Raw genomic sequence first — 110936 nt, 5'->3', positions numbered from 1 at the left:
CAAGCTGGACAACTGCATCAAGCCGGTGATGATTCCCTAATGCGCCAACCTGAAACGCCGACTGACCATGGAAAATAACGTAGTAAACACCCCCATCGACCCCAAGCAAGTACCTGGCTGGGGCGTGGACGCCGACCCCAAGAACGATCCGACCTACCCCATGCGGGCCCGCATGAACGTAACGCAGGACCCGGACAGCAAGCACCGTCCCGCCACGTTGCAGCCGATGGAAGTGGAGAAGCTGCGCTCCATTGAGCGCCCCAACGTATCGGCTGTGTACGGCACCACCGTTCCGCCCATGGGGTTGAGCGGCGTGATTCGTCGCTTTGCCTTTAAATACAGCGAGAACCGCTACCGCCACTGGCTGCCCCTGATTGTGGCTGACCGCGTTGGCGTGGTGGAAGGCATTCTGCAGGACCTAATGCACGGCAAGGTGCCCAACATCTGGGCCGAGAAAGGCTACAACGTAGAGTGGAAACACAACCGTACAGCCTTTATCACCAAGATGTCCATCATAACCGCCGTTACGGCCGGCACGATACTCTGGCTTAATTCGGGTGAGAAGAAAAAGGGCTTCCGCCGCCGCGACAACGAGCGGCGCTACTAGTCGCAAGACTGCCCTTTTACGCCAAAAAAGCCCGCCCGGAATTGCTCCGGGCGGGCTTTTTAGTGTTTATAAGTACCTGCTACGGCATTAGCGGTTCACATAGTCGAGCAGGAACTGCTGGTTCTGGTAGCGCACCTTGGTTACCGAGCCGTAGTCGATATTGAGGCGAAAGGCGTTGGCTAGGGGCAAGCCGAGGCAGTGGCAGAGCAGGGTGCGGATCAGGGCGGCGTGGGCGAATATCAGCACATCGGCCTCCGGCTCGGCGGCGGGCTGGGTCAGCACTTCGGTGAGGAAGGCCACGGCCCGCTGCTGCACTTCGGTGAAGGTTTCGCCCTCGGGCGCGCGCTGGGTCACGAAGTCGGCCTTCCAGGGCTCCAGCTCGTGGCCGGGCAGCTCGGCCCAGGCCTGCATTTCCCAGCGGCCAAAGTGGTACTCTTTCAGCCGCTCATCCAGACAGATAGGTCCTTCGACCACGTCTTCGGCCAGAATGCGGCAGCGCGACAGGGGGCTGGCATAGGCCCGCACGGCTCCGGCGCCCAGCCCAGCGGCCAGCACCCGGCACAGCCGCTCCTTTTCCTGCTCGTAGCGCGAACTCAGCGCCACGTCGGTTTGCCCGTAGCAGATGCCGGCCGCCGTAGCTACGCTTGTATGTCGAATCAGGTAGATATCCATGCTTTTTGCTTGCCCCAGAACGACGAAAACGCACCTATAGGTTTCTGGCGCGGGGAAACTGCTTCTACGAGGTGCCGCACGAAAAAGCCCGACCGGTAGACTACCGGCCGGGCTTTTGGTTAACTAGGCATTTACTTACGGCCGTTGATGATTTCCTCTACCACGTTCGGGTCGAGCAGGGTGGTTACGTCGCCGATGTTGCTGGTTTCTCCCTCGGCCACCTTGCGCAGGATGCGGCGCATGATTTTGCCCGAGCGGGTTTTGGGCAGGCCCGACACAATCTGAATCTTGTCGGGCTTGGCGATTTTGCCAATCTGGGCTACCACCGTCTCAATAATGCTGGCTTCCACCCGAGGCTTGTCGGCCTCGTTGGCGCAGGCCCCGTCGCGGCAGATAACGAAGGCGTAAATGCCTTGGCCTTTCACGTCGTGGGGTAGCCCACCACGGCGCTTTCGATGATGTTGTCGTTCTCGTTGATGGCGTTTTCAATTTCGGCCGTGCCGAAGCGGTGCCCACTCACATTGATGACGTCGTCGACGCGGCCGATGATGCGGTAGAGCCCGTTTTCGTCGCGCCGGGCCCCGTCGCCGGTGAAGTAGTAGCCCGGATAGGGTCCGAAATAGGTTTGCTTGGCCCGCTCATGGTCGCCGTAGGTGGTGCGGATGATGCCCGGCCAGGGGTGCTTGATGGCCAGATAACCTTCCTGGTCGTTGCCTTCGATTTCCTGGCCTTCCTGATTCAGCAATACCGGCTGCACGCCCGGCAGGGGCTGGCCCGCGTGGGCCGGCTTGGTGGGCGACACCCCGGCCAGGGCCGAAATCATGATGCCGCCGGTTTCGGTTTGCCACCAGGTGTCAATCACCGGACAGCGCTCCTTGCCCACGTGGGTGTGGTACCAGTGCCAGGCTTCCTCGTTGATGGGCTCCCCCACCGAGCCCAGCACCCGCAGCGAATCGAGCGAGTAGCTGAGCACATTGTCGAGGGGCGTGGCCATCAGGCTGCGGATAGCCGTGGGCGCGGTGTAGAACACGTTGACGCCGTGCTTGTCAATTACCTCCCAGAAGCGGCCCGCGTCGGGGTAAGTTGGTACACCCTCGAACATGAGCGTGGAGGCCCCGCTGAGCAACGGACCGTAGAGCAAATACGTGTGTCCCGTAACCCAGCCAATGTCGGCCGTGCACCAGTAAATGTCGTTTTCCTCGACCTGGAACACGTTGCGGAAGGTGTAGTCGGCCCAGACCATGTAGCCGGCCGTGGAGTGCACCACGCCCTTGGGCTTACCGGTACTGCCCGAGGTGTAGAGGATAAAGAGCAGGTCTTCGGCGTCCATCTCCTCGGCCGGGCACGACTTACTGGCTTCCAGGGCTTCCTCGTGGTACCATACGTCGCGGCCTTCCTGCATGTGCACGGGCCAGCCCAGGTGCTCCACCACAATAACGCGGCGCACCGAGGGGCAGCTTTCCAGGGCCTCATCTACCACGCGCTTCACCGGAATCTGCTTGGGGCCGCGGTTCAGCCCGTCGGAGGTCAGCACCACCGTGGCCTGGGCATCGTTGACGCGGTCGGCAATGGCGGTGCTGCTGAAGCCGGCGAAGATGACGGAGTGCACGGCTCCAATCCGGGCACAGGCCAGCACGGCAATGGCCAGCTGCGGAATCATGGGCATGTAGAGGCAGACCCGGTCCCCCTTTTCGACGCCGTTGTTGAGCAGCACGTTGGCAAACTGACACACCTGCTGGTGCAATTCCCGGTAGGTGTAGCGAATCTGACGGGTCTTGGGGTCGTTGGGCTCCCAGATCAGGGCTAGCTTGTTGCCGCGGGTGGCCAGGTGGCGGTCCAGGCAGTTTTCGGTGATGTTGAGCTTGGCCCCGCTAAACCACTCGTTGTGGCCTTCTACCATATCGGCTTTGAGCACGGACGTCCACTTGCGGCGCCAGGTGAAAGGCTCGGCGACGTCGGCCCAGAACTGCTCGGGGTTGTCGAGGCTACGGCGGTAGGCGTCCTGGTACTCTTCAAAGGTTCGGATGCGGGGATGATTCAGGGGCATGGTTGAGGTCAGTGGCAGTAAGGGCAGCAGTTTACGAAAAAGTCGGGCTTCATCCCTCCCGTATTGTCGCACTTTGCTTGGCGGTAATAGCATATCCTACCCGGCACCCGGCCTTGCGCAACTTCGCCGGGCCTTATTCCACGCCGCTGCTCATCAACTCACTCATCCAAGCCAAGCCACCAGCCGAGTGCAGCTGTTCCATGGATACAATGGACATATCGGCAGCTTCAGCGGCGCGGGCCCGCATGGCAGCTTCGTAGTGGCTGATGGCCTGCTGAGAGCTGGCAAAAGCAGAATTGGTCAGGCATTCGCTCAGTTTCAGCGCGTCGAGCATGGCCATATTCACGCCTTCGCCGGCGTAGGGCGGCATGAGGTGGGCCGCGTCGCCGAGCAGGGTAATGTTGGGCTGGGCTGCCCAATACTGATCGAGGGCATGCAGTACTGCGGCCGGGGCACAAAATAGGCGGCGGCGGTAAACAGCTCCCGCCAAACCGGGCTCCAGGCAGCAAAGTCCCGGGCAAACCAGGCCGCTACCTGAGCCGAGTCGCGAAAGTTGATGCCGCTGGCTTGCACCCAGTTTTCGGCGGTGGGCTGGCAGGTGTAGAAGGCCAGGCTACCGTCGCCCTTGGCGCTGAGAATAATGGACTGAGTGCCCTCCAGCGCAAACACTTTCCCGCCCCGGACCAGCTCCCACAACGCCGGCACGTGGCGGGCCGCCTCGTACACGCTGCCTTCCACCACGGTGAAACCCGTGAAGAATGGCGGCAGCGGCGTCACCCGGGCCCGCACCTTGGAGTTGGCCCCGTCGGCCCCCACCACCAGGTCCGCGTAGGCCATTTGCCCATCCTGAAACTGCAGCTGCCAGCCGTCGGCCGCGGGCACCAGGCTTTGGAGCTGGGAGTTCCACACGATGGTGCCGGGCCGGAGCGAGTCCATGAGCAGGTCGCGCAGGGGGCCCCGGTCAATTTCGGGGCGGAAGTGGGCGTGCCCGAAATCCGGGGCACTGAATTCCTCCTGGTGCTGGTCGAAATGAATGGTGGCCTGGGCGTCGACGAGGCGGAGCTTGTCGGCCCCGGGGCGGTAGTGGGCTCGGAAGGCGTCGAGCAGGCCCGCCGCATCCAGGGCCCGCAGGCCGGATTCTTCGTGCAAATCGAGGGTGGCGCCTTGCTGGCGGGCGTGGCGGTCAGCGTCGCGCTCGTAGATGGTCACGTCGGCACCGTGTTGCTGCAGGAGGCGGGCCAGGGTCAGGCCGCCGGGGCCCGCGCCGATAATGGCGGTTTTTTTACCGGTAAGAAGCATGGTCTTCGTAGGTTAAGTGGTTACGAAGGCAAAGCTATTGCGGGGGCCAGGCGGAAAATTGTATAAATCGGTCGTCGGCGTTGCGGGCCAGATCCTTGGGCCGGACGCCGGCAAACTTGCGCACCTCCCGGATGAAATGGGCCTGGTCGGTAAAGTCCTGCTCGGGAAACAGCCGCCCGGCCTTGAGCTGCGGAAACGAGGCCCGAAACCGCAGAATGGCGCAGTATGTCTTTAGCGACAACCCAAAATACTCCTGAAAGTAGCGGTTAATCTGCCGGCTGCTCCAGCTCGCCTCACTAGCCAGCTCGTGCACGGGCAAGGCACCATCGGTGGCATATAGCCGCGCAAACAGCCGCAGCTTGCGCGGGTCCGGAGCCGGGCTGAGCAGCGTGGGCAGCGTGGCGTTGAGCTTGGTGCAGAAGAGGTTGAAGTCGGTCAACTCCGCGGCCGTAATGCCCCAGAAATCGGTGGGTAGTGGCCGGGCGCTGTTCAGGATATCGGCCACCCGGGTGCGCAGCAGGTACTCGGCCGCCGGCAGCCGCAAACTCACGGCGCACAGCACGGTACCGGCAGCCAAGGTGGTTTGCTCGGCCTCGGTGCCCAGCCCCAGAAGCGTAACGTGCAGGGGCTCGGCGCGGGAATACGAAAACAGCACGTCAATCCGGCCGTCGGGCAGCAGCAGGACCGGCTTATCGACTACGGCCCCGGTTTCCAGCCGCCAGAAGCTTTCTACTACGTGCGCCAGCGCCGCAGCCGGTGGCCGTATTTCGTAGCTCAGATTGTGCATAGATTTCCGGATGGAGCAAGATCGGCCACACGGGCATTGTATTCCGGGGCTGACGTTTCAGAGCCGCCTATATTTTAAAAACGCCATGTCGAGCCCTAGCTAGGCATCTTGTGTACTGACGTTGTTTAATCTGTCATCCTGAGCAAAGCGAAGGACCTTCCTCTCCTACCCTACTGCAGCTGCTACCAACGTGCTAAAGCCCTCTGCCACACGAGCAGTAAAGGGCTTTAGCAGGTTGAATAACACTTGTCAGAACATGGAGCAAGGTCCTTCGCTTTGCTCAGGATGACAGCACACACAGCGGTGCCCGCTAATCCATAATCCGCACGTTGCGCACGTCTTTCATATACTTCATGCCCACCACGAAGCAGATCAGAGCCACCAAAACCGGGTAGAGCAGGCCCGAAAGGCTACTGTGCTCCTGCCAGAACGTGCCCGCCGGCTGGGTGGCGGCCCACACCGAAATCCAGGTGGCAACTAGCGGCACGAAGCCCCCGAAGACGCCGTTGCCGATGTGATAGGGCACCGACAGGGACGTGTAGCGCACTTTGGTGGGAAACAGCTCTACCAGGTAAGCCGCAATAGGCCCGTAGACCATCGTCACGAACAGCACGAGGCAGAACGTGAGGGCAATAATGGCGGGCAGGTTGGGATCCAAAGCCTTCATAACGGCGGGCACGGCTTTGCCGGCGGCATCCACGGTGGCAGGCGTAATTTCGGTAAGCGGCCCGGCAAAAGCCTGGATGCCGTGGAAAAGCGGAATTGTAAACAAGGCTCCGCAGAGCATGCCGGTCATGATGATGCGCTTGCGCCCGATGCGGTCCGAGAGGCTGCCGAAGTACACAAACAGCGGCGTGGCCAGCAGCATGGCCGTTACCAGCACGATGCTGGCGTCGACGAGGTCCATTTTCAGGGTATTCTGCATAAAGGAGTAGGCCTGAAACTGACTGGTGTAGAAAATCACGCCCTGCCCCATCGTCACGCCAAAGAGGGCCACGAGCACCAGGCGGCGGTTCACGGGGTTGAGAAAGGAGTCGCGCAGGGGGCTGGTGCTGGTCTTGCCCTCGGCCTTGGCTTTGGCAAACAGCGGCGACTCGTGCAGCTTGAGCCGGATGTAGTAAGAGGCTACCACCAGCAAAGCCGAGAGCAGAAACGGCACCCGCCAGCCCCATTCCCGGAAGGCTTCCTCTCCCGTCAGCTTGCGGGTGATGACGATAACCAGAATGCTCAGAATCAGCCCGCCGGTGGCCGTTATCTGGATAAAGCTGGTGAAGTAGCCCCGGCGCTTATCGGGGGCGTGCTCGGCCACGTAAGTCGCGGCCCCGCCGTATTCGCCGCCCAGGGCCAGGCCCTGCAGCAGGCGCAGCACCAGCACAATGAGCGGGGCGGCCAGCCCGATTTTGTCGTAGCTCGGAATCAGGCCCGTCACGACCGTGGAGCCGCCCATGATGAGCAGGGTGAGCAGAAAGGTATACTTGCGCCCGATCATGTCGCCGACCCGCCCGAAGAACAGGGCCCCGAAGGGCCGCACCACGAAGCCGGCCCCAAACACGGCCAGCATGCCCAACAGGGTTTCCTCGGGCTTGCCTTGGGAGCCAAACAGCACCGGCCCAATGATGGCCGCCAACGAGCCGAAGATGTAGAAGTCGTACCACTCGATGACGGTGCCCACCGAGGAGGCGGTAATCACCTGCCAGATTTTACTGGTTTCCACGGCGTTGTTGTCGTGGGCTACCGGCGCATCGGTCGGGGCGGTGGTAGCGGACAGGTCGGGGCTGGGCGAGTCGAGGCCGAGTTCCATAAGCAAGCGGGAATTGGTTGGAGGGAACCAGCCGGTAAAAGGGCCGGGAAAGAACAGGTTTTTCAGTTTCAGCCCTTTAGGCCTAGCTTCTCCCAAGTAAGGTGAAAAATCCGGTTCCGGGCTCCTGTTCCCTCCTGCTGGCCTAGCTTTTTTTGCCAGTGGGCCCTTCCCAGCGCATCACCAGAAACTTGTCGCCGGCTTCGGTGACCACCGTGCCGCCCCCACCAAGTTTTCGGGCTGCTGAAAATAGGCCTGCAGCTCCGCCTGAGTCAGCACCTGGGACGTGGGCCGGGCCTGGGTTTGGCGCGGGGCCTGCACGGCGTACTTCTTCACCCAGTTCATCACGCTCACGTGGCTCACGCCCAGCAGGCGCTCAATTTCCCGGTAGCTCACACCCTCCAGATACAGCTGCAGGGCTTTGACCACATAGTAGGTATTGACTTCCCTGCCTATCTTGGCCACGGTGAAATGGTAGCCGCAGTTCTTGCACCGGTAGCGCTGCCGCCCCGCAATAATGCCGCTCTTGGTGGCGTCCTTGTGCTGGCACTTGGGGCAAATGGTCTGGTCCATACTTGGTTTACACGCTGGAAACGGCGAAAAGCTATATCTACTTAGCAAGTCTATACTCCGTTTACCATGCGCTGGTTACGCACTTTCTCCCACCCCAACGCCAAGAAAATCCGTAACCCGCGCCGGCAGGTCCGCCGGCTCCTGGCCCTGCAGCCAGAGCCAGCCCCCTGGACCTGGGCTTCTTACAGTACTTCCACTATGAGTATAAGAAGCTCGGCCTGGGGCCCTGGCACTGGCATGGTCGGCAGCCCCCGCGCCTTATCCGGCAGCTGGCCGCCACGCATCTGCTCACTACCTTCTTCGCCTGGGACGAGCAGCTGAGCGCCCGGAGCCAGCCTTACCACCTCGACATCCGGCTGGTGTACCCCAGTTTCGCGCACGACTCCCAGGTTGTTGCCGGCACCGAGGAGCGAATTTCCTACTATCAGACCTGGCTGGCGGAGTCAGCAGCCGACGGGCCGCCCCTGCCGCCCGAGTACCAGCTGCTGCCCGGTGCCGACCGTCTCTCTTGGACTACCCACCGCCAAGTGGAGTGGCTCGATGCGGAAGACTACCCCGCCGGCTGGCCCGCGTCGGCCCGGCGTCGCCCCCACTGGTTTCATACCACCCCCGACGGAAACGAGTACCTGCTTATCCAAACCGGCTGGGCCTGGGTAGGCCAGCTGCCCGCGCCGGCTAGTCGCACCCGGCCCAGCACCGCTCCATAAATAGTGCAAAAACTCAACTTCGGCCTTCTTTGGGTCTTCTCGCCAAAAAGCTTAGACCTTCCTGCCATCTCCCCGCCACCTTCATCCCGACTTCTGGCCGGCTTTCCTCTTCGTTAAATCATATTTCAGGCCTATTGTCACCCAGACTTTACTAGGAGTAAACCCGGTGGGGCACTGCTGCCTGGGGGCCGTTGTCAGAGGGCCAGCACCACGGCCAACAGGGCCTCCACGCTCAGGCCCAGGCGGCGCATGTCGAGCCGGTCGAGCGTGTCGGTGGGCTCGTGGTAGTGCTTGTTGCGGTAAAATGCCGTGTCGGTGAGCAGCACGGCCGGGTAGTCGAATTGCCAGTAGTTGAGGTGGTCGGAGAAGTCGATGCCGGGCAGCCAGGCCGGGGCCTTGAAGCGCTTCACTGGCAAAGCCGCCTGAGCCTTGTAGCGGCGGGCAAACTGCCGGCCGAAGCGCCCATTCCCGAATTTCTGCGCCACCGTTACGTAGTTGCCCCGGCTGCCGTAGACCAGCTTGAGCGGGCCCACGGGGTAATCCTGGGTGTGTTGACGGTCGTCGTAGTAGCCCAGCATTTCCAGGGCCACCATGCCTTTCACGGCCACCCCGGCGTCGTGCAGGGTCTTGGCGTGCACGTAGCTGCCCATGTTTTTGGTGCGGAAAAATGGCGGCTCCTCCAGGGTGTAGGCTACTAAGTCGATGCGGTAGGGCAAGTCCGGCTGCTGCCCCAGCAGGCGGGCCAGCTCCAGCAACGCCGCCACGCCGGTACCGTTGTCGTCGGCCCCGGGCTGCTCGCCGCACACGTCGTAGTGCGCCCCGATAATCAGGCGCGGGCCGTTTTCGGGCCCAAAGGAGCCAATCAGGTTCCGGTAGGTGTTGCCCTGCACCGCGTAGGGCTGCTCGCTGAGGCGGGCTCCGGCGGCCTGCAGCTGCTGGCGGATATAGCCGCCCGCCTGGTTGAGGCTACTCAGGTGCAGGTAGTTGCGGGGCTCGGGCGTGCTGGTCAGGGCCAGCAGGTGCTGGCGCAGGCGCAGGGTATCGGCGGCCGGGGCAAAGCGGAAGCCTGGGCCGTGAGGGGGAGCCACAGGGCCAGAAGTGCGTTTCGGAGCATACAGGGCAGGATGTTGGGGCTTACTCAACGCGGGGCTGGCGAAGCTAAGTATCTTTGGCCACCAATTCCGGTTTCGCCGCCTTGCCCTGCTTCGTATGACCTCTGCCCCCACCCCGTTCCGCACCATCGACCCGGCCACCATCAAACCCAGTGAGCTGCACCCGTTTCTGGTGGGCGCCGTGGCACCACGCCCGGTGGCCTTTGCCAGCACCATCTCGGCCGATGGCAGCGTGAATCTGAGCCCCTACAGCTTCTTCAACTGCTTCGGCTCCAACCCGCCTATCCTGGTATTTTCGCCTGCCAACCGGGTGCGCGACAATTCCCAGAAGCACACCCTGCAAAACGTGCGCGAGGTGCCCGAAGTCGTCATCCACATCTGCGACTACGCCATGGTCGAACAAATGTCGTTGGCCAGCACCGAGTATGAGAAAGGCGTCAATGAGTTCGTCAAGGCGGGCTTTACCGAGGTGCCCAGTCAGCGCGTAAAGCCGCCGCGCGTGGCCGAAGCTCCGGCGGCCTTCGAGTGCGTAGTAGAGCAGGTTATCGAGCTGGGCCAGAACAACGGGGCCGGCAACCTGGTCGTCTGCCGCGTCGTGCTGGCCCACTTTCGCGAGGATATCGTGCTGCCCAGTGGCACCGGCATCGACCCGTTCAAGCTCGACGCCATTGCCCGCCTCGGCGGCGACTGGTACTGCCGGGCCGCGGGCAGCAGCCTGTTTGAAGTGCCCAAGCCCAACCGCAACATGGGCATCGGCTACGACCAGCTCCCTGAGCACCTGCGCACTTCCGACCAGCTTACCGGCAACAACCTGGGCCGCCTCGGCAACATCGAGCGCGAAGCCTTGCCCACACCCGAACAGGTAGCGGCCTTCCGGCAAGAGCCCCTGGTAGCCTACACGCTCAACAAGCACCGCGGAACACCGGCTGAGCTGAAGAAACAACTCACGCTGCTGGGCAAGCAGTATCTGGAGGAAGGCAAGCTACTGGAGGCCTGGAAAGTGTTGCTCTTGGCCGAGTAAAAAGCCGTAGCGCGAACTTTGTAGTTCGCGTGGCCCGCGCCTCCGATTGTCGTTCTGGTACGCGAACTACAAAGTTCGCGCTACTACCCCAACCGGCATTCCATCTCATACAGCGACAGTTCCAGGGGCTCCCAACCGGCGGCCCGCAGAAAGTCGTACCCCGGGCCCGGGGTAATCATCGACATCATCAGGGGCTGCTGCGGAAATGCGGCTTCCACGGCCTGCAGGAGCTGGCGGCCCCAGCCCTGCCGCCGGTACTCCCGGCGCACGATGAGCGTGAGAACCAAGGTCCGCCCGGCTTCGACGCGCAGCAGCACGAAGGCTTTATCTTCGAGCGAAAAGGCCTGCGTCGGCGCTGAGGCCGCCATCAAGGACTCGGCCGAAAACATCCAGGGCAGGTTTGGCTTTCCTTCCCGGGCCACGAGGTGAGCTACCTGCAGCGGGTCAACCTCCGTGAGCTGAGCGGCGGTTTTCGTTGGTTGCGGCTGGCGGCGGAAGGTGAACAGCTCCCGGGTGTTACGGAAACCCAGCCGCTCGTAGAGCCGGCGGGCCCGCTCATTGGGCACGAATACTTCAAGAATCATGCTTCGGTCGCCGCGGGCCTGGGCTTCGTCCAGCGCCGTTTGCAGCATCTGCCGGCCGTAGCGCTGGCCCCGGGCTTCGATGACCAACCCCATAGCCGCTACCCGACTTGTATAGCCTCGCCTTGCTATTAACACCAGCCCTACCAGCTCCTCACCCCGAAACCAAAGCTTGCTGGCCAGTGCGTCGAGGTGCTCGGAGCGGAAGCGCCGCTCGAAGGTTTCGGTCGTAAAAACCAGCGGCACGAAGTACTCCTCGAAGGAGCGGTTCATGGCTTCGGTTACCTGGGCCGAGGGAAAATCGAGAACGGGGCGGGCGGTGAGCAGAGCGGGGGTAGCAGCAGAATCCATAGAGTGACTGTAGCGGTTACTGACGCGCTGACTCCGGTAGCAGTAGCTGCAACCAAGCGCCCGGCAGAGTTGAGGCCGCTAAAAAAGCAAAAAGCCCGCACCGAAGCGCAGGCTTTTACTAGATAGAACAGAAATGTGAAGCCGGAATCCGTGGTTCAGGTTAATTCCGCACGGCTATCATCAGGCCCAGCTCCTTGTAGCGCATGTTGAATTTCTTGGCAATGGAAGCGTTGGTCAACGAGCCTTTGTAGATGTAGACGCCCGAGCGGAAATGCTCGTTGGTAAACAGCACCTCGTTGATGCCCCCGTGCTGGCTGATTTCCTGCAGAATGGGCGTAAAGATGTTGCTCAGGGCGTTGGTGGCGGTGCGCGGCACGCGGGAGGCAATGTTGGGCACGCAGTAGTGCACCACGTCGTACTTGCGGAACACGGGCTTGCTGTGGCTGGTCATTTCCGAGGTTTCGAAACAGCCACCCTGGTCGATGCTCACGTCGATAATCACCGAGCCGGGGGCCATGCTGGCTACCACGCTTTCGGGCACCATAAACGGAATCCGGCCTTCCTCGGCATTCAAAGCTCCAATCACCACATCGGCCCGGCGAATCTGCTGGTTGAGCACGAAGGTGTCGAGCGTACTGGTGTAGAGCGTGGTACCCAGGTTTTGCTTGAGGCGACGCAGCTTATACAAGTGGTTGTCGAAGACCTTCACCTCGGCGCCCAGACCCGTAGCGGCGCGGGCGGCGTACTCGGCCACGGTACCGGCTCCCAGAATCACGACCTGGGACGGGGGCACGCCCGTAATACCGCCCAGAATCACGCCTTTACCCTCGTTGGAGCGGGCCAGGTACTCGGCCGCTACCAGCATCACGGTGGAGCCGGCAATTTCGCTCATGGCCCGCACCACCGGCTTGGCCCCCGAAGGGTCCTTGATCAGCTCAAAGCTGATGGCGTTGACTTTCTTGCGCAGGATAGCCGAAATGTAGTCGGCCGTCAGGGAGCCAAACTGCAGGGCCGAAATCAGGGTCTGATTGGATTTCAGATACTCGATTTCCTCGTGGGTGGGCGGGGCCACTTTCAGAATAATGTCGGCCTCGTACACCTCCTTGGCCGAGTAGGCAATAGTAGCCCCGGCCTCGGAATAGTCGTGGTCGGAGTACTTGCTGGGCTCACCGGCGCCGCTTTCCATCACCACTTCGTGCCCCTCATTGACGAGGTGCTTCACGGCTTCGGGCGTCAGGCAGATGCGGTTTTCCTGCAACGAGGTTTCCCGGGGCAAGCCGATAAACAGCTTCCGCTTGCGCGTTTCCACGGCCAGCATGGATTCCTGGGTGAAGTAAGCGCGGCTCGTGGCCAGCGACTCAAATCCGGGGGGTATTGCTTCGGGCATTGGGCAGGTAAGAATTCAGCGGCTCAGTCGGCCAGGGGTTCGAGGTGCAGCAGGCGCGACTCGGCCCCGGTTACGGTGAGCTTGACGAGTAGCCTCTTCGGGGGCAAAAGCGCCTCCACGCGGCTTGGCCACTCTATCAGGCAAAGATAGCCAGAATCGAAGTACTCTAGCGCGCCAATGTTTTCGGCCTCGGTCGGGTCGTCAATTCGGTAGAAGTCGAAATGGTAAATCGGCTGGTCGTGGGCGTCGCGGTACTCGTTGACCAACGCAAAGGTCGGGCTGCTCACGTCGTCCTGCACGCCCAGCTCCCGGCACAGGGCCTTAATGAAGGTGGTTTTGCCCGCCCCCATTTCGCCCTCAAACACCAGAATGGAATGGCCCCCAGCTGCCGGGCCACCTGGGCGGCGGCTTCGGGCAGGGCGGCCAGGGTCGGAATCACAAGTTCAGTCACGGGCATAGTAACAGGGTTTGAAGGCGCAAGTTTAGCATTCTGCGGCAGCTAGGCCCATCTTTGGGCTCCGTAGCTTTACGGATAATAGCCCCGGACCCGCACTTTGCTCCTGCCATGAAACTGCTCCGCTCCTACCTGCTCCTGCTGTTGCTGCCCGCGCTGGCCTGCTCCCGCCCGCCCCAAGCCCCCGCCGCAACCACCAAAGAACCAGCCGTCTACTACCCGAGCAAGGGTAACCGCTGGCAGCGGCAGCAGCCCGAAAAGGCCGGCTTCGACGCCGCCCGCCTGCTGGAAGCCGTAGCCTGGGCCCGGCAGCAGGAAACCACTCAGATGACCCCGAACTTCTCGACCCAGGCCGAAATATTCGGGACGCCCCTGGGCCCGCTGCCCGCCAGCCGGGCTGCCACCAACGGCCTGATTTTGCGCCACGGCTACATTGTGGCCGAATGGGGCGACACCGAGCGCGCCGACCCGACCTACAGCGTGGCCAAGAGCGTGCTGTCCACCATTCTGGGCTTGACCCTGGAAAAGGGCCTGATCAAAGATATTCACGACCCGGTGGCCAACTACATTCACGACGGCGGCTACGACTCGGAGCAGAACCGCCAGGTGACCTGGGAGCACCACGTGCGCCAGAGTAGCGAGTGGGAAGGCTCGATGTGGGGCAAAAACGCGGATTTCATCGGTAAAGAGGCTTTCGGCAAAGGGGAGCGTAAACCCCGCACCCTGCAGCAGCCCGGTAGTTATTATGAGTACAACGACGTGCGCATCAACCGCTTTGCCTTGTCCTTGCTGCAGCTCTGGCGCCGGCCCCTGCCCGAAGTGTTCCGCACCGAAATTATGCAGCCCATCGGCGCTTCCAACTCCTGGCAGTGGGTGCCCTACACCAACTCCACGGTGCAAATCGACAGCAAGCCCATGGCCTCGGTAAGCGGGGGCACGCGCTGGGGCGGCGGCCTGTGGATCAGTGCCCGCGACGAGGCCCGGTTCGGCTACCTGTTCTTGCGCCAGGGCCAGTGGCAAAACCGCCAGCTTGTGCCCCGTGCCTGGGTGCAGCAGGCCACCACGCCCGGCGGCCCCGGCCCCGACTACGGCTACCTCTGGTGGCTCAACTCTCAGCGCAAGGCCTGGCCCGACGCCCCGGCCTCGAGCTACGCGGCCCTGGGTGCGGGTTCCAACACGATTTGGGTGGACCCCGAGCACGACTTGGTTATTGTATGGCGCTGGCACAACGGCAGCCCTAATGAGCTGATCAAGCGGGTGCTGGCCGCCCTGAAATGAGGCTAACAACTCCGTTTCTACCTTCTTCAAAAATCTTTGTGTCATGAGGCAACCTTCATGATATATCATACATCTATTTACTACCGCTGGATACTTCGCCCATGCTCTCTACCATTCTCTTTTACTCGCTCGACAAGGCCATCAAGCAATACCGGCGTTTTGCCCAGGCCAACATCGACCGGGCGGGCATCGCCATTACCATCGACCAGTGGCTGGTGCTGCGCGTGATTCTGGAAAACGACGACCTTACTCAAACTGAAATCGGCGACCGGGTCTTCAAAGACCAGGCCTCGGTGGCCCGCATCATCCGCCTGCTCACCGACCGGGGCCTACTGGCGGCCGAGGCCCTGCCCCACGACGGGCGCCGCACCCAGCTGCGCGTGACCGAAGAGGGCCAGCGCATCCTCGACGCGGTGCACCCCATCGTGCTCAACAACCGCAGAATTGCCCTAGATGGCCTTACCGGCGAAGACCAGACCGTGCTGCACCAGTTGCTAGAGCGCATCTACCTGAACTGTACCCCACCCTCTTCCTAACTCCTGCTTACCACGGCAGGAAGCTGGGAAAAGGAAAAATATTCATCAGGAGTTTTGAATATACGAAACACTTCGTATGTTTGATACGAAATAATTCGTACTGCGTTTTCTCCCCGCCTGTCGGCCGCGGGTGTGGGGAAAAGTGGGCTTGGCCGGCCCACAGTGCACTACCTGCTTTTATCCCTGCGTAACGCCTGGGCCTGCGGGCCCCGGGCTGAATTCTCAGCGCGTTAGCCTCAACCCTGCCTCACTTATGAAACCACTCGTACCCGGGCGGCTCTGCCGGCCGTCCCTCCTTGTGCTGCTCGCCGGTTGGCTGCTCGGCACGCCGGCCCTGGCCCAAACCCGCACCACTATTACCGGCCAGCTCACGGCCAGCAGCGGCGCACCCATCGACTACGCCACCGTAACCCTGCACCGCGCCACCGATTCAACGGTGGTCAAATCGGAGTTCAGCGACGAGAAGGGCACGTTCCGCTTCGAGCAGACGCCCGTCGGCAATTACCTCGTGTCGGCCTCCCAGGTGGGCTTCGTGCGCACCTGGAGCAAGGTATTCACGGCCGGAACCGAAACCGTGGCCTTGCCCGTTCTGACCTTGCCCGCCAGCGGGGCAACGACGCTGAAGGAGGTGAAAGTGGTGGGTCAAAAGCCGCTGTTTGAGCGCGAGGCCGACCGCACTATCGTAAACGTGGAAGGCTCGACGCTGGCCGCGGGCAATACCAGTCTGGATGTGCTCAGCCGCTCGCCGGGCGTGACCGTGGACGGCAACGACAACATCGGGCTGCGCGGGCGGCAGGGCGTCATGGTGCTTATCGACGGCAAGCGCCAGCCCATGACGGGGGCCGAGCTGGCCGACTACCTGCGGGCGTTGCCAGCCGAGCAGCTCAAGAGCATTGAGCTCATTACCAACCCGCCGGCCAAGTATGAGGCCCAGGGCAGCGCCGGCATCATTGCCATCAACCTCAAGAAAGACCAGCGCGTGGGCACCAACGGCAGCCTGAGCACCAGCTACGGGCACGGCCGCTTCGGGCGGTTTACCTCGGGCCTGACGCTCAATCACCGCACCAAGAAAACCAACACCTTCGGCTCCTACACCTTCGCCGACCGCCGCAACTACGGGGCCCTGACCATTCACCGCGACTTTTACCAACCTAGCGACCAGGGCCGGGAGTACAAAGGCAGCACCGACCAGGACAACTACGGGGCGGGCCACAATCTTTCCCACACCTGGAAGGCCGGTCTGGACTATACCCTCTCGGAACGGACGGTGCTGGGCGTGGCGGTAAACGGCCTGCAAAACCGCAACACCCAGCGCGGCAGCAACCTGACCACCCGCACCGACTCTGCCGGCAACGCCTTGCGGGGCTACAACTCCACTAACAACCGCACTGCTACGTTCCCCAACGTGGCCGGCAACCTGAACTTCAAGCACACTTTCCCGGACTCGGCCGGTACCCGGGAGCTGACGGCCGACGCCGACTACGCCCGCTACGACACCCGCCGCCGGCAATTTCTGGACACTTACCAGGACCGGGAACCCATTGAGCTCCTTACCCGCCGCAACGGCGACCAGCAGGGCCAGCTCACCATTCAGTCGGTGAAGGCCGACTACACCCACCCGCTGACCAAGAAGGCCCGCCTGGATATGGGCGGCAAGGTGAGCTGGGTGCATTCCGACAACGACGTGGAGTTTACCATTCCCTTCGTGGACCCCATTTCCGGCGCAGTTGACCTCTACAGGCTGGTGCGCGACCCGAAACTGTCGAACCGCTTCCGCTACGACGAGAATATCAACGCGGGCTATATCAACTACAACCAGACCCTGCCCGCCTGGACCCTGCAGCTGGGCTTGCGCGGAGAGCAAACCAAGGGCGTGGGCAAGTCGGACAACGCCCAGCAGGACGCCAACTTCAGCCGCAACTACTTCCAGCTCTTTCCCAGCGCGGCCGTCAAGCACACCTTTACCGACAAGCACGAAACGTCCGTGTCGCTGAGCCGGCGCATCGACCGGCCGGGCTACGGGCAACTCAACCCCTTCCGCTCCTACATCGACGCTACCACCTACGGCTCAGGCAACCCCGAGCTGCGGCCCCAGACCAGCTACAATGTGGAGTTCACCCACACCTATAAGCAGAAATACAGCCTGGGGGTAAGCTACAGCCAAACCACCAACCCGGTTGTGGGCACCGTGCAGCCGGAAACGGACAGCAGCCGCATCGTAGTATCGACCTCGCGGAACCTGGGCACCCAGTACTACTACGCCCTGACGCTGACGGCCCCGGTGGAGCTGGCCAAGTGGTAGAACGTGTACAACAACGGGGTGCTCTACTACAACCGCTACGTGGGCAGCATTGCCGGCACCACCCTGGGCCGCAACAGTGCCCGCCCGGCCTTCTCGCTGAGCAGCAACAGCACCTTCACCTTCGGCAAGGGCTGGAGCGCCGACTTGAACGCCAACTACCAGTCGCGGGAGCTGTCGGGCTTCTTCGACACCCGCCCCTACGGCCAGGTGGCTTTTGGTATCCAGAAAAGCCTGTGGGAGCGGAAAGGCAACCTGAAGCTCAACGTGACGGACGCCTTTTACACCGGCGCCATCCGGGCCACGTCCAGCTACGACAACTACGTGGAGCGCTTCTACCAGCGCGGCGACTTCCGGGTAGCCACCCTGGCCTTCACCTACCGCTTCGGCAACGACAAACTGGCTCCCGCCAAGCGGCGCAGCGGCGGGGCTGAGGACGAGAAGCGCCGGGCCGGCGGCTCCTAACTTTCTTTACTTACCACGCCAGCTCACGGCCCCGGGTTTCACAGCCTGGGGCCGTTCTTTTATATTGCCCGGCTTTAGTTGGTTCCCAGCACCACATAGGGCATCGCCTAGTTGTATATACCTGGTCAAAAAGTAGTTATACTTCAATACCAATGGACCCAATAGCAGAGAGCAAGCTAAGCCGTCAGCGAATAGAAAAGCTTTACAAAACCGCTCTTTACAGCTATAGCGCGCCTTTTGCCCTCGCGGGTGGCGGGCTGTTGGCTTCCTTCGTTTCCGATGAAGCCGAAAGATTCTTCTTCGCCGCAGCAGCCCTTAGTCTGCTACCCCTTGTCATTGTTGGGCTGGTGTGCACCATTATCGGCTTGCGCGTGGCTTTCGCAACCAGTGACTATCAAAAGAAGGACATCGGCTACGCGAACCTGATTATGGGACTTATCTTGTTCGCACTAGCCTTTTTGGGGATGGGCTTCGCTTATCTGATGACCGACTGAAACTTAAGTTAAATCCCTGTTCTACTTCACCACTCAAGCCCAGCCTGTAATCTAGCTCAGCCCGAACCGGGCCAGCAGAGCCTCCTTGTGCTGCTTGCCGATGGGCAGCTTTTCGGGCAGGTCGTAGAGCTCGGCCTCGTTGCCGCTGATGGCCCGGATGGCGTCCATGCGCACGATGTAGGACTTCTGGATGCGGGTGAAGCGGGAGGCCGGCAGCTGGTCCTCGACCCGGCTCATGCGCAGGTAGGTGATGATGATGCGGTTTTTGAGGATGATTTTGATGTAGTCCTTCATGCCCTCGATGTAGTAGATTTCATCGAACAGCACCCGCTGCAGGCTGTGGCCTTCCTTGACGAACAGAAACTGCGGCTCGGGCGGGGCCACGGCGGCGGGGCGGCTGGTAAGAATCTGCTGGGCCTTGTTGACGGCCTTGAGAAAGCGCGGAAACGACACCGGCTTGACGATGTAGTCCAGGGCGTCGAGCTCGAAGCCTTCGAGGGCGAAGTTGGGGTAGGCCGTGACGAAGATGACGTAGGGCGGGTTCTGCAGGGAGCGGATAAACTCGATGCCGTTGACCTGGGGCATGTTGATGTCGGAGAAAATCAGGTCGACTTTCTGCTGCTGCAGCACTTCCAGCGCGTCGAAGACATGCTCGCAGCTGCCGAGCAGGTGCAGGCCGGGAATTTTGGCCACGTAGCCTTCCAGCAGCTCGCGGGCAAAAGGCTCATCGTCGATAATCAGGCAGTTAATCATGAATGGGGTTGAGTAGTTATTGAATGCAGACTGTCATCCTGAGCTTTGCGAAGGACCCTCCTCACCGACCCCACCACAGCTCTTGCCAACGTACCACGGCCAAGAGCTTTGGCACATTGAATCAGGCTTATCAGAGCATGGAGGAAGGCCCTTCGCAAAGCTCAGGATGACAGAGAAAGAACCGGGTGCAGGCCCAACACCAGGGCCACGCGGTAGGCCTGCCCGTCGGGCTCGGGGCCTACGGCAAGCTGGTAATCCTGGGGGCGTAGTGCAGCTGCAGGCGCTTTTGCACGTTGGCAATGCCCACGCCGCCAAACTCACGTCGGGGCGGACCAGTGGGCGTCAGGCTGTTGCTCACTTCGAAGTGCAGCTGCCCGTCTTGCACACGCAGCGTGATGCTGACCCAGCTGGCATCGAGGCTACTGTCGACGCCGTGCTTGAAGGCGTTTTCGACGAAGGGAAAGAACAGCAGCGGGGTAATGCGGAACTGCTCGACGGGCCCCGACTTCTGGTAGCGGATGCTGACCTTCTTGCCGTAGCGCAGGCGCTCCAGCTCCAGGTAATCCTCCAGAAACCCGACTTCCCGGCTCAGGGGCACCAGCGCCGCATCCGACTCATACACCGTGTAATGCATCAAGTCGGTGAGGTGCTGCACCATCGTGGGGGCGCGCTCATCCTGCTTGACCACCATCGTGTAGATGTTGTTGAGCGTATTAAACAGGAAGTGCGGGTTGACCTGGGCCTTGAGGAAGCTGACTTCCAGGTTGAGGTTTTCGCGCTGCAAACGCAGACTCTGGTTGCTGCTGGTGAGCAAGAACTGCACGAAGCGGATCAAAACGGCCGGCAGCGTCGTGACGGAGAAGTCGCTGATGCCCATGCTAATGGCCCGCCAGGAGAATACTCCCCCCAGAGGCCGTAGTCGATAACGCGGTGCATGTAGTCGTAGGCGTTTTCCGAAATCAGCCCGTAATGGTCCAGCAATGAGTAATAGAGGTAGGAAGTCAGGCCCCAGATGTAGTAAATCCCCAGCAGCCCCAGGGCCATCAGCAGCCAGCGGCGGCGCAGCACGAAGCGGGGCAGCACAACCAGGGAAAAGAAGTAATAGGCCAGTATCGTCGCCACCACATCCTTCACCACGAAGCCGCCGGTAATAATGGCCGTTTCTTCCCAGCCGCTGAAAACGACCCACTCGTAGAGCATAAACAGGCTCCACCAGAATACGGGCGTGGCCCAGCGCAGCAAGGTCGGGGGCAGTGAGTAGCGGTGCTTTTCCGGAACGGTAGCTTCCATACCTTACGCTAGCTGAATAGTGAGGTGAACGTGAACGTGCTGGGGCGTTTCGGTGAGCTCCAGCGTGTGCTGCCCGGGTATTGCAGCCCCAGGCGCCGCCGGGCCGCTAGCAGAGCGGCATCGGTAGCGTACGGCTGGGGCCAGGGTTGCTCCGAGGTGCGCCGCAAGTCCAGCGTCAGGGTTTGAGAATCCACTTGCATATGGCTGCGAAACGCTACCGGGCCGGCCGGGGCGGCTTCCAGGCCGGCAAAAAGACGCTCCAGAAACGGGTGCAGCAGCAGGGGCGCAATCTGCTGGGTGGTGGCCGGGCCGCTTACCTCGTGCTCGATGACAGTAGTAGCCGGACTGCGCAGCCGCTCCAGGGCCAGGTAATCGTCGAGAAATTCCAGCTCCCGGCTTAGGGGTACCCGCTCAGCCTCGGTTTCGTAGAGCGTGTAGCGCATCAAATCGGCCAGGTGCAGCACCACGTCGCCGGCCCGCTCGTCACGGGCGTGGGTCATGGCGTTGAGGCTGCCCAAGGTGTTGAACAGGAATTGCGGATTGATCTGGGCCTTGAGGTAGCTGCGTTCCAGGCGCAGATTGTCGCGCTCCAGGGCCAGGCGCCGCCGGTCGACCACCAAGGCATACGCCAGAAAACTGATGACCAGCGGGAACAGCATGGGGGCCAGCATGCCCACAAACGAGCCCAGCATGGCCAGCGGGCTGCCCAGATCTGCCCACAGCTTCTCAACGTAATATGCGTGCAAGGTGCGGCGCATCGACGGGTCGATATTCACGTAGGTTTCGGCCAGGCGGGAACCCACGTACATCCAGATACGGTAGCCATACATGAGCACCAGCGCCCCGGCCAGCGCCAGCCACACCCGACCCTGCAGCAGCCAGCGCGGAATAATGAGGTACACCAAACTGTTGAAGAGCACGACGGCAAAGCCCAGCTGCATCAGAATCAGCGGCCAGATGGGACCCGAGAAGTGGTAGTTCGGCCGGCTGTTCCACAGAATGTAAAAGCCTGTGAGCAGCACCCAGAGCAGCAGCTGGAGCAGGATGGCGCTGGTGCGCGGACTCAGCCGCTGCCAGCGCCGGGCCAGGCGGTTGAGCAAGTCAGTCATGAAAAAGGGCAGACCACTTCATTCTTTGGTGGTGTGGGTAGTGCTTTGGTCGAATAAAGTTCGGGCTCCTAAAGCTCCGCAATTTCTTTGGACCAGATTCAACCACCAGCCAAAGAAACTGCCCGATGCTTCTCTCCTTCCCGACCCTGCGCACCCTCGCCCTGACGGCCCTCACCACGGCCCTGACCGGCTCGGCCGCCCTGGCCCAAGACAGCACCCTGACCCGCCTGATCCGGCAAAACCAACTGTCTATGCTGCTGCAAAACCGGCAGTTTGCGGGCACCGGCTGGGATAAGCTCCAGCAGGAGGTTCGGGGCAGCCAGTTTGTGGCCGTGGGCGAAATGCACGGCACGGCCCAAATTCCGCAGCTTACCGCCGCGCTGGCGCAGGTGTTGCAGCCCAAGATTTTTGCCGTTGAAATCAGCCCCAGCGAAACCCAGGACCTGAACCGCGTCGTTGACCAGCCCGCGGCGCACCGGGCTTTTCAGCAACAGCACCCGTTTGCCCTGTCGTTTTTCAGCTGGAGTGAGGAAGCCGCCCTGGTTCGGCAACTGCGCGCCCAGCAAGTGCAGATCATGGGTATCGACCAGGATAATATGTTTGCCGCTGGCCGCTTGTATAGCCGCCTGGCCGAGCTCAGCAAAAGCAAAGCCACCAAAACCTACCTGCTGCGCCGGGCCGCCGCCATTCAGGCCCACGACCGGGCCGTAATGGGCAGCCAGGGCGAACAGATAACCATGATGCAGCAGTCGGCGGCCAGCCTGGACAGCCTGGTGAATCTTACGCGCAAGGAAAGCGCCCAGGTGCAGGCCCTGGTGCAAGGGTACGTGACCAGCGCCCGGATTTACCAGAACAACGTGAAGCCCGCCACCAATGCCGCCAGCCACCTGGAGCGCATTGGGCTGATGAAGCGGAACCTGCTGCTGCAGCTGCGCCCCTACCAGCCCACCGGCACCGAAGCCCTGCCCAAAATGCTGTTCAAGTTTGGCGCCGAGCACTGCGCCCGGGGCCTGAGCCGCGCTGGCGTGTACGACGTAGGCAACATGGTGGTAAACCTGGCCGACATGCAAACTCAGAAAAGCCTGCACATTCTCGTATTGGGCAAGCAGGGCACCACGACCCACGGCTTCAACCCCGATGATGCCAGCAAGAACACAACTTCCTACTCGGCCGAGTCCACCAGCATGTACAAGCTCTTCTTCGAGCAAGCCGCGCCCCAGGCCTGGAGTGTCATTGACCTGCGCCCCCTGCGCCGCGCCCTGGTCAGCCGCAAACTGCAGCTCAACAGCACCGCGTTGGAGCGCATCATCCAGGGCTACGACTACTTCCTGATTATCCCCGAAACCACGGCTAACCTGGTGCAGTAGCTGCTTTTTAAAGCTAACCCGATTCTTACCCGTTTATCTTGTGCACTAGCTATGCAGCCTGACCGGAGCCTATTCCGGTCAGGCTGTTGGCATTTACAACCATGCAAAACCGGGTGGCAGCACACTGGACACCCGCTCGGCCCCGGTTAGGGAATTGGTCATTTGGGCAGTCAGAGCAGGCATTTGGTGGGGCAGCAAGCCGCAAAAAACGCCGACGACTTCGCACTTTGGTGGTGTGGGCCCTGCACTTGGTCGAATAAACTTCCGGTGCCGGGGCGGCCGCAGTTCCTTTGGTTCAGATACTTCACTATCCCAACCGCCACCGGAACTCATGCTACACTTCGCCGCTGCCGCCACCGTTACCACCGCTCTGCGCCGGGCCCTGCTTCTGCTCGTCGTGCTCCTCTGCGCTACCGCCGCCCAGGCCCAAACCACGCTCACGGGCCGCGCCGTGGATACGGCCACGCAGGAAGCTCTGAGCTTTGCCACCATAGTTTTGAAAACCAGCACCGAGCCCGCCACGGTCGTTGCCTCGGCCCTGGCCGATGCCCAAGGCAGCTTCCAGCTGAAGGCCGCTCAGCCCGGCAGCTACCAGCTGCAAGTGCTGATGCTGGGCTACGCCACTCATAGCCAGGCCGTGGTGCTGGCCACCGGCACGCCAGCCGTGAGCCTGGGCACCATCGGGCTGCAAGCCAGCACCCAGAGCTTGGGCGAAGTAACCGTAACGGCCCAGCGCCAGCTGGTGCAGCAAAAGCCCGACCGGGTCGTAATGAACGTGGGCGAGAGCCTGCTCGGGGCCGGCAACGACGCCTACAGCATTTTGGGCATGGCGCCCTCGGTGCAGTTGGTGGAAGGCAAGCTCAGCTTCCGGGGCAAAAACAACGTGCTGGTGTACCTGAACGGCAAGCGCCTGCCCGGGGCCAACCTGGAAAGCGTGCTGGCCAGCATCCCCGGCGACCAGATTGACCGGATTGAACTCATTAGCAACCCCTCGGCCAAGTACGACGCCGACGCCTCGGGCGGGGTGATTGAAATCTACACCAAGCGCAGCCAAACCTTGGGTTGGAACGCTAATCTGGGCGGCAACCTCAGCCAGGGCCAGCGCAGCGGCGGCGGTCTGAACGGCGGCCTGCGCCTGAGCTCGCCCAAAATCGACTTCACCACCAACGGCAGCTTCGCCAGCAAAGGCGGCTTCGAGCGAGGCAGCTATAGCCGCACCCTCTACCAGGGCCGCACCGAGGTAGCCGCCTTGGAGCAGCAAAACGACCTCGACAAAGTACTGCGCGACGGCAGCTTCAGCACCAGCCTCAACTACCACTTCAGCCCCCAAGCCACCGTGGGCTTCGATTTCGACCTGACCCGAGGCAGCCTCACCGGCGCCGGCTGGACCCAGGCCGCCCTGACCGAGCGCCAGGGCCTAACCCGCAGCCGCGTCGACGACGATGTGTACCTGAGCGAGGCGTTTTCCAACTACACTCTTTTCTACAAGCACAAGCTCGATTCGCTGGGCTCCAGCCTGCTGGTAAGCGGCAACTATGCCCGCTTCGAGAGTGAGCAGCGCCAGAATTTCCGCCAGCAGGTACAGGCACCCACCGACACCGTGGCCGCGGTCAGCAGCTTCGAAAACTTCATTCCGGCCACCTACCACATCTACACCGGCGTGCTGGACTACGGCAAAGTCTGGAACCAGAACACCCGCCTGGAAACCGGCCTGAAGTACACCGACACCCGCAACGAAAGCCGCCAGCTCACCCAAACCCTGGCCGGGGCCGCCTGGCAAACGCCCGGCACCAGCACCCTGGGCTACAAGGAGCGCATCGGGGCCGGCTACCTTAACCTGAACCACAGCCTGGGCAAGCTGAGCCTGCAGGCCGGCCTGCGCGCCGAGCTGACCCGCTACCAGGTAGCCACCGGCCGCGACTCGAGCTACTTCAACCTGTTCCCCAACGTGCGGGCTGACTACCGCTTGTCGGATAATTATACCACCTCCGTGGCCTACGCGGCCAACATTCACCGGCCCGCCTACGAGAGCCTAATTGGCTTCGAGCGACTGATTGACAACTACACGTCCCACCGCGGCAATGCCTCCCTGCGCCCCGAATATGCCCACAGCCTGAGCTGGAACCAGCTTTACAAAGGCTACGGCCTGCAGCTCACCCACACCATCAGCACCCACGCCATTACCTCGGTGTACCGCTACGATGAAGCCAACCAGCGCCTGGTGCAAACCACCGAAAACCTGCGCCAGCGCCACCTGACCAGCCTCACCCTCACGGCCCCGCTGAGCCCGGCCAAGTGGTGGAGCATGACCAACACCGGCAACCTCTACCGCCAGGAACTGAGCTTCCCCACCCCCTGGACCAGACTCTGGCCCTGCGCAAAAGCAAAACCTACTTCTCCGTCAGCTCCGACAACACCTTCACCCTGGGCCACGGTTGGAGCACCCGCCTCTACGCCCTCTACAACTCACCCAGCTTCAGCGGCCTCAACGATTACGACTCCTATTCCTACGTGATGGTGGCCGTGAAAAAAAGCTTCTGGGACAAGAAAGCCTCGCTCAAGCTCGATGTCAGTGACTTGTTCTACCAGCTCAACTTCCGAGTTTCCTCCACCGTGGTGCCCGTGGTCAACAGCAACATCAACTACAACGACACGCGCCGGGTGCGCCTCTCCTTCACCTACAACCTGGGCAAAACCGACCTCAAGGGCAAGCGGGTCGAAACCAGCGGCAACGCTGCCGAGCGCAGCCGCCTGGGCCACTAGCCACTAACCTTATGCAAACGCCCTTTACTGCCCGGGCGGTAAAGGGCGTTTGCCTAAACGAACATAAGAGGCTTAAACTGCGCGGCGCAGGGCCGGAATTTCGAGCAGGTGGCTGACCGTGTGCGTGGGCTGCAGGGCCCGGCACTGGGCTTCCTCGCCAAAGCCGAACGTCACCCAACAAGAGTCAATCTGGCTGTTGTGGGCAAACTGCAAATCGGCGGTGGTGTCGCCTATCATCAGCATCCGGTTGGTGGGTACTTCGGGAAACCGGGGCTTTACGACCTCGTGAAACACCATCGGGTCGGGCTTTTTGGCCAGCTGCTTTTCCGGCATGGTGCCGTCGCCGATAACCAGGGCCACAAAGGGCAGCAGCCCCACCTGGGCCAGGGAGGCTTCGAGCACGGCCGCGCCCTTGTTGCTGAGCACCCCGATCAGCACGCCCTGCTCCGTAAGCTGGGCAAACAGGGCCAGGGCTCCGGGAAACGGCGTGACCAGCGGCTCGGCCTCCCGGGCGTAGATCTGGCGGTAGGTAACAACCCATTCGGCCACCTCGGCGGCCGAGAGCTCCGGCCGCAGCTGCTGCAGCATGTCGCCCAGCACCAGGCCCCGGCCAATCATGGCATGTACTACCTCGGGCGCGGGCTCCGGCACGCCGTAGTGTTCGAAGGTGCGCTCAAAGCCGTAGAGAATAGCCCGGCGGGTGTCGCAGAGCGTACCATCATAATCGAACAGGAAGAGGGAGTACGGCATAAAGGCAAAGCTATTTAAACTTCCCCAGCCGGACTAATCAGCCTTAGTCTTTCCCGCGGGCGGCCCAGGCTGGGGGCCCTGTGGCCCGGCGCTTCAGGGGCTCTGGGGCGCGGCCAGCCGGAGTTTTAGCAAACAGATAGGCATCGGCCCACTGCTGGCGCAAGAGCAGGCGCTGGGGCTTGTGGCGGGCAATGCTGCGGCGGATTTCGTCGCCAAAGCGGATGTCCTCTACGTAGTACCAGGCCGGCGCCGTCTCAATATCCCCGATACCAGTGACCAGGTCGTTGCACACAAACCAGGCCCGCTGCCCGCCGGCCACGGCCAGAAAGTCGGTGGTCACGTTGCGGATGTAGTCGGGCAGGTCGCGCGAAACCCAGCGGACGTCGCGCCCCGGCACGGCAGTATACTTCAGCCCGTAGGCCTCCTTGTAGTAGCGGTAGGGCGACTCGTGGTTCCAGTACAGATACACCACGTCGCCGGGCTGCCAGCGCCGGTTCACAAACAGCAGGCCTTCCTTGAAATACGACTTCTTGTACCCCCCGAACCGGCCCGGCTCGGCCACCTGCCGACCCGAGGTGAACAGCGGCGGGGCCAGCACCAGCACGGGCAGCAGCAGGCGCCAGCGCGGGGCCAGGGCGGCCGCCATGCGCTGGGCTCCCCAGGCCACCAGCAGAATCAGAATGGGAGCCAAAAATACCAGCAGCCGCTCGTAGAACGGGTATTTTTGCAGGCCCGAGGCCAGTAGCGTCAGCAGCAGCGGGAGCAGTAGCACCAGCACCAGCTTTTTGTCGCGCCGGAATACGACGACCAGTCCCACCAGCCAGCACAGCAGCGGCACAAACCGAAACACTGCCCGGGGCAGGGTGCTCCCCCCACTACCGGTTCCCAAAACAAGCCCAGCGGGTAGTCCAGCAGCATGTACAAGGAAAATAAGGTCCACTTTCCGCTGTCGGCCGACAGGTGCAGGGGCAGAAAGGCGTGGCGCGCGCCAAACCAGTGCACCAGCCACAGCGACTCGGTGTAGCGGCCCGTGAAAAAGTAGTAGTTGAGCCCGAAGCTCAAAATCCACAGGCCAAAAGGCAGGACGTAGCGCCCCAGGAGCTTTCCTTGCCTGGTCAACAGGTAGTACAGCGAGATGCCCCCGGCCATGCCCAGGAGCACGAAAATGACGGCGTAGGAAAACCACACCAGCGAAGCGCCCCCAAGACCCCAGAGCAGCCGGCTCCGCAGGTCGGGCCGGTGGTGCAGCCGGGTGTAGAGCCACAGGGCCAGCACCGTGCCCAGCAGCTCGGAGCTGTACTGCTTGGCCTCCACGCTATGGTACACCAGCGGCGGGGCCAGGGCCAGAATGCCCACGGCCACCACCACCCCAACGGGCTTCAGAAAAGTGCGGGCCACCTGCCAGAAGATACCCAAAGAGGCCAGGCCACAGAGCAGCGGCACCAGGCGCAGGGCCATTTCACCCTTGCCAAACAGCAGCACGGCCAAGCGGCAGGCCCAGAGAAACAAGATGGGCGCCTTTTGCTCGTACTCCAGATTGGGCTGGCTGAGGGCCAAAAAGTCTCTTCTAATCAGGCTATTGGCCAGAAAGGTTTCGTCAATCCACAAGGAGCGGTTGTCGAAAAACTGAAAGAGCCGCAGCAGTACACCCAGGGTCAGCAGCGCACCGGCCGCCCAGTACCAGTAAGAGCGGGTGTTATGTGGCAGCTCAAAAGCGGGCAGGGGCCCGGTCTGCCGGGCCGGGGCAGTAAGTGAATAATCCATCGTGCGAAGGTTAATTCTTTGTCTTCAGTGAGTATGGTGTAGCATCCTGACCCGCTTAGGCAACTCAGGGCAGCTGCGAAGCAATGGCTACAGCTCAGGTTAGATTTTTCCGTTCAATGCTCCGCATTAACCCCAGTCTATTCAATCATAATTTGCTGACTGCAAATCATTTACCTAAGCACTAACCCTAACATCATCTGAACAATACCAGGGTACAGAAGGCCAACGGGACCAAATTATATTTTGCAATATTAAAGTAATAATTTGCAATAAACCATTTATTGTATAGTTTTGATATCAACTTATCTGATTTCAAGATAATCGCAAAGGTCAGGGAATGGAAGCGTATACAAACGTGTGCTGGGATAAGGTTAAGGCGGTAATCTTTGATGTGGATGGTACTCTGTATACGCAGCGCAGGCTGCGCAAAAGGATGCTACGGGCCTTGGTGAGTTACTATGCCTTACGGCCCTGGCGGGTGCAGGAAATGCTGATACTGCGGCGCTTCCGGGCCGAGCGGGAAAAGCGCCCGGCCTATGCCGGGCCCAACCTGGAAGAAGACCAGTATGCCTGGTGTGCGACGGGCACGGCATATTCGGTCGGGCAGGTAAGGCAGGTGGTGCAGCGCTGGATGTTTACCCACCCGAACCAGTACCTGAAAGCCTGCATCTACCCGGGTACCCAGGCCCTTTTTGAGGCGCTGCGGGCGCGCCACATCCCCATTGCCATCTATTCCGACTACCCGGCCCACGACAAGCTACGGGCCCTCGGGCTGCAGGCCGACCTTATTGTCAGCTCGACGGACGCGGCGGTAAACCGGCTTAAGCCCGACCCTCGCGGCCTGCTTTACCTCGCTGAGCAACTGGGAGTTGAACCCCACGAATGCCTGTTTATCGGTGACCGGCCCGAACTGGACGGCGAATGTGCCCGGCGTGCCGGCATGCCCTGCCTGATTGTGGACAGCAAGCCCCAGGCCGACTTCGACTTTTATCAGATCCTGCTGAACCAACTCACTTCCAACCCTCAACCAATTCGCTATGAATCAGACATCTATTCTAACGGACGCTGAGCAGCCCGAGGCGGTGCTCATTCCAGCGGGACTCAAAGACTACATTGCCATTGCGCGGCCCGACAACTGGGTGAAAAACGTGTTTATGATGCCGGGTGTCCTGTTTGCCCTCATTGTCTACGGCACCCCGCTCGGCGCGGGCCTGGTGGCCAACGTGGTGCTGGGCCTGGTGAGTACCTGCCTGGTGGCCTCGGCCAACTACGTCATCAATGAGTACCTGGACGCCGAATTCGACAAGTTCCACCCGCTCAAAAAGAAGCGCACCTCCGTTGTTCGGGTCGTCAGCCCGGTGCTGGTGTACGCCGAATGGTTTGGGCTGGCCCTGCTGGGCTTTGTGGTGGCCTACCAGATCAGCATGCAGTTTCTGCTGGTTTCGGCCTTCCTGCTCTTTATGGGCGTGATGTACAACGTGCGGCCCTTCCGCACCAAGGAGCGCCCCTACATTGATGTGCTGTCGGAGTCAGTGAATAACCCTATCCGCTTTGCGCTGGGCTGGTTTACCATAGCCCCAGCCGTTCCCCTAGCCAGCCTCGACCTACTGCAGGTAGTCAACACTTTCCCTCCTTCCAGCATCTTGGTCGCCTACTGGATGGGCGGCGCCTTCCTGATGGCCACCAAGCGCTTTGCCGAGTACCGCCTGATTGGTGACGCGGCCCTGGCCGGGCTCTACCGCCGCTCCTTTAAGTTCTACACCGAGCACAGCCTGCTCATCTCCATGTTCTTCTACGCCCTGACCTCGGCCTTTTTCCTGGGCATCTTCCTGGTCAAGAACCGGGTGGAGCTGCTGGTGAGCTTTCCTTTCTTCGCCCTGCTGTTTTCGTGGTATCTGCGCATCGGTCTGCTCAAGGATTCGCCCGTGCAAGGCTCGGAAAAGCTGTATACGCGCTACTGGTTTATGCTTTATGTGGTGCTGTTCTGCCTGCTGCTCACCACGCTGATGTTTGTAAACATTCCGCCCCTGCACAACCTGCTGCAGGACCACTACAATCTGAGCCGCTAAATCTGCTGCTGCTGCCCCTTTTCCTGGCTCTCCTACCACCAACTACCGGTTTCCTATGCCTGCCCAATTCTATTTCACCGCTGTTCGGGCCCCGGCTCGGTACCCGGCGCTGGCCCCGGGCCCGGACGCGCTACCCACGAGCGGACAGCAGCGCCGGTGTCTAAACCTGCTGCTGGTGGTGGGCATAGGGTTGCGCCTGTTTCACTTCTTCTACAACCGCTCCTTCTTTATCGATGAGCTGTTTCTGAACGTTAATGTGCTTCGGCTAGGCTTTTGGGAGCTGGCCACCCTTCCCTTCGCCTACGAACAGAAAGCTCCGCTGGGGTATTTGTGGGCGGTGAAGGTGCTGGCAATGGTATTTGGCAACGGCGAGCAAAGCCTGCGCTTGTTTTCCCTGCTGGGCGGTATCAGCTCCCTGTTCCTTTTCCGGGCCGTTACCCGCTACTTTCTCGCCTCCTGGGGAGCGGTAGCAGCCCTGGCCATTCTGGTGTTTTCCACGCCCTGCCTCTACCACTCGGTAGAAGCCAAGCAGTACGGCACCGAGCTGCTGGCCACCATCGTAGCGCTGTGGCTCTATGTCCGCTACCACGCCCGGCTGGATATAGGCAGCCGGCTGCGTTGGGGTGCCCTGGGCAGCGTGCTGCTCTGGTTTTCCTTTTCCCTGATCTTCGTGCTGGCCGGTCTGGGCCTGGCTGTGAGCCTCAATGCGCTGCTGCGCCGGCAGTGGAAGCGCCTGCTGCGCTACGCCCTGCCCTTTTCCCTGTGGGTACTGAGCTTTGGCCTGCAGTACGTGCTGATTATTAGCCGCTACCATCAGTCGGGCTGGCTCATTGATTATTTCGAGAAAGTGTACGACGGCTTCCTGCCCTTTCCCCTCACTGCCCTGGCCGATGCCAAATGGCTGGCTCACAAGCTCTACATTCTGCTGCTCAACCCGCTGGGCCTGTTGCTCAATACCGACGAGCTGCCCCCCGTTTTGAGTAACACCCCCTGCGCTTCGTGGTGAAAATGGGCTGGCTGCACGGCTTGTGCATTGGGTTGGGCATAATCTTTCTCATGCGCCGCAACCGGCTACTGCTGGGAATTCTAGTTCTGCCCGTAGTGCTGGTGTTGGCGGCCTCCGCCCTGCGGGTCTATCCTTTTCATGAGCGGTTTCTGCTGTTTTTGGCGCCCCTGCTGATGCTGCTGGCCGGCTTTGGCATCGAAACCCTAGCCCGGCAGTGGGCCCGCCGACCGGTGTGGCTGTATGGTTTGCTGGTCTTGTTTCTGGCGCCGGCCGTGGTGGGCGTCGGCCGGCAGTTAGCCGCCCCAGGCCAGTTTATGAACACCGAATTCAACCGGGAAGTCCTGCTCCACCTCAACGACCGGTATCGGGCGGGCGATGCGGTATACGTATTCTGGAACATGAATCAGGCCTACGATTATTACTCCCTGGCTTACCCGCTGCGCTACCGGGCCATAGCCGGCAGCTACGTAAAAAACACCTCTGCCAGTCCCGCCGACTACCTACAGAACCTACAGCTTGATTTCCGGCAGTTTGCGGGCAAAAAGCGGCTGTGGTTTGTGTATGATAAGACCAACGGTGACGCCATCGGCGACTACGTCGGCCAACCTGCCTGGTACCACCAGCCGGGGTTCAATGCCCCCGAGTACCTGGAACAGCATTTTGCCACGCTGGGCCGGAAAGTCTACCATCATCAGCGCTTCCCCTACACAGTGGTCTTATACGAGTTGACGCCCACTCCCCGCCTGAAGCTCATGCTGCTTCCGCCACTGACCACGGCCAGGAAACCGTCGGCTTTGGCAGCCCATTAACTAGCTTCGTCAGCCAGCAGCTTATTCTGCGGACTTTAGGTAGCTTCCGCAACAGGCAGGTTGCTGGGGCAGGCGCTTCCGGTATTATGCTACTTTTATTCCCGCGCCGTGTGCAATCAGTAACCAGGTGGCATCCGTTAAGTAGCCACCTTATCTAATTTCTGCTTATGCTGGTATTCGTTAAAACTCATTTGCCCCGTCTTGTTACCGGAGTTCTACTCTTGCTGGGAAGCACCGCGGCTCAGGCTCAAACAACGCTGCTGCATACGCCAACAACGGACCTGGCTCGGGATTCGGCTCAGCGCCCGGTTGGCATCAGTTGTACCACCTCCCTTCTCACCGCTACCCAACCGTTGTATGTGCTAAATGGCACGCCGCAGCCGGATTCGTTTAAGCTCGACGATATACCGCCCAAATACCTTAAGGAGGTGAAGGTTCTGACGGGTATTTCTGCCACGGCGGTTGCCGGAGCCCGGGGCGCTAATGGGTTAGTACTTATTACCACCAAACGTGGGTATAAGCCGGCAAAAAGCTAGGCTGGCTTTTGCTGGCCTTAATTCCATAGGCTCCCTAAAACGCCACCGCGCCACTTGTCACGAGCTGTAGGTACTAATCTACAACGTGGCACCGGGCTCAGACCCGCAAGGCCTTGTATCAGGTGACGTCAGGCACCGACGAAGCCACAGTTCACTTTCCGTATCACCATAAGTACAGCGGACATTGGTATTCCTACTAAATAAGCCGGGCTGCTCAACGGAGCAGCCTAGCGAATTAGAATAGGGTATACTTCATATCGAGCTTGTCCCAAGTGCGCTCCGTTAGATTTAGCCGGACGTCAAAAGCGCAATTAGCATTGCTTGACCCTTCTCGATTGATTTCCTTTTTCCAGTTGGGAAACTCCTCATAATCCCATTCGCAAAAGCAGTTAACCCATACCGATTTAACTCCCTTGCTATTGACACTCACCACCAATTGCTTACGATACAGCGTAAGGTCAATGGCCGCGTTACCATAAAGCTTATTCGACGCCTCAAAATCCCGCCCGGTCATTACGTTGTATTCCGTCACGCACAATTGCAGCAGGTCAGCGACTTGGTCTAGTTCGGCGTCGGTAATCGGGTCCGGATTGATAGAAGGTATAATAGCGAAATTAGTAAGCTTGGTTTTATGCGTAATTGTTGAGCCGCTGGTTGGCGTTAGGTCACTCGTTTGCTCAGCCCTAGGATTAGGTGAGCTGCAGGCGGCTAGCAGCAGATACAGGCTGCAATACAGGATGTTCTTCATCCAAGTGAGCTATTAGGAACAAATAACGGCGGGCCTCCGAAGAAGCCCGCCGCTACCAATATATCCAAACTTCGAGTCCGCTACGCCTTGGAGGTGAGGGTAATGAACGGGATGATCACCTCCTCCAGGGAGATGCCGCCGTGCTGGAACGTGTCCTTGTAGTAGTTCACGTAGTAGTTGTAGTTGTTGGGGTAGGCAAAGAAATAGTCGCCCAGGGTAAAGACGTAGGCGGTGCTCACGTTTTCGCGGGGCAGGAAAATCCGCTCCGGCTTGCGCACCACGTACACGTCCTTGTCGGTAAAGCCCAGGTTTTTGCCGTGCTTGTAACGGAGGTTGGTGTTCGTGTTCCGGTCGCCCACAATCTTGAAGGGCCGCTTCACCCGAATCGTGCCGTGGTCGGTGGTGATGATGAGCTTGCCCTTTTTCTCGGCAATCTGCTGCAGCATCTCATACAGGGGCGAGTGCAGGAACCAGGAGCGGGTGATGCTGCGGTACGCCGACTCGTCGGCGGCCAGCTCCCGAATCATGGCCATATCGGTGCGGGCGTGGCTGAGCATGTCCACGAAGTTGTAGACGATGACGTTGCACTTATAATTGTTGTGCAGGTTGCTCATCTTGCCCAGCAGGTCTTTGCCGGCCTGCAGGTTAGTGACTTTGTTGTAGCTGAACTTGTGCTTCTGGTTGGCCTTCTGGAACATGATTTCCATGAATTCGGCCTCGTTCAGGTTCTTACCCTCGTCGTCGTCATCATTCACCCACAGGTTGGGGTACTTCTTCTGAATCTCGCCGGGCATCATGCCCGAGAAAATGGCATTGCGGGCGTAGGCCGTGGTGGTGGGCAGAATGGAGTAGTACATTTCCTCCTGGTCCACGGTGAACATTTCGGCAATGATGGGCTCGAGAATCTTCCACTGGTCGTAGCGCAGGTTGTCGATGAGCACGAAGTAGACGGGCGTGTCGCCGGTTTCCTTCAAGAGCGGAAATACCCGCTTCTGGAACAGCTCGTGCGACATCATGGGCGCGTCGTCGGCCTCGTTGTTGACCCACTCCTCGTAGTTGTCCATGATGAACTTGGAGAAGTAGTTGTTGGCCTCGTCCTTCTGCATGTTAAAGACCTCGGCCATGCTCTTGCCCTCGGTTTCATCAATTTCGAGCTCCCAGTACACCAGTTTCTTATACACGTCGGCCCACTCCGAGGGCGAGAGCCGGTCGCCGAGCTGCATGCCCAGCTGGCGGAAGTCGCGCTGGTAGCTGCTGTTGGTTTTCTCCGAAATCAGGCGCTTGTTGTCCAGCACCTTCTTTACCGACAGCAGAATCTGGTTCGGATTGACGGGCTTGATGAGGTAATCGGCAATCTTGGAGCCGATGGCGTCCTCCATGATGTGCTCTTCCTCGCTCTTGGTAATCATGATGACGGGCAGCGTGGGCTTGGCCGCTTTGATTTCCGTCAGGGTTTCCAGACCGGTCAGGCCGGGCATGTTCTCGTCCAGGAACACGATATCGAAATTCTGCTCCTGCACCTGCTCAATGGCGTCGGCACCGGAATTGACACCGGTTACGTCGTAGCCTTTCTCGGTCAGGAAGAGAATGTGGGGTTTCAACAGGTCGATTTCGTCGTCGGCCCAGAGGATGGAGTATCGTTGCATATAAGGATGTTGGGAATCTTGAAAAGGTTGCGCCCGGCTTCAAGCCCGGCGTTTCGGAAAAGGACATTTGCCGCTCCTGCGGCCCGGCCCGGGTTTGTCCTCAAAGAGGGCAAAAGGCGTAAGCAGGTTGCAAATGACGTTTCGTAAGTAGCTTTACTCCCAATACCCGGTTTTTGGTTATGAAAAATTACGGCAATCCGATATTCGGCCGCCGAACTCCGCCGTAAAGAAGCCAAAAATTGTTGAGTTGGGTTCCTTTTGGCCGAAGCGGGCCGTTTTGCTGCGCCGTTTTAGCCGACCTTGCCCACCCTGTAACGTTCAACGCAGCGCGAAGCAGCCCTTCGCGCTACAGTCTTCCTCCCTTGAACAAAAAGAAAATCTTCAACGACCCGGTATACGGCTTTGTCACGGTGCCCACCGAGTTGCTGTTCGACCTGATTGAGCACTCCTACTTCCAGCGCCTGCGCCGGATTCAGCAGCTCGGCCTCACCGGTTTCGTGTACCCGGGTGCCCTGCACACGCGCTTCCACCACGCCCTGGGCGCCATGCACCTGATGACGCTGGCGTTGCGCACGCTCAAGGACAAAGGCGTGAAGATTTCGGCCGCTGAGGGTGAAGCAGCCCAGGCCGCCATTCTCTTGCACGACATCGGCCACGGCCCCCTTTCCCACGCCTTGGAGCACGCCATTTTTCATGAAGTGCCCCACGAGCAGCTCAGCCTGTTTCTGATGCAGAAGCTCAACAAGGAGCACAATGGGGCCCTGGATTTGGCCATCCGCATCTTTCAGGGCACCTATGAGCGGCCATTTTTCCACCAGCTCGTCAGCAGCCAACTCGACATGGACCGGCTCGACTACCTCAACCGGGACTCCTTCTACACCGGCGTGCAGGAAGGCCGCCCCGGCGCCGACCGCCTCATCAAGATGCTCACGGTGGTCGATGAAAAGCTGGTGCTGGAGGAAAAAGCCGTGTACAGCATCGAGAACTTTCTGGTCAGCCGCCGCCTGATGTACTGGCAGGTGTACCTGCACAAGACTGTGACCAGCGCCGAGCAGATGATAATCCGCATCATTCAGCGGGCCCGGGACTTGGTGCGCAGCGGGCACGAGGTGCCGGCTTCGCCCGACCTGCACTTCTTCCTCTCCAAGCCGGTCAGCATCCTCAATTTCTCCCAGGACGAGAGCATTCTGCAGCGCTTCGTGCAGCTCGACGACACCGACGTGTGGAGCGCTGTGAAAATGTGGGCCGGCCACCCCGATAAGGTGCTCAGCTACATGTCGCGCAGCATGTTGGACCGCAAGCTGTTCAAAATTATCCTGCAAAGTGAGCCGTTTGATGACGACCTGGGGTTGGGCGTCATTGAGCTCATTGCCGAGAAATTCGACCTCTCGCCCCAGGATGCCAGTCAGCTCATGCTGGCCGGGCGCATCAGCAACAACGCCTACGACGCGGCCGGTAAAGACACCATCGACGTGCTGACCAAGGGCGGGCGGGTTATCAACGTGGCCGAGGCCTCCGACTTGCCCAACATCCGGGCCCTGGGGCAGCGCGTCGAGAAGCACTACATCTGCTACCCCAAGGAAATAGCGCACTAACTGGCCGGAATTTGGGCCTCACGCTGAAGGCTTAGTATCTGATGATTAGTGTTCATTCCGTCAGACTTGGCCTAAACCCAGAATTCTATGCACCGGCCGCTAAAAACCAAGCACCAACTTTTCTCTACTTTTGCGCCATGGAATTTACGGTAGGCCAGATTGCAGAAGTGCTCCACGGCGTCGTCGAAGGCGACGCCACCCAGCGCATTGACCGCTTGGCAAAAATCGAAGAAGCGCAGGCCGGGGCCCTCTCCTTCCTGTCGAACCTGAAGTACGAGCCCCACCTGTATACGACCGGCGCTTCGGCCGTAATCGTCAGTAAAACCCTGGCTCTGAAGCAGCCCGTAGGCACGGCGCTGATTCGCGTCGACGACCCGTATACGAGCTTTACCACTCTGCTCGAATTCTACCAGCAGGCCACCCGCACCGGCCGGCGCGGCGTAGAGGAGCCCGCTTTTATCGGGGCCAACTCCGTTATTGGCGACAACCACTACCGCGGCGCCTTTTCCTACATCGGCCAGGACTGCCGCATCGGCCGCGACGTGGTCATTTTCCCCCAGGCCTACATCGGCGACCGGTGCGTGATTGGTGACGGTACTATTATCTACGCCGGGGCCAAGATCTACGCCGAAACCGTCATCGGGGCCCGCTGCACGGTGCACGCCGGCGCGGTTATCGGCTCCGATGGCTTTGGCTTCGCGCCCCAGCCCGACGGCTCCTACAAGACCATTCCGCAGATCGGCAACGTGGTGCTCGAAGACAACGTCAGCATCGGCGCCAACGCCACTATCGACTGCGCTACCATGGGCTCGACCATCATCCGGGAAGGCTCCAAGATTGATAACCTGGTCCAGATTGCCCACAACGTTGAAATTGGCCGCCACACGGTGGTAGCCGCCCAGACCGGCATTTCGGGCTCCACCAAAATAGGGGATTTCTGCGTGCTGGCCGGGCAAACCGGCATTGCCGGCCACCTCACCCTGGCCAACCGCACCACCGTCACGGCCCAGTCGGGCGTGGGCAAGTCCATCAAGACCGAGGGCGTGCTGCTGCAGGGCTCCCCGGCCTTTAATCTGCGCGACAGTCTGCGGGCCAACGCCATTTTCCGCCACCTACCGGAGCTGGACCGCCGCCTCAGCGACTTGGAGCGCAACTCATCCATGTCGGAAAAGTCCTAGCTTTGCCCCTCGAAAAGCTGCTTGCCCTTAGCTACTAGCTAACGTCCGCAGCTTTTTTCTTTGCCCCTAACTCAGTATTCGAAGTCTTCCGCCCGTCAGCCGCCGCCCTTTACGCTAGCGGCTAACAGCCCAACAATGAACGACAAGCAACATACCATCAAGGCACCGGTAACCGTGAGCGGCATTGGCCTGCACACCGGCGTTTCGGCCAACATGACTTTCTGCCCCGCGCCGGTAAATCATGGCTTCAAGTTTCAGCGCATCGACCTGCCCGGGCAGCCCGTGGTTGATGCCGACGTAGACAACGTAGTGGACCTGAGCCGGGGCACGACTATCGAGCAGAACGGAGCCCGCGTCAATACGGTGGAGCACACGCTGGCGGCCCTGGTCGGCCTGCAGATTGACAACGTGATGATTCAGCTCGACGGGCCCGAGCCGCCCATCATGGATGGCTCCTCCTACGAGTTTATCAAGGCCATTATGGAAGTAGGGCTGGAAGAGCAGAACGCGCTGCGCAACTACTTCGAGATTCCCGAGGAAATCCGCTTCGTCGACAACGGCCGGGCCGTGGAAATAGCCGCCCTGCCCCTGAACGACTACCGCCTGACGGTAATGGTGGACTACAACTCGCCGGTACTGGGCTCCCAGCACGCCTCGCTAACGGATATTTCTCACTTTACCGCCGAAATTTCCAGCTCGCGCACGTTCTGCTTCCTGCACGAACTTGAAGCCCTCTACAAGTCCAACCTGATCAAGGGCGGCGATTTGAGCAACGCCATTGTGGTCGTAGACCGGGTGGTGAGCGACGAGGAGCTGACCGAATTGGCTACCATGCTGGGCAAGCCTAAAGTGGCCGTCAAGAAGGAAGGCATCCTCAACAACGTGGACCTGCGCTACAAAAACGAGCCCGCCCGCCACAAGCTCCTCGACCTGGTAGGTGACCTGGCCCTAGTGGGCCGGCCGCTGAAAGGCCAGATTCTAGCTGCCCGCCCCGGGCACGCGGCCAACGTAGCCTTCGCCAAGAAGATCAAGAAGAAGATGATGGAGGCCAACACCTCCCCCGTACCCAGCTACGACCCGAATCGGGAGCCGGTGATGGACATCAACCAGATCATGCAGGTGCTGCCGCACCGCTACCCCTTTCTGCTGATCGACAAGGTGATTCACCTGGATAGCACCACGGTGACCAGCATCAAGAACGTGACCATCAATGAGCCGTTCTTTACGGGTCACTACCCCGGCAACCCGGTTTTCCCGGGTGTGCTCCAAGTAGAAGCCATGGCCCAAACCGGGGGCATTCTGGTGCTGAACACCGTGCCCGACCCCGAAAACTACACGCCTTACTTTATCGGCATCGAAAACTGCCGCTTCCGCAAAATGGTGAAGCCCGGCGACACCATCATTTTCCGCTGTCAGCTGTTGTCTCCTATCAAGCGCGGCATCGCCAAGATGAAAGGCCAGGCCTTCGTGAATGGCAAAGTGGTGATGGAAGCGGAGATGAGCGCGGCCATTGTCCGCAAAGAAGCCTAGTTTTCAATTAGCAATTAGCAGACAAGAATCTCTAACTCTCTGACGAAAAGCGGCCTCCGCAACGTTGAGACTGTTCTTGGCTCCTGATTCTTAATTACTAATTAACCAACGAATGAACCAGCCGCTCGCCTATATTCACCCCGAAGCCAAAATCGCTCAGAACGTGGTCGTGGAACCCTTCACCACCATCGACAAGGACGTGGAAATCGGGGAAGGCACCTGGATTGGCCCCAACGTGACGATTATGTCGGGGGCCCGCATTGGCAAGAACTGTAAGATTTTTCCCGGCGCCGTCATTGCCGCCATGCCCCAGGACCTCAAGTTTGCCGGCGAGAAAACCACGGTCCATATCGGCGACAACACCGTTATCCGGGAGTGCGTGACGGTAAACCGCGGCACCGTGGACCGGCTCAAGACCATTGTGGGCAGCAACTGCCTGCTGATGGCCTACGTGCACGTGGCCCACGACTGCATTATCGGCAACCACTGCGTACTGGCCAACGGCGTGCAGCTGGCGGGCCACGTGGAAATCGGGGACCACGCCATTATCGGCGGCACCTCAGCCGTGCACCAGTTTGTGAAAGTAGGCCCCCACGCCATGATTTCGGGCGGCTCGCTGGTACGCAAAGACGTGCCCCCGTTTGTGAAGGCCGGCCGGGAGCCCCTCACCTACAGCGGCATCAACTCGATTGGCCTGCGCCGCCGGGGCTTTTCAGACCAGAAAATCAGCGAGATTCAGCAGCTCTACCGGTTGCTCTTCCTCAGCGGCCTCAACAACAACGACGCCCTGGACAAGATTGAGCTGGAGCTGCTTCCCTCGCCCGAGCGCGACGAGGTGGTAAACTTCGTGCGCAACTCGGGCCGGGGCGTGATTAAGGGCTATTCCCGCAACGGTAACGGTGCAGATTGAAGCAACCGGGCTCGGCAAGCGCTTCTCGCGGGAGTGGATTTTCCGGGGCCTGAGTCACGTGTTTCGGTCCGGGACGGCCACGGCGGTGCTGGGGCCCAACGGCTCGGGTAAAAGCACCCTGCTAAATACGCTTTCCGGCCAAATTCTGCCTACCGAAGGCACCTTGGTTTATTCCTTCCAGGGCCAGCCCTTGCCCGTAGAAGACGTGCCGCGCCGCTTGGCCTACTGCGCGCCCTACCTGGAGCTCATTGAGGAGCTGACCCTGACTGAGCTGCTGCACTTTCACACCCGCTTCAAACCCCTGCGCCCCGGCCTGACGCCCGCCGGTTTGATTGAGTTGATGTACCTGGAAAAGTCGCGCCATAAGATGGTCCGGGATTTTTCCAGCGGCATGAAGCAGCGCCTCAAGCTGGCCCTGGCCCTCTACGCCGACTCGCCCCTGCTCCTGCTCGACGAGCCCACCACCAACCTGGACCGGACCGGTGTGGAGTGGTATCTGGAGCATGTGGCTGCTACCGTGGCCGGCCGCCTGGTTATCGTCAGCTCCAACGTGCCGGAGGAATACAGCTTCTGCCAGCAACAGCTCAACGTAACGGACTTTGGGGCTAAAGCGGCCCGCTAAAGCCCATCGTTTGGGGTCGCCTTCAGCTTACATGTTTATGGCTTCGGTACGCGCTGACAAGCCCGCTCCGCTCCCAGCCCTAAAACCCGAGGTTACAGACATTAACGCCCTTTCCAGCCCAACGGCCGGGTTTTACGGAAGCTCAAGCGTAATTCAATTGGCCGGCAAAAAGCTGCGCGGCCGGGAATTTTCCTGCTGATTTTTACCTTGCAAGTCCAACCTGCGCTTGCTGCGCCCGTATCTTCGCAGCCGGACTTGCATCGTTCGTTTATTCATCTTTTCCCACTTTACTGCCCCTGACAAGGCCATGAAACAATACGACGACCTCGACGACGACTTCCTTGATGATGACGATGAGCTGGATACTTTCGCCAAAACCGGCGGCAGTAAAACCCGCGGCAACGATGAGGACCGCCTAGGTGCCAAGTACGCCGATTATCTGATGTGGCGCGACACTGGCTCTTCCCACGATGAAGCTCTGGACCTGGCCAACATGACGGAGGAAGAATACACCACGGCCGAAGCCGCCGAAGATCCAGATAGTGGCGGATTTGCCAGCCTGGATGATGACGATGACTTCGCCGACGATGACGACGACGATTCGTTTGGCAGCCGTAGCAGTAGCCGCGGCTCCCGCTTCTCAGACGACGACGATTATTAACCGATTAGCGGTTGTTGGCTTCTAGCTGCAACCCCTAGCCAAAAAAGCCCGCCCGAACTGATTCGGGCGGGCTTTTTTGCTGCTTAGTAAGTCAGCGCCAGGAAGGCGCGGCCGGGTACTACCCTGCTTGCTGCCAAATACGCGGCGCAGTAGCTCGGTGGTGCGGGCCACAGGGTTTTCGCGGATGTTTGCTTCTTCCTGCGCAATGAGGGTAAACAGCCCGCCAATAGCCTTGTCGGTGGCGTACTGGTTGAGGTCCGTTTGCACGGGCTTCACCAGCGGAATCATGTTGTAGCGCGTGGTCAGGTCGGTGTAGTAGCGCGTGGCGTTTACCTTGTCCAGCGACTGTTGGATGATGGGCTTGAAGGCCGACGTCAGCTGGGTGGTGGTGGTGCGCTTGAGGTAGTTGGTAGCCGCATCCTTCTCCCCAGTTAGGATGCCCCAGACGTCCTTAAACGTGAGGCTCTTGATGGCCGAAAGGAAAATCGGCTTGGCACTTTTGGCTGCATCTTCGGCGCCGCGGTTCAAAGACAACTCAAACTTATCAACCTGAGCCCCCAGGCCAATGGCCCTCAACGACGTAGCTACACGCTGGGCATCGGGGGGAAAAGGAATGCGGATAAGCCGGTTCAGGTAAAAGCCGTCCTGACGGGAAGCCTGGTCGGCGCCCTTGCTGATACCCTGGGTTAGGGCTTCCTTCAGGCCCATGGCGGCTTCGTTCTGGCTTACGCTGCCCGAGCCGGTGGTCGTGCTGCCGGTTTTAGGAGCCGTGCCCACTTTGTCGGTCAGAATCTTGCCGAGCTTGGACAAGTCGAAGCCTTGTGCCGAAGCAGAGAAATTTAGGGCCATACCGGCCAAAACGAGGAGAAGAGAAGCTTTCTTTTTCATGGTGCGCGGGAGCGAAATGCCCGACCAATCCGGCCGACAGCAGCACTAAAACACAAACCAGACCAATTTCCTTCGATTGGCGGGCAGAAGCTTGGAATGAAAAAAGCCCACCCGGTTTAATCGACCGGCTGGGCTTTTCTCTCGACGCTTGGGGTCGGCTTTTATTTGCCGAAGGCGCGCTTCAGCACGTCGGAACCGCGGGCGGCCGCGTTGAGGCGAATCCGGCCTTCTTCCTCGGCCATGAGGGTAAACAGGCCGTCGGAGGTTTTCTGGGTGGCGTAGGCCGTCAGGTCGGCGTTGATGGGCGTCACCAGCGGAATCTTGTTGTAGCGGGCCACCATTTCCTTATAGAGCTTGGTGGCGCCGGTTTTCTCCAATGACTGTTGCACGATGGGTGTCAGAGCGGCAACCAGCTGCGGCTCGGTGTTTTTGTGCAGGTAGAGCGTGGCCGCGTCGGGCTCCCGGGTCGTAACCAGGGCCATGGCGTCGGCAAAGCTCAGGTTTTGCACAGCCCCGAGGAAGATAGGCTTAGCCTGGGCAGCAGCGGCTTCGGCACCGCGGTTCAGGGCCAGCTCAAAATTATCGACCAAGGCCCCCATGCGCAGACCGCGCAGCGTGGTAGACACCAGCTCGGCCTCGGGCGGAAACGGAATGCGGATGTCGGTGTTGGCATTGAAGCCGTCGGTAGAGCCGGCAATGTCGGTGGCCCGGGTAATGCTCTGAGTCAGGGCCTCGCGCAGGCCGGTGGTGGCCTCAGGCAGGGTCAGCGGGGCAGGCGGCGTTACCACCACCGGCGTCGTCGCTTTCGTGGTCGTCTTAGTTGTGGTGGTTTTAGCCGGAGTCTTAGCGGGCGTCTTCGCCGTAGTTTTGGCCGTAGTTTTTTTGGTCGTGGTGGTTTTAGCTGTGGTCTTGGTTTGAGCCTGAGCTACGAGCGGGCCGGCCAACGACAAGGTCAGGGCGGCCACGAGAATGCGAAAACGCAACATAGAAGTAGAAAAAGCGAAAAACCTGAGGCCCTTAGTGAGCGTCTTATCCGCGTTGGCCCCAAATTGCACCAAATTCCTTCTCCTTCCTAACTCTGTCTCCATGCCCCACATTCCAGACGCTGAAATCATCACTATTGGCGACGAGCTCCTCTACGGCCAGGTCATTGATACCAACTCGGCCTTCATGGGCCAGGAGCTGGGCAAGCTCGGCATTCGGGTGCGGCAGATTACCAGCGTCTCCGACCGGGCCGACGAGATTGTGCAGGCCCTGGATGCGGCCCGCACCCGGGCTCAAGTAGTCCTCATCACCGGCGGCCTGGGTCCTACCAAGGATGATTTGACCAAGAACATCCTGACCGAGTACTTCCACACCGAGCTGGTGCTGAACGAGGCTTCCCTGCGCGACGTGGAGTCTATATTTGCCCGCTTCAACCGGCCCATGATGGAGGTAAACCGCCAGCAGGCCTACCTGCCCGCCTCCTGTACGCCGGTTCGCAACGTGGTAGGCACGGCGCCCGGCATGTGGTTCGAAGACCAGGGCGTGGTGTTTGTAAGCATGCCCGGCGTGCCGTTTGAAATGAAGCGCATGATGACCGACACCGTGCTGCCCCGCCTCAAGCGCCACTTCCAGACTCCCCCCATCGAGCACATCGTGGTGCAGACCGTAGGGCTGGGCGAGTCATTTCTGGCCGAAAAAATAGCCGCGTGGGAAGATGCCCTGCCCGCCAACATGCGCCTGGCCTACCTGCCTTACCTAGGTGGCGTACGCCTGCGCCTGACGGGTTCCGACGACGGGCAGCCCGACTTGCGCGGCCGCATGGAAGCCCGTATGCCCGAGCTGCGTGCCCTGCTTGGCGACTTCATTTTTGCCGAGGGCGAGGTGCCCCTCGAAGCTGCCGTCGGGCAGCTGCTCACGGAGCGTGGCCTGACCTTGGGCACGGCTGAGAGCTGCACCGGGGGCTACGTGGCCCACAAGCTTACCAGCGTGGCAGGCAGCTCCCGCTACTTTCTGGGCAGTATTATTTCGTATCATAATGATATCAAAGTCAAGGAGCTGGGTGTAAGCACCGAAAGCCTGGCTGCACATGGGGCCGTAAGTGAGGAAGTGGTGCGGCAGATGGCCGAAGGCGCCCGGCAGCGCCTGGGTGTCGACGTGGCCATTGCCACCAGCGGCATTGCCGGCCCCGACGGCGGCAGCGAGGAAAAGCCCGTGGGCACTTTCTGGCTGGCCTATGCCGACGAGCACCAGACGGTAGCCCGCAAAATTACTTTTAACCGTGGGCGGCAGCTCAACATCGAGTATGCCACTACCAGCGTGCTGAACCTGCTGCGCCAGAGCCTGCCCCAGCGGTAATGGCGCCTTCCAGAAAAGACTACTAACGGCTGTTAACCTGGCGGCGCGCTCCGCTATATGGTTTCTATTACCTTTGAGGCCTCAATCTCCCACCCAACAACCCCCAACAACCCAACAACCGCATGGCACGAGTGGAAATGGTGATGCCCAAAATGGGCGAAAGCATTATGGAAGGCACCGTCCTGAAATGGCTCAAGCAAGTCGGCGACGCCATCGAGCAGGACGAATCGGTGCTGGAAGTGGCCACCGATAAAGTAGATACCGAAGTTCCCGCCATCTACGCTGGGGTATTGCAGGAAATCCTGGTGCAGGAAGGCCAGGTCGTGGCCGTGGGCGCCCCGATTGCCGTTATTGAAACCGACGTGGCCAGTGCCGGTTCTGCCGCCCCCACAGCTGCTCCCGCTGCCCCGCAGGAAGCTCCCGCTCCTTCACTGAACGGAGCCGATACCAACGTTCCTTATCTGCCCGAGCAAAACGATCCGCAGGCTGACCAGCGCCTGGCGGTGGCCCAGCCCGGCCGCTTTTACTCGCCCCTGGTGCTGAGCATCGCCCGGCAGGAAGGCATTTCGATGGCTGACCTGGAATACCTGCCCGGCACCGGCAAGGAAGGCCGCGTAACCAAGCAGGACATCCTGGCCTACGTAGAGAACGGCAAAAAGCCTCTGACGCAAGCTGCGCCGGCTACCACTGCCGCTTCCCCGGCAGCGTCGGCTCCAGCAGCCGTTCAACAAGCTCCCGCCCAGCCACAGGCTGCACCCGCTGCCACCACCCCCGCTCCGGCGGCTCAGCCTCAGCCCGCAGCTCCAGCCAGCAAGCCGGCGCCCTCGGTGAGCGGCAACAACGAGCTGATCGAAATGGACCGCATGCGCAAAATGATTGCTCAGCGCATGGTCGACTCCAAGCGGATTTCGCCCCACGTTACCTCGTTTGTGGAGGCTGATGTGACGGAGCTCGTGCTCTGGCGCAACAAGCACAAGGATGCCTACAAAAAGCGTGAAGGCGAGAACCTGACCTTTACGCCCATTTTTATTCAGGCCGTAGCCCGCGCCATTCAGGACTTCCCCAACATCAACGTGTCGGTGGATGGGGACTACATCATCAAGAAGCGCGACATCAACATCGGCGTGGCCGTGGCCCTGCCTTCGGGCAACCTGATTGTGCCCGTGATTCACAACGCCGACCAGCTCAATCTGAACGGGCTGAGCAAGCGGGTGAATGATCTGGCTAACCGGGCCCGGGCCAACAAGCTCAAGCCCGAGGATCTGGAAGGCGGTACGTACACGCTGAGCAACGTGGGCTCCTTCGGCAACGTGATGGGCACTCCTATCATCATGCAGCCCCAGGTTGCCATCATGGCCGTGGGTGCCATCAAGAAAAAGCCCGCCGTAATTGAAACGCCGCAGGGTGATTTGATCGGCGTGCGGCACTTCATGTTCCTTTCCCACAGCTACGACCACCGCGTGGTCGACGGCTCTCTGGGCGGCATGTTCGTGCGCAAAGTGGCCGATTACCTGGAGCAGTTCGACCCGAACACGGCCATTTAAGCGCGCCGGGCATTTCCTACTTTTACAAGAACAAGCCCGTCAACCCGACGGGCTTTTCTTTTTGAAAATCAGACTAGTATGAAAAACGTCATTTCCCTTATTGCCTTGGTTGTATCCCTGGGCTGCATTCTGTTTCTCTACCAAAAGCTGACGGCTACGGAAGAAGCCCTGCACCAGGCCGAGCAGAAGTTTGCCGACTGCCAGCAGGTTACTTTTCAGTTGCAAAACCAACTAAGCGCAAACAAAAAATAGGTGGCCGGGCGCCGTACCAAACGAGTCCCGGTAGCTGGCGGCAGGGTCATTCTGACAAACGCCCAGCACCCTTGCCGACAGGCAGAAAACGAAAAAGCCGCCCCGTTGCCGGGGCGGCTTTTTCGTTTTAGAAAGACGTTGAATGCTTGGGCCTACAGCGCGGCCAAGCTTTGCTCCAGGGCCGCAATTTTCGATTCGGCGTCGGCCTGCTTCTGCCGCTCCCGCTCCAGCACGTCGGGCTTGGCGTTCTGTACGAACTTCTCGTTGCTGAGCTTTTTGAGTACTGTGTCGCGGAAGCCGCGGGTGTACTCCAACTCTTTTTCCAGCCGGGCCTTTTCGGCACCGAGGTCAATCTGGCCCTCGAGCGGCACAAAGAATTCGGCACCGCCTGACACGAAACCGACCGAAGCGGCCGGCGCGTCCTGCACCAGGGTTACTTCGGTCAGGGCCGCCAGCTTGCGGATGATGCCGTCGTAGTCCTGCAGCAACTGGGCGTCGTCGGTTTTGGCGGCCAGAGTCAGGGGCTTGTTCGGGCCCAGACCTTTCTGGTTACGGATGTTGCGCACGCCGGCCACGATGTCCAGGGCCTTGTCCATACGGCTGAGCAGTTCGGCGCTGCCGGCCACCGGAGCCAGTTTGGGCCAGGGTGCCACACAGAGGTACTCTTTCGGGGCCCGCTCCTTGAGCTCATGCCAGATTTCCTCGGTAATGAAGGGCATGAAGGGGTGCAGCAACTTAAGCAAAGTCTCGAGGTAGCCGATGGTGTGCTTGAGCGTCTCGGCGTCAATCGGGCCTGGTAGGCAGGCTTCACCATTTCCAGGTACACCGAGCAGAAGTCGTCCCACACCAGCTTATACACCGTCATCAGCGCGTCGCTCATCCGGAACTTGGCGAAGTGCTCATCCAGCTCGGCCACGGTCGTTTGCAGCTTGGCCCCAAACCACTCGACCGCCTTGGCCGAAGCGAAGGGCAGCTCACTGTTCACCTCCCAGCCCTGGGTCAGGCGGAAGGCGTTCCAGAGCTTGTTGGTGAAGTTGCGGCCCTGCTCCACGAGCTTGATGTCGAAGAGCAAGTCGTTGCCGGCCGGCGAGGAAAACAGCATACCGGTGCGCACGCCGTCGGCGCCGTAGTCGGCAATCAGGTCGAGCGGGTCGGGCGAGTTGCCTAGGCTCTTGCTCATCTTGCGGCCCTGGGCGTCGCGCACGATGCCGGTGAGGTACACGTTGCGGAAAGGTACTTCCTTGCGGTACTCCAGGCCGGCCATAATCATGCGGGCCACCCAGAAAAACAGGATTTCAGGCGCCGTTACCAGGTCGTCGGTAGGGTAGAAATAGTTGATATCAGCATTGTCGGGGTCCTTGAACCCGTCGAACACCGAAATGGGCCACAGCCACGACGAAAACCAGGTATCGAGCACGTCCTCGTCCTGGCGCAGATCCGACAGTTGCAACTCAGCATTACCGCTCTGCTCCCGGGCCTGCTCCAGAGCCTGCTCCTCGTTCAGGGCTACTACAAAACTGCCGTCGGGCAGGTAGTAGGCCGGAATCCGTTGGCCCCACCACAGCTGCCGCGAGATGCACCAGTCGCGCACGTTCTCCATCCACGACCGGTACATGTTCTTGAACTTGGGCGGGTGCAGCTTGATTTCGTCGTTTTCAACGACTTCCAGCGCCTTTTTGGCCATGTGGTCCATCTTGCAGAACCACTGCAGGCTGAGCTTGGGCTCAATCACGGCACCGGTCCGCTCCGAGGTCTGCAGCACGCTGTTGTAGTCCTCAATCTTGTCGAGCAAACCAGCTTCCTGCAGGTCTTTGGCAATCTGCTTGCGCACGGCAAAACGGTCCTGGCCCACGTACAGCTGCGCCTTTTCGTTGAGCGTACCGTCGTCGTTGAGGATGTCGATTACCGGCAGGTTGTGCTTGACGCCCAGCTCGTAGTCGTTCAAGTCGTGAGCGGGCGTCACCTTCAGGCCGCCGGTACCAAAGTCCATGGCCACGTACTCGTCGAGGATAACCGGGATTTCGCGGCCCAGCAGCGGAATGCGCACTTTCTGCCCGTGCAGGTGGGTGTACCGCTCGTCGTTGGGGTTCACGGCCACAGCCACGTCGGCCATAATCGTCTCGGGCCGAGAGGTAGCCACCGTAATAAAATGTCCTTCCTGCCCTACCACTGCATAGCGCAGGTAGTACATCTTGGCCACGGTGTCCTTGGCAATAACTTCCTCATCGGAAATGGCGGTGCGGCCCTGCGGGTCCCAGTTGACCATCCGGATGCCGCGGTAAATCTGGCCTTTCTGGTAGAGGTCCACGAACACGCGCAGCACGGCCTCGGTCAGCTCGGGCTCCATGGTAAACCGGGTCCGGTCCCAGTCGCAGGAGGCGCCCAGCTTCTTGAGTTGCTCGAGGATGATGCCGCCGTACTTTTCCTTCCAGTCCCAGGCGTGGGTCAGGAACTCTTCCCGGCTCAGGTCACGCTTCTCAATGCCTTTTTCCTTGAGCAGAGCCACTACTTTAGCTTCAGTGGCAATGGAGGCGTGGTCGGTGCCAGGCACCCAGCAGGCTTCCTTGCCCTGCATCCGGGCCCGGCGTACCAGCACGTCCTGAATCGTATTGTTGAGCATGTGGCCCATGTGCAGCACGCCCGTCACGTTGGGCGGGGGAATCACGACGGAGTAGGCGGGCTTGCGCGGGTTGGCTTTGGCTTTGAAAAAGCCCTGCTCCTGCCAGCGCTGATACCATTTGGCTTCAACGTCGGCGGGGGTATAGGTTTTGGCGATGGACATCGTCAACGGGGAATAGCGGTTCGGAATAAGAGCAAAAGTAGGCAATTCAGCGCGGGGCGGGAAATTCGCCCCTTGCAGTGCACCACGGTTCAGCTTAAGCCCGACATTTAAACCGGCACCGACTTCCATATGCATCAAATCAAGCTACCTTTGCCCGCGACAAATAAAACCTGTGGAGGTTTAATCGGATTTAGGTACCTTCTGACAATTTTTCTGTTCTGCCTTCCGCCTCTATGGCTTCGCTTTTCTCTTTTTTAAAGAACAAGAAACCAGCTTCCGCGCTTGTTTCGCCTCCCGCCCACCCCGAATCGACTGCTACTGTGCGCATTGGCCTGGGCCAGTTGCTGGTAGAAGGCGGGGAGCCCGAGCGCAATCTGGAGCGGGCCGCGCAGATGATTGCCGATGCCGCCCGGCAGGGCTGCGACCTGGTGCTGCTGCCCGAAACCCTGGACTTCGCCTGGACCCATCCCAGCGCCCTAACTGAGGCCTTGCCCATTCCCGGCGCCTTCAGCGACCTGCTCTGCCAGGAAGCTCTGCGTCACAATATCATGGTCTGCGCTGGCCTGACCGAGCGGTTGAACGGGCGCAATTACAACGCGGCCATTCTGATCAGTGCCCAGGGTGAAATCCTGACCAAGTACCACAAGATCAACCTACTTACCGTTGAGCAGCCGTTTTACGCGGTAGGCCAGACGCTGAGCGTCGTGGATACGCCCCTGGGTAAAATTGGCGTCAACGTGTGCGCCGACAACTACCTCGAAGGCTTGTCCATTGGGCACACCCTGGCCCGCATGGGCGCCGAGTTTATCCTGGCCCCCGCTTCCTGGACGGTAGACTACTCCATTACGGAGGAAAACGACCCCTACCAGCAGAAGTGGCTGCGGCCCTTCTCGATTCTGGCTCAGCTCTACAACGTGGCCGTGCTCAGCACCACATCGGTAGGCTACATTGTGGGTGGCCCCTACGAGGGCAAAAAAAGTATCGGCTGCTCCCTGGCCGTCGACGCCTCGGGCGTGCGGGCCCAGGGCGTTTTCAATGAATTTGCCGGTCAGCTGGTCGTCACCGACATGCCGCGGCCGGTGCGGCCCGAGCAGGGCACGGCCATCGGCGAGATGCTGCGCCGCAAAGGCTACCGTTTCGACGAGTTGCCGACCTAACCACCAATCCTTTTGCGCTTGTCCTCAACCACATCCGCTCCCGCCTCTCCTATTGCTCTCCCGCTTACTCTGCCTATGAAGCAAGACTACCGACGCTGCACTCGCTGCATCATGGATACCACCGTTCCCGGTATTCAGTTTGATGCCGGAGGAGAGTGCAATTTTTGCCTGCTGCACGACAAAATGGACCAGGCTTTCCCTTGGGAGAAGCCGGCCGAAAAAAAGTCCAGGAGCTGGCCGCTGATATCAAACGCGTGGGTCGGGGCCGCAAATACGACTGCGTGCTCGGCGTAAGCGGGGGCCGCGACAGTTCCTTTACCCTCTGGTATTGCGTCACGCAGCTGGGTCTGCGCCCCTTGGCGGTGCACTTCAATGATGGCTTCGGCAACCCTGTAGCGGGCGAGAACATGCTCAAGGCCTGCCGCAAGCTGGGCGTGGAAATGCGCACCATCACCTCCGACTGGCGTGAATCGAAAGACCTGAAAATTGCCTTCCTCAAGGCTTCTACCCCGATATGGAGGAAGGCACCGACCTGGGGATTGCCACCGCCCTCTACGGCGTAGCAGCCAAGGAAGGCATTCAACGCATCATCATTGGGCAGTCGTTTCGCACCGAAGGCATTGCCCCACTCTCGTGGAACTACCTGGATGGCAAATACCTAAAAGCCGTGCACCAGCGCTTCGGCTCGGTACCGCTACGGCCTTGGTCGCCCAACGACCCGGGCTTTAATCTGGGTCTGAAGGAAATGTTCTACTACACCTTCGTGCGCCGCATCAAGACCGTGACCCTGCTCTACCACGTGGACTACGTGCGCAGTGAGGTCGACGAGCTGCTGGCCCGGGAGCTGGAGTGGCAAAACCCCGGGGCTCACTATTTCGACGACCTGTATCAGAGCGTCATCTACTACCTGAACCGGACCAAGTTTAACATCGACCGGCGCCTGTTCAACTACTCGGCCCTGATCCGCTCGGGCAGATGAGCCGGGAAACGGCCCTGGAACGCACCAGCAAAATCAACTCCATCGAAGACCCGCGCGTCATCGACCTGTGCATCAAGCGCCTGGGCCTCACTCGTCCGGAGTTCGACCAGATTGTGGCCACTCCGCCCCGCACTTTCCACGACTACCCCAACAACTACCGCCTCATCCGCAGGCTGCGCTGGCCCATTCAGACCCTAAGCCGGCTAAACCTGCTGCCGGAGTCGGCTTACGACAAGTACTTTAACTGCGGCACGTAAGGCCAATGCCAGGGAATGAGCTAAACTCAATCTTGTGTCATTGCGAGGCGCAGCCGTGGCAATCCGTCCTCTGAACTGTGCAGCGCTACCTTAAGTAAAAAGCCCTTTATCGGTAATTCGATAAAGGGCTTTTTAGTAAAAGGACGGGTGTCACGAGCAGAGGACGGATTGCCACGGCTGCGCCTCGCAATGATAGGTAAGTATTAGCACCTTAGCACTTTCCTTACCTCAGCGCATCAGGTTATGCGCCGGCGTGCAGCCACTCTTTCTTGCTGATGAGCTTTTCCTGGCTTTCGCGGTAGTCGGGGTCGTCTACGCAGCAGTCGACGGGGCAGACGGCGGCGCACTGGGGCTCCTCGTGAAAGCCCACGCACTCGGTGCACTTGTCGGACACGATGTAGTAATACTCATCGGACACGGGCGTTTGGGGCGCCGTTCCGGAAACCGTAGCGCCCCCGTCGACCTGTACTTCCTTCAGCGTAGTGCCGTCGGCCCAACGCCACTGGGCGCCGCCTTCGTAGATGGCGGTGTTGGGGCATTCTGGTTCGCAGGCACCACAGTTGATGCACTCGTCGGTTATCATGATGGCCATAGCCGGGTTCCTCTGGGTTGAGTTGATGCTAATAGATTACCGCCTTATACGCAGAAAATGCGTTGGCAGTAATTTGTAAAGGCACGCAAAAGTAGAAACTAACCCGTACTCTTGCGAGTTTTTTAGTCATTCCACCCCGTTACGCAGCTTTGCTCCGGCTAAGCTAGGCGTTTACCCGCATTTTTTTGCCCCTCCTCCATGAATCATTCCGACCGTGTCGCCGCTTTTGTGGCCCTGGGCCAACGCCTGCAACACCTTTCCAGCGACGAACTCGCCGACCTGACGCGCCGGGCCCGCAACAGCAATACCTGGTTTGACGAGCCCAACGTGACGGCCGCCGTGCAGGGTGTGGCCGAGCTACTGACCGAAGACACGCTTCGCACCTGGGCTGCCCGTTACCCAGCCGAACCCGAGCAGGCCCGCCGCGTGGGCGTGGTCATGGCTGGCAACATCCCGCTGGTCGGCTTCCACGATTTGCTGTGCGTGCTCATCAGCGGCCACCACCTGCTGGCTAAGCCCAGCGCCGACGACAAGGTTCTCATGGCCTGGGTTGCCCAGGAGCTGACCACTATTGAGCCGCGCTTTACCGAGCGGATTGCTTTTGTGGACCGCCTCAACGACGCCGACGCCTTTATTGCCACCGGCTCCAACAATACGGCCCGCTACTTCGAGTATTATTTCAGCAAAAAGCCCAACCTGATCCGGCGCAACCGCACCAGCTTGGCTATTCTGACGGGAGAGGAAAGCGCCGAAACGCTGGCCGCCCTGGGCCGCGACATTTTTCAGTACTACGGCCTGGGCTGCCGCAACGTGTCGAAGCTCTACGTGCCCGAGAACTACTCGTTCACTCCCCTGCTCGACGCGCTGCAGCCCTGGGAGCGGGTGCTGACCCATAACCGCTACCAGAACAACTACGACTATAATAAAAGCATTCTGCTGGTCAACAACGTGCCACACTTCGACAACGGTTTTCTGCTGCTCAACGAAGCGGCTCCGCTGGTGTCGCCCATTTCGGTGCTGCACTACGGCCGCTACGCCAGCGAGGTAGACCTAGTCGACCAGCTGACCGACGCGGCCGAGCAGATTCAGTGCATCGTCTCGGACGGGGGCGCTATGCCGGCAGCTTTGCCTTCGGGCAGGCCCAGTCACCGAAGGTTACGGACTATGCCGACGGGGTGGACACCATGGCTTTTTTGGCAGAAATAGGCTGATACTTTCGCCAAATAGCACGAAAGAAACAACTTCACAAGATTAGTGAATTTTTAATAGCATTTTTCAAACAGATTCACCAAGTTACTAGGGCACTTCTCACCTATACGCCCTATATGCACACGCTTGAACAATCTCCAGAAATTGTAGCCAAGGAAATCATTGGCACTTTCCGGTTTCCTATTGACGATGTACTGCCACTGCCCGCTCAGCGGCAGTGGCGGCGCTACGAAGCCGAGCGGGCTACTACCCTCGGCAATGGCTACCACAGCAAGGTTGACATCTATTTTAAAACCGCCGATGGCAGCACCAAGCGGGTTTATACCACCGTTTGGGCCTGCGACGCGGAGCATCTGACGCTGAAGTCGGGTGGGGCACTGCCGCTCCGGGCTGTGGTTGGATTCGACTTTTATTAAGTTCGCGGCTCTTTTAATCCTGGCGAATTTTCACTGCTGCAACAGTTTTCGCCAATAGCACAAAACAAAGCCCCGGTCTTTACAGGCCGGGGCTTTGTTTTGTTGCCGACTACGTTCGTTGAACCGTCTTTATTTGAACTATTCTACTAGCCCACCACTAAACCCGGTCGAGGGTTTTCTGGATCAGGTCGTTGACGGTTGCCTCGGCATTGGTAGCAAACTCACCAGTGGCGCGGTTGGCGACAATGGCGTTGAGCGACACTACCTCGTGACCCAGCATGCGGCCCAGGCCGTAGTAGCCGGCCGTTTCCATCTCGAAGTTGGTCAAACGGAATTCGCCCTCGGCACTCTGGTGCCGGAAGCTCTGGAAGCGGCTGATCAGGTCAGGCAGGCGCAGGTCGAGGCGCAGCACCCGACCCTGGGGACCGTAGAAGCCGGGGCAGGTAAGCGTGTTGCCCACCACCATGCCCGCGCCCAGCTGCTCGCGCAGCAAATCGGAGCCGCGCACGCAGTATGGGCGGTAAGCTAGGTCCAGGCTTTGCTGAATGCCGGTGGCTACTTCCACTTCCAGGCCGGTTTCGACCAACGGGTAGAACTGCATCAGCGAGTCGAGTCCCACGGCGTGCTCGGTCACTAGGTGGGAGCCAATCGGAATGTCAGCCTGCAGGGCGCCGCTGGTGCCTACGCGCACGATGCGCAGGGAAATCCGCTCTTCCAGGGGCGGGGCTCCCGGGTCACGAAGTCGATATTGACCAGCGCGTCCAGCTCGTTGATGAGGATGTCGATGTTGTCGGTGCCCATGCCGGTGGAAATAACCGTAAGGCGCTTGCCCTTGTAATAGCCCACGTGGGTTACAAATTCCCGCTTGTGAATCTGGGTTTCGATGGAATCGAAGTGCTGGCTGACCAGCGGCACGCGCTCCGGGTCGCCGACGGTGATAATCGTTTCGGAAATATGGTCGGGCAACAGGTTCAGGTGGTACACGCTGCCGTCGCGGTTGATAATCAACTCCGATTCGGGAATGGGCATGGGTAGGAGGTTTGGGGTGAGAAAAAGGGTAAACGGGCAAATCCGCCCGACACAGGTCAGACGGTACGATGGTCCTAGGAACCAAAACGCTTTAAACGAAAGAAGCCGGAAACTAGCTACTCAGCTTCCGGCCTTTTCACTGGGACCACCTTAAAGGTGGAAAATATCAGGCTCCCGGCGGGCGGTAGGAAAGCAGGCCTTGCTCGGGATTGTAGTGGTTGCTGAGTTTCGGGTACGTGCCCGTCCCATCGTAAGGGCGCTTATCGGGGTGCTCCTGGCAGGTAGTGGAGCAGGCGCCATCGAGCTGGGCCCCGCAGGTTTCGCACAAGGCCACGTGGGCGTTACAGTGCGGATTGGCGCAGTTGATCATCCGGTCGGAGGCCGTGCCGCAGTGGTGGCACTGGGCAATGACGGTCGGGTTGACGCGGTTCACGTCTACGGTGACGCGGTTGTCGAACACGTAGCACTTGCCGTCGAAGTCCTCCCCGCCGGTTTCGATGCCGTACTTGATGATGCCGCCGTGGAGTTGGTACACATTTTCGAAGCCCTGCTCCAGCAAATACGCACTGGCTTTTTCGCACTTCACGCCGCCGGTGCAGTAAGTCAGAATCTTCTTATCCTTGAACTCCTTGAGCTTTTCGACCCGCTCAGGAAAGTCGCGGAAGTTCTCCATGTCCAGGGTTACGGCATTCTTGAAGCGGCCCACGTTGTACTCGTAGTCGGAGCGCACATCCACCACCACCACATCGTCGCGGTCCTTGAGGTCCTTGAACTCCTGGGGCGAGAGGTGCAGGCCGGTTTTCTCGTAGGGCCGCACGTGGTGCAGACTGCTGTGCACGATTTCGGGCTTCACGCGCACGTGCAGCTTCTGAAACGTGTGTTCCGGAGCTTCGTCTACCTTGAATTCCAGGGCCGCAAACCGCGGGTCGGCCTTTACCAGGCGCATATATTCCTCACAGTCGGCCGTGCGGCCCGATACGGTACCGTTCAGCCCTCGTGGGCCACGATAATACGGCCCAGCAGATTCAGGCGCAAACACAGGCGGTGATGCTCGTCGCGAAACGCCACCGGATCCTCGATGGGCGTGTAGCAGTAGTAGAGTAAAACGCGGTAATCCATATTGTAGAACTGAGAACTACGAATTTAGAGCTGAGGTGTAGCAACGAAGACTGCCCTACCGGCAACTCCGTGCTCTACATGCTCAGCTCCAGGTTCTAACATCACACTTTCGCAGCGGGGTTGCCGAAGACGGTCTGGTTGGCGGGCACGTCGGCCACCACCACCGAGCCGGCCCCAACGCGGGCCTTGGCGCCAATCTTGACCCCGGCCACAATGATGGCGCCCGAGCCAATGAAGGCCTGCTCTTCGACTTTCACCCCGGGGTTGATAATTGCCCCGGCGCCTACCTGCACGTAGTCGGCCAGCTCGGCCCCTACTTCAACCACGGCGTTGGCGCCCACCAGGCAGCCGTTGCCGAGCTTGGCGTTGCTGGCCACCACGGCGCCGGCACCAATCAGGTTGCCGTGACCGAGCCAGGCGTGCTCGGCCACACTGGCGCGGGCGTGAATAGCGTTGACGGGCACTACTTCGTACTCGTCGCGCAGCATGTTGGTCAGGCTGCGGCGGCTGGCGGTGTCTTCTGTAGCCACAAACACTTCGCACTTTTTGCCCAGCAGCTTAAGCAGCTCCTTGTCGTCGGTGTTGCCCATCACGGGCACGTTGTTCAGCTCGGCGTTCTGCAGCTTGGCATCGTCGTCGAGCAGGCAGTAGACCACTACATCATTGCTGGTAAAGGCATCGAGGGCCGTGGTGCCGAGGCTTTGCGCCCCCAGAATAATGACAGGATTTTCCATGCAAACAATTGAAAGCCGAAGGTCGGCGGTGCTTTTAAACCAAACCGCAAAGATACAACGCGGGTGGGGCTACAACAAACCGGAAGGCAAAGCGGTGCAGTCGGGCTGAAATTAGAGGCCAATGCGGCGCAGCCACCGGGCCGCGTAGTCGTTCTGCAAAGCCAGCAGCAGCAAATACGGCAGCATCACGGCCCGGTAGCGGTTGAGCGTACCTAAGTTGGGCGTGCTCAACCCAAGCAGGGCGGCCAGCACCAGGCAATAAAACGCCAAGGCCAGCACCAGGGCAAAGGGCAGCTGCCCCCACTCCCCGCGCGCCGCTGCTGCCACAGCCACCAGGAGCACGGTCAGCAGCAACAGGTTTTCCAGGCCGGCCGCCACGTAAAGCGGGGTAGAATCTTCCCAGGGCATGGGCCGCACCACAGCACTGACCACCGCTTTGGGCACGTTGCGCAACAAGCTGGGCAGTGTCGGGGCCAGGTCGGCGTACTCGATGTGCGGCCGGTGCAGGGAGCCTTCCCGCAGGTCGGAGTAGTTGCGGATTAGCTGGCTGGTAAACTTGTTGAGGCGAAATACCGGACTAACTTCACTACCCAGCCACCCGCCCAGGCTGAGCGTGGCGGCGAATAGCACCACCTGCACCCAGCGGCTTCGGGCTCCCCCAAGTGCTGCGCTACCCGAATAACAACTAATCCGGCCAGGGCCGCAAACAGCAGCACAGCGAAGAAATAGCGCATTTTAAAGTGCAGATAGGCCAGCAATACCGCTCCTGCCACGGGCCCAAAGCGCGGCGGCTGAGTCCCAAAGAGCCGGCTGAGCGCCAGCGCCAACAGCCAGGTGCCGCTGCCTACTAACAGGCATTCCTTGGTTAAGCCCGCCGTCCAGTACACCACCGTGGGCCAAAGCAAAAATGATACTACCGGCGCGCCAAGCGGTGCGCGGGGAAATATCTGCGCCAGGGTTTTCGTTAGCTCCCAGCCGCCTATAAACCCGAACAGAGAAAGGTAAAGTCCGTTGGCCCACAAGCTGCCCAGGGTAGCCAGATTCAGCCCCGAAAGGAGCTTAATTATGAAGAACGTGTTGGAATAGCCGTGAAAAATCAGGCGCTGCCCACGGTGGTCAAAGGCGTCACCAAGCAAGGTCCGGAGCCAGGCGCCGGGCGAATCCCAAAGCTGGGCGGTAAGGCTCAGGGACCAGCGCTGAAAGTAGTCGGCATCGTCGCTGAGCAACCAGCAGGCAATTAGGCAGGCCACCACCTTGAGTCCCAGCAGCGGCAGCAGCAGGTGCCCCAGAGCCGGGTGCCGGTACTGCCGCCCCAGCCAGCTGCCCACCAGCCAGAGCAACCCGCAATTCAGCGCAACAGCTACCAGAACCCTCACCCGAGTACCAGATTTTGCTGCAGAATCTGGCTACCAATGGAGCAGCGCAGGCAGCGGCGGGGCACGCAGTAGGCCCGGTTCAAGGACAACAATCCCTGGGAGTCGGCGGCAGAGCGGTGCTCGAAGCCGAGCAGCTCGTAGGGTTCGGTCAGGTAGTTGTGCTCAGCAGGCAGGTGTTCGAGTAAAGCCACGGCGGTTTCAATAAGCTCTGGTTGTCCCACGTAGCGGGCGTGGGCCACCCGCAGGGGCACCACCACGTTGGCAATCAACAAATGTAGGCTACTGCGGCCAAGCGCGGGCACTTTGCCGGGTTTGGCGGGCCGGTAATGCTGCCGCCAGTAGACCGGTACCGGGGCCAGAAAGAACTGCTCCAGGGTGCGAATATCGGCGGCGGTGAGCAGGGCGTTGAACAAGACCGGCCGGGCGTGTAGCACGGCTACTAGCTGGGCCAGACGCACGGTAGGAAAGTTGGCGGGCCGCAGCCTGAGAAAATTCCACTCGTGGACCGCCAGGGCCGCCGGCGCCAACTGGTACTTGTGGCGCAGAAACTCGTACTCCTGGGCCAGCTTCCGCAGGTACTCATCTTCGGCCAGCAGCGCGGCATCGGCCAGAAAGCCCGCTTGGCCAAACAACAGGGCCTCCAGCTGCCGCTCTTCGTGGCGGTGACGCCGCACTACGGCCAGCGGCAGGGCTTTGGCTAAACGAGCCAAGGGCTCACTGTTTTTCTTGAAGCCAAAGCCGGCCGCCACAACGTGGTAGGCCGTGGCTTCCCAGTCCTGACCCAGCTGCTCATGCAAGGCGGCCACGTCGTCGGCTTTCTGCTCGACCCGTTCCAGCAGGGCCCGTTCCACCATCATAGTGCGCGTAATGATGGGCACGCGGGGCAGCAAGGCCGCACAGGGCAAGGTGGCCGTAGCGCCGGTATCCACCAGATTCAGGTAGGTATGCACCAGGCTCAGAGCAATGCGCGGCGCCAGGGCCAGAGCCGGAATCAAAGAGCCGTTGGTGCGCACAATGTCCTGGTCGGCAGTATACACCACGTGCAGAATTACCTGGTCATATTTAGGGTCGGTCTGGTGCTGGTGCCGCAGCCAGTCGGAGGCTCGCAGATGAATTTCGACTGCCCCGTTCCACTCCACTTCCCCAATCTGCAGGCGGGCGTTGAGGAAGTCAGGACCGGCGTCGGCGTTGCGGTAGCCGGGCCGGAGCACGGTAATTTCTTCGCCTTGCTGGGTTCGTAGGTCGGCTTTATCAAAATACTGGTGCTGCCAGACATAGTGGAGGAAATCTTCTTTCATAAGGAATACTTAGTAACAACATAGATAACCGGAAGCTAATTTAGCCTTTAAGTTGACACTAGCTATGCCCCTAGAAGATCCAGCAAATACCAATAGTCTACGCTGTGCTTTGAGTGTAATCTTCCGAGCCAATTTCGGTCGTCATACCACCAACCGCTACGTGCGCAACGCCCGGGCTTACTTCCAAGCAGCCGCCACGGCCGGCAACAGCATAGCTATGTATTGGCTCGGAATGCTGTATTATGACGGCTGGGGAGTTGAACAAAACCTGACCCTTGCTCTACAATGGCTACAGGCGGCTGCGGAGGTTGGACATCGTAAGGCCGCATATAATCTTGCCGTAGCTCACGACAACGGCATAGGCTTGCTCAAAAACCGAGTACAGGCTTTTCACTATTATTCCCAAGCTGCTACTGCCGGCGACACCGACGCTATGTGGGCTCTGGGGCAGATGTATTATTGTGGGGAAGGTGTCGGGCAAGATTTGGCAAAAGCACTACGCTGGTATCGGACCGGGGCGCGGAATGGGCATGCTACATCCATGTACCACGTAGGGAAGTGTTACCTCAGAGGGGCCGGAACCAAGCAAAGTATACCCCGCGCCAAGTATTGGTACCGCCGGGCCTTACACAGTGGCTTCAGCATGGGCGGCGCCTTCGGCCTGGGTATGTGCTATTGGCAGCAGGAACCAGCAGCGGACTGGAGCAAAGCGAAGTACTGGTTTGAAAAAGCGGCGGAACAAGGCTCTGCGGGGGCTATGTACAACCTGGGATACTTGGCAGAATGTGGCTGTGGTCAAGTTGAAAATCAAGCAGACGCGCTATTCTGGTACCGAAAAGCTGCTGAACTCGGCTTTGAGCAAGCGCTGCTCAAATTAGCGAAGCTTTCGGGTGAAGAGTTCTAGCGCCGACGGCTGCTCATCAAACTCATCATGGCCAATCCTAGCGTGAATGGTAGCTGGCCTAAACACAAACCGGCCCGCCCCTGCAGCGTGCAGAAGCGGGCCGGACATTTCGGCAGCCTTAAAGCTTAGCGCAGGTCGATAACCTTTACGCCTTTGTACTTGGTTTTGTCGAAGTTGAAGGTCGTGGCATCAATCGGCGGGTTGGGCTGGAACTTGCGGATGGTGTAGGTGTAGCGGTTGCCATTCTTTTTGAACATCTTCCAGCTTTTCACCGACTTATCCACCTTACTTACCGTCAGCCGCACCTTGAACACGGGGTTGTCCTTGTTTTCGGGCGAGAGCTCAATCACGTCGCAGGCTTCCCCAGCTTCCTTAGTTTCCTGGACGTAGGTGTATTTGTAGCCCTTCTTGTAGAGGGTAAAAATCTGGGTCGGCGACACTTCCTGCTCGTCCGGGTCGAAGTCGGAGATGTTCACCTCGTTTTCGGCCTTCATGTAGGTCCACATGGTCTGGCCGTTGTTGATGATTTCCTGACCGTTGAGCTTGATACGGAATTTCTGGCCGCTGACGGTAATGTCGCCGGTCAGGTTTTCTTTCACTTTGGCCGCGTCGTTTTCCAGAGTCTGCGTGAAGTTAGCTTTGAAAGCCTTCATCGCCTGGTACTTGGCACTCATCTGATCCAGGATTTTGCCGGCTTTGGGGTCCTGCTGAGCCGAGGCCGCGTGGGCCATCGTAACCGAAAGGGCGAGCAGGGCGAGTACTTTTTTCATTTAGAAAGGAGTGGTGTCTTGAGTAGTTAGAAGCGGATGGCGGAAATAGGTTTAATCCTGAATGACAACATGCTAACCAAGATGTTAGTCTTTTGTCTCCCGCTTTGCCAGCTAACTTTTCGGGAGGTTATTCAACAACTGTTCCAAACTGTATTCGTCCGGAATTAATACCTCCCGGGCCTTACTGCCTTCGAAGGGCCCGACGATGCCGGCGTGTTCGAGCTGGTCGATAAGGCGGCCGGCGCGGTTGTAGCCCAGCTTGAGGCGGCGCTGCAGCAGCGAGGTACTGCCCTGCTGGTGCGTGACAATAACGCGGGCGGCTTCCTCAAACATACTGTCGCGGGAGGCGGCATCGAAGTCTTCGGCGTCGCCGCTGCCCCGCCGCTTTCCCCGGCCACTTCGGGCAGCAGGTAAGCATCGGGGTAGCCTTGCTGCTCCCCAATAAAGTCGCAGAGGCGGTCCACCTCGGGGGTATCAATAAAGGCACACTGCACGCGAATAATATCAGAGCCCTGGGAAATCAGCATGTCGCCCTGCCCCACGAGCTGGTCGGCGCCGCCGGCGTCGAGGATGGTACGCGAATCAATCTTGGAGGTTACTTTGAAAGAAATCCGGCAGGGGAAGTTGGCCTTGATGATACCGGTAATAACGTTGACCGAGGGTCGCTGGGTGGCCACAATCAGGTGAATGCCGATGGCGCGGGCCAGCTGGGCCAGGCGGGCAATGGGCGTTTCGACTTCCTTGCCGGCCGTCATCATCAGGTCGGCCAGCTCGTCAATCACCAGCACGATAAAGGGCATGAAGCGGTGGCCCTTTTTGGGGTTGAGGCGGCGCTCAATGAACTTGCGGTTGTACTCCTTCAGGTTGCGGCAGCCGGCATCCTTGAGCAGGTCGTAGCGCTTGTCCATCTCCATGCACAGGGAGTTGAGCGTGTTCACCACCTTCTTGGTGTCGGTGATGATGGCTTCCTCGGTATCGGGCAGCTTGGCCAGGAAGTGGCGCTCAATCTTGTTAAAGATGCTCAGTTCCACCTTTTTTGGGTCGACGAGCACAAACTTGAGCTGGGCGGGGTGGCGCTTATAGAGCAGGGAGGCCAGAATCACGTTCAGGCCCACCGACTTACCCTGACCCGTGGCACCGGCCATGAGCAGGTGGGGCATCTTGGCCAGGTCGACAACGAACACCTCGTTGGTAATGGTGCGGCCGAAGGAAATCGGCAGGTCCATTTCGGTGTTGATGAACTTGTCGGTGGCGAATACCGAGCGGATGCTCACCATTTCCTTCTTGGTGTTCGGCACCTCAATACCGATGGTGCCCTTGCCCGGAATGGGCGCAATGATACGAATACCGAGGGCCGCGAGGCTTAGGGCAATGTCATCCTCCAGGCTTTTGATCTTGGAAATACGCACCCCGGCGTCGGGCACGATTTCGTAGAGCGTAACGGTGGGCCCGATGGTAGCCTTGATGCTGGCGATGTTGATGCCGTAGTGCCCCAGGGTTTCCACAATGCGGTCCTTGTTGGCCTCCAGCTCTTCCTTGCTCACCTGAGCCTTGGCCTGCCCATAGTCGTTGAGCAGTTCCAGGGTCGGGTACTGGTAGCGCGACAGGTCCAGCGTCGGGTCGTAGTTGACGGCCGGCATGGTGTCCATGTCCTCGTCGTCTTCCGCAATAGAGGCCATATCGGCCCCGGCGGCGGGGTCCAGCTCCACGGGCGTGGTGTCAATCTGCAGCGTGGGGCCGGCAGTTTCGCGCACCGGCGTGGGGGCCGGGAGTGGCAGGGTGGCGGGCAAGGGAGCATCGTCGGACCCGGCCAAATCGGCCATGGACAAGGGCGTGGGAATGCGCGACGGGGCCACGCTCAGCGGCTCCGGGTCGGTGGGCGTCTCAATGGAGAAGCTCGGGCCTTTGGGCAGGCTGCTGACGGCCGCCCCAGCGGCAGCTACCGTAGCCGAGGCCGTAGCGAGGCTGGCCGCGGCGGCCGGAGCTACCGTTAGCGGAACGGCCGCTGCAGCAGCTACCGTGGGCGCAATGCTGAAGGCCGGCTCCGGGGTACTGACCGGAGCGGGGGCGTTGACTGGGCCCATATGAAACGGAGGCTCGTCCATTTCATCCAGCTCCATTTCCAGCTCCTCCTCCTCCTCAACCACTTGCTGGGCCGCCGCAGCGACGGGTGTAGCCACGGGGCCTACCCGGCGCAGGGTCATTTCGGGTGCGGGCTCTTCCTCCTCTTCGTCGTCGAAAGCAGCAGCGCGGGCGGCCGAGAAGGTGTTGGCGCGGGGGAATGCTCCGGCAGTTCCGGCCAGGGCAGGCTCTTCCGCTTCGTCGTCGGCCTCCGCGCGGCGCAGGTTCAGGCTGGTCACGTTGAAGAAGTATACCACGAAGGAAATCAGCAGGAAGGCCAGTAGCAGCACCGTGCCCCAGCCAATGAGGCTGTCGAGCCAGAGGGCCGCTTCGTAGCCGATACCACCGCTCAAGAAATCGAGGCTGTGGGCCATGCTCGGATCAGCATCGGGCGCTTCCAGGGACCGTACCACGTAGCCCAGCAGAATGCTCAGCCAGGACATGGCAAACAGGCACAGGGCCAGCACATAGCTCAGGGACACCTCGGCGCGCCGGAAGACGATTTTGTAGCCCAGGAAGAACACAATGGGAATTACGGCAAAGGCCGCAATGCCAAAGCCCTTGTAAATGAGCAACTGGGCAAGCATGGCGCCTATCAGGCCGAGCCAGTTGCCGGACTCCTGCCCCGCCTCCTTTACCGGCGTACTGCTCAGGCCCTCCACCACGCTCTGGTCGGCGTGCCCGGTAAACAGGAAAGAGACGAAAGCAATGGTCAGGTAAATGGAGCTGAGCAGGAAAAAGAAGCCCAGAAACAACTGGAAGCGCCGGTCGCGCAGGAAAGCAAACACATTGCCAACCTTGAAGGCCGGCAACTTCAGGGACCGGCCAGCAGCTTTGGGAGCCGCCTTGGGTGCACTGGGCCGGGGCTCACGAGCAGCCTCACGAGGGGGCTCGGCGGAAGGCCGGGCCTGGTTTCGCGCCGGGCGGGGTTCATTGCCCCGGGTCGGGGCAGCAGCAGGAGAGTTCTGCTTGTACGTATTTTTTGCCATCTATCACGCACTAAAAGGCCAAATCTAGGGAATTCCGGCGGTTTTATGCCCGCCAGGCTTGGGCCAGCCCACTACAAACTAGGGCTGCACTTCGTAAAGATACAGGTGCCAGTACGCGTTCCTAGCCGAAAATTCGCCGCGGGGAGTCAGGCCGCTGCGGGCCGGGTGAGCTAAGCGGGCGGCAGCCAGCACGTAACGGCCGCCCAGGCGCTGGAATGCCCCGGCATCAAAGGCAAAATCCTGCACCACGCCCCGCTGGAACGCCCCGACCCGAAAATTCTTGCCCAACTCGGCCGAAAACAGGTAGCACCGGTTGCCCCAGTGGTCGAAGTAAGATTGCAGAGCGGCACTCTTGGCCAGCTCCCCGGCAATGATGGGCCGGAAGGCGTGCTTGTAGGCCAGCGGGTAGTTGTTCTGGTAACTGTCCAGGGTGTAAAACCCATTGAGCTGGGCAATGGCTGGTGGCAGGCCCAGGCAGGCCAGACGGTAACTGCGCGGGGCCAGACCGGTGGCTTGCCGGATGGTATCCTGCACGCGGGCAAACAGCGGAGCGGCCACGAACTGCTGGTAGTTGGGCTCGGTAGCCTTCGGCCGCCCAGCCAGCTCCCGCAGGTTGTGCAGCCACTCCGTATTCATAACCAAACCCACGAATATCTGCATGACAACCAAGCCCATAACTACTCTTTTATCAGGCAACACTTGCAGGCACAACGCCAGCAGCACAAACCCGAGCAAGGCCGTCAGAAAGTGGAAGCGGGTCAGGTTGAAGCTACCCAGGGCGGGTACAACGCGCTGCAGTGGCTCCATCAGCAGCGGGTAGAATCCGCAGAACAACGCCACGGCCAGTAGCGCGACCAGCAGGGCCAGCAGTTGCCGGCGGCGGGCCGGCTCCAGGCGGTGGCGGCTCAGCAGCGTCAAGGCCAGAGCCAACAATATGACGCCGCGGAAAAACTGGCTGGCGTGGTACTGCCCCAGTAAAAAGTACTGCCCTGCCGACTTCAGCGCCCCACCCCAACTCTGGGGCCCTAATTGGCTCAAGTTAAACTCCAGCCGGTGGGGCACAAACTGTTTGGCGACCAGCAAGGAATACAGCAGCGGATATTCAACTACCATATACAGCCCCAGCAGCAGCCCGAGCCCACCCACCACGGGCCACGACCAGCGCCGGCCCTGGCGCAAGTCCCAGAGCAGCAGCAGCCCGAGGCCTACGGCGACAAACGGCCCCACGAAGATGAACATGGACCAGAAAGGGAAAGCTGCAATCAGCAGCCAGTCGCGCAGGCGGCCTTGCCCCCGCCGCAGGTTCAGAAACGCGTACAAGAGCCAGGGCTGGCCCAGCACGGAAAGGCCGTAAATGGAATAAAACGGCAGCACGGCCCAGGCCAGGGCCAGGCCCGCCGCCGCGGCCTGCTTAGTAGGGCCCCGCAGCAGGTGACGGCGCAGCAGCGCGTACATGCCCAGCAGCCCCAACAAACGCACCAGGGCCTGCTGCACCAGGTAGGCCGGTAAAGGCTCCAGCACGCCAAACAGCAGCATCGTCACGCTCAGACCGGGCCGCAGGGCGTTGCGCGGCAGCCCATTCATGACCGGCTCCAGTACCGTGGTGGGCCCGTAGTCGAGGGCCATGTGGTGGCGGGTGAGCAGGTAGGGAATGGTCAGCTCCACGTCGAGGTTGTCGTCGAGGGTGACGTAGCTGCGCTCCTGCAAGAGGGCAAAAGGCAGCAGAAACAGCGCAAGGGCCAGCAAAGCCCAGCCCAGCGGGCTTACAAAACGACGAGGTGTGGGCATACGGGAGAAATGGGCAGCCGCAAAAATAGTGGTTCGCCCTCCCCTGCCGTGCCGAACATTTTCCGGCCGCTTGCGTGCTAGGGGGTAGAATCTATTAGCAGCTAATCCTAGAATATTCCGATAACGCCCCCAATAATGGCCTCCCCCTGTTTTTCCCTGGTATTTCCTAATCAGGCCGTGTACTGCGCGGCCCAGTACGAACCCGAAAATGACTGGTTCCGCATTGTCTGGAGCGGCTTTGTCATCAACGATGATGGGGTGGCCGGGGCTACGGCGTATCTGCAGGCCCTGCAGCAGGCGCCCAGTTCGCTGCTCCTGAATGACAACAGCGGCGTGACGGGCCCCTGGTTTGATTCCCTGGACTGGCTGCAGCACATCTGGGCACCCCAGGTGGTGGCCCTGGGTTTGCGCTACGTGGCCCACGTGCTGCCGGCCAACGATTTTCCCTCCGTCCTGCCCGCGCCCGAGGCCTTCAGCGGGCAGTTTGAGCTCCAGATCTTCAGCACCGTGGCCGAGGCCGAGCACTGGCTTCACACCTGCCGCGACGCGCTGCCGCAGGGGCAGGTGGCTTAGCTGCGGGGGTGAAACTCGGTGATAATCTGGCGCAGGTAGTCCCGGTCGAGGTGGGTGTAGATTTCGGTGGTGGTGATACTCTCGTGACCCAGCATTTCCTGCACGGCCCGCAGGTCGGCCCCGCCCTCGATGAGGTGGGTGGCGAAGCTGTGCCGGAACGTGTGCGGGCTCACTACCTTCTGCACCCCGGCCTTGTCTACCAGGTCCTTGATAATGTTGAAAATCATGACCCGGGAAAGCTTGGTGCCGCGCCGGTTCAGAAACACAAAATCCTCGTGGCCGGGCTGAATATCGAGGTGGCATCGCACCCCGCTGATGTAAAAGCCGATGTACTTGAGCGCGTCGCGGCCGATGGGCACCAGCCGCTCCTTGTTGCCCTTGCCGGTCACGCGCACGAAGCCCTGGTCGGCGTAGAGGTTGGAGAGGCGCAGCTCCGTCAGCTCCGAAACGCGCAGACCCGAGGAGTACAAGGTTTCCAGAATGGCCCGGTTGCGGGTGCCCTCGTTGGTGCTCATATCCACGGCTTCCAGCACCCGGGTTATTTCCTCGTAGCTGAGCGTGTCGGGCAGCTTACGGCCTACTTTGGGCGCTTCCAGCGTGTCGGTGGGGTCCAGGGTGAGCAAGTCCTCCATTATCATAAAGCTGTAGAACGCCTTGATGCCGGAAAGCGTGCGGGCCTGGGAGGTGGCACTCATGCCCAGCTCGCCGAGCCAGGCCAGAAAGTCGCGTAGAATGCGGGTCGTGACCTGGGCTGGGGAGGCCGGCAGCTTCGATATTTCCAGATACTGGCGCAGCTTGCCGATGTCGCGCACGTAGGCCTCCACGGAGTTGGCGGAAAGCGACTTTTCCAGTTGCAGGTAGCCTTCGAACTGCTTGATGCTGACAGACCAGTTGGCCATAAGAAAGGAGTGTTGAATGAAAGAAGGTGAGCGAAGATACGGCACCCCGCTCCGTCGGCTGTCATCCTGAGCGCAGCGAAGGACCTGCCTCACCTACCATATTACGCCTGATACCAACGTACGGAAGCTCTTTACCACTTATGCAGCAAGGGGCTTTGGCACGTTGAATGATGCTTGTCACTTAAGCAGGAAGGTCCTTCGCTCTGCTCAGGATGACAGAAACGTATCTTTGAGCACCACGCTACCAGAATTCAACTCATGCAAATCTTAATCATCAACGGCCCCAACCTCAACCTGCTGGGCCGCCGCGAGCCGGGCATCTACGGCACCCGCTCCTTCGACGAATACCTGCCCGAGCTGCGCGAGGCGTTTCCCGACTTCACGCTGGAGTACTTTCAGAGCAACCACGAGGGCGAGCTGATCGACAAGATTCACGAGGTAGGCTTCACCTACCATGGCATCGTGCTCAACGCCGGCGCCTACACCCACACCAGCCTGGCCCTGGCCGATGCCCTGGCCGCTATCGACTCGCCCGTGGTGGAAGTGCACCTCTCTAACGTGGCCGCCCGCGAGGAAATCCGCCACAAGAGCCTGATCGGCAAAAACTGCGTCGGCAGCATCAGCGGCTTCAAGCTCGACAGCTACCGCCTAGCCCTGCACTACTTCGAGGGCCTGCGTCCCAAGCGCGTGGGCTTTCGGGTGTGAGTTGTCCTTGCGAGCAACGCGAAGCCATCCGTCCTCGGCGCAGTACGACCTGGCCTTTTACCAGATAGCCTTTTCCTGTATACAACGTCAAAGGGCTTTTCATTTTAGAACGGGCAGCACATTTCAGAGGACGGATTGCTTCGTCATTCTTCCTCGCAATGACCCGAGGGCTCTTACCTTTGCGGCTCTTCCTTTAGCCTTTTCCACCTATGTATACATTCAACCCCGGCCCCTCGCAGGTGTATCCTGAGCTGCGTGGCTACTTGCAGGATGCTTTCGACGAGGGCTGGCTTTCGGCCCCCACCGCGGGGAGCGGTTTACGGGCCTGATGCGGCAGACCGTGGCCGACCTGAAAACCAAGCTCAACATCCCGCAGGACTACACCGTGTTTTTCCTGAGCTCGGCCACCGAGTGCTGGGAAGTGCTGGCCCAGAGCCTGACGCCCACCAAGAGCTTCCACCTCTACAGCGGGGCTTTCGGCGAAAAGTGGTTTGAGTACGCCAAGGCCTTGCGCCCGGCCAGCATCGGCCAGCAGTTCGGCATCGACGAGCTGCCGGAGGTTTACACCCTGCCCCTGCCCGACGACTCCGTGGACCTGGTCTGCATCACCCAGAACGAAACCTCCAACGCCACCCAGCTGCGCGACGGATTCATTCTGAACCTCTACAACCGCCTGGGCAACGCCCTGCTGGCCGTGGATGCCACCTCGTCCTTGGGCGGTATTCAGATGAAGTACATCAAGGCCGACATCTGGTACGGCTCGGTGCAGAAGTGCTTCGGCCTGCCCGCCGGCCTGGGTATCATGGTGTTGTCGCCGCGGGCGGTGGCGCGCTTCCGCCAGATCAACGAGCGGAGCCACTACAACAGCCTGGTGGCTCAGTACGAGAAGATGCTCAACTACCAGACCACGCACACGCCCAACGTGCTGGGCATTTACCTGCTCAGCCGGGTGCTCACCGACCGGGAGCCCATCAAGGCCGTGCACCAGCACCTGCTCGACCGCGCCACCAAGCTCTACGACTACTTCGACCAGGCCACTCAGCTCACCCCGCTGGTGACCAACCCCGAAACTCGCTCCACCACCGTCATCGGCCTGCAGGGCCCGCCCGCCCTGATTGATGAGGTGAAGCGCCGCGCCAAAGAACAGGGCCTGCTGCTGGGCAACGGCTACGGCAACTGGAAGTCGAACTCGTTGCGCATCGCCAACTTCCCGGCCATTCCCGACGCGGCTTATGAGCAGCTGGTGCAGTTTTTCGCCCGCGAATTCGCTTAAGTGGTGAAGTTGCGAAAGGTGAAGTTGTGAATCGTTTGACCGGCTCAACCGGCGCGAATTGCTCAGACAACTCACCATTTCACAACTTCACCAGTTCACCATTTAAACCTATGTTCTCTCTCAAGGAAATCTTTTCGGTTACGCTCACGCTCTTTGCGGTGATTGATATTCTGGGCTCCATCCCGATTATCATTCAGATCCGGCAGCGCGAGGGCAAGATTCACTCCGAGAAGGCCACGCTGGTGGCGGGTATTCTGATGGTGGTGTTCCTGTTTCTGGGCCAGAGCATCTTGTCCTTGTTCGGGGTCGACTACCAGTCGTTTGCCCTGGCCGGCGCCATCATCATCTTCCTCATCGGCATGGAAATGATTCTGGGCATTGAGCTATTCCGAAACGACCCCACCACCCGCACCGGCTCCATCGTGCCCCTGGCGTTTCCCATCATCGTGGGGGCCGGCACCATGACCACCCTGCTTTCCCTGCGGGCGGCCTACTCCCTGCCCAACGTGCTGGTAGGCATTGCCCTGAACCTGGTGTTTGTCTTCATAGTGCTCAAAAGCTCGGCCTGGATTGAGCGCAAGCTCGGCAAAGCCGGCGAAGACATCCTGCGCCGCGTGTTCGGCGTGATTCTGCTGGCCATTGCCATCAAGCTGTTTAAATCGAACTTCTAATTCAATGTGCGAATGTGGGAGAATGTGCTGATGTGCTAATGCAGAACGACCATTAGCACATCAGCACATTCTCCCACATTCGCACATTACCCAACATGATTCAACTGTTTACTGACGGCTCGTCGCGGGGCAACCCGGGGCCCGGCGGCTACGGCGCTATTCTGCGCTACGGGGCCCACGAAAAGGAAATTACCCAGGGCTTCCGGCTCACCACCAACAACCGAATGGAGCTGCTGGCCGTCATTGTGGGCCTGGAGGCCGTTACCCGTCCCGAAATTCCGATTACCGTCACCACCGACTCGAAATACGTGGTGGATGCCGTGGAGAAGAAGTGGGTATTCGGCTGGGCCGCCAAGCCCGACTTCGGCAAGAAGGCCAACGAGGATTTGTGGCGGCGCTTCATCAAGATATATAAGCAGCGCAAGGTGCAGTTTCGCTGGGTGCGCGGCCACAACGGCCACCCCGAAAACGAGCGGTGCGACGCGCTGGCCGTGCGCAGTGCCGTGCACGGCCCCCTGCTTATCGATGCCGGCTACGAAGCTGCCGCGGCCCAGCTTTCATGAAGCCGGCCGCTTACTTCCCCGCCCTGACGGGTTTCCGGGCAGTAGCGGCGTTGTGCGTCTTTCTGTTTCATTTTCCGCCGGTGCCCGCCACCGGGGAGCTGGTGCCCAATGGGCTGCACGCCTTTTTCCGGGAAGGTCATATCGGGGTGTCCTTGTTCTTTTCCCTCAGCGGCTTTCTAATTGGCCGGCGCTACTCCCAGCAGAATTTTTCCGGCCCGGCCCTGCGCACCTACCTCTACCGGCGCTGGGCCCGGATTTACCCGGTGTTTTTCCTGGTCACCACCGCCACGTTTGGCTTCAGCAAGCTCTACCAGCAGGACGATGCACTGCGGCTCTATCTGGTCAACATCACGCTGCTAAAGGGCTTTTTGCCCAGCTATGCCTTTTCCGGCGTGGCCCAGACCTGGTCACTGACGGTGGAGGAATGCTTCTATCTGTTGGCGCCGGGCTTGTTCTGGCTGAGTCGGCGCGCTTCCCGGCGCTGGTGGGCCGGCGCAGCGCTGGGGCTGGCGCTACTGGGTTTCCTGGTCTACGGCGTGTTTTTCCCTGCCGCGGAGCCCGGCTTTCCCCGCTTTCACTTCATGCTAATCACCACCATTTTTGGACGCAGCACGGAGTTTTTGCTGGGCGCCACCGCTGCTCTGGTACCGGCGGGCCGACTGCGGGGCCGGGCTACCTGGCTCGGCAGTCTGGCCTTGCTGGGAGTAAGCGCCCTGCTCGTCACGGTTCAGCTTCAAACCGGTAAGGTTGGCATTGATACGCCCGGGGGCGTGGCCCTCAACAACCTGGTGCTGCCGGCTGCTACTGCCCTGCTGCTCTACGGGCTGGCTTGCGAAACGACATGGTTGCAGCACCTGCTCAGCACGGCGGCTTTCCAGCACCTAGGCCGAGCTTCCTACTGCTTCTACCTGCTGCACATGGGCTTTCTGCACGATTTTCTGCTGGGTTGGCTGCCCACCGGCTGGCCCACGGCCCTGCACTACGGGCTAGTCTTGCTCCTGACAATAGCGGCTTCTCTGGCCCTGTATCAGCTGGTGGAGCAGCCCCTGCACCGCTGGCTGCTAGGCCGACGCCGACGGCTGTTAGTAGCCGGATAGTGGCCTGAATATGCTTCCTTCGCCCGGCCATGGCCGCATAGGCCGGGCTTTTCGTACAGCGGATTATTATGAAACTCTCCTTTTTCCCCGCCCTGCTCACGGCCTTCAGCCTGGGTGCCTGTCAGCAACAGATGGAAAGCTCGACGCCGGCCACGGCCCAGAGCGTGTCGGTGCGGCCGGCGGTGGTGTGCAGCTGCCCGGCCGAAGTGCCCCAGGCCAGCACCGTGCCCGACAGCCTGTTCCTGTTTTCGGCGGGCCCGGCTGTGTCGGTGTGCGGGTACAAGGAAAAGGGCAAGCGGCAGGAGTTCTTCTCCGAGTTTGCCGTTTCGACCTGCCAGCCGCGCAAGGTGCTTAAGTACTGGGACGTGCGCGAAAAGTGCCGCCTGAGCTTCCGCAACGACACGCTGACGGTGGAATCGGTGAAAAACCTGCCGGCGGGCAAAAACTTCACCTACGAGTTCGTCGCCTTCCGCATCGACCAGTTTTACTCCCGCCAGGGCCAGGTGCAGCACCGCTCCTTTCTCAACAAAAAGCTGGCGCCCTACTCCCCGAGGAAGTAACCCGCGTGAAGCAGGAGTACGAGAAAACGGCCACGCTCAAGCCCGAAAAAAGTATTGAATTGGCCAACCGCTTGTTACTCAGCGCCCTGAGCGGCGACCAGCAGGCGGGCATTTACTTCCGGCAGTTTCCCAGCAAATACCCGCTCAGCGGGGGCTACGCCGAGGAATACGCCGAGCTCCAGCGCCTGCTCCGCGACTGGAGCAGGGAAGCCGCTGCTAGGCGCTAAGCCTGTTCTATTTTCTCACTTTCTGCCCGGCAGCTCGTTGGCTAATACCTATTTCCGCTTCAAGCACTTTACCATCGACCAGGCCGAGTGCGCCATGAAAGTGTGCACCGATGCCTGCGTGCTGGGCGCCGCCGCCCGCCTGACGACGGCCCGCCGCATTCTGGATATCGGCACGGGCACCGGGTTGCTGGCCCTGATGGCGGCCCAGCGCAATCCCGCAGCCCTTATTGACGCGGTGGAGATTGAGCCCCAGGCAGCGGCCCAGGCCACCGCCAATGTCGCCAGCAGCCCCTGGGCCAGCCGGGTGCAGGTGCGCGACGGTAGCTTGGCTGAGTGGGCAACCACCGCCCCACCCGCCTACGACCATATTCTGTGCAACCCGCCTTTTTTCCGGGAGTCGCTCCGTTCCCCGTCGGCGGCCCGCACCACGGCCCGGCACACGGCTGCCGATACCCTGACGTTTGCGGAGCTGGCGGGGTTTGCCGCCCAGTTTCTGACACCCGCCGGACAATTGAGCGTACTACTGCCGCCCCCGGAAATGCAGCATTTTGAGCGGGCCGCCGCTCAGGCCGGTCTTTTTCCCCAGCAGCGTTTGGTGCTGAGTCACCGGCCCGGCAGCAAGCCGTTGCGCCATATTACCCACTTTAACCCCCAGGCCCGGCCCACTGAGCAGGAGCTATTAGCCATTCACGAGGCCGATAGTGAGGCCTATTCGGCCGGTTTCCGGGACCTATTGCGCGACTTTTACCTCGCCTTCTAGCGCGGAGGCGTGGGCAATAAATCGGCAATCCGGGCCAGCTTATCCTGGTAAAGTGAGTCGAGCAGGTCACCCGACAAAGCGCCGAATTCTGCCGCCTGATAGTGCCGCTGTACCGTGCCGCCAGCCAGCAGGGTTATTTCGTCGCAGGTTTCGGTCAGGGAGCCCAGCAGATGGGAAGTCAGCAGGATGCCCCGGCCCTGGGCCCGCAGGCGCAGCAGGATTTCCTTGAGCAGCAAGTTGGTACCCAGGTCCAGTCCATTGAAGGGCTCATCCAGAATCAGGTAGCGAAAATCCTGGGCCAGCAGCGCCAGCAAGGCCAGCTTTCTCTTCATGCCGGCCGAATATTCCTCCGCATACTGGTCGAGCGGCAGCTCCAGCAGGCTGTTCCAGGCCGTAAAGTCGACCCGGGGCGGTGCCGGGCCTGCAGGCAGAACTCCAGGTATTCGCGGCCGGTAAGGCGGGGGTAAAAGTAGGGCTCGTAGGGCAGCACGCCGGTATGGTCCCGGATGGCCAGCCCGGTGGTTTCCTGAATCTGCCCCGAATAGTCGGTCAGCAGCCCATAGAGGCAGTGCAGCAGGGTCGTTTTGCCAGCCCCGTTGGCACCCACCAGTCCGTGGATAGAACCGGGCCGCAGGGTTAGATTCACGCCCTGCAATACCTGCTGCGGGCCGTAGCTCTTACCCAGATTTTGAATACTAAGCATGCCAGTAGGGTTTCAGACGGTGGCGGCTTTTCCAGATTAATCCCACCAGCCCCGCGGCCAGCAGCGGGGCGTAAGAGGCATCGAGCAAAGGCAGCAGCGCCAGTGCCACGGCCCCGCCCTGGGTTAAGCGCAGCAGCGTAGCGTGGGGGTAGAAGGCATATTTGGCCATGATGCTCATGCTCAGCACCAGCATTCCCCAGAGCAAGGCCCCGGAGGCCCCGCCCCACCCGGCCGGACTCGTGCCCGCCAGCAGCAACAGTGGAGCGGCCGTTAGCAGGTAAAGCCCCAGGCCCAGCAGCAGCTTGCGGCGCCAAAAGGCGGCGGGCCCACTGTACACCGTGACCATGGTAGCCGGTTCGGGAATGGCGTAAATCGAGGTCAGCAGCAGGCTCCAGGCTACCAACACCACGGCCGGAACCACCGTGGCGTGCTGCCAGGTAGCGCCGCCCACAGCCGCCACCCAGCCCAGCACCAGTACCGGCTGCCGCCACCCACTGACCCACTCAAAGGCTTCACTGCGAAACAGGCTCCGGCGCGGCCGTTGCGTGGTGTTCTTGCGCCCTAAGGGAAGAAATGGCCCATCAATCCGGCTGCTATAGTTGCCAAAGCGGCTCCTAGGTAACCCAAACCCAGCAGCACGCCCCACACAGGCACCAGCAGCAACGCCGACTCCACGCTTAGCCACGACTTGTACCGCGGGGACACTATCTGCAGAAAGCCCAGGTCGGTGCGCTGCCGGTAGCCCGACCAGCTCATCAGCAGCCCTAGCGTAGGGCCGGCCCACTGCAAGTGGGGTTTGGACAGCAGCAACTCGATTAGCTTTCCGCCAGTCACGACCAGCAGGCCGCCCAGCAGCAGGAGCCGCACCCAGCCTACTTCGACCAGTAACCGCCCCAGTACGCGCAGCCGCAGCCGCAGATAAGCTTGCATCCGTTACCGCTCGAAAACTCAGGCCTGCGCCAGGGGTTGCAAACTCACCTCGTGCTCCTCGAACCGAATGCCATAGTCAGCCGCCAGCTCGTCCAGGATGGGCTCATACAAGCTCGGTTCGGTCGGAATAACCACGCCCCGCTGCTTTACTAGCCCGGCCGCCAGGCGGCGCACGGCCATTGCCACGGGTAAGCCCACGGTTTTGGCCATGGCTGTGTGAACGGCGTCGTCGCCGAGCACCACCAGCGACGATTCCCAACGGTGGGGCACGCCGCCGAGGTTGTAGTCGAGCGTGTGCTGCATCACAATCATATCGTGGTCCCCGTCCTGCAGCTGCCACTTTTCGGTGAGCAGCCGTTCCAGCAGCTGGGCCGGCGTAGCGTCGGCCAGCCCCACGGGCCGGGCCGTGAAGATGTCGAGCCAGGCCAGCCGCTGCATCTCAGGTCCCTCGGGGCCAGGTCCAGGTACGCGGCAGTGCGAGCCGGCAACGACGTTTCCGAGTCCGGGGGAGCCGGCAGGAACGATTCCAGCAGCGCCGCCCAGCTCATGTCGGCGGGGTTGTTCAAATGAACTGAGTCGTCGGTGAGCCCGAGCCGCACGAAGGCCTGCCAGGCGGCGCAGTAGCCGGCTCGGCGCAGCGTCCCGCGCAGCATCGTCGGTATGTCGTCCAGCCCGTACGGGGCCCGGTAGCTCAAGGAGTCGCGGTTGGCGTAGCCGTCGAATTCGCCGTAGCCGGCTACCGTGATGGGCGTGGTGCGGGCAAACAGCTGCTGGTAGGGAATAAAGCGTAAATGGCCGTTTTCGAGGTATTTGGCGGTGCTTTGTCCGGCCAGCACCACGTTGCGGGGTTCCAGGTAAACTTATACTTCCATGGATTATTCCCTTCCGAATCCGGGGCCAGCAGTCCGCCGCAGTATGACCGAAACGCCGTGAGCTGTCCGCCCCGGGCCCGGATGTCGTGCAGGGCCCGCATGGCCGACATATGGTCGAGCCCCGGGTCGAGGCCGCACTCCATCAGAATCAGAATGTCGGCGGCCTTGGCCAGGGCATCCAGCTCCCGAATTTCGGCCGATACGTAGCTGGCCGTTATTAGGTGGCGGCGAAGCTGTACGCAGGCCTGGGCCACGGGCAGGTGAAACGACGCCGGCAGCATGGAAATCACAATATCGGCCTGCCCGACCAGCTCGTGCAGCTGAGCCGTTTGCTGAATATCGAAGGCCACGGCCGGGCGTAGGCCGCGTGGGCAGCCAGCGTGGCCGATAGGTGGTCGGGGTTTACGTCGGCCACCGTGAGCTGCCAGCCTTCCGGGGCGGCATGGTGCAGCAGGTAATGAAGCAGAGAGGAGGCCGAGCGGCCGGCACCTAGAAGCAAAATGCGGGACATGGAACGGAAGTCAGTTGGCAGGCAGCTCCCCAGGCTGGGGTGACGGGAGCTACACAGGGTGGGAAGTGGGGCCAATAATCGGCAAAAAAAGCAACTCCCGGTACCTATCCTGGTTCGACGGCCGTTTTCCGCCCCTGCATGATTGACAAATGTTACCGGCTCATGGATAATTGTAGTACATTCACCGCCCCTTACCGGAACGGGGCCGCCATTCGGTTCCCGAACATTGTATTTTCCTCCCCGATGGCCCACCCGCTCCATCTGACCATCACCGTCGAGGTGCTGGCTTCCGAAGCCGAACTCTCTCCCGCCGAAGCAACCACGTGGCAACAGGCCCGTGCCGCCACCGACCAGGCCTACGCGCCCTACTCCCACTTCCACGTAGGAACCGCGCTGCTGCTCGATAATGGCACCATTCATAAAGGTACCAATCAGGAAAACGCGGCTTACCCCTCGGGGCTCTGTGCCGAGCGCACGGCCTTGTTTGGCCTGGCCGCCTCCCAGCCCGAGCGCCGCATCCTGTGCATGGCCGTGGCTGCCCGCCCCGCAAACGGCGACTTTGTAGCCGTGACGTCCTGCGGGGCCTGCCGCCAGGTTATGACCGAATACGAAAACCGCCAGGGCTCTCCCATTCCATTGCTGCTGCCCGGCCCGAACAACACCATCTACCGGTTCCGCTCCCTGGCCGATCTGCTGCCCTTCCAGTTTTCGGCCAGCGACCTGCCCCGGTAGTAAAATTGTGAGTTGGTGAGGTTGTGAGTTGATGTTCTGTTGGCGCAGTGCTGCGCCGTTGGAGCGCCTAGCCTATTAGCTCACTATTTCACCATCTCACCAATTCACCGCTATGTCCGAATCGCAGGAACGGCGGCTGACGGTAATCCGCTCGGCCCGCTATTACCAGTCGGGTGAGCTGAGCGCGGCCACGCGCCGGGTGTGGTTTGTGTGCCACGGCTACGGGCAGCTGGCGGCCTACTTTATCCGCCACTTCCACCGCCTCACCCGCGCCGACAAGGCCACCGTCGTAATTGCGCCGGAAGGTTTGTCGCGCTTTTACCTGAACGGCACCAGCGGCCGGGTCGGGGCCACCTGGATGACTAAGGAAGACCGCTTGGCCGAAATTGACGACTACGTGGCCTACCTAAACCAGCTGGCCCGTGCTGTCCTGGCCGAGTGCTCCCCGGAGACAACCGTGACAGTGCTGGGCTTTTCGCAGGGCGCCGCTACCGTCAGTCGGTGGCTGGCCCGCACCTTTTTCCGCCCGGCCCGCCTTATCCTCTGGGCCGGCGCCTTTCCTCCGGATGTCGACTTCACCGTAGCTTCTCACCTGCTCCGGCAGCTGCCCGTCACGCTGGTTTGCGGCACCCAGGATGCCTATATCGACGAGGCAGCTCTGGCCCAGCAGCAGGAATTTCTGCACAAGCTGGGGTAGAGCCCGAAATCATCCGGTTTGAAGGCAAGCACGAGCTAAACGCCGCCGTTCTGGAGCAGCTACATACCCTGAGCTAACAAAAAGGTCGGCCCTATGGAGGCCGACCTTTTTGTTAGGATGTGTGCTGTGGAAGTTAGTCCCGACGAATCAGCGTGGCGGCGCCCTGGGCCCCGGCAAACACGGTTATTTCGGCAATGTGGACGTTGGCCGGCCGGGTAACCATAAACTGGATAACCTCGGCAATGTCCTCGGGCTTGAGCGGGTCGTAGCCCTGGTACACCTTGGCGGCCCGCTCGGTGTCGCCCTTAAAGCGTACCTGCGAAAACTCGGTTTCAACGGCGCCGGGGTTTACCTCCGCCACCCGAATGTTGAGCGGCAGCAGGTCGATGCGCATGGCTTTGCTCAGCGCCGCTACGGCTGCTTTCGAGGCGCAGTACACGTTGCCGTTGGCGTACACCTCGTGGCCGGCAATGGAGCCTATATTGATAATGTGTCCCTGCTGCCGCTCCCGCATGCCCGGCAGCACGGCCTGGCTCACGTTTAGCAGGCCTTTCACGTTGCTGTCCAGCATCACGTCCCAGTCGTTGGGGTCCCCGTCCTGAATCGGAGCCAGGCCGTGGGCCCCACCGGCGTTGTTGATCAGCACATCAATCTGCTGAAACTCGGCGGGCAAGCTGGCTACGGCGGCATCCACGGCAGCCCGGTCGCGCACGTCGAAGGTAAGCAAGTGGGTGCGGGTGGGTGCCAGCTGCTGGGCCAGCTCCTCCAGCCGCTCCTGTCGGCGCCCGGTAAGAATAAGTTGAAAGCCAGCCTGGGCCAGGGCAACGGCCGTGGCGCGGCCGATGCCGGAAGAAGCTCCCGTTACAAAGGCGGTACGAATCATAAAATGTGGCAAGAACCAGCCCGGGCCGGTTATTCGAAATTCAGGTAGAGCGTAACCGTGTTGCTTTTCATGCTCTGCAGGCTGCGGCTGTACACGTCTTTGCCCGGCACCAGTAGGTTGGACAAGCCGTGGGAAAAGCGCAGCTCGGGAGCAAACTTAAACAACGGGTAAAACAGGTCTAGGCCTACCCGTACTCAATGGCCAAGTCGCCGCTGGCAGCTTGCAGCTGGTTGCGCAACGGGTCTTTGCGCCGGTTACCCACGTTGATGCTGGGCTTGACACCGCCCACCACGTACACGCGGGCGTTGCGCCGCCGTTCCGATTTAAACTTGAGCAGCAGCGGCAAATCAATCTGGGTCCCTCCGATTTCCTGGGTGAACACCGAATCGGCCGGCTCGTAGCCGTAGGGCTTAAACTCGATGCGCCGGGTGAGAAAGCTCACGCCCGGGGTAAACCGCACATTAAAGTAATCGGCCAGGCGCACGTCCCCGATAAAGCCGACCGACAGGCCCGGGCTTATCAGTGAATTGGCCGATACGGCCTTACCGTTCTGAATGCCCTGAACATACGCCGCCGACTGCTCAATCTTGAAGCGGGAGAAGTTGGGGGCAATGTAGAAGCCCGGGTGAAACCACTTGTCGTCGTAGCCCGGGTTGTTGTTGACGGTAATGGACCTTACATGCCCGCCGCCTCCCCGGCTGGCGCTGGATTTACTTTTTTTCTGCGCGAGGCTAGTGTGCGGGGCCAAGCCGGCCACCAGTGTCAGAGCCGCCAGGGCGGCTACTTTTGCGCCGTGTAAATGGAGCTGATGCCAAACGTGAGGGGTTGCCATGTAGGATTTGTAAAACCAACCTGCGTGAGAATAGCCAGGAAATTCTGACCATCGGGAAAAGCCTGCACCGACTCGGGTAAGTACGTATAGGCCGCGCGGTCCTTGGAAATCAGTTTACCAAATACCGGCAGAATGTGCCGAAAATAAAAATTATAGGCCTGCTTCATCGGAAAAGCCGTGGGCTTGGAAAACTCCAGAATCACCAGCTTGCCCCGGGCCGCAGTACCCGCTGCATCTCGGCCAGGCCTTTCTGCAGGTTTTCAAAGTTGCGCACTCCGAAAGACGCCGTAACGGCGTCGAAGTGGTTATCGGGAAACGGCAGATTCTCCGAATCACCTAGTTCGAGCTGAATCCGGTTGGCCAGGCCTTTTTCCGTGAGCTTGCGCCGCCCTACTTCCAGCATGCCTTCCGAAATATCCACGCCCGTTACCTTGGTTTCGGGCGAGAGACGCAGGCTTTCGATGGCGAAATCAGCTGTGCCAGTAGCAATATCCAGAATCCGGGCGGGCCGCAACGTTTTGAGCTCGTTCACGGCCTTGCGGCGCCAGTAGATGTCGGTGCCGGCGCTGAGGAAATGGTTCAGGAAGTCGTATTTACCAGCTATGCTGTTAAACATCTGGGCTACCTGCGACTTTTTGCCGGCAGCATCATCTTTGTAGGGAACAACGGACATACTTCTGGTACGAAGAACGAAAACTTAAGAGCAGAATTGCCCAAACATAACGCTAGCTGCGCCATTATGTTGAAAAAAAACGGGCCGGGCGAAATGCCCGGCCCGTTTTACACAGCTCAGAAGACAGCTTAGTCGTTGTCCGTCTTCACTTTGGTCTTCTCGCCATTGGCATCTTTGGTTTTGGCGTCAATCGTACCATTTTTGGTTTTGGTCTTCGATTCTTCGCCGGCCGCGCCTTTGGCTTTCACTTTTACTTTGTCGTCATCCTCGTCCACCTTGGTTTTCACCTTGGTGCCGTCGGCCATCTTTACCTTGGTCTTGCCGGGTACCAAGCCCGAGCCGGGGTTGTTGCCCGAAGCGCCGGAAGAGGTGCGTGTACCGCTGCCCGTAGAAGATGCGCCGCTGGCGGCGGGGTTCAGCGTTGGCATGGCCTCGCCTTCCTTCAGAATCGGACGGAACTCGACGCGGCGGTTAAGCTGCATGTTCTCGGGCGAATCGTTGGTAGCGGCCGGACGACGCTCCCCGTAGCTAACCGTAGTCAGGCGGGTTTCAGCAACGCCGCTTTTCTTCAGGTAGTTGTAGGCAGCATCGGCGCGGTTCTGACCCAGTACAATGTTGTACTCATCCGTGTTGCGCGAGTCGCAGTGACCTTCAATCGAGATATTCAGACCGGGGTTAGCCTTCAGAATACCGCTGATGTTGTTCAGCTCCTTAATCGACTCGGGACGCAGCTTATACTTGTCGGTGTCGAAGTAGATCTTTTTGAAGTTGGCGCCGGCAATGCTGGTAGTATCAACATACGGCACGTAGAAGTTCTTCTCGATGACGGTCGAGTCGCTGGTCGATACCGGAACGGCAAACTCCTGCGTCTCAATGCTCTTGCCATCCTTCGAAACGGCTACCTGGTAGGTACGGCCCGAAAGCACGTTTACCTGGTAATCGCCGGTTTCGGGCTTGGTTACGTCGCGGTAGCTCAGGGCCGTTTTGTCGGCCTGGGTGCCCGAGAATACCAGCTCTACCCGGGGATGATGGTGCTGTCTCGCAGCGAGTACACCTTACCACGGATCGTAGCATTCTTGATGTAGTTGATGGTGTAGATATCCTTCTCACCGTAGCCACCGATGCGATAGCTGGAGAGGTAGGCGTAGCTGCCATCGGGGCTGAGGCGGTAGTACGTGTCGTCGTCGGGCGTATTCACGGGGTAGCCCATGTTCTCGGGCGGCCCCAGGTGCGGCCTACCGAGTCATACTCCGACTTGAAAATGTCGTAGCCACCCATCGTGTTATGACCACGCGAGCTGAAGTACAGCGTCTTGCCGTCCTTGCTCAAGTAAGGGCTGTCATCGTCGAAGGGCGTGTTAATCACGTTGCCCAGCGACTTAGGCGTACCCCAGTCACCACCCGCCTGACGGGTGGCGTAGTAAATGTCCAGCGTGTTCTGCTCCGAGAACTTGCTGGTCGAAAAGTAGATGGTCAGTCCATCGGGCGTGATATAGGCATCCGACTCGAAGGCTTTCGAGTTGATGTTGTTATTCAGCTTTTTGGGTTCCGTCCAGTCGGTACCACCCTTCTCCGAGTAGAAGATGTCGCCGTTCTCGTCCTGGCGGTACATCAGCATCTTGGTGTCGTTGTCGAACACCTGGATGGAAGCATCGTGGCCTTTGCCGTTGAGGGCGCCGCTCAGCGAACGGGGCTTTTCCCAGTTCTCGTCGTCGATGCGCTTGGCCTCGAAAATGTCTTCGTAGTACTCGCCGTCGGCAGCTACGCTCTTGTTCTTGGGGTTGGCCGTCGAGCCGGTGGCACCGGTTACGTTTTCACCACGCGAGGTGAAGAGCAACAGCTTGTCATCGTTGGAAATCACGGGGCTGTGCTCCGAGAAAGCCGTGTTGATGGTCGGGCCCAGGTTCTTCACGAAGATATCCTTGGGGCTGTTGAACTGAATCTTAGCGTTTTTGCTATGCTGGATCAGCTGAGCCAATGCGGCCTTGCGGGTGTCCTTTTTGCCGAGCGTGGTGTTGTACGCCTGGAAGTGCGCAATAGCCTCGTCGAAGTTGTAGTTCAGGTGATCCACGCGGCCGAGCCAGTATTCCACATCCTTCGAAACCTTCGGCTTAAGGCGTTGGGCTTTGTAGATATAGTCGCTGGCCTTTTCCTTGTCAAAGGACATGTACGCAATACCAGCCCGGAACAGGGCCAGCGCGTTGTTCGGCTCCTTGGCCAACACCTGCTCGTAAAAAGGGATGGATGCCCGGTAGTTCTCTTGGTCAAAGAACTTGTTTGCAGTCTTTAGCGTCTTGCGGGTGCTCTGGGCCAGCGCAGGCTGGGCCACGGCCGCGGCAAGAGCGAAGGTGCAAGAGGCTTTCAATAACCTTCTGACTAAGTTGTCCATTGTAGGAGGGGTTTGAGAATAAGGAGTTGCAGGGAGGTTTGCAGAAAAAGAGCCGCCCTTTGCGGCTGCAAATTTTTTAAGAGTTGCCTCTTATACTGAAAACCTGTTCCAGGGTTAAGCCTGCCAGCCGTTTTTTCTGGACTGAAGCGCTAAAAAAATCACATTCACGCTTCTTGGGGAACCAGCTTGGCAATACGGAACAAGGCAAGTTGCGGGCAAAGATAGAAATTTTATAATACGACCTTAGCCGTATCCAATTGTAAAGTGGTTTTACATAATCCGAGGAAAGCAAAGACCCTGGGTTGCTGCATGTAAGAACGGGAGGCAAGCCGCGCAAATATAGGTGTGCTTCGTAAACTGCAAGGTTTTCCCGTAAAAATTTATTGCGCGGCTTCCCCGTTGTTATCTGTTACCTTTGCACCCTCACCCCAGCATTTTGGCTTATGATTATCCGCGAAGCGAAATTTATGATGAGCAATTCGCGCGTTGACCAGTGTCCGCCGCCGACTTTGCCCGAATATGCCTTTATTGGCCGTTCCAACGTAGGAAAATCATCGTTAATTAATATGCTCACGGGCCACAAGGGCTTGGCCAAAACCTCTTCCTTACCCGGTAAGACGCAATTAATCAATCATTTCTTAATTAATGACAATTGGTACCTGGTCGATTTGCCCGGCTATGGCTACGCCAAAGTCAGTAAGGACTCGCGGGCAACCTGGGGCAAGATGATCAATTATTATATGCGCAATCGGGAAAACCTGGCCTGCGTATTTGTGCTGATCGATTCGCGCCATTCTCCCTTAGCACCCGATCTAGAATTTATGGAAATGCTCGGCGCAGAGGGCATTCCCTTTGTAATGGTTTTTACCAAAGCCGATAAGCAATCCAGCTCCCGGACTCAACAGAACATCACGGCGTACCTGCAAAAGATGCAGCAAAGCTGGGACGAGTTACCGCGTCATTTTATTACATCGGCCGAGGAGAAAACGGGCCGTGAAGAAGTGCTCGGCTTTATCGAGGAAATAAACCAGCAATTAGCCCAGCAAGCGGAGAATGCGTAGATTGGCCCTGTAATTGCCAAGCTCACCGGCCAACAATTCACCCCTTGTTTTCTCTTTTCCTCCCGGTTTTTTCCATGAAAAAAATCCCATTTATTCTGGCCCTGGGCCTTCTCGCCGGTACGTCAACGGCCTATGCTCAAAAAACGAAGGTTAAAGTAAAAACCGACGGTCCTGTGCCCGAGGCCGCAGCCCCCGCTACGGAGGCTGCTCCGGCGGCTGCGGCCGCGCCTGCACCCGGCCGCGTAGGCAAACAGATTCCGGTAGCCGAATACTACGAAGGTGGTCAGGAAGCTATGTATGCCTTTATTGAAAAAGAACTGAAGTATCCGGTTATGGCGCGCCGCAACCGGATTCAGGGCACATGCATCGTGAGCTTCACCCTGAACACGGACGGCACGATGACGGGGCACAAGCTAGTTAAAAACATTGGCGGCGGCTGCGGCGAGGAAGCGTTGCGCGTGGCCCGCCTGCTCAAGTTTAACAAGCCTGGCTATGCCGTCCTGACCAGCCTGCCCATCGTATTTAAGCTGTCCGCCCGGGCAAGGAGGCTGCGGCCCCTACCGAGTAACATTTGATTTTCTTACCCAACCCTTTTTTCTATGCCCTACGACCTCAAGGAAATTGCCGCAATCAGTGGAATGCCCGGTCTGTATCGCCTGGTGCGTCCTACCCGAGCCGGCGTCATTGTAGAGTCGCTTGATGAACGCGGCACCCGCTCCGTAGCCTCGGCGCGCAACAAAGTTTCGCTGCTGCAGGAGATTTCCATTTACACCCAGGACTACGACCAAACCATTCCGCTGACGGAGGTATTCGACCGGATTTACCAGAAGTTCGGTACCGATCTGACCGTTACCAACAAGTCGGATGACCGGGAACTGGCCACGTTCATGGGCGAGGTGATTCCTGACTACGATCGGCAGCGCGTGTACATGTCGGATATCAAAAAACTGGTATCGTGGTACAAAGCCGTGAGCAGCCGCCTGCAATACCAGGCTGCCGACGCGGAGCAGCCTGCGGAGGCCACGGAGGAAGCTTCCGAAGCCCAGCCAAAGTCCGACAACCAAACCGCTACCAAGGAGTCGACTGAGGCAGGCACCCAGCAGGAAACGCCTGCCGCCGATGAGGCACTGAGCACGGCCGGAATTATCCCGACCGAGGCAGACGCTAATGCAGCCGGTAACCCGGAAGCTGGCACGGATACGCCATCGAAAAAGAGCAAGTAGAAAGGGGCGGAAGCTTCTCTCCTCTTACTAAAAAAGCCCGGTGGATCCAATCCGCCGGGCTTTTTTATGCTACCATTGCCTGAGTTAGAGCGAAGCTACAGCGTCGGAATACTCGGCGGTCAGAAACTCTTCGGCCTTCTCCACGAGCTCCGTTGAGCCAATGAAGAGCGGGCTCCGGTCGTGCAGGCCTTTGGGCTCGATTTCCATGGTGCGGCTGCGGCCGTTGCTGGACTTGCCCCCGGCTTGCTCCACGATAAAGGCCAGGGCGTTGCACTCGTACATAAGGCGCAGCTTACCGTTGGGCGCTTTCTTGGTCGCCGGATACATATAGATCCCGCCCTTGAGCAGGTTGCGGTGAAAATCGGCTACCAACGAGCCAATGTAGCGGGCCGAGTAGCCCTGCTGCTTGCAGTGGGCCACAAAGGCAGCGGTGCCTTCCGAGAAAAACTCCGAACTGCCTTCGTTGATGGAATAAATAGCGCCGGTTTTGGGCGTGCTGATGTTGGGGTGCGAGAGGAAGAATTCACCCAGGGAGTTTTCGTAGGTAAAGCCATTCACGCCGTTGCCGGTGGTGTACACCAGCATGGTACTCGAGCCGTAAATTACGTAGCCGGCGGCTACCTGATGGGTCCCGGTTTGCAGGCAGTCCTGTTCGGTGCCTTCGGAGCCCGTGGCCGAGACGCGGCGGTAGATGCTGAAAATGGTGCCGATGCTGACGTTCACGTCAATGTTCGAGGAGCCGTCCAGGGGGTCGATGGCTACCACGTACTTGCCCTGGTTGTTGCCGGTCTGAATCATGTCCTCGTCTTCCTCGGAAATGATGGTGCAGACCTCGCCCCCGTTGCGCAGGGCCCGGATAAAGCGAATGTTGGCAATGACGTCGAGCTTCTGCTGGTCTTCGCCCTGCACGTTCTGGTTGCCATAGGCGCCGGCAATGTCGATGAGGCCAGAGCGGTTGATTTCGCGGTTGACAATCTTGGCTGCCAAGGCAATATCACGCAGCAGCTGGGAGAGCTCCCCGGTGGCGTAGGGGAAGTCCTCCTGCTTGCGCATGATGAATCGGTCGAGGGTGGTACCGACGGGGAGAGCCAGTTTGTTGTGGTCCATAAAAGTGGGTGGGTGAGCAGGTGGTTCTGGCCTACAAAACTAAGCTTTTTCGCCACATCTGCCGCCCGCTGCCTACTTTTGGCCCATGCAGGAACCCCATTCCCTCCAGGTATATAAGTTCGGCGGCGCCTCGGTAAAAGACGCGGCCGCCATCCGGAATCTAACCCAAATCGTGCGGGAACACACGGCCGGGCAGCAGCTTCTCATCGTGGTTTCAGCTATGGGCAAAACCACTAATGCCCTGGAGGAAATCTTTCAGCGGGCTTTTACCGGGCAGGACTTTTCGCCCCAGCTTGAGTTGCTGCGCAGCTTCCACACCGGGGTGGCCCAGGAGCTGTTCGGGCCCGACGCGGGGGAAGCAAGTCAGCTGACCACCCTGCTGGACGAACTGAGCGGGCAGCTGGCGGATCTGCGCCAGCAAGCTCCCCCAGCCGACACCTACGACCAGCGCTACGACCAAGTCATCAGCTTCGGCGAACTGCTAGCCACCTGCATCGTAGCCCGGGCTCTGGACGCGCAGTGGCTCGACTGCCGCCCCCTGCTGCGCACCGACCACACCTGGCGGGAGGGCCGCATCGACTGGCCCACGACCGAGTGGAACGTGCGCGACCAGCTGCCCGCTTTGCTGCAGCGTGGGCCGGTCGTGACCCAGGGTTTTCTGGGTGGCACGCCGAATGGGCAGACTACCACACTAGGCCGAGAAGGCTCCGATTATACGGCCGCCATTTTTGCCTACTGCCTGCAGGCTGAGTCGGTCACCATCTGGAAAGACGTAGCCGGTTTGCTCAACGCCGACCCCAAGTTTTTTGCCGACACGGTGCGGTTTCCGCAGATCAGCTACCAGGAAACCATCGAAATGGCGTACTACGGAGCGTCAGTTATTCACCCCAAAACCATCAAGCCCCTGGCCGTGCGGCAGATTCCGCTGCTGGTCAAGTCGTTTCTGAACCCCACGGCCGAGGGCACGCGCATCGGCGACGGGCGGCACGAGCCCCTGGCGCCAGCCTTTATCCGCAAGGACGGGCAGTGCCTGATTTCGTTTGAATCAAAGGATCTGACCTTTATTTCGGAGGAGAATCTGGAAGTGATTTTTGGGGCTCTAGCCCAGGTGCGGCTCAAAATCAACATGATGCAGAACTCGGCCATTTCCTTTTCGGTCTGCACCGACTTTTCCGCCTACCGCCTGGAGAAGCTACTGAGCCAGCTGCGCGACCAGTTCACGATTCACTACAACACGGAGCTGGAGCTCTACACCATCAAGAACTACGATAAGGCCAGTTTGCAGCGGCTCACGATGGGCCGGGAGCTGCTGCTCGAGCAGCGCAGCCGCCAGACCTTCCAGTTTGTATGCCGGAGCCTGCCTGTGGAAGGCCTGATCTAGCCGGGGCAAGAATTCGAAAACCTGATTTTAATCGTTTTTTAAACCTTTTTGGCGGGCAATGACTTCTCCAACTACCTTTGTGGAGAATCATTCTTACCTGTGACACCTTTTTCCGACCATTCTGAGTTTGCAGCTTGCCAGCCCAACCGGGACGAGCTACGCCAGCGCCTGGCTACGGCCGGGCTGCGGGCTACCACCCAGCGCATCCTGATTCTGGAGAGCTTGGTGGTGCTACCGGGCCACCCCACCGCCGAGCAGGTGCACCGGCAGGTAGCCGCCACCGAGCCAACCGTGTCGCTGGGGACCGTGTACAAAACCCTGGATAGCTTTGTGGCGGCCGGGCTGACCAAGCGCGTGGCTTCGGCCGAGGGCGCCTGCCGCCGCTACGATTCGGACTGCACGGCCCACCACCACCTGTATTGCACCGACACCAAGGAAATCATCGACTACAGCAACCCCGAGCTGGACGCGCTGATCCGCGAGTTTTTTGCGAGCCACGGCCTGGGCAACTTCCAGCCCCACTCCTTCTCCCTGCACATTGCCGGCTCCCGGACTTCCTCTTGAATAGCACTAAGAACTCAGAGGGTAGAACTTGGCTAGCTGTTTATACGCCGAGTTCTGCTTTCTAAGTTCTGAGCTTTAAAATCTGACTTCTACTTTTCTCTTTTCACTTACATAATACCCCAAATACAATGGCAGTTCTCGTTGGCAAGCGTGCTCCTTCTTTCAAGGCTACGGCCGTAATCGACAGCGAATTCGAAGAGGACTTCTCTTTGGACCGCTACCTGGGTAAGAAGCACGTTATCTTCTATTTCTACCCCGCCGACTTCACTTTCGTGTGCCCCACCGAAATCATTGCGTTCCAGGACCGTCTGGCCGATTTCGAAGCCAAGGGCGTAGCCATTGTGGGCTGCTCGACCGATACGCACTTCTCGCACTTTGCCTGGCTGCAGACGCCCCGCGACAACGGCGGCATCGAGGGTGTAACCTACCCGCTGGTGGCTGACGCTACCAAGACCATTGCCTCGAACTACGACGTGCTGGGCGGCCACTACGACTACAACGAAGCTGGCGAAATGACCTTCGTTGGCTCGCCCCTGGCCTACCGCGGCCTGTTCCTGATCGACAAGGACGGCATCGTGCGCCACCAGGTGGTAAACGACGGTCCGCTGGGCCGCAGCATCGACGAAGCCATGCGCATGGTGGATGCCCTGCAGTACTTCGAAGCCAAAGGGGAGGTATGCCCCGCCAACTGGGAAGAAGGCAAAGAAGCCATGCACGCCACCCGGGAGGGCGTAGCCAACTACCTGGGCAAGCAGGCTTCCCACTAGTTTCTAGTCTTTATCGGAAGCTTCGGCTGCTGATTCGGAAAGCCCCAACCGCCTGGTTGGGGCTTTTTTCGTTTAACGGCTGGTAAAAAGCTATTTTTGCCGGATTATTCGGCTTTACCTGCCCCATTCTCTTAGCCCACGCTCCCCGACTTGCGTTTTCTATATACCATTGGCCTCCACCTCTACGCCCTACTGCTGCGGCTGGTAGCACCCTTCGTGCCCAAGGCGGCCCAGTGGGTGGCCGGGCGCCAGGGCCTGCTGGAGCACATTCGTCAGACGCTGCAGGCCGATACTGCGCCCCGGGTGTGGTTTCACTGCGCCTCCCTGGGCGAGTTTGAGCAGGGCCGCCCGCTCATCGAAGCCTACGCCCAGCGCCACCCCGGCCACAAAATCGTGCTGACGTTCTTCTCGCCCTCGGGCTACGCGGTACGCCACAACTGGCCCGGGGCTGATTATGTCTTCTACCTGCCCCTCGACACCCAGCACAATGCCGCGGCGTTTCTTGACGCGGTACAGCCCCGGCTGGCGGTGTTCGTAAAGTATGAGTTCTGGTATTACCTGCTCTCCGGCCTGCGGCAGCGTGGAGTGCCCACCATCTGCGTGTCGGCCATTTTCCGGCCCGGGCAAGTGTTTTTCAAGCCCTGGGGTGGTTTTTACCGCCGTATGCTGCAGTGCTTCACCCACATCTTCACCCAGAACGAAGCCTCCGTGCAGCTGCTGCGCCAGGCCGGCATCACCCAGGCCAGCGTGGCCGGCGACACCCGCTTCGATACCGTGGTGCGCACGGCCTTAGCTCCGCCCAAGGAGTTGCCGCTGGTCGATGCCTTTACCGACGACTGGCTGCCGGTCTGCATTGTGGGCAGCAGCTGGCCCGAGGACATGCCCGTGCTGACCCCGCTAATGCAGCAGTACCAGCACGAGCTGCGCTTTATCGTGGCGCCCCACGAAATCAGTGAGGCCAACCTGCGCATCGTGGAAGAGGCGCTGCCGGGTAGCGTGGTGCGCTACTCCCAGGCCCAGCCCGCTACCGTGGCTCAGGCCTCGGTGTTGCTTATCGACAACGTGGGTTTGCTCAGCCAGCTCTACCGGTTCGGGCACTATGCCTACGTGGGCGGGGCGTTTGGCAAAGGGCTGCACAACACGCTGGAAGCCGCGGCTTTCGGGCTCCCGCTGTTCTTTGGGCCCACCTACGGCAAGTTTCAGGAGGCCATCGACCTGGTAGAACTAGGCTGCGCCTTCCCCGTGCGCACGGCCCAGGAGCTGAAGGACGCCTTTGCGCCCCTGTTTCACTACGAAACCAACCGCCTCGTCGTCCAGGACCTGAGCCTGGAATACGTCCACCAAAAAGCCGGCGCCACTGCTCTTATCATGCGCTGGCTTGATGGTGAGATGGTGAAATAGTGAAATGGTGAGTTTGTCGTTTCATCTGTGCGGCAACGCACCAATGCAAATCAGTTCATCATTCTTCCATTCCCCAAACTCACCATTTCACCCTCTCACAATTTCACCCTATGACCGGTATTGTAGTTAAATCGACGGGCTCTTGGTACCTGGTGCGCGAAATGGCCACCGGCAAGCTGCACCGCTGCCGGCTGCGGGGCAAATTCAAGAACAAGAACCTGAAGGTGAGCAACCCGCTGGCCGTGGGCGACCAAGTGGATTTCACGGTGGAGGAGCAAACCGAGGGTGCGGGCGTGATTCACCACATCGAGCCCCGGCGCAATTACATCATCCGCCGCTCGGTGCACAAGGCCGAGCACGCCCACATTGTAGGCGCCAACCTAGACCAAGCCCTGCTGGTCGTCACGCTCGTGTCGCCGGCTACTTCGTTTGGCTTTATCGACCGGTTTCTGGTCACGGCCGAGGCCTACAGCATCCCAGTAACGTTGATTTTCAACAAAACCGACCTCTATGATGAGGATCTGGCCGACTATCAGGACCAGATTCTTAAGATGTACAAGCGTACCGGCTACCCGGGCCTGCGCTGCTCGGCCGAAACCGGGGAGGGCGTAGCCGACGTCGACGCCCTGCTCGATGGCAAAGTTTCGCTCTTGTCGGGGCACTCGGGCGTGGGCAAAAGCACGCTCATCAATGCCCTGGTGCCCGATCTAGATATCAAGACGGCCGAAATCAGCGAGTTTTCCGACAAGGGTGTGCACACTACTACCTTCGCCGAAATGCTGGAAGTACGCCCCGGCACCTACCTGATTGACACGCCCGGCATCAAGGAGCTGGGGCTGGTCGATATTCCACCCGGGCAGCTGGCCCACTTTTTCCCCGAGATGCGCGCCCTGCTCAATCAGTGCCGCTACCACAACTGCCAGCATGTGCACGAGCCCGGCTGCGCCGTGCGCGAAGCCGTGGAGAAAGGCAAGATTGCCCTGCCCCGCTACGACAGCTACGTGAGCATGCTCAACGACGACGACAACCGCCACTAGGCAGTTTATTTTCTGTTTAGGCTGTCCTTGCGAGCTTGCGAAGCAACCTGTCCTCTGAAATGTACTGAGCGACTTTAAGTGAAAAGCCCTTTCCTGTTTGCTACGGGAAAGGGCTTTCTGAGTAACGGGTCACTGCGTACAATGCCGAGGACGGATTGACGCCGCTTGACTTGCGGAATGTCCTACGTCCTCGCAAGGACAGGCCGGCGCTTAGATGTTGGGTGCGGGCGGCAGCAGCACCTGGTCGACAATGTGGGTGACGCCGTTGCTGGAGATGACGTCGGGAATCTGGATGGTGGCGTTGTTAATCATGATTTTGCCGCCTTTCACCGAGACTTTCACTTTCTCACCATTCACGGTGGTAAGCTCCTGCCCGTCTTTGAGGTCGGAAGCTACGAGGCGGCCGGCAATGACGTGGTAGGTCAGCACGCCCTTAAGCTTTTCCTTGCTTTCGGGCTTCATCAGACCGGCCATGGCGCCCTTGGGCAGCTGGATAAAGGCTGAGTTGGTGGGGGCAAATACCGTGAATGGGCCGGGGCCACTGAGCGTACCGCCCAGGTCGGCGGCCGATACGGCCCGCACCAGGGTACTCACGCTGCTGGCCTGCACCGCGTTCTGAATGATGCTCTTATCGGGGTCATGGCCACGCCGTCGACCATCACGCCCTCGGGCTTGGCCATGCGGGCCGAGTCGGTCATCATGGCGGCCGAGTCGACGGTGGCAATGGCCTCGGTTTCGGTGGTAGCTTTTTCGGTGGTCTTGTTGTCGGAGCAGCTGCTCAGGCCTGCAGTGGCTAGCGCGGCGGCGCACCAAGCAAAAGAGGCGTTTCTCAGGGTCTTTTTCATCGGACGCGGAACGGGGTTAGGGATTGGCTCAGAAATGGTCGGTTGAAGGTCGGGGCAATATCGAAATATTCAACTTCCGGCATTGTGGCTCCGTGTACGCAACTCGGCGGCCCCACGGATGTTTTGCCGGCGGCTGATTTGGCTACCTTTGTTCGGCGCACGAAACCTTTTCGGGTCTTTGGCGCTTTTTACCCCCTCCACCTATTCTCTTTTCCTTCGCATGAAAACTGCCGAAATCCATACCACGCACGGCGTGATGAAAGTTGAGTTCTTTGAGCAGGACGCTCCCAACACGGTTAAGAACTTCACCGACCTGGCCCAGAAAGGCTTCTACGACGGGCTGAAGTTTCACCGCGTCATCCCCAATTTCGTGGTGCAGGGCGGCTGCCCTAACTCCCGCGACGGCGCCAAAGGCCAGCCCGGCACCGGCGGCCCCGGCTACAAAATTGACTGTGAGCTCAAAGGTGGCAACCAGTACCACGACCGTGGCGTGCTGAGCATGGCCCACGCCGGCCGCAACACCGGCGGCAGCCAGTTCTTCATCGTGCACAGCCGCGACAACACGGCCCACCTCGACCGCAACCACACTGTATTCGGTAAAGTGGTAGAAGGCCTGGACATCATTGACCAGATTAAGGCCAACGACGAGATTAAGAAAATCGTGGTAAGCGAGCAGGCCTAAGTTGCCTTCGGAGTTGCCCACAAAAAAGCCGGCTGAAGAATCAGTCGGCTTTTTTGTTGTTGCGCAGGTCGGGTGTGTAAAAAAACCAGTAGTTATTTCTTTCTCGGGAATGAACCCCGGCGGGAAGCAGCGGCCTACCAGCGCTGAAAAAACCAACGCGTGTTGCTGGCGTTGTACTGTTTGTAATTCGGACGGTGTACCGTGGGCCGCCCCTTGCTCATGGTCCGTCCGTACGGTCCGCGGCCCGCTGCTACCGCCGAGGCGCTGGGCACCAGCAGGGCAAGAACGAGCAAAAACGAAGCGAGGCGGGCAAGGAGGCAGGAAGGCATGGCAGAAAAAGGCTGGAGGGTGAAACGGGCGTTGGATGGGTTCCATCAGCCCGTTTGGCCGTTGGAATGATACAAAGCAACGCTTTAGGTTCCCGCCTTCCCGAAAGATTTGTCCGAGGGCTATGTTTCGTGGGTGAATGAACGATTTTCCTCGCCGAGCGGATTTACCGGACTGGCAATCAGGCCTAAAAAACCAGAATACTCCTTCGCCCTCTGCGGTTTGCCCCTCAAGCCGCCTGCTCTGGACAATACTGGCCACGAGGCTGGCTAGGCTAGTCGGAGCCCCTGCGCACCGGGCTGACGCCGCCGGTCATCGGCTCTGCTGGACCGCTATAAGCGTAAGGAGTTATGCGGGAAGCCTTATCTTGCCAAGGCTGTTTTAGCAGCGCAGGAGGTTGCGTTTTCCGGCTTGCCTCTTCTGGTTTGAAGCCGGCACTGTTGGTCTTACCCGCTTCTAAGTTTAATTGAGCTGTGCTCCGGCAGCCGGGCAGGGATGGAATAGCAAGATGTAAGCCTGGGCAAAAAGTCCTCAAAGCACTTCCTCATAAACCCGTGCTGCTGGCTTCCGGTTAACAACCCAGCGCTGCCTCTTCAGCGCGCTTAAACATTTCGTCTTATGTCCATCACCTCCCAAGAAGAATTAGTTGGCCTGCAGCGCATCAGCCAGGCCGTCGGCACTACCCTAAAGCAAATGCGCGAGTACGCCCGGCCGGGTATGTCGACGAAAGAGGTAGACGAATACGGCGGGCACATTCTGGCGGACTTGGGCGCGAAATCGGCCCCGCGGCTGACGTACGGGTTTCCCGGCTGGACGTGCATCAGCGTCAATAATGAGGTGGCCCACGGCATTCCCTCGGCCCGTAAAATACTGCAGGAAGGCGACCTGGTGAACATTGACGTGTCGGCGGAGCTGGATGGCTACTGGGCCGACAACGGCGGCTCCTTTGTGCTGGGCCAGGATATTCACCAGCACCAGCCCCTGGTGGACGCCTCCCGGCAGATCCTGCGCACGGCTCTGAGCAATATTCGCGGCGGCGTCCGCATTGCCGATATCGGCGGGCTGATTGAAGCCGAAGCGCGAAAAGCAGGTTACCGGGTTATCAAGAATCTGGTGGGCCACGGCATTGGCCGCAGCCTGCACGAGGAGCCCAAGGAAATTCCCTGCTACTACGACCGGCACAATGTGAAGCGCTTCAAAAAGAACTCGGTAGTGGCCGTGGAAACCTTTATTTCCACCCGCGCCTCTATTGCCCACCAGCTCGGCGACGGCTGGACGCTGGCTACCAAAGACGGCAGCTTCGTGGCCCAGCACGAGCACACCATTGTGATTACCGACGGCCAGCCCCTCATTCTTACCGAGGCCAACAGCATCTGGGACTAAGAATCACCGGGCAGTGCTGCCGGGCGCGAACAACTGGGTAAGGGTCTGTTTGACCCTCGTTCTGAGAGTTTCGCCAGCAGTTCAGCCCAGTATGCCACCGCCCTTCCAGCTCACGGCCCGCTGCCGCCGGGCCGTGGCTTAGGACACCATGTAGCTTACAATGGCGTCCGAGTGGATTTTGACCGTGTCGAACACCGGCACGGCGAAATCGGCCTGACTGATAAGGAGCGGAACCTCGGTGCAGCCCAGCACCAGGGCTGTGGCTCCGCTACTAATCAGTTCCTGCCCAATGGCGAGGTAGCGCGCTTTGGTTTCAGGCCGGAGCAGCCCCCGCCCCAGCTCTTCCTTGACGGTAAGCTGCACGTAGTCCCGGGTTTCCTGCGCGGGCGGCGTGAGCACCGTTATGCCAAAGGCTTGCAGCCGCTCCCGGTAGAAGGGCATTTCCATCGTGAATTTGGTACCGAGCAGACCAATGGTAGTGTGGCCTTCCTGCCGCAGGACTTTCGCCGTTTCGGTGACGATGTGAATGAAGGGCAATTGCAGCTCAGCCGCCAGCTGGTCGGCAAACAAATGGGCGGTATTGGCGCACAAGGCAATGGCCTCGGCATTTCCGCGCTGCAGGCTAAGGCAGGCATCGCGCAGCAAGCTGTAAGAATGCTCCCAGGTGGCCTGCACGTCGGCAAAGTTGAGGGAGTAAAGCAACAGCTCGGCGAAGTTCAGTCCGCCCAGCCGCTCGTTTACGCCCTCATTGATGAGGCGGTAATAGTCCAGGGTGGAAACCCAGCTTATGCCCCTACTAACCCGATTTTCTTTTGTTTCATGGGTGCAACCTAAGTAAGCGACACCGCTGCTTGAAGCTGTGCTGAGCGTGAAATTCTTTCACCTCATTAATTAGCCACTATGGTTTCAGCCGTACGTAGCGCTCGATATTAACCCGGTCTACGCCGGCACTGGCTACCTTCTCCACGCCACTTTGCGTGAGGGTATCGTTTTTTAACGTGAGGGTGAAGGCAAAATCATTATCCTCCCAGTTTCGGGCGCTGCAATACTCTAAGTGCTCACTATAGAGGCTGTCTTTGAGGGAATACTTGCCGCCCCCGGCCACGAACACCGCAGCTGAATCCTTGCCTTTTTTTAAGTCGTGCTGCAAAAAGGCGAAGTGGGTGTCATTAATGACTTTAATAAACGATTCGTTTTTGTTGGTGGCCGTGGTCACCGTGTCCCCCTTCTCAATAACTGTTCTGTTAACCAGCTGCCAAGTACCCGTTATAGGCATTTTACTAGCTTTTTGGGGGCCTCCGTTCCGGACGTGCATGACAGGAAGCTGCCAAATACAGCGGTGAGGGCGACTACAGTTACTATTCTCATTGTATTGATTTTTTATAAACCCAGAAACGTTGCTACTGCATTAGCTATAGGAACCGGGCTTTTCTACTACCAGCGCCACTAGCAGCGGCTAAGGTAGCAGTATCGCATATATAGTGTTTTACATAAGTACTTATTATAGATAAAACACTGTCTTGCATTTCTGCATGTGGGCGTATGCAAAGCAAAAGGCTTCCTAGCTGACTCCTAATCCCCTCTTGAAAGACGTTTTCAACAAGTAGAGAATACTCCAAATTGAAACGCCCCGCGCATCTTTCGATACGCGGGGCGTTTTTGGTAGTAGCGCGAACTGTGTAGTTCGCGCACCGGAATGACCCTACCGGCGCGGGGTACGCGAACTACACATTTCGCGCTACACGCTACCGCCGGCGGCGGGGCTTTTCTTCCTCGTCCTCGTCGTCATCGCCGCCGAAGCTGGGCATGGTGAACATGGACGACAGCAGGTCCTTAAACTGGGTGCCGGCCGTGACGCGGTTGCGCGAAATCAGGCTGTGCTCGGCCAGACCGTGCAGGCAGAACTCCATCAGGAACCAAGTTGTGTCGGCATCCTCGTTGGGGTGCAGGAAGGTCACGATGTTGCGCAGGCCGGGCACCTGCTCCAGGGCGGCGTGGTAGTCCTTGTCGGAGCCGTCGTTGAGCACGTCCACGGTGTTGCCGGCCCCAAACCAGTCCTGCACCTCTTTGTAGGGGTTCGGGATGTTCTTCTTTTTCTTCTGCTTGTCGGGGTCGGGGAAGTAGTTGAGGAAGAGCGTGCGGATGGCTTTGCCCATCAGCTTCTCGGCCACGATGCCGGCTCCCTCCTGCTCACCTTCGTACACCAGCTCCACCTTGCCGGTAAGAGCAGGCACGGCGGCCAGGAAATCGGCGATGCGCACGTAGGTTTTCTTCTCCCCGTTGATCAGGGCGCGCCGCTCGGCGGCACTCACCAGGCTTTCGTAGGCGGCAATGGTCAGACGAGCCGACACGCCACTTTTGGCGTCGACGAACTCCGAGGAGCGGGCTTCTACCGCCACCTGCTCCACCAGGTCGTGGATGATTTCGTTGGTCACCACCATACCCTTTTGCTCGGGCTTGATGCGGGCTTCCTGCTTAGTGATGCGCTTCCCGATTTCCACGCTCTTGGGTAGTGCGTGATAATCTGGGAGTCGATACGGTCCTTGAGCGGGGTCACAATGGAGCCGCGGTTGGTATAGTCTTCGGGGTTGGCCGTGAAGACAAACTGGATATCCAGCGGCAGCCGCACCTTGAAGCCGCGAATCTGGATGTCGCCTTCCTGCAGAATGTTGAACAGCGACACCTGGATGCGGGCCTGCAGGTCGGGCAGCTCGTTGATGACGAAGATGCCGCGGTGCGAGCGGGGAATCAAACCGAAGTGAATAACCCGCTCGTCGGAGTAGGGTAATTTCAGCGTAGCGGCCTTGATGGGGTCGGCGTCGCCGATAAGGTCGGCCACCGACACGTCGGGCGTAGCCAGCTTCTCGGTGTAGCGCTCCGAGCGGTGCAGCCAGCTTACGGGCGTGGCGTCGCCTTTCTCGGCAATAAGGTTTTTGGCGTAGATGCTCAGGGGCTCGAGCGGGTCGTCGTTCAATTCCGAGCCTTCCACCACGGGAATATACTCGTCGAGCAAGTCCACCATGAGGCGGGCAATGCGGGTTTTGGCCTGCCCGCGCAAGCCCAGCAGGTTGATGTGGTGCATGCTTAGAATAGCGCGCTGCAGGTCCGGAATAACGGTTTCCTCGTAGCCGAAGATGCCGGTAAACACGTCTTCCTTGGCTTGCAGCTTGGCAATCAGGTTGTCGCGCAGCTCCTGCTTGACGGAACGGGGCTGGTAGCCAGACTTCTTCAAGTCACCGAGGGTACGGATGTCAGTTGATTTCATATCGGGGATAGGGAGTGAGCCAGACGTACGCAAAAACCTGGGCGGTTGGGGCTACGCGTGGGCAGTCAAATAATACAACTACGCAAGGGGGGTGTTGGTTCGGACGGGTTTGCCGGGCGAAGGTAAAAATGTTGTACGCCCGCCTCACATAGATATGTGAGCAGCCGCGGTAGTCTGGGCATATGATTTAGCCTATACTTGCTACCGCACTCAAAGTCAGCATAGTTATGAGAAAGTTTTTCAAATATCTGGGCATGACCCTGGGCCTGGCCACCCTGGCAGTAGCGGGCTTTGCCGTGTACGTGGCAGCCCAAGGTATTCCGACGTATGACCTGCCCAAGGCCCCGGCCCTTACGGCCAGCACGGCCACGCCCGCGCAGCTGGCCTTGGGCGAAAAGCTGGTGCTGTCGGACTGCGCCGACTGCCACCTTAACAAGCAAACCAACGCGTTGTCGGGCCAAAAGCTGGCGGATATTCCCACCGAGTTCGGGAACGTGTACTCGGCCAACATCACCCAGGACAAAACCCACGGCATCGGCAGCTGGACCGACGCCGAGGTGGTAACGCTGCTGCGCACAGGCATCGGGCGCGACGGGCGCTACCGCCTGATTATGCCCAAGTTCGTGAAGATGTCGGATGAGGACGTGCGCAGCATCGTGGCCTACCTGCGCTCCGACCAGCCCTGGATCCGGCCCAACGCCACGCCCACGCCACAGCAGCAGCCCTCCTTTTTGCTCAAGGCCCTGACTCATACGGTAATGAAGCCCACCCCCATGCCCACGGCTGCCATCAATACCCCGGCCGCGCAGGATCAGGTGGCCTACGGCAAGTACCTGGTGGTGGGCCGCTACGCCTGCTACGAGTGCCACTCCAAGGACTTCAAGAGCAACAACGCCCTGGAGCCGGAGAAATCGGAAGGCTACCTTGGCGGCGGCAACGCCATGCTCAACCTGCAGGGCCAAACGGTGCTGAGCCGCAACCTGACTGCCGACCCCGAAACCGGCCTTGGCGACTGGAGCGAGGAGCAGTTCAGCCAAGCCGTGCAGTACGGCCTCTCGCCCCGGGGCGGGCTGAAGTATCCCATGCCGAAGTACACCAGGATGAGCGACGAGGAAGTCAGGGCCATTTTTGCCTACCTGCAGACCGTGCCCAAAATCCGCAATGCCACGCCCGAGGATGCCGCCGAAGTGGCTGTTCGATAAGGAAGCCAACCGTATCTTTTTTCCCAGCTATGCGACTATGAAACAACGTTCCGCTCTTGCCATCGTGTTCTGCCTGCTGGCCATGCCGGGCTGGGCCCAAACCCCGCTGCCAACCCAGTGGCACCACCTCGACCCGGCCGCCGACAAGGTGATGGGCATCAGCACCAATCGGGCCTACGAGCTGCTACGGCAGCTGCCGGCCCCTACCGGGGCGCCCGTCACCGTTGCCGTTATCGACAGCGGCGTGGATACCCTGCACGTGGATTTGCACCGGGTGCTGTGGCGTAACCCAAAGGAAATAGCCGGCAACAGCCGCGACGATGATAAAAACGGCTACACCGACGACGTGTACGGCTGGAATTTTCTGGGCAGCAAGGACGGGCGCAACCTACTGCGGGACCAAAAAGAGGAAACCCGCCTCTACGCCCGGCTGAAACCCCGCTACGAAGGCAAGACCCTGGCCACGGTGCCCGCCGCCCAGCAGGCCGAGTTTCGGCTGTATGAGCAGGCAAAAGCCGCCTATACCCGCAAAACGCAAGAAGCGCAGGAAGCCTACCAGCGCGACACCCAGCAGCTAACCGAAGACCAGGCGGCGCTGGCTTCCCTTAAAAAGACCCTGCAAACGGCCACACTCGACACGGCCCTGCTACGGCGCCCCGCCACAGCCGATACTAGCGCCCTACGCCTGGCAAAGATGTACTACCAGGGTCTGCGGCAGATGCGCCTGCCCAACACCGACACCCTACTAAACCGCTTCGTGCGCTACAACCGCAAGCTCAAGGACCGCCTCGACTACGACTACAACCTGGCCTACGACCCGCGCCCTCTCATCGGCGACCAGCCCACCGACCTGACCGAGCGCCACTATGGTAACAGCAACCTGAGCGCCCCGCTCAAAAGCCACGGCACGGCCCACGGGACGCACTGCGCGGGTATTATTGCCGCCGACCGCCGCAACACCCTGGGCGTGCAGGGCATTGCCGACCATGTGCGCATCCTCGCGGTACGGGCCGTACCCGATGGCGACGAGCACGACAAGGACATAGCCAACGCCATCCGCTATGCCGTCGACCACGGGGCCAAAATCATCAGCATGAGCTTTGGCAAATACTTCTCGCCCGAAAAGTCGGTGGTGGACGAGGCCATGCGCTACGCCGAAGCCCGGGGCGTTCTGCTAGTACACGCGGCCGGCAACGACCACCTCGACTACGACACCACCCCGGCTTATCCGTCGACGCGCTACCTCAGCGGGAAGGATATTCCGAACCTGATTACGGTGGGCGCCAGTGCCCGCACCAACGACGAAAGCCTGGCAGCCAGCTTCTCTAACTACGGCCGGGGCACGGTCGACGTGTTTGCGCCGGGCATGGCTATCCTCTCGACCACGCCGGGCAGCGACTACGCCGAAATGAGCGGCACGAGCATGGCCGCCCCGGTAGTAGCCGGCGTAGCGGCCGTGCTCAAAACCTACTTTCCCCAGCTCACCCCCGCCGACCTGAAGCGCATCATTCTGCAGTCGGCTGTGCCCTGCCACACCCAGGTGCGGCAGCCGGGCAGCAAGCAGCTGGTGGACTTTGCTACCCTGTCGAAAACCGGCGCTATTGTGAACCTCTACGAAGCCCTGAAACTGGCCCGCGCCGAACAAACCACGGCCGCCAAGAAGCCGGCGGTGAAAAAGTCGTAGCAGCTGACGTTTTCGTGGCGTCAAACTTCAAAGGTGGATTTCTACTCGTGCCCAGGGCCGTTTCTTTTGGAATAACACTCCCCGGAAAACGCAACAAGCCCTCTACTGCTTCAACAGTAAAGGGCTTGTTGCCTACTAAAAAACAGGACTGGTAAGGGTTTGCGCTTAAAGCGTTTTGCGGCGGTTTTTCTTATAGTCTTCGAACACCAGGTGCCCCAGGCCTTTAAGGCCGCTGTAGTAGGCCTTGCCCTGATTCACCTGGGTGAACTCCTCCACAAACTGCTGCAGATACGGGTCGGAGGCAATCATGAAGGTGGTAATCGGGATTTTGAGGCGGCGGGCGGCGGCGGCCAGGTTCAGCGTCTTGTTCACGACTTTCCGGTCGAGGCCGAAGCTGTTTTTGTAGTAGCCGTTGCCTTCCTTGAGGCAGGTGGGCTTGCCGTCGGTAATCATGAAAATCTGCTTGTTGGCCGTTTTACGCTTGCGCAGCAAATCCATGGCCAGCTCCAGACCCGCCACCGTGTTGGTGTGGTAGGGCCCGACTTCCAGGTAGGGCAAGTCCTTGACGGTAATGGGCCAGGCGTCGTTGCCGAACACGATAACGTCGAGGAAGTCCTTGGGGTACTTCTCCTTGACGAGCTCGGCCAGGGCCATGGCGACTTTCTTGGCGGGCGTGATGCGGTCCTCACCGTAGAGAATCATCGAGTGCGAGATGTCAATCATCAACACCGTGCTGGTCTGGGTTTTGTGCTCGGTTTCGCGCACTTCCAGGTCACCCTCGGCCAGCATAAAGTCATCGGACAAGCCATGGTTGAGCTGGGCGTTGCGGATGCTTTCGGTCATCGAAATCTGCTCCAGGGAGTCGCCGAAGCGGAAGTCGCGGACGTCGGTGCTTAGCTCGTCGCCCTGCCCAGTCTGGGGCGTGCGGTGGTTGCCGGAGTTGCCTTTCTTAAGCTTGCCGAAAATTTCTTCAAGGGCGCTTTTGCGGATGCCCTGCTCGGTTTTGGGCGTGATTTTGAAGGCACCCCGCTCCTGCTCGTTCTCATCGATGTAGCCCTTTTTCTTCAGGTCTTCGATGAAGTTGCCCATCCCGTAGTCGTTGTCGGTCAGGCCGTACTGCTTGTCGAGCTCGTTGAGCCACGACAAGGCCTCAGCCACGTCGCCCGACGTGATGGTAACCAGTTGCATAAATAGCTTAAACAGTGTCTCGAAGCCTTTCTCGGACGACTCTTCGGGCACGAAATCCCGGAAACGAAAACCTGCGGACATAATTCTAGGGCTTGAGGTCTGATAACAAAGCGGGCGGCGGCAATGTTCAGTACGGAGGTTTTAACGCCAGCTGCGCTCCATATGTCATCCTGCATGGAACGAAGTGGAGTGAAGGACCTGCCTCACTTACTCCACTGCAGTTTATTACCAAGGTGATAATGCCCACTTTTGGTAAAGCGCTTATTCACACTGAATAGAGCTTATCACTAAGGGGAGGAAGGTCCTTCGCTTTGCTCAGGATGACAGGATAAGCACCGATGACAGCCGATTTCTACTCACCAAATTCCTAACGCACCCACCTCCATGAAAGCCATTTGGAACGACACCGTCATTGCGGAAAGCAATGACACCGTGATAGTCGAAAATAACCATTATTTCCCCGCCGACGCCATTAAGCGCGAGTTTTTCGAGGACAGCATTGCCCAGACTTCCTGCCCCTGGAAAGGCCGGGCCAGCTATTATTCGCTGCGCGTCAACGGGGAGCTGAACAAGGATGCGGCCTGGTACTACCCCGAGCCCAAAGACGCGGCCCAGCAAATCAAGAACCGGGTAGCTTTCTGGAAAGGCGTAAAAGTGGTGGAATAAGCTCGTAGGCCTATCTTAGCGGCTCTTGTTGCCGTACTAGCAGCCACACTCTTTTCCGCTTTTGTATGCGTACCTCTTCCCGCCTCTTGCTGGCGGCTTCCCTGCTGGCTGCCGCCAGCTGCGACAGTGCCCGCGAAACCACCACCGGCCAGCCCAACCCCACCACTTCTGCCGCGCCCGAAGCGGCCCCGGCCTCGCCGCCCGGCTTTTCTAAAACCCTGACGGCCGCGCCCTACACGTTCGTAGTTAGCTCGGAGGGGCAGCTTGGACAGCGCCAATTGCTGGTGCGGGCCGAGCAGGACGGGCAGGAGCTTACCACGGCCCAGGACTCGATTCTGGGCGAGGTGAAGGACGCGCAGCTGGTCAAGCTAACCTCCGGGCCGGGCTCCGAGCTGCTGGTATTCGTGGAAGGAGCCGGCAGCGGCTCCTACGGCGAGGTGCGGGGCTACTGGTTTGGCGGCAAGGACTGGGAACGAATGAGCATGCCCAAACTGACGGGCACCGCGGCCCGGGGCTACCAGGGCCAGGATAAGTTCCAGCTGCAAGGCAAGGAAGTAGTGCGCAGCTTCCCGATTTATCAGGAAACCGACGCCAACTGCTGCCCCAGCGGCGGTACCCGCACCATCCGCTACGTGCTGCCCGAAAAAAGCCTGACCTTCCGGCAAACCAGCGTGGTAAACGAAGCGCCAACGGTACAGTAAGTACTCAACTAGTTGTTAAGCAACAAGCCGTTGCCCGGAACCGGACAACGGCTTGTTGCTTTCCCGGGCCAAGTGCGCAAGAATCGGGTGGCGGCGGCGGGCCGCCAAGCGTAGCTTTGGAAACCAATCTGCCAGAGTTATGACCGACTACCAACGCATTGCCGCCGCCATCGGCTACATCCAGGCCAACTTCCGCGCCCAGCCCACGCTAGAGCAAATTGCCGGGCAGGCCCACTGGAGCCCGTTTCACTTCCAGCGCAAGTTTCAGGAGTGGGCCGGCGTCAGTCCCAAGAAGTTTCTGCAATACGTAAGCGTCGAGCACGCCAAAAGCCTGCTTCAGCAGCAACTTTCGGTTGCTGAAGCCACCTACGAAACCGGCCTCTCGGGCCCGAGCCGCCTCCACGACCTGTTCGTAACCCTGGAAGCCATGACGCCGGGCGAGTACCGGCAGGGCGGCGCGGCCCTGACCATCCGCTACAGCTTCGGGCAAAGCCGATTTGGGCCCTACCTGGTAGCTTCCACGGCCAAGGGAATCTGCCGCCTGCACTTCGCCGACGATGCCGATTTGGCCTTGGCCGAGCTTCGCCAGGAATGGCCCCAGGCCACGCTACTGGCCCTGGCCGCCCCGGAGCACGCGCAGGTAGCCCGGTTCTTTGCCCGCGAGTTTGGCCCCTCAGACCGTCTGAATCTGCACCTGAAGGGCACCGACTTCCAGCTGAAGGTCTGGGCGTCATTGCTGCGGATTCCGGAGGGCCAGCTCACAACCTACGCCGGCCTGGCCGCGCAGGCCGGGCATGGGCCGGCAGTGCGGGCCGTTGGTACGGCCATCGGGGCCAACCCGGTAGGCTACCTGATTCCCTGCCACCGCGTGATTCGCAACGGCGGCGAGCTGGGCCAGTACCGCTGGGGCACCTCGCGCAAAGTGGCCCTGGTGGGTTGGGAAGCGGCTCAGGCAGCAGCCAAACTACAAACGACATAAAAAAAGCCCGTGCTCAAATCTGGGCACGGGCTTTTTTTATGACTTAGAGTGGACTATTCAATCCACTTGAACTTGTATTCCAGCTTGGGCACCGGCATACGGTCGGCCACGCGGCGCAGGCGGTTGGGCAGGGCCATGATATAGTCACGGGCTTTTTCGGCGGCGCCGTTCAAACCCGTAATCTGGTCGACTTTCCAGGTAGCAATCAGACCTTCCAAAATGTCGGTGTAGTCCTGGCTGGTGTACACGCCCAGGCGCTGGGCCGCGTCGGTGAAGTGGCCAAAGGTTTTGCCCATCTCCACGCCCAGTTCCCGCATGTAGTGGGCCGGCATCACGATTTTCTTACGCATCATGTCCTCGAAGGCCAGCATCATTTCCGAAGCATCCACCTCGAAAATCTTGTCGACAAACGTCTGGTAGACGCGGGCGTGGCGGGTTTCGTCGCCGGCAATCATCCCGCAGATTTTGGACAGCTGCGCGTCGCCAGCCTTGCGGGCCAGGGTGCCCACGCGGCGGTGCGAGAGGTTGGTAGCCGCTTCCTGGTAGCTCGTGTAAATGAAAGCCCGGTACGGGTCGTGGGCCGTGCCCAGGTCGAATCCGTCGGCAATCAGGTACTGGGTGCTGGTTTCGAACTCGCGCATATTCACGCGACCCGACAGATACAGGTACCGGTTAAGCAGGTCGCCGTGGCGGTTTTCCTCAGCCGTCCAACCCCGAATCCACTGGGCCCAGCCGTTGTTGGGGTCGCGGTTCAGGTCGTCGAGCTGGTGAAACCAGGCTTCGTAGTTAGGCAGGGCTTCTTCCGTGATAGTGTCGCCGATCAGCACCGCTAACAGGTCGTAGCTCAGGCCTTTGGCCCGCTCACGCAGTTCGCGCACTTCGTCAAAGAAGGTTTCTGAGCGGGAATCGGGCAGAAAATCGGCGGGTTGCCAGCTGTCTTCGACCTTTCTGAGAAAGCCGTCAAGATTTTCTTTTAGAAAGGATTCGAGATGCTGAAGCACCTCCCCGCGGGAGGCCACAGTTGCAATCATAGGAAGGAGAAAATGAGGAATTTCGGGTCAAATGTAGGCATTCACCTTTCACAGATACGTAAAACCGACCTCCTCCGCCACCTATAAAATTTTGGCATTTTACCTTTATTTCATCTTTTCTACATCAACGCCATATGGTTGGGCTAAAACAGAAGAAGCCGGCTGGCCGGCCCGTCGGGGTCGTGCACTCAGCCGCCAGCCCTGGGCAGCCAGGTATTTCGACAGCCAAGGCAGGGTTTCCGGGGCCAGCCACCACTGCGTAGCGGGCTGCCGGGCCAGCCGAGCCAAGGCCGGAACCAAGGCCCGGTTGCCCGTGAGCCGGACCCGCAGGGCGGACTGGGATGGGTCGAGCGTGGGCCAGCCCGTGAGGCTGAGCACGGAGTGGGGCGCAAAGTGCAGCACCTGAAACGGCGACTGGGACTTGTAGGCCGCTTCCAGACCGGCCGTCACCAGCACTGCGCCTTGGTTAGTAGCGGCTTGCGCGGGCCCGAGCACTGCCCAGCCCCGCTCCTGCTCCTGGCGTAGCACCTGCCGCCGGTGCACGGTTTTAAAGGCATAGGCAATCAGCAGCAGGCTTAGCAGGGCAAAAAAGGCGGGGGAAAGTCGCGGCAGCGGCCGGCGGGTGTCGCGCAGAAAGTAAATCAGTGTGGTCAGCACCCAGAGGCTGAATAAGGGCATGCCCAGGCGGGGCGGCAGCTTGAGCACCAAAGCCAACCCAAGCAGCAGCCCGATGAAGAACAGCTGGGTAAGCCAGAAGCTTTGCCGCTGCGGATAGCGCCGACTCCGGACCACCAGCAGCCAGCCCACGGCCAGCAATGCCAGTAGGGCGAAATAATCCCGCCCCAGCAGGCTACCCCACCCCAGCAGCTTGCGCGGCGCCACCTGCGCCAAAAAATAGTGCCCATCGAACAGGGTGGCCCGGGCAAAGAGCTGGGCATTGACCAGGGTAGAGTCGCCCAGGGCCCAGTGCTCCAGTGCCTGCAGCCCCAGCGTATCGGCAGCAGAAGTGGGCGCAGTGCGGGTGAGTTCGTAGTCGTTGACGTTGGACTTGAGCACGTCCAGGGTGCGGTAGGTAGCGGTGGCTGGGCTCTGAAAAAGCAGCAGCGCGGCGCTTCCCAGCACAACCAGGGCCCCGGCGCCGCCCGCTAGCGAAGCTCCGCGCCTTCCGGCCAGCCACAGGGCGCCCGGTACGGCTGCCAGCAAACCCAGTCCCGCCGCGCTGGGCCGAATCAGCCAGGCCAGCACCAAAGCCACACCGGCTACGACCAGAATCCGGCGGCGGGTGGGCCGCTGGGCCGCCAGCAGCAGGGCCGTGCCCGCCAGCAGCACCGGCACCCGCACGTAGTTGAACCACAGCCCGTGTTCCAGCCAGGCTAAGCCGAAAAAGACCAGCAGTACCACCGTAATCCGGCTTCCGGCCAGGCGGCCGCGCAACAGCTTGTCGAGCACGGCAAAGCTGAGCACGGTGGCCAGGTACAGCAGGGCGTAGAGCAGCAAACCGTACCAGGGCAGTGCCGGCCACTGCTGATACAAACCCGCCAGCAGCGGCGCCAGCCCGTGCAGGTACAGGTGCAGGTTGGTGACGGGCCCGGCGGCCGTACTGCCCTGCAGCAGCAGCGTGATGCTCAGGTCGTCGTTGGTTTCGTAGTAGCAGCCCAGCCCCAGGCCAGCCAGCAGCAAGAGCAGGGCCGGCAGCACGACAACGCGCAGGAATCGGGAGTTCAGCATCGGGGCGGGCCGCTGGGCATCAGGCTCCGGATTGGGCCAGAAAGGCGTAGCGGCGGGGTAAAGATGGGAAACCACCCCGGTTTCCCCGCACCACCTCGTTTTCCGCCCCGGGCAGCCAGGCAATTCCCTACGGGCAATTGCCGCCAAATCGGTTGCTTTGCAGCTGTGAAGCCCCTGTATTCTTTCCGCCTGGCCGACCTGACCCTGGCTTTTGTGGTGCTGCTGACCGTGGCCTACTTTTTCCTGACCCACGAGGGGCTCTACGACCTGGACGACTATTTCTACGCTCGCTACGCCCACCAGCTGGCCAGCAGCACCTTCCGGGTGGAGCCCGACCCGCTGGGCCTGCTGCACGACCCGCTGAAGGAGCGGTGGCTGATTTTCGGCCCGGTAGCCCTGCTCTACCGGCTCTTCGGCACGGGCATTATCACCACCACGCTCTGGCCCCTGCTGGCTACGCTGGGCTGCTCCGTGGTGGTGTGGGCCGCTTACCGCCGCCGGGAGCCAGTAGTAGCCGCCGGGGCCATGCTGCTGCTGGGCTTGCACTACTTCACGCTTAACCTGTCGAATTACCTGTACCCGGACAATATTCTGATGTTCTGGTGCTTGTGCTGCGGACTGACGCTGCTGAAAGGGCGGCAGGCGGAGCGGCGGCAGGGGCTTTGGGGCGGCGGCTTTGCGTTGCTCAACTTCGCAGCCCTGCTCAGCAAGGAAACCATTGTATACTACCTGCCCTGCTACCTGCTTTTGCTGGCCGTGGATGGGTACCGGCGGCGTAACTGGCGTTTCTGGCTGGCCGCTGCCAGCGTGGGCGCCTTGGTGCTGGGCGCTTACCTGGCCTTGTACCAGGTGTATACCCACGACGCGCTGTACCGGATTCACCTCATCGAGCACACCAACGAGTATCTGAAGGAAGGCAACTATCTGGAAGGCAACCACGCCGCCCTGCTGGCCCGCGTCACTTACCTGCCCCTGGCCTTTTTCGTCGGTATCGGGCTGGGCGGGGCGCTGGTGCTGGCGGGCCTGGCCGCTGGGCAGCGCCGCCTGTGGGCCGAGGCCGACGCGGGTTTCTGGCTGCTGCTCACGGGTACGACGCTGGCGTTGTACTGGCTGGGCAGCACTTCCCTAAGCCAGTACAACCCCATTACCCTGCTGCCCCGCATGACCACGCCCCTACTCCCGCCCCTGTGCCTGGCCGCCGGCTTTGGCCTGCGCTACTTTCTGGATCAAGGCCGGGGCGGCTACGGGTTGGCCTTGCTGCTGCTGGCCTGCGCCGGGTGGCTGCACAACAGCGTGTCGGTGATTTACGGCCTGCTGGCTTTGTACTTCGCCGGAGCGGCCTGGTGGGCTACTACGAGCCGCCAACCCGAGTGGCGACCCGGCACGGGACGCTTTGCCGGGCTGGGTCTGGTGGTCTTGGCGGTGGCCCTGAGCATCCGGCCGGTGTACTTTATGACCAAGCCTAGCGTTTCGGCCCACTTCGCCCAGCAGCGTCTCATCAGCCGGCAGCTGGCCTCGCCGGCCCGGGGCGTGGTCTTCGTGGACGATTTTCTGGTGGGCAACTACGACTTCTACTACGGCTTCCGGGTGCCCGCCGGGCTGCACTTCCGGCGCTACGTGGCCGCCGACTCGGTGCAGGTTGGGCCGGGCGAAAAAGCCTGGCTGCTGGTCAATGGCCGCACGCTGCGCAACCCCGAGCTGACCCGCAAGCTGATTCGCTACTCCGAGGCCGAGGTGCTGGCCCGCTTCCCGCGCCGCCGCCTGCTGGCCCAGGACCAGGACGTGCGGCTCTATCAGGTGCAGTAAAGGCCCCTCTTTAACTCCGGCGCAGGGCTGCGTACCGGCTCAGAAGCCAATCCAGTGGGCCCGCGGCCCGGGTGCGGCGCAGCAGCTGGTACAGGGCCTGAGCTTCCCGGAAGTTTCCCCAGCGCACGGCCTGCCGCAGCTCCCAGCGCAGGCGCACGGCCAGGGCGGCCTGCTCAGCCGGGGTGCGGCACAAGGCCAGGGCCTTTTCGCAAACCCGGATGGTGGAGGCCAGAAACGGGTCGTTGGGCCGGTATCCCCGCCGCGACATAGAGCTGGGGTGCAGGCGTTTGCGGGTCGTGACCTGATCCAGGAAGTAAAAGCGCCAGTGCCGGGCGGCCCGCACCCAGAAGTCGAAGTCCTCGTAGGCCAGGGTTTCGTCGTAGCCGCCGAGCTGCTCCAGGGTGGTGCGGCGCATGAGCATGGTAGGCGTGCTGATAAAGTAGCGGCTGAGCACGTCAGCAAACACCCAGCCCGCGGCCGGGCGCGGGTGCAGTCCGGCCGCGTCGCGGCGGTAGTGGCGGCGCACCAGGCGGGAGGCTTCGTCAATCAGTTCGGCATCGGTGAAGACGACGCCGTAGTCGGGCTCCAGGCGCTGGAAGCAGGCCACTTGCTGGGCTATTCGCTCGGGCAGCAGCACGTCGTCGGTGGCAAAGTCGATGACAAACTCTCCGCTCGACTCGCGCAAAGCCAGGTTGAAGGCCCGGCAGTTGCCCAGGTTTTCGGGCAGCAGCCGCAGCTGCCAGGTTGGGTTGCGGGCGGCGTAGTCGCGCAGAATGGCCGCGCTGCCGTCGGTGCTGGCATCGTCCACCAGCAGCACTTCCAGATGCGGGTAGGTCTGGGCCAGAATAGAATCCAGGGCTTCGGGCAGAAAGGGCGCGTGGTTGTAGCACAAGGCCACGACGGTGACCAGCGGGCCGGATTCAGCCCCGCCCTGCTCTGCCGCTGCTGCCTTAAAACTCCCGAATCCGGATGCTTTCATACCAACATACCAAGGTTAACGCCAGTGGGGCCGAAAGTAAACCAAACAGCCCACCAGCAGGATGCCAAAGCGGGCGGCGTGGGCCAGGGGCGCACCCAGCAGGCCGTAGCGGGGCAGCAACACGGCCAGCAGCGTGGCATACAGTACGGCCGAACCCGCCTGCACGGCCACGTAGCGCCCCACGTGGGCCTTGGCCATGAGCAGAAACAGCAGCGTCCAGGTCAGGAACTTGGCCCAGTCGCCGATAAACTGCGGGGCCAGCAGGTGGCGGGCGGCGGCAAACTGCGCGTCGAAGAGCAGGGGCAGCAGCCAGTCGCGCAGCACGTAGAGCAGGCCCAGGCCCAGGGCCGCGCCGGGGGCCAGCACCAGCAGCACCGTGCGCACGTAGCTGCGCAAGGGCCCCGGCTGCCCGATCAGGGCCGCGAGGCGGGGTAGTACACGCTGCCCATCACGGCCGAAAACACCATGGTATAGTTGTCGGAAAGCTTGGCCACGGCCTGCCACAGCCCGGTTTGGTAGAGGTCGAAATACCGAATCAGCACGTCGCGCATCACGAAGTCGACGGCCTTACTGAAGAGCAGTACGCTGACGGCCATGAGCAGAAACTGCCCCAGGTCCCGCACCGCCCGCCGGCTGAGCTGCCCCCGCCAGGGCTGCAGCAAGCCGTAGCGGGCACAAAGCCCCAGCGTGGGCAGCAGCGTGGCGCCCTGGGCCAGCAGGTAGGCCAGCAGTACGTTTTCCACCGGCAGCCCGGCGTAGAGCGCGGCCCCTACCCCGGCCACGCCAATGCCGCTCAGAATAACGGTCAGCCAGACGTAGGCCCGCAGCCGACCGGCGGCCAGCAGCACGGCCACCCAGAACGTGTTGGCCGTGAGCAGCCCGATGCCCAGCGCAAAAAGCACCACCCAGCTGACCGACGGCCGAAAAATGCCCACCAGAGCCTGCCGCCCCACCACCAGGGCCACCGTGCCCAGCACCAGGGCCAGGCCGTTGAGCAGCAGCCCGGCCCCCAGCCAGGCCCGGTACCGCCCCGAGCCGGCCCGCAGCGGGGCCAGGTACTTCACGATGCCCACGTGGGTGCCCTCGTTGGGCAGGGTCGTAAACAGGGCCATCAGGTTCTGGAAGTGGGCCAGCAGCGTAAGGCCGCCGGGGCCGCCGTACACGGCCAGCAGCTTGTTGAGCAGCAGCGCCCCGGCCGTGCGCGCCCCCACAGCCAGCCCCGAGCCCAGGGCCCCGCGCACAAAGCGGCGCACCCCGCCCGT

At 60.2% G+C, this 110936-nt stretch carries 111 protein-coding genes and 10 pseudogenes (2 of these 121 cut by a window edge); 58 read left to right on the top strand and 63 right to left on the bottom strand.

All coding sequences use genetic code 11. The features are described from left to right. Nucleotides 1–40, top strand: a pseudogene (locus tag MUN79_RS18525) (zinc-dependent alcohol dehydrogenase) (it extends 1098 nt beyond the left edge of the window). Between the two features lie 27 nt (nucleotides 41–67). Then, on the top strand, nucleotides 68–607 hold the full coding sequence (locus MUN79_RS18520) for a hypothetical protein (RefSeq protein ID WP_244674103.1): 540 nt from the start codon (nucleotides 68–70) through the stop codon (nucleotides 605–607). Nucleotides 608–694: 87 nt separating this feature from the next. Here MUN79_RS18520 and cobC read toward each other — a convergent pair whose 3' ends face one another. The 7 genes and pseudogenes from cobC to MUN79_RS18485 all read right to left on the bottom strand — a co-directional run bounded on the left by cobC (nucleotide 695) and on the right by MUN79_RS18485 (nucleotide 7783). Beyond that, nucleotides 695–1279, bottom strand: a complete 585-nt coding sequence (cobC, locus tag MUN79_RS18515; protein WP_244674102.1) for an alpha-ribazole phosphatase family protein — start codon at nucleotides 1277–1279, stop codon at nucleotides 695–697. A gap of 131 nt (nucleotides 1280–1410) precedes the next feature. Next, nucleotides 1411–3326, bottom strand: a pseudogene (gene acs / locus MUN79_RS18510) (acetate--CoA ligase). Nucleotides 3327–3459: 133 nt separating this feature from the next. Then, nucleotides 3460–3696, bottom strand: a complete 237-nt coding sequence (locus tag MUN79_RS18505) for a hypothetical protein (protein ID WP_244674101.1) — start codon at nucleotides 3694–3696, stop codon at nucleotides 3460–3462. Next, on the bottom strand, nucleotides 3669–4625 hold the full coding sequence (locus tag MUN79_RS18500) for an FAD-dependent oxidoreductase (RefSeq protein WP_244674100.1): 957 nt from the start codon (nucleotides 4623–4625) through the stop codon (nucleotides 3669–3671). The genes MUN79_RS18505 and MUN79_RS18500 overlap by 28 nt, the downstream gene beginning before the upstream one ends. A gap of 34 nt (nucleotides 4626–4659) precedes the next feature. Continuing rightward, nucleotides 4660–5412 (bottom strand): helix-turn-helix domain-containing protein, encoded by a 753-nt coding sequence (locus tag MUN79_RS18495; RefSeq protein WP_244674099.1) that lies wholly within the window; start codon nucleotides 5410–5412, stop codon nucleotides 4660–4662. A gap of 310 nt (nucleotides 5413–5722) precedes the next feature. Next, nucleotides 5723–7213, bottom strand: coding sequence for an MFS transporter (locus tag MUN79_RS18490; RefSeq protein WP_244674098.1), 1491 nt, complete (start codon nucleotides 7211–7213; stop codon nucleotides 5723–5725). Between the two features lie 177 nt (nucleotides 7214–7390). Further along, on the bottom strand, nucleotides 7391–7783 hold the full coding sequence (locus MUN79_RS18485) for an IS1/IS1595 family N-terminal zinc-binding domain-containing protein (RefSeq protein ID WP_244674097.1): 393 nt from the start codon (nucleotides 7781–7783) through the stop codon (nucleotides 7391–7393). Between the two features lie 359 nt (nucleotides 7784–8142). On the opposite strand from MUN79_RS18485, the gene MUN79_RS18480 reads away from it, so the two are divergent. Then, entirely contained in the window at nucleotides 8143–8490 is a 348-nt protein-coding gene (locus tag MUN79_RS18480; protein ID WP_244674096.1) for a hypothetical protein, read from the top strand. A gap of 194 nt (nucleotides 8491–8684) precedes the next feature. Here MUN79_RS18480 and MUN79_RS18475 read toward each other — a convergent pair whose 3' ends face one another. Continuing rightward, on the bottom strand, nucleotides 8685–9578 hold the full coding sequence (locus tag MUN79_RS18475; protein ID WP_244674095.1) for a M28 family peptidase: 894 nt from the start codon (nucleotides 9576–9578) through the stop codon (nucleotides 8685–8687). A 121-nt stretch (nucleotides 9579–9699) separates the two neighbouring features. On the opposite strand from MUN79_RS18475, the gene MUN79_RS18470 reads away from it, so the two are divergent. Next, nucleotides 9700–10623, top strand: coding sequence for a flavin reductase family protein (locus MUN79_RS18470; protein ID WP_244674094.1), 924 nt, complete (start codon nucleotides 9700–9702; stop codon nucleotides 10621–10623). An 83-nt stretch (nucleotides 10624–10706) separates the two neighbouring features. Here MUN79_RS18470 and MUN79_RS18465 read toward each other — a convergent pair whose 3' ends face one another. From MUN79_RS18465 to tsaE, 3 genes are all read right to left on the bottom strand, one after another. After that, nucleotides 10707–11555: a GNAT family N-acetyltransferase gene (locus tag MUN79_RS18465; RefSeq protein WP_244674093.1), complete on the bottom strand. Its 849-nt coding sequence runs from the start codon at nucleotides 11553–11555 to the stop codon at nucleotides 10707–10709. 160 nt (nucleotides 11556–11715) lie between these two features. Next, on the bottom strand, nucleotides 11716–12942 hold the full coding sequence (locus tag MUN79_RS18460; RefSeq protein WP_244674092.1) for an alanine dehydrogenase: 1227 nt from the start codon (nucleotides 12940–12942) through the stop codon (nucleotides 11716–11718). Nucleotides 12943–12965: 23 nt separating this feature from the next. Further along, entirely contained in the window at nucleotides 12966–13307 is a 342-nt protein-coding gene (gene tsaE, locus MUN79_RS18455; protein ID WP_244674091.1) for a tRNA (adenosine(37)-N6)-threonylcarbamoyltransferase complex ATPase subunit type 1 TsaE, read from the bottom strand. 200 nt (nucleotides 13308–13507) lie between these two features. Here tsaE and MUN79_RS18450 point away from each other — a divergent pair, with 200 nt between their 5' ends. The 4 genes and pseudogenes from MUN79_RS18450 (at nucleotide 13508) to MUN79_RS18435 (ending at nucleotide 18468) form a co-directional block, all read left to right on the top strand. Next, entirely contained in the window at nucleotides 13508–14674 is a 1167-nt protein-coding gene (locus MUN79_RS18450) for a serine hydrolase domain-containing protein (RefSeq protein ID WP_244674090.1), read from the top strand. A 101-nt stretch (nucleotides 14675–14775) separates the two neighbouring features. Continuing rightward, nucleotides 14776–15210 carry a MarR family winged helix-turn-helix transcriptional regulator gene (locus MUN79_RS18445; protein WP_244674089.1) on the top strand — a complete coding sequence of 145 codons (435 nt, stop codon included), beginning with the start codon at nucleotides 14776–14778 and terminating at the stop codon, nucleotides 15208–15210. A gap of 253 nt (nucleotides 15211–15463) precedes the next feature. After that, nucleotides 15464–17974: pseudogene (locus MUN79_RS18440) on the top strand (TonB-dependent receptor domain-containing protein). 152 nt (nucleotides 17975–18126) lie between these two features. Further along, the gene (locus MUN79_RS18435) at nucleotides 18127–18468 is read left to right on the top strand and encodes a hypothetical protein (protein ID WP_244674088.1); all 342 of its coding nucleotides are present in this window, start codon (nucleotides 18127–18129) and stop codon (nucleotides 18466–18468) included. Nucleotides 18469–18519: 51 nt separating this feature from the next. On the opposite strand, the gene MUN79_RS18430 is transcribed toward MUN79_RS18435, so the two are convergent. From MUN79_RS18430 to MUN79_RS18415, 4 genes are all read right to left on the bottom strand, one after another. After that, complete coding sequence (locus MUN79_RS18430) at nucleotides 18520–19221, bottom strand: LytR/AlgR family response regulator transcription factor (protein WP_244674087.1); 702 nt, start codon at nucleotides 19219–19221, stop codon at nucleotides 18520–18522. Nucleotides 19222–19459: 238 nt separating this feature from the next. Beyond that, nucleotides 19460–20098: a sensor histidine kinase gene (locus MUN79_RS18425; RefSeq protein WP_244674086.1), complete on the bottom strand. Its 639-nt coding sequence runs from the start codon at nucleotides 20096–20098 to the stop codon at nucleotides 19460–19462. Next, nucleotides 20053–20511 (bottom strand): hypothetical protein, encoded by a 459-nt coding sequence (locus tag MUN79_RS18420; protein WP_244674085.1) that lies wholly within the window; start codon nucleotides 20509–20511, stop codon nucleotides 20053–20055. Before MUN79_RS18420 ends, MUN79_RS18425 begins: the two co-directional genes overlap by 46 nt. An 8-nt stretch (nucleotides 20512–20519) precedes the next feature. Next, complete coding sequence (locus MUN79_RS18415) at nucleotides 20520–21620, bottom strand: sensor histidine kinase (protein WP_244674084.1); 1101 nt, start codon at nucleotides 21618–21620, stop codon at nucleotides 20520–20522. A 125-nt stretch (nucleotides 21621–21745) separates the two neighbouring features. Between MUN79_RS18415 and MUN79_RS18410 the strand changes: the two genes are divergently transcribed. The 3 genes from MUN79_RS18410 to MUN79_RS30200 all read left to right on the top strand — a co-directional run bounded on the left by MUN79_RS18410 (nucleotide 21746) and on the right by MUN79_RS30200 (nucleotide 25750). Then, nucleotides 21746–22987: a TraB/GumN family protein gene (locus MUN79_RS18410; RefSeq protein WP_244674083.1), complete on the top strand. Its 1242-nt coding sequence runs from the start codon at nucleotides 21746–21748 to the stop codon at nucleotides 22985–22987. A 331-nt stretch (nucleotides 22988–23318) separates the two neighbouring features. Next, complete coding sequence (locus MUN79_RS18405; RefSeq protein WP_262922896.1) at nucleotides 23319–25502, top strand: TonB-dependent receptor; 2184 nt, start codon at nucleotides 23319–23321, stop codon at nucleotides 25500–25502. Next, entirely contained in the window at nucleotides 25412–25750 is a 339-nt protein-coding gene (locus tag MUN79_RS30200; RefSeq protein WP_262923071.1) for an outer membrane beta-barrel protein, read from the top strand. Before MUN79_RS18405 ends, MUN79_RS30200 begins: the two co-directional genes overlap by 91 nt. Nucleotides 25751–25822: 72 nt before the next feature. Here MUN79_RS30200 and MUN79_RS18400 read toward each other — a convergent pair whose 3' ends face one another. Genes MUN79_RS18400 through MUN79_RS18390 form a run of 3 tightly spaced genes read right to left on the bottom strand, consistent with a single transcriptional unit; the run spans nucleotide 25823 to nucleotide 28264 of the window. Continuing rightward, complete coding sequence (locus tag MUN79_RS18400; protein WP_244674082.1) at nucleotides 25823–26500, bottom strand: HAD family hydrolase; 678 nt, start codon at nucleotides 26498–26500, stop codon at nucleotides 25823–25825. Between the two features lie 43 nt (nucleotides 26501–26543). Beyond that, entirely contained in the window at nucleotides 26544–27317 is a 774-nt protein-coding gene (locus MUN79_RS18395; protein ID WP_244674081.1) for a hypothetical protein, read from the bottom strand. Further along, the gene (locus MUN79_RS18390; RefSeq protein ID WP_244674080.1) at nucleotides 27248–28264 is read right to left on the bottom strand and encodes an ArnT family glycosyltransferase; all 1017 of its coding nucleotides are present in this window, start codon (nucleotides 28262–28264) and stop codon (nucleotides 27248–27250) included. Before MUN79_RS18390 ends, MUN79_RS18395 begins: the two co-directional genes overlap by 70 nt. A gap of 337 nt (nucleotides 28265–28601) precedes the next feature. On the opposite strand from MUN79_RS18390, the gene MUN79_RS18385 reads away from it, so the two are divergent. The 4 genes from MUN79_RS18385 to MUN79_RS18370 are packed head-to-tail and all read left to right on the top strand — an operon-like array spanning nucleotide 28602 to nucleotide 32148. Further along, nucleotides 28602–29333: an HAD family hydrolase gene (locus tag MUN79_RS18385; RefSeq protein WP_244674079.1), complete on the top strand. Its 732-nt coding sequence runs from the start codon at nucleotides 28602–28604 to the stop codon at nucleotides 29331–29333. Beyond that, the gene (locus MUN79_RS18380) at nucleotides 29302–30333 is read left to right on the top strand and encodes a UbiA family prenyltransferase (protein ID WP_244674078.1); all 1032 of its coding nucleotides are present in this window, start codon (nucleotides 29302–29304) and stop codon (nucleotides 30331–30333) included. The genes MUN79_RS18385 and MUN79_RS18380 overlap by 32 nt, the downstream gene beginning before the upstream one ends. Before the next feature lie 55 nt (nucleotides 30334–30388). Then, nucleotides 30389–31339, top strand: a complete 951-nt coding sequence (locus tag MUN79_RS18375; RefSeq protein WP_244674077.1) for an ArnT family glycosyltransferase — start codon at nucleotides 30389–30391, stop codon at nucleotides 31337–31339. Between the two features lie 50 nt (nucleotides 31340–31389). Beyond that, nucleotides 31390–32148: a hypothetical protein gene (locus tag MUN79_RS18370; protein WP_244674076.1), complete on the top strand. Its 759-nt coding sequence runs from the start codon at nucleotides 31390–31392 to the stop codon at nucleotides 32146–32148. 771 nt (nucleotides 32149–32919) lie between these two features. Here MUN79_RS18370 and MUN79_RS18365 read toward each other — a convergent pair. Next, entirely contained in the window at nucleotides 32920–33432 is a 513-nt protein-coding gene (locus tag MUN79_RS18365) for a hypothetical protein (protein WP_244674075.1), read from the bottom strand. 80 nt (nucleotides 33433–33512) lie between these two features. Continuing rightward, on the bottom strand, nucleotides 33513–35078 hold the full coding sequence (gene porX / locus MUN79_RS18360) for a T9SS response regulator signal transducer PorX (protein ID WP_244674074.1): 1566 nt from the start codon (nucleotides 35076–35078) through the stop codon (nucleotides 33513–33515). 362 nt (nucleotides 35079–35440) lie between these two features. Here porX and MUN79_RS18355 point away from each other — a divergent pair, with 362 nt between their 5' ends. The 6 genes from MUN79_RS18355 to MUN79_RS18330 all read left to right on the top strand — a co-directional run bounded on the left by MUN79_RS18355 (nucleotide 35441) and on the right by MUN79_RS18330 (nucleotide 41574). Further along, nucleotides 35441–36673 carry an HD domain-containing protein gene (locus tag MUN79_RS18355; protein WP_244674073.1) on the top strand — a complete coding sequence of 411 codons (1233 nt, stop codon included), beginning with the start codon at nucleotides 35441–35443 and terminating at the stop codon, nucleotides 36671–36673. 137 nt (nucleotides 36674–36810) lie between these two features. Next, nucleotides 36811–37851, top strand: coding sequence for a UDP-3-O-(3-hydroxymyristoyl)glucosamine N-acyltransferase (lpxD, locus tag MUN79_RS18350; RefSeq protein WP_244674072.1), 1041 nt, complete (start codon nucleotides 36811–36813; stop codon nucleotides 37849–37851). Between the two features lie 135 nt (nucleotides 37852–37986). Beyond that, entirely contained in the window at nucleotides 37987–39381 is a 1395-nt protein-coding gene (locus MUN79_RS18345) for a bifunctional UDP-3-O-[3-hydroxymyristoyl] N-acetylglucosamine deacetylase/3-hydroxyacyl-ACP dehydratase (protein ID WP_244674071.1), read from the top strand. A 112-nt stretch (nucleotides 39382–39493) separates the two neighbouring features. Then, the gene (gene lpxA / locus MUN79_RS18340; protein ID WP_100335820.1) at nucleotides 39494–40291 is read left to right on the top strand and encodes an acyl-ACP--UDP-N-acetylglucosamine O-acyltransferase; all 798 of its coding nucleotides are present in this window, start codon (nucleotides 39494–39496) and stop codon (nucleotides 40289–40291) included. Continuing rightward, entirely contained in the window at nucleotides 40281–40913 is a 633-nt protein-coding gene (locus MUN79_RS18335) for an ABC transporter ATP-binding protein (RefSeq protein WP_244674070.1), read from the top strand. The genes lpxA and MUN79_RS18335 overlap by 11 nt, the downstream gene beginning before the upstream one ends. 307 nt (nucleotides 40914–41220) lie before the next feature. Next, a complete protein-coding gene (locus tag MUN79_RS18330; protein ID WP_244674069.1) occupies nucleotides 41221–41574 on the top strand; it encodes a hypothetical protein in 354 nt (117 codons plus the stop codon). A gap of 21 nt (nucleotides 41575–41595) precedes the next feature. Here the strand turns inward: MUN79_RS18330 and MUN79_RS18325 are convergent, their stop codons facing one another. Together MUN79_RS18325 and MUN79_RS18320 are read right to left on the bottom strand one after the other, a co-directional pair. Next, entirely contained in the window at nucleotides 41596–42423 is an 828-nt protein-coding gene (locus MUN79_RS18325) for a DUF4197 domain-containing protein (protein ID WP_244674068.1), read from the bottom strand. 200 nt (nucleotides 42424–42623) lie between these two features. Further along, complete coding sequence (locus tag MUN79_RS18320) at nucleotides 42624–43448, bottom strand: DUF4197 domain-containing protein (protein WP_244674067.1); 825 nt, start codon at nucleotides 43446–43448, stop codon at nucleotides 42624–42626. Between the two features lie 100 nt (nucleotides 43449–43548). On the opposite strand from MUN79_RS18320, the gene MUN79_RS18315 reads away from it, so the two are divergent. The 3 genes from MUN79_RS18315 to MUN79_RS18305 all read left to right on the top strand — a co-directional run bounded on the left by MUN79_RS18315 (nucleotide 43549) and on the right by MUN79_RS18305 (nucleotide 46598). After that, a complete protein-coding gene (locus tag MUN79_RS18315; protein ID WP_244674066.1) occupies nucleotides 43549–44802 on the top strand; it encodes a competence/damage-inducible protein A in 1254 nt (417 codons plus the stop codon). Nucleotides 44803–44924: 122 nt separating this feature from the next. Beyond that, nucleotides 44925–46346: a dihydrolipoamide acetyltransferase family protein gene (locus tag MUN79_RS18310; protein ID WP_244674065.1), complete on the top strand. Its 1422-nt coding sequence runs from the start codon at nucleotides 44925–44927 to the stop codon at nucleotides 46344–46346. 78 nt (nucleotides 46347–46424) lie between these two features. Beyond that, nucleotides 46425–46598: a hypothetical protein gene (locus MUN79_RS18305; protein ID WP_244674064.1), complete on the top strand. Its 174-nt coding sequence runs from the start codon at nucleotides 46425–46427 to the stop codon at nucleotides 46596–46598. 152 nt (nucleotides 46599–46750) lie between these two features. Here the strand turns inward: MUN79_RS18305 and MUN79_RS18295 are convergent. After that, nucleotides 46751–49380 (bottom strand): annotated as a pseudogene (locus MUN79_RS18295) (valine--tRNA ligase). A gap of 233 nt (nucleotides 49381–49613) precedes the next feature. On the opposite strand from MUN79_RS18295, the gene MUN79_RS18290 reads away from it, so the two are divergent. The 4 genes from MUN79_RS18290 (at nucleotide 49614) to MUN79_RS18275 (ending at nucleotide 51773) form a co-directional block, all read left to right on the top strand. Continuing rightward, a complete protein-coding gene (locus tag MUN79_RS18290; RefSeq protein WP_244674063.1) occupies nucleotides 49614–50537 on the top strand; it encodes a carbon-nitrogen hydrolase family protein in 924 nt (307 codons plus the stop codon). Nucleotides 50538–50737: 200 nt separating this feature from the next. Continuing rightward, nucleotides 50738–51100 carry an adenine nucleotide alpha hydrolase family protein gene (locus MUN79_RS18285; protein ID WP_244674062.1) on the top strand — a complete coding sequence of 121 codons (363 nt, stop codon included), beginning with the start codon at nucleotides 50738–50740 and terminating at the stop codon, nucleotides 51098–51100. Further along, on the top strand, nucleotides 51052–51516 hold the full coding sequence (locus MUN79_RS18280; protein WP_244674061.1) for an adenine nucleotide alpha hydrolase family protein: 465 nt from the start codon (nucleotides 51052–51054) through the stop codon (nucleotides 51514–51516). Before MUN79_RS18285 ends, MUN79_RS18280 begins: the two co-directional genes overlap by 49 nt. Next, entirely contained in the window at nucleotides 51513–51773 is a 261-nt protein-coding gene (locus tag MUN79_RS18275; RefSeq protein ID WP_244674060.1) for a hypothetical protein, read from the top strand. The genes MUN79_RS18280 and MUN79_RS18275 overlap by 4 nt, the downstream gene beginning before the upstream one ends. A 241-nt stretch (nucleotides 51774–52014) precedes the next feature. Here MUN79_RS18275 and MUN79_RS18270 read toward each other — a convergent pair whose 3' ends face one another. After that, complete coding sequence (locus MUN79_RS18270) at nucleotides 52015–52365, bottom strand: 4Fe-4S binding protein (protein ID WP_244674059.1); 351 nt, start codon at nucleotides 52363–52365, stop codon at nucleotides 52015–52017. Nucleotides 52366–52563: 198 nt separating this feature from the next. Between MUN79_RS18270 and MUN79_RS18265 the strand changes: the two genes are divergently transcribed. After that, the gene (locus tag MUN79_RS18265) at nucleotides 52564–53571 is read left to right on the top strand and encodes an acyl-CoA reductase (RefSeq protein WP_311136518.1); all 1008 of its coding nucleotides are present in this window, start codon (nucleotides 52564–52566) and stop codon (nucleotides 53569–53571) included. Between the two features lie 119 nt (nucleotides 53572–53690). Beyond that, the gene (locus MUN79_RS18260) at nucleotides 53691–53990 is read left to right on the top strand and encodes a hypothetical protein (protein ID WP_244674058.1); all 300 of its coding nucleotides are present in this window, start codon (nucleotides 53691–53693) and stop codon (nucleotides 53988–53990) included. A 157-nt stretch (nucleotides 53991–54147) separates the two neighbouring features. On the opposite strand, the gene MUN79_RS31210 is transcribed toward MUN79_RS18260, so the two are convergent. The 7 genes and pseudogenes from MUN79_RS31210 to MUN79_RS18230 all read right to left on the bottom strand — a co-directional run bounded on the left by MUN79_RS31210 (nucleotide 54148) and on the right by MUN79_RS18230 (nucleotide 59546). After that, nucleotides 54148–54681 (bottom strand): phosphorylase family protein, encoded by a 534-nt coding sequence (locus MUN79_RS31210; protein ID WP_311136517.1) that lies wholly within the window; start codon nucleotides 54679–54681, stop codon nucleotides 54148–54150. After that, complete coding sequence (locus MUN79_RS31205; protein ID WP_311136516.1) at nucleotides 54672–55019, bottom strand: phosphorylase family protein; 348 nt, start codon at nucleotides 55017–55019, stop codon at nucleotides 54672–54674. Before MUN79_RS31205 ends, MUN79_RS31210 begins: the two co-directional genes overlap by 10 nt. A gap of 166 nt (nucleotides 55020–55185) precedes the next feature. Beyond that, nucleotides 55186–56138: pseudogene (gene trhO / locus MUN79_RS18250) on the bottom strand (oxygen-dependent tRNA uridine(34) hydroxylase TrhO). A 101-nt stretch (nucleotides 56139–56239) separates the two neighbouring features. Further along, complete coding sequence (locus MUN79_RS18245) at nucleotides 56240–56872, bottom strand: NeuD/PglB/VioB family sugar acetyltransferase (protein ID WP_244674057.1); 633 nt, start codon at nucleotides 56870–56872, stop codon at nucleotides 56240–56242. Nucleotides 56873–56983: 111 nt separating this feature from the next. Then, complete coding sequence (locus tag MUN79_RS18240) at nucleotides 56984–57505, bottom strand: hypothetical protein (RefSeq protein WP_244674056.1); 522 nt, start codon at nucleotides 57503–57505, stop codon at nucleotides 56984–56986. Continuing rightward, on the bottom strand, nucleotides 57412–58200 hold the full coding sequence (locus MUN79_RS18235) for a hypothetical protein (protein ID WP_244674055.1): 789 nt from the start codon (nucleotides 58198–58200) through the stop codon (nucleotides 57412–57414). The genes MUN79_RS18240 and MUN79_RS18235 overlap by 94 nt, the downstream gene beginning before the upstream one ends. A gap of 44 nt (nucleotides 58201–58244) precedes the next feature. Beyond that, nucleotides 58245–59546: a DUF2851 family protein gene (locus MUN79_RS18230; RefSeq protein WP_244674054.1), complete on the bottom strand. Its 1302-nt coding sequence runs from the start codon at nucleotides 59544–59546 to the stop codon at nucleotides 58245–58247. Nucleotides 59547–59610: 64 nt separating this feature from the next. On the opposite strand from MUN79_RS18230, the gene MUN79_RS18225 reads away from it, so the two are divergent. Continuing rightward, on the top strand, nucleotides 59611–60450 hold the full coding sequence (locus MUN79_RS18225) for a tetratricopeptide repeat protein (RefSeq protein WP_244674053.1): 840 nt from the start codon (nucleotides 59611–59613) through the stop codon (nucleotides 60448–60450). 125 nt (nucleotides 60451–60575) lie between these two features. Here the strand turns inward: MUN79_RS18225 and lolA1 are convergent, their stop codons facing one another. The 4 genes and pseudogenes from lolA1 to MUN79_RS18205 form a co-directional block, all read right to left on the bottom strand. Then, nucleotides 60576–61220: an outer membrane lipoprotein periplasmic chaperone LolA1 gene (gene lolA1, locus MUN79_RS18220; protein ID WP_244674052.1), complete on the bottom strand. Its 645-nt coding sequence runs from the start codon at nucleotides 61218–61220 to the stop codon at nucleotides 60576–60578. A 111-nt stretch (nucleotides 61221–61331) separates the two neighbouring features. Next, nucleotides 61332–62851: pseudogene (locus MUN79_RS18215) on the bottom strand (DNA translocase FtsK); the annotation flags it as partial. Between the two features lie 726 nt (nucleotides 62852–63577). Continuing rightward, nucleotides 63578–64330, bottom strand: a pseudogene (locus MUN79_RS18210) (DNA translocase FtsK 4TM domain-containing protein); the annotation flags it as partial. A gap of 78 nt (nucleotides 64331–64408) precedes the next feature. Then, on the bottom strand, nucleotides 64409–66118 hold the full coding sequence (locus MUN79_RS18205) for a DUF6044 family protein (RefSeq protein ID WP_244674051.1): 1710 nt from the start codon (nucleotides 66116–66118) through the stop codon (nucleotides 64409–64411). Between the two features lie 135 nt (nucleotides 66119–66253). Between MUN79_RS18205 and MUN79_RS18200 the strand changes: the two genes are divergently transcribed. Next, nucleotides 66254–66691: a hypothetical protein gene (locus MUN79_RS18200; RefSeq protein ID WP_244674050.1), complete on the top strand. Its 438-nt coding sequence runs from the start codon at nucleotides 66254–66256 to the stop codon at nucleotides 66689–66691. Here the strand turns inward: MUN79_RS18200 and xerD are convergent. Continuing rightward, complete coding sequence (gene xerD, locus MUN79_RS18195; protein WP_244674049.1) at nucleotides 66688–67590, bottom strand: site-specific tyrosine recombinase XerD; 903 nt, start codon at nucleotides 67588–67590, stop codon at nucleotides 66688–66690. The genes MUN79_RS18200 and xerD overlap by 4 nt on opposite strands. Before the next feature lie 258 nt (nucleotides 67591–67848). Here xerD and aroQ point away from each other — a divergent pair, with 258 nt between their 5' ends. The 8 genes from aroQ (at nucleotide 67849) to MUN79_RS18155 (ending at nucleotide 73446) form a co-directional block, all read left to right on the top strand. After that, entirely contained in the window at nucleotides 67849–68295 is a 447-nt protein-coding gene (aroQ, locus tag MUN79_RS18190; RefSeq protein WP_244674048.1) for a type II 3-dehydroquinate dehydratase, read from the top strand. A 328-nt stretch (nucleotides 68296–68623) separates the two neighbouring features. Further along, on the top strand, nucleotides 68624–69568 hold the full coding sequence (locus MUN79_RS18185) for an aminotransferase class V-fold PLP-dependent enzyme (RefSeq protein WP_244674047.1): 945 nt from the start codon (nucleotides 68624–68626) through the stop codon (nucleotides 69566–69568). Nucleotides 69569–69678: 110 nt separating this feature from the next. Beyond that, entirely contained in the window at nucleotides 69679–70239 is a 561-nt protein-coding gene (locus tag MUN79_RS18180; RefSeq protein ID WP_244674046.1) for a MarC family protein, read from the top strand. 95 nt (nucleotides 70240–70334) lie between these two features. Beyond that, nucleotides 70335–70802, top strand: coding sequence for a ribonuclease HI (gene rnhA / locus MUN79_RS18175; RefSeq protein WP_244674045.1), 468 nt, complete (start codon nucleotides 70335–70337; stop codon nucleotides 70800–70802). Next, complete coding sequence (locus tag MUN79_RS18170; protein WP_244674044.1) at nucleotides 70799–71899, top strand: acyltransferase family protein; 1101 nt, start codon at nucleotides 70799–70801, stop codon at nucleotides 71897–71899. The genes rnhA and MUN79_RS18170 overlap by 4 nt, the downstream gene beginning before the upstream one ends. 68 nt (nucleotides 71900–71967) lie before the next feature. Then, nucleotides 71968–72459, top strand: coding sequence for a hypothetical protein (locus MUN79_RS18165; protein WP_244674043.1), 492 nt, complete (start codon nucleotides 71968–71970; stop codon nucleotides 72457–72459). A gap of 5 nt (nucleotides 72460–72464) precedes the next feature. After that, nucleotides 72465–72686 carry a hypothetical protein gene (locus tag MUN79_RS18160; protein ID WP_244674042.1) on the top strand — a complete coding sequence of 74 codons (222 nt, stop codon included), beginning with the start codon at nucleotides 72465–72467 and terminating at the stop codon, nucleotides 72684–72686. Nucleotides 72687–72723: 37 nt separating this feature from the next. Next, nucleotides 72724–73446, top strand: a complete 723-nt coding sequence (locus tag MUN79_RS18155) for a tRNA1(Val) (adenine(37)-N6)-methyltransferase (RefSeq protein ID WP_244674041.1) — start codon at nucleotides 72724–72726, stop codon at nucleotides 73444–73446. Here MUN79_RS18155 and MUN79_RS18150 read toward each other — a convergent pair. The 7 genes and pseudogenes from MUN79_RS18150 to MUN79_RS18120 form a co-directional block, all read right to left on the bottom strand. Next, complete coding sequence (locus MUN79_RS18150) at nucleotides 73443–73778, bottom strand: ATP-binding cassette domain-containing protein (RefSeq protein WP_244674040.1); 336 nt, start codon at nucleotides 73776–73778, stop codon at nucleotides 73443–73445. The genes MUN79_RS18155 and MUN79_RS18150 overlap by 4 nt on opposite strands. Further along, nucleotides 73775–74149, bottom strand: coding sequence for an ATP-binding cassette domain-containing protein (locus MUN79_RS18145; RefSeq protein ID WP_244674039.1), 375 nt, complete (start codon nucleotides 74147–74149; stop codon nucleotides 73775–73777). The genes MUN79_RS18150 and MUN79_RS18145 overlap by 4 nt, the downstream gene beginning before the upstream one ends. Further along, nucleotides 74142–74621: a hypothetical protein gene (locus tag MUN79_RS18140; protein WP_244674038.1), complete on the bottom strand. Its 480-nt coding sequence runs from the start codon at nucleotides 74619–74621 to the stop codon at nucleotides 74142–74144. The genes MUN79_RS18145 and MUN79_RS18140 overlap by 8 nt, the downstream gene beginning before the upstream one ends. An 89-nt stretch (nucleotides 74622–74710) precedes the next feature. Beyond that, a complete protein-coding gene (locus MUN79_RS18135; RefSeq protein WP_244674037.1) occupies nucleotides 74711–75079 on the bottom strand; it encodes a hypothetical protein in 369 nt (122 codons plus the stop codon). Between the two features lie 18 nt (nucleotides 75080–75097). Further along, on the bottom strand, nucleotides 75098–75475 hold the full coding sequence (locus MUN79_RS18130) for a saccharopine dehydrogenase C-terminal domain-containing protein (protein WP_244674036.1): 378 nt from the start codon (nucleotides 75473–75475) through the stop codon (nucleotides 75098–75100). Further along, nucleotides 75388–76241, bottom strand: a pseudogene (locus tag MUN79_RS18125) (saccharopine dehydrogenase C-terminal domain-containing protein). The gene MUN79_RS18130 and the pseudogene MUN79_RS18125 overlap by 88 nt, the downstream one beginning before the upstream one ends. Further along, nucleotides 76238–76462: a hypothetical protein gene (locus MUN79_RS18120; RefSeq protein ID WP_244674035.1), complete on the bottom strand. Its 225-nt coding sequence runs from the start codon at nucleotides 76460–76462 to the stop codon at nucleotides 76238–76240. The pseudogene MUN79_RS18125 and the gene MUN79_RS18120 overlap by 4 nt, the downstream one beginning before the upstream one ends. Nucleotides 76463–76705: 243 nt before the next feature. Between MUN79_RS18120 and MUN79_RS18115 the strand changes: the two genes are divergently transcribed. Both MUN79_RS18115 and MUN79_RS18110 read left to right on the top strand, forming a co-directional pair. Then, on the top strand, nucleotides 76706–77194 hold the full coding sequence (locus MUN79_RS18115; RefSeq protein ID WP_244674034.1) for a cytidine deaminase: 489 nt from the start codon (nucleotides 76706–76708) through the stop codon (nucleotides 77192–77194). A 112-nt stretch (nucleotides 77195–77306) separates the two neighbouring features. Beyond that, nucleotides 77307–77891 carry an alpha/beta hydrolase gene (locus MUN79_RS18110; RefSeq protein WP_244674033.1) on the top strand — a complete coding sequence of 195 codons (585 nt, stop codon included), beginning with the start codon at nucleotides 77307–77309 and terminating at the stop codon, nucleotides 77889–77891. Nucleotides 77892–78024: 133 nt separating this feature from the next. Here MUN79_RS18110 and MUN79_RS18105 read toward each other — a convergent pair whose 3' ends face one another. The 7 genes and pseudogenes from MUN79_RS18105 to MUN79_RS18080 all read right to left on the bottom strand — a co-directional run bounded on the left by MUN79_RS18105 (nucleotide 78025) and on the right by MUN79_RS18080 (nucleotide 82643). Continuing rightward, complete coding sequence (locus MUN79_RS18105) at nucleotides 78025–78774, bottom strand: SDR family NAD(P)-dependent oxidoreductase (protein WP_244674032.1); 750 nt, start codon at nucleotides 78772–78774, stop codon at nucleotides 78025–78027. 29 nt (nucleotides 78775–78803) lie between these two features. Then, entirely contained in the window at nucleotides 78804–78938 is a 135-nt protein-coding gene (locus MUN79_RS30195; RefSeq protein ID WP_262922895.1) for a hypothetical protein, read from the bottom strand. Between the two features lie 20 nt (nucleotides 78939–78958). Next, nucleotides 78959–79606, bottom strand: a complete 648-nt coding sequence (gene porT / locus MUN79_RS18100; RefSeq protein WP_244674031.1) for a type IX secretion/gliding motility protein PorT/SprT — start codon at nucleotides 79604–79606, stop codon at nucleotides 78959–78961. Further along, nucleotides 79555–80279 (bottom strand): annotated as a pseudogene (gene ubiE / locus MUN79_RS18095) (bifunctional demethylmenaquinone methyltransferase/2-methoxy-6-polyprenyl-1,4-benzoquinol methylase UbiE). Before ubiE ends, porT begins: the two are co-directional and overlap by 52 nt. A 128-nt stretch (nucleotides 80280–80407) precedes the next feature. Next, the gene (locus tag MUN79_RS18090) at nucleotides 80408–81205 is read right to left on the bottom strand and encodes an OmpA family protein (RefSeq protein WP_244674030.1); all 798 of its coding nucleotides are present in this window, start codon (nucleotides 81203–81205) and stop codon (nucleotides 80408–80410) included. Between the two features lie 89 nt (nucleotides 81206–81294). Beyond that, complete coding sequence (locus MUN79_RS18085) at nucleotides 81295–81489, bottom strand: hypothetical protein (RefSeq protein ID WP_244674029.1); 195 nt, start codon at nucleotides 81487–81489, stop codon at nucleotides 81295–81297. Then, entirely contained in the window at nucleotides 81474–82643 is a 1170-nt protein-coding gene (locus MUN79_RS18080; protein ID WP_244674028.1) for a hypothetical protein, read from the bottom strand. Before MUN79_RS18080 ends, MUN79_RS18085 begins: the two co-directional genes overlap by 16 nt. A gap of 467 nt (nucleotides 82644–83110) precedes the next feature. On the opposite strand from MUN79_RS18080, the gene yihA reads away from it, so the two are divergent. The 3 genes from yihA to MUN79_RS18065 all read left to right on the top strand — a co-directional run bounded on the left by yihA (nucleotide 83111) and on the right by MUN79_RS18065 (nucleotide 84951). Further along, nucleotides 83111–83728, top strand: coding sequence for a ribosome biogenesis GTP-binding protein YihA/YsxC (gene yihA, locus MUN79_RS18075; RefSeq protein ID WP_244674027.1), 618 nt, complete (start codon nucleotides 83111–83113; stop codon nucleotides 83726–83728). Between the two features lie 74 nt (nucleotides 83729–83802). Next, nucleotides 83803–84303 (top strand): energy transducer TonB, encoded by a 501-nt coding sequence (locus MUN79_RS18070; protein ID WP_244674026.1) that lies wholly within the window; start codon nucleotides 83803–83805, stop codon nucleotides 84301–84303. Nucleotides 84304–84327: 24 nt separating this feature from the next. After that, nucleotides 84328–84951 carry a DUF5606 family protein gene (locus MUN79_RS18065; protein WP_244674025.1) on the top strand — a complete coding sequence of 208 codons (624 nt, stop codon included), beginning with the start codon at nucleotides 84328–84330 and terminating at the stop codon, nucleotides 84949–84951. Nucleotides 84952–85035: 84 nt separating this feature from the next. Here the strand turns inward: MUN79_RS18065 and fbp are convergent, their stop codons facing one another. Continuing rightward, nucleotides 85036–86058 (bottom strand): class 1 fructose-bisphosphatase, encoded by a 1023-nt coding sequence (gene fbp / locus MUN79_RS18060; protein WP_244674024.1) that lies wholly within the window; start codon nucleotides 86056–86058, stop codon nucleotides 85036–85038. Between the two features lie 85 nt (nucleotides 86059–86143). Here fbp and MUN79_RS18055 point away from each other — a divergent pair, with 85 nt between their 5' ends. The 5 genes from MUN79_RS18055 to rsgA all read left to right on the top strand — a co-directional run bounded on the left by MUN79_RS18055 (nucleotide 86144) and on the right by rsgA (nucleotide 91208). Next, complete coding sequence (locus MUN79_RS18055; protein WP_244674023.1) at nucleotides 86144–87439, top strand: aspartate kinase; 1296 nt, start codon at nucleotides 86144–86146, stop codon at nucleotides 87437–87439. Between the two features lie 99 nt (nucleotides 87440–87538). Beyond that, on the top strand, nucleotides 87539–88003 hold the full coding sequence (locus tag MUN79_RS18050) for a Fur family transcriptional regulator (protein ID WP_244674022.1): 465 nt from the start codon (nucleotides 87539–87541) through the stop codon (nucleotides 88001–88003). A 128-nt stretch (nucleotides 88004–88131) separates the two neighbouring features. Then, nucleotides 88132–88770: a peroxiredoxin gene (locus MUN79_RS18045; RefSeq protein ID WP_244674021.1), complete on the top strand. Its 639-nt coding sequence runs from the start codon at nucleotides 88132–88134 to the stop codon at nucleotides 88768–88770. A gap of 150 nt (nucleotides 88771–88920) precedes the next feature. Beyond that, nucleotides 88921–90171 (top strand): 3-deoxy-D-manno-octulosonic acid transferase, encoded by a 1251-nt coding sequence (locus MUN79_RS18040; protein WP_244674020.1) that lies wholly within the window; start codon nucleotides 88921–88923, stop codon nucleotides 90169–90171. Nucleotides 90172–90281: 110 nt separating this feature from the next. Then, nucleotides 90282–91208 carry a ribosome small subunit-dependent GTPase A gene (rsgA, locus tag MUN79_RS18035; protein WP_244674019.1) on the top strand — a complete coding sequence of 309 codons (927 nt, stop codon included), beginning with the start codon at nucleotides 90282–90284 and terminating at the stop codon, nucleotides 91206–91208. A gap of 210 nt (nucleotides 91209–91418) precedes the next feature. On the opposite strand, the gene MUN79_RS18030 is transcribed toward rsgA, so the two are convergent. Both MUN79_RS18030 and MUN79_RS18025 read right to left on the bottom strand, forming a co-directional pair. Further along, nucleotides 91419–91802, bottom strand: a complete 384-nt coding sequence (locus tag MUN79_RS18030; RefSeq protein WP_244674018.1) for a fasciclin domain-containing protein — start codon at nucleotides 91800–91802, stop codon at nucleotides 91419–91421. Then, complete coding sequence (locus MUN79_RS18025) at nucleotides 91799–92053, bottom strand: hypothetical protein (protein ID WP_244674017.1); 255 nt, start codon at nucleotides 92051–92053, stop codon at nucleotides 91799–91801. Before MUN79_RS18025 ends, MUN79_RS18030 begins: the two co-directional genes overlap by 4 nt. 220 nt (nucleotides 92054–92273) lie before the next feature. Between MUN79_RS18025 and MUN79_RS18020 the strand changes: the two genes are divergently transcribed. Beyond that, nucleotides 92274–92735 (top strand): peptidylprolyl isomerase, encoded by a 462-nt coding sequence (locus MUN79_RS18020; RefSeq protein WP_244674016.1) that lies wholly within the window; start codon nucleotides 92274–92276, stop codon nucleotides 92733–92735. A 134-nt stretch (nucleotides 92736–92869) separates the two neighbouring features. Here the strand turns inward: MUN79_RS18020 and MUN79_RS18015 are convergent, their stop codons facing one another. Beyond that, on the bottom strand, nucleotides 92870–93064 hold the full coding sequence (locus tag MUN79_RS18015; protein WP_244674015.1) for a hypothetical protein: 195 nt from the start codon (nucleotides 93062–93064) through the stop codon (nucleotides 92870–92872). A 616-nt stretch (nucleotides 93065–93680) separates the two neighbouring features. Between MUN79_RS18015 and map the strand changes: the two genes are divergently transcribed. Beyond that, nucleotides 93681–94445, top strand: coding sequence for a type I methionyl aminopeptidase (gene map / locus MUN79_RS18010; RefSeq protein WP_244674014.1), 765 nt, complete (start codon nucleotides 93681–93683; stop codon nucleotides 94443–94445). 138 nt (nucleotides 94446–94583) lie between these two features. Here the strand turns inward: map and MUN79_RS18005 are convergent, their stop codons facing one another. From MUN79_RS18005 to MUN79_RS17995, 3 genes and pseudogenes are all read right to left on the bottom strand, one after another. Continuing rightward, on the bottom strand, nucleotides 94584–95198 hold the full coding sequence (locus tag MUN79_RS18005) for an aspartate/glutamate racemase family protein (RefSeq protein WP_375378259.1): 615 nt from the start codon (nucleotides 95196–95198) through the stop codon (nucleotides 94584–94586). 145 nt (nucleotides 95199–95343) lie between these two features. Then, nucleotides 95344–95661: a radical SAM protein gene (locus tag MUN79_RS18000; protein WP_311136515.1), complete on the bottom strand. Its 318-nt coding sequence runs from the start codon at nucleotides 95659–95661 to the stop codon at nucleotides 95344–95346. Between the two features lie 529 nt (nucleotides 95662–96190). Then, nucleotides 96191–97710 (bottom strand): annotated as a pseudogene (locus MUN79_RS17995) (sigma 54-interacting transcriptional regulator). A 227-nt stretch (nucleotides 97711–97937) separates the two neighbouring features. On the opposite strand from MUN79_RS17995, the gene MUN79_RS17990 reads away from it, so the two are divergent. Then, the gene (locus MUN79_RS17990) at nucleotides 97938–98912 is read left to right on the top strand and encodes a c-type cytochrome (RefSeq protein WP_244674013.1); all 975 of its coding nucleotides are present in this window, start codon (nucleotides 97938–97940) and stop codon (nucleotides 98910–98912) included. A 37-nt stretch (nucleotides 98913–98949) separates the two neighbouring features. After that, complete coding sequence (locus MUN79_RS17985) at nucleotides 98950–100596, top strand: S8 family peptidase (RefSeq protein ID WP_244674012.1); 1647 nt, start codon at nucleotides 98950–98952, stop codon at nucleotides 100594–100596. Nucleotides 100597–100761: 165 nt separating this feature from the next. On the opposite strand, the gene MUN79_RS17980 is transcribed toward MUN79_RS17985, so the two are convergent. Continuing rightward, nucleotides 100762–101865 (bottom strand): vWA domain-containing protein, encoded by a 1104-nt coding sequence (locus MUN79_RS17980; RefSeq protein ID WP_244674011.1) that lies wholly within the window; start codon nucleotides 101863–101865, stop codon nucleotides 100762–100764. A 303-nt stretch (nucleotides 101866–102168) separates the two neighbouring features. Between MUN79_RS17980 and MUN79_RS17975 the strand changes: the two genes are divergently transcribed. The 3 genes from MUN79_RS17975 to MUN79_RS17965 all read left to right on the top strand — a co-directional run bounded on the left by MUN79_RS17975 (nucleotide 102169) and on the right by MUN79_RS17965 (nucleotide 104130). Continuing rightward, the gene (locus MUN79_RS17975) at nucleotides 102169–102450 is read left to right on the top strand and encodes a DUF427 domain-containing protein (protein ID WP_244674010.1); all 282 of its coding nucleotides are present in this window, start codon (nucleotides 102169–102171) and stop codon (nucleotides 102448–102450) included. A gap of 65 nt (nucleotides 102451–102515) precedes the next feature. After that, the gene (locus tag MUN79_RS17970; RefSeq protein WP_244674009.1) at nucleotides 102516–103151 is read left to right on the top strand and encodes a hypothetical protein; all 636 of its coding nucleotides are present in this window, start codon (nucleotides 102516–102518) and stop codon (nucleotides 103149–103151) included. 139 nt (nucleotides 103152–103290) lie between these two features. Next, complete coding sequence (locus MUN79_RS17965; protein WP_244674008.1) at nucleotides 103291–104130, top strand: bifunctional transcriptional activator/DNA repair enzyme AdaA; 840 nt, start codon at nucleotides 103291–103293, stop codon at nucleotides 104128–104130. A gap of 53 nt (nucleotides 104131–104183) precedes the next feature. On the opposite strand, the gene MUN79_RS17960 is transcribed toward MUN79_RS17965, so the two are convergent. Together MUN79_RS17960 and MUN79_RS17955 are read right to left on the bottom strand one after the other, a co-directional pair. Then, complete coding sequence (locus MUN79_RS17960) at nucleotides 104184–105161, bottom strand: acyl-ACP desaturase (RefSeq protein WP_244674007.1); 978 nt, start codon at nucleotides 105159–105161, stop codon at nucleotides 104184–104186. A 105-nt stretch (nucleotides 105162–105266) separates the two neighbouring features. Then, the gene (locus MUN79_RS17955; RefSeq protein WP_244674006.1) at nucleotides 105267–106964 is read right to left on the bottom strand and encodes a hypothetical protein; all 1698 of its coding nucleotides are present in this window, start codon (nucleotides 106962–106964) and stop codon (nucleotides 105267–105269) included. Between the two features lie 90 nt (nucleotides 106965–107054). Here MUN79_RS17955 and MUN79_RS17950 point away from each other — a divergent pair, with 90 nt between their 5' ends. Further along, a complete protein-coding gene (locus MUN79_RS17950) occupies nucleotides 107055–108695 on the top strand; it encodes an ArnT family glycosyltransferase (RefSeq protein WP_244674005.1) in 1641 nt (546 codons plus the stop codon). Between the two features lie 10 nt (nucleotides 108696–108705). On the opposite strand, the gene MUN79_RS17945 is transcribed toward MUN79_RS17950, so the two are convergent. The 3 genes in view from MUN79_RS17945 to MUN79_RS17935 are tightly spaced (at most 17 nt apart) and all read right to left on the bottom strand, a layout consistent with a single transcriptional unit that may run on beyond the window. Further along, a complete protein-coding gene (locus tag MUN79_RS17945; RefSeq protein WP_244674004.1) occupies nucleotides 108706–109674 on the bottom strand; it encodes a glycosyltransferase family 2 protein in 969 nt (322 codons plus the stop codon). A 15-nt stretch (nucleotides 109675–109689) separates the two neighbouring features. Further along, nucleotides 109690–110070 carry an MATE family efflux transporter gene (locus tag MUN79_RS17940; RefSeq protein ID WP_244674003.1) on the bottom strand — a complete coding sequence of 127 codons (381 nt, stop codon included), beginning with the start codon at nucleotides 110068–110070 and terminating at the stop codon, nucleotides 109690–109692. 17 nt (nucleotides 110071–110087) lie between these two features. Then, nucleotides 110088–110936, bottom strand: partial view of an MATE family efflux transporter gene (locus tag MUN79_RS17935; protein WP_244674002.1) — the 3' portion only. Its footprint extends 144 nt past the window's final position; only the last 849 of its 993 coding nucleotides appear in the window; its start codon lies beyond the right edge, outside the window; it ends in the stop codon at nucleotides 110088–110090.

The organism is Hymenobacter cellulosilyticus, from assembly GCF_022919215.1.
In the GTDB taxonomy this organism is placed as follows: Bacteria; Bacteroidota; Bacteroidia; order Cytophagales; family Hymenobacteraceae; genus Hymenobacter; species Hymenobacter cellulosilyticus.
Note: the sequence above shows the minus strand (reverse complement) of the source record. Positions and strands in the feature narration are given on the sequence as shown.

Bases quoted from the DNA above. Each gene is read 5' to 3' on its own strand.
- MUN79_RS18370 (WP_244674076.1), top strand. From the start codon at position 31,390: ATGCGCCGCAACCGGCTACTGCTGGGAATTCTAGTTCTGCCCGTAGTG.
- MUN79_RS18375 (WP_244674077.1), top strand. From the start codon at position 30,389: ATGCCTGCCCAATTCTATTTCACCGCTGTTCGGGCCCCGGCTCGGTAC.
- MUN79_RS17975 (WP_244674010.1), top strand. From the start codon at position 102,169: ATGAAAGCCATTTGGAACGACACCGTCATTGCGGAAAGCAATGACACC.
- MUN79_RS18205 (WP_244674051.1), bottom strand. From the start codon at position 66,118: ATGCCCACACCTCGTCGTTTTGTAAGCCCGCTGGGCTGGGCTTTGCTG.
- MUN79_RS31205 (WP_311136516.1), bottom strand. From the start codon at position 55,019: ATGCCCATTCCCGAATCGGAGTTGATTATCAACCGCGACGGCAGCGTG.
- MUN79_RS18055 (WP_244674023.1), top strand. From the start codon at position 86,144: ATGCAGGAACCCCATTCCCTCCAGGTATATAAGTTCGGCGGCGCCTCG.
- MUN79_RS18165 (WP_244674043.1), top strand. From the start codon at position 71,968: ATGAAACTCTCCTTTTTCCCCGCCCTGCTCACGGCCTTCAGCCTGGGT.
- MUN79_RS18270 (WP_244674059.1), bottom strand. From the start codon at position 52,365: ATGGCCATCATGATAACCGACGAGTGCATCAACTGTGGTGCCTGCGAA.
- MUN79_RS18150 (WP_244674040.1), bottom strand. From the start codon at position 73,778: ATGAAGAGAAAGCTGGCCTTGCTGGCGCTGCTGGCCCAGGATTTTCGC.
- MUN79_RS18380 (WP_244674078.1), top strand. From the start codon at position 29,302: ATGAATCAGACATCTATTCTAACGGACGCTGAGCAGCCCGAGGCGGTG.
- MUN79_RS18325 (WP_244674068.1), bottom strand. From the start codon at position 42,423: ATGGCCCTAAATTTCTCTGCTTCGGCACAAGGCTTCGACTTGTCCAAG.
- MUN79_RS18330 (WP_244674069.1), top strand. From the start codon at position 41,221: ATGAAACAATACGACGACCTCGACGACGACTTCCTTGATGATGACGAT.
- MUN79_RS18415 (WP_244674084.1), bottom strand. From the start codon at position 21,620: ATGACTGACTTGCTCAACCGCCTGGCCCGGCGCTGGCAGCGGCTGAGT.
- MUN79_RS18420 (WP_244674085.1), bottom strand. From the start codon at position 20,511: ATGGAAGCTACCGTTCCGGAAAAGCACCGCTACTCACTGCCCCCGACC.
- MUN79_RS18450 (WP_244674090.1), top strand. From the start codon at position 13,508: ATGAAACTGCTCCGCTCCTACCTGCTCCTGCTGTTGCTGCCCGCGCTG.
- xerD (WP_244674049.1), bottom strand. From the start codon at position 67,590: ATGGCCAACTGGTCTGTCAGCATCAAGCAGTTCGAAGGCTACCTGCAA.
- MUN79_RS18265 (WP_311136518.1), top strand. From the start codon at position 52,564: ATGAATCATTCCGACCGTGTCGCCGCTTTTGTGGCCCTGGGCCAACGC.
- MUN79_RS18085 (WP_244674029.1), bottom strand. From the start codon at position 81,489: ATGGGCTACCCCGTGAATACGCCCGACGACGACACGTACTACCGCCTC.
- MUN79_RS17985 (WP_244674012.1), top strand. From the start codon at position 98,950: ATGAAACAACGTTCCGCTCTTGCCATCGTGTTCTGCCTGCTGGCCATG.
- fbp (WP_244674024.1), bottom strand. From the start codon at position 86,058: ATGGACCACAACAAACTGGCTCTCCCCGTCGGTACCACCCTCGACCGA.
- MUN79_RS18225 (WP_244674053.1), top strand. From the start codon at position 59,611: ATGCCCCTAGAAGATCCAGCAAATACCAATAGTCTACGCTGTGCTTTG.
- MUN79_RS18045 (WP_244674021.1), top strand. From the start codon at position 88,132: ATGGCAGTTCTCGTTGGCAAGCGTGCTCCTTCTTTCAAGGCTACGGCC.
- MUN79_RS18025 (WP_244674017.1), bottom strand. From the start codon at position 92,053: ATGAAAAAGACCCTGAGAAACGCCTCTTTTGCTTGGTGCGCCGCCGCG.
- MUN79_RS18320 (WP_244674067.1), bottom strand. From the start codon at position 43,448: ATGTTGCGTTTTCGCATTCTCGTGGCCGCCCTGACCTTGTCGTTGGCC.
- MUN79_RS18345 (WP_244674071.1), top strand. From the start codon at position 37,987: ATGAACGACAAGCAACATACCATCAAGGCACCGGTAACCGTGAGCGGC.
- MUN79_RS18185 (WP_244674047.1), top strand. From the start codon at position 68,624: ATGCGGCAGACCGTGGCCGACCTGAAAACCAAGCTCAACATCCCGCAG.
- MUN79_RS18425 (WP_244674086.1), bottom strand. From the start codon at position 20,098: ATGGGCATCAGCGACTTCTCCGTCACGACGCTGCCGGCCGTTTTGATC.
- MUN79_RS17970 (WP_244674009.1), top strand. From the start codon at position 102,516: ATGCGTACCTCTTCCCGCCTCTTGCTGGCGGCTTCCCTGCTGGCTGCC.
- MUN79_RS18110 (WP_244674033.1), top strand. From the start codon at position 77,307: ATGTCCGAATCGCAGGAACGGCGGCTGACGGTAATCCGCTCGGCCCGC.
- MUN79_RS18180 (WP_244674046.1), top strand. From the start codon at position 69,679: ATGTTCTCTCTCAAGGAAATCTTTTCGGTTACGCTCACGCTCTTTGCG.
- MUN79_RS18460 (WP_244674092.1), bottom strand. From the start codon at position 12,942: ATGCCCGAAGCAATACCCCCCGGATTTGAGTCGCTGGCCACGAGCCGC.
- MUN79_RS18290 (WP_244674063.1), top strand. From the start codon at position 49,614: ATGGCTTCGCTTTTCTCTTTTTTAAAGAACAAGAAACCAGCTTCCGCG.
- map (WP_244674014.1), top strand. From the start codon at position 93,681: ATGTCCATCACCTCCCAAGAAGAATTAGTTGGCCTGCAGCGCATCAGC.
- MUN79_RS18230 (WP_244674054.1), bottom strand. From the start codon at position 59,546: ATGAAAGAAGATTTCCTCCACTATGTCTGGCAGCACCAGTATTTTGAT.
- MUN79_RS17960 (WP_244674007.1), bottom strand. From the start codon at position 105,161: ATGATTGCAACTGTGGCCTCCCGCGGGGAGGTGCTTCAGCATCTCGAA.
- MUN79_RS18400 (WP_244674082.1), bottom strand. From the start codon at position 26,500: ATGCCGTACTCCCTCTTCCTGTTCGATTATGATGGTACGCTCTGCGAC.
- lolA1 (WP_244674052.1), bottom strand. From the start codon at position 61,220: ATGAAAAAAGTACTCGCCCTGCTCGCCCTTTCGGTTACGATGGCCCAC.
- lpxA (WP_100335820.1), top strand. From the start codon at position 39,494: ATGAACCAGCCGCTCGCCTATATTCACCCCGAAGCCAAAATCGCTCAG.
- MUN79_RS18070 (WP_244674026.1), top strand. From the start codon at position 83,803: ATGAAAAAAATCCCATTTATTCTGGCCCTGGGCCTTCTCGCCGGTACG.
- MUN79_RS18135 (WP_244674037.1), bottom strand. From the start codon at position 75,079: ATGCAAGCTTATCTGCGGCTGCGGCTGCGCGTACTGGGGCGGTTACTG.
- MUN79_RS18390 (WP_244674080.1), bottom strand. From the start codon at position 28,264: ATGGATTATTCACTTACTGCCCCGGCCCGGCAGACCGGGCCCCTGCCC.
- MUN79_RS18200 (WP_244674050.1), top strand. From the start codon at position 66,254: ATGGCCTCCCCCTGTTTTTCCCTGGTATTTCCTAATCAGGCCGTGTAC.
- MUN79_RS18520 (WP_244674103.1), top strand. From the start codon at position 68: ATGGAAAATAACGTAGTAAACACCCCCATCGACCCCAAGCAAGTACCT.
- MUN79_RS18465 (WP_244674093.1), bottom strand. From the start codon at position 11,555: ATGGATTCTGCTGCTACCCCCGCTCTGCTCACCGCCCGCCCCGTTCTC.
- porX (WP_244674074.1), bottom strand. From the start codon at position 35,078: ATGCAACGATACTCCATCCTCTGGGCCGACGACGAAATCGACCTGTTG.
- MUN79_RS18495 (WP_244674099.1), bottom strand. From the start codon at position 5,412: ATGCACAATCTGAGCTACGAAATACGGCCACCGGCTGCGGCGCTGGCG.
- MUN79_RS18120 (WP_244674035.1), bottom strand. From the start codon at position 76,462: ATGTCCCGCATTTTGCTTCTAGGTGCCGGCCGCTCGGCCTCCTCTCTG.
- MUN79_RS18245 (WP_244674057.1), bottom strand. From the start codon at position 56,872: ATGGAAAATCCTGTCATTATTCTGGGGGCGCAAAGCCTCGGCACCACG.
- MUN79_RS18260 (WP_244674058.1), top strand. From the start codon at position 53,691: ATGCACACGCTTGAACAATCTCCAGAAATTGTAGCCAAGGAAATCATT.
- MUN79_RS17980 (WP_244674011.1), bottom strand. From the start codon at position 101,865: ATGTCCGCAGGTTTTCGTTTCCGGGATTTCGTGCCCGAAGAGTCGTCC.
- MUN79_RS18145 (WP_244674039.1), bottom strand. From the start codon at position 74,149: ATGCTTAGTATTCAAAATCTGGGTAAGAGCTACGGCCCGCAGCAGGTA.
- MUN79_RS18015 (WP_244674015.1), bottom strand. From the start codon at position 93,064: ATGCCTTCCTGCCTCCTTGCCCGCCTCGCTTCGTTTTTGCTCGTTCTT.
- yihA (WP_244674027.1), top strand. From the start codon at position 83,111: ATGATTATCCGCGAAGCGAAATTTATGATGAGCAATTCGCGCGTTGAC.
- MUN79_RS18435 (WP_244674088.1), top strand. From the start codon at position 18,127: ATGGACCCAATAGCAGAGAGCAAGCTAAGCCGTCAGCGAATAGAAAAG.
- MUN79_RS18490 (WP_244674098.1), bottom strand. From the start codon at position 7,213: ATGGAACTCGGCCTCGACTCGCCCAGCCCCGACCTGTCCGCTACCACC.
- MUN79_RS18430 (WP_244674087.1), bottom strand. From the start codon at position 19,221: ATGATTAACTGCCTGATTATCGACGATGAGCCTTTTGCCCGCGAGCTG.
- aroQ (WP_244674048.1), top strand. From the start codon at position 67,849: ATGCAAATCTTAATCATCAACGGCCCCAACCTCAACCTGCTGGGCCGC.
- lpxD (WP_244674072.1), top strand. From the start codon at position 36,811: ATGGAATTTACGGTAGGCCAGATTGCAGAAGTGCTCCACGGCGTCGTC.
- MUN79_RS17990 (WP_244674013.1), top strand. From the start codon at position 97,938: ATGAGAAAGTTTTTCAAATATCTGGGCATGACCCTGGGCCTGGCCACC.
- MUN79_RS18485 (WP_244674097.1), bottom strand. From the start codon at position 7,783: ATGGACCAGACCATTTGCCCCAAGTGCCAGCACAAGGACGCCACCAAG.
- MUN79_RS18280 (WP_244674061.1), top strand. From the start codon at position 51,052: ATGGAGGAAGGCACCGACCTGGGGATTGCCACCGCCCTCTACGGCGTA.
- MUN79_RS18315 (WP_244674066.1), top strand. From the start codon at position 43,549: ATGCCCCACATTCCAGACGCTGAAATCATCACTATTGGCGACGAGCTC.
- MUN79_RS18445 (WP_244674089.1), top strand. From the start codon at position 14,776: ATGCTCTCTACCATTCTCTTTTACTCGCTCGACAAGGCCATCAAGCAA.
- MUN79_RS18365 (WP_244674075.1), bottom strand. From the start codon at position 33,432: ATGAAGAACATCCTGTATTGCAGCCTGTATCTGCTGCTAGCCGCCTGC.
- cobC (WP_244674102.1), bottom strand. From the start codon at position 1,279: ATGGATATCTACCTGATTCGACATACAAGCGTAGCTACGGCGGCCGGC.
- MUN79_RS18305 (WP_244674064.1), top strand. From the start codon at position 46,425: ATGAAAAACGTCATTTCCCTTATTGCCTTGGTTGTATCCCTGGGCTGC.
- MUN79_RS18170 (WP_244674044.1), top strand. From the start codon at position 70,799: ATGAAGCCGGCCGCTTACTTCCCCGCCCTGACGGGTTTCCGGGCAGTA.
- MUN79_RS18405 (WP_262922896.1), top strand. From the start codon at position 23,319: ATGCTACACTTCGCCGCTGCCGCCACCGTTACCACCGCTCTGCGCCGG.
- MUN79_RS18020 (WP_244674016.1), top strand. From the start codon at position 92,274: ATGAAAACTGCCGAAATCCATACCACGCACGGCGTGATGAAAGTTGAG.
- MUN79_RS18505 (WP_244674101.1), bottom strand. From the start codon at position 3,696: ATGCCGCCCTACGCCGGCGAAGGCGTGAATATGGCCATGCTCGACGCG.
- MUN79_RS18105 (WP_244674032.1), bottom strand. From the start codon at position 78,774: ATGATTCGTACCGCCTTTGTAACGGGAGCTTCTTCCGGCATCGGCCGC.
- MUN79_RS17945 (WP_244674004.1), bottom strand. From the start codon at position 109,674: ATGAAAGCATCCGGATTCGGGAGTTTTAAGGCAGCAGCGGCAGAGCAG.
- MUN79_RS18470 (WP_244674094.1), top strand. From the start codon at position 9,700: ATGACCTCTGCCCCCACCCCGTTCCGCACCATCGACCCGGCCACCATC.
- rnhA (WP_244674045.1), top strand. From the start codon at position 70,335: ATGATTCAACTGTTTACTGACGGCTCGTCGCGGGGCAACCCGGGGCCC.
- MUN79_RS18385 (WP_244674079.1), top strand. From the start codon at position 28,602: ATGGAAGCGTATACAAACGTGTGCTGGGATAAGGTTAAGGCGGTAATC.
- rsgA (WP_244674019.1), top strand. From the start codon at position 90,282: ATGACCGGTATTGTAGTTAAATCGACGGGCTCTTGGTACCTGGTGCGC.
- MUN79_RS17965 (WP_244674008.1), top strand. From the start codon at position 103,291: ATGACCGACTACCAACGCATTGCCGCCGCCATCGGCTACATCCAGGCC.
- MUN79_RS18500 (WP_244674100.1), bottom strand. From the start codon at position 4,625: ATGCTTCTTACCGGTAAAAAAACCGCCATTATCGGCGCGGGCCCCGGC.
- MUN79_RS18115 (WP_244674034.1), top strand. From the start codon at position 76,706: ATGGCCCACCCGCTCCATCTGACCATCACCGTCGAGGTGCTGGCTTCC.
- MUN79_RS18410 (WP_244674083.1), top strand. From the start codon at position 21,746: ATGCTTCTCTCCTTCCCGACCCTGCGCACCCTCGCCCTGACGGCCCTC.
- MUN79_RS18275 (WP_244674060.1), top strand. From the start codon at position 51,513: ATGAGCCGGGAAACGGCCCTGGAACGCACCAGCAAAATCAACTCCATC.
- MUN79_RS18310 (WP_244674065.1), top strand. From the start codon at position 44,925: ATGGCACGAGTGGAAATGGTGATGCCCAAAATGGGCGAAAGCATTATG.
- porT (WP_244674031.1), bottom strand. From the start codon at position 79,606: ATGGCAACCCCTCACGTTTGGCATCAGCTCCATTTACACGGCGCAAAA.
- MUN79_RS18065 (WP_244674025.1), top strand. From the start codon at position 84,328: ATGCCCTACGACCTCAAGGAAATTGCCGCAATCAGTGGAATGCCCGGT.